The 115,343-nt window shown below is 33.8% G+C and carries 108 protein-coding genes and 1 pseudogene (2 of these 109 cut by a window edge); 79 read left to right on the top strand and 30 right to left on the bottom strand.

The features are described from left to right. Positions 1-426 carry the 5' end (the start) of an ABC transporter ATP-binding protein gene (locus GQR94_RS08940; RefSeq protein WP_158975171.1) on the bottom strand. The gene continues 450 nt to the left of window position 1, outside the view, so 426 of the gene's 876 nt are visible here — the first part of the coding sequence; the start codon lies at positions 424-426; its stop codon lies off the left edge, out of view. 153 nt (positions 427-579) lie between these two features. On the opposite strand from GQR94_RS08940, the gene hemB reads away from it, so the two are divergent. The 3 genes from hemB (at position 580) to GQR94_RS08925 (ending at position 3,260) form a co-directional block, all read left to right on the top strand. Continuing rightward, positions 580-1,566, top strand: a complete 987-nt coding sequence (hemB, locus tag GQR94_RS08935) for a porphobilinogen synthase (protein ID WP_158975170.1) — start codon at positions 580-582, stop codon at positions 1,564-1,566. Positions 1,567-1,667: 101 nt separating this feature from the next. Then, positions 1,668-2,786, top strand: a complete 1,119-nt coding sequence (locus GQR94_RS08930; RefSeq protein WP_158975169.1) for a CNNM domain-containing protein — start codon at positions 1,668-1,670, stop codon at positions 2,784-2,786. Then, the gene (locus GQR94_RS08925) at positions 2,787-3,260 is read left to right on the top strand and encodes a methylated-DNA--[protein]-cysteine S-methyltransferase (protein WP_158975168.1); all 474 of its coding nucleotides are present in this window, start codon (positions 2,787-2,789) and stop codon (positions 3,258-3,260) included. It abuts the gene before it with no gap. A 180-nt stretch (positions 3,261-3,440) separates the two neighbouring features. On the opposite strand, the gene GQR94_RS08920 is transcribed toward GQR94_RS08925, so the two are convergent. Beyond that, complete coding sequence (locus tag GQR94_RS08920) at positions 3,441-4,196, bottom strand: hypothetical protein (protein ID WP_158975167.1); 756 nt, start codon at positions 4,194-4,196, stop codon at positions 3,441-3,443. 192 nt (positions 4,197-4,388) lie between these two features. Here GQR94_RS08920 and GQR94_RS08915 point away from each other — a divergent pair, with 192 nt between their 5' ends. After that, complete coding sequence (locus tag GQR94_RS08915; RefSeq protein WP_158975166.1) at positions 4,389-6,182, top strand: DUF4153 domain-containing protein; 1,794 nt, start codon at positions 4,389-4,391, stop codon at positions 6,180-6,182. A 1-nt stretch (position 6,183) separates the two neighbouring features. Beyond that, a complete protein-coding gene (locus tag GQR94_RS08910; protein WP_158975165.1) occupies positions 6,184-6,897 on the top strand; it encodes a 3'-5' exonuclease in 714 nt (237 codons plus the stop codon). A 66-nt stretch (positions 6,898-6,963) separates the two neighbouring features. Here GQR94_RS08910 and GQR94_RS08905 read toward each other — a convergent pair whose 3' ends face one another. After that, positions 6,964-9,177 carry a S8 family serine peptidase gene (locus GQR94_RS08905; protein WP_158975164.1) on the bottom strand — a complete coding sequence of 738 codons (2,214 nt, stop codon included), beginning with the start codon at positions 9,175-9,177 and terminating at the stop codon, positions 6,964-6,966. A gap of 116 nt (positions 9,178-9,293) precedes the next feature. Next, positions 9,294-10,271, bottom strand: a complete 978-nt coding sequence (locus GQR94_RS08900; RefSeq protein WP_158975163.1) for an endonuclease — start codon at positions 10,269-10,271, stop codon at positions 9,294-9,296. Positions 10,272-10,432: 161 nt separating this feature from the next. Between GQR94_RS08900 and hflX the strand changes: the two genes are divergently transcribed. Then, positions 10,433-11,644, top strand: a complete 1,212-nt coding sequence (gene hflX / locus GQR94_RS08895) for a GTPase HflX (protein ID WP_158975162.1) — start codon at positions 10,433-10,435, stop codon at positions 11,642-11,644. Between the two features lie 670 nt (positions 11,645-12,314). Here hflX and GQR94_RS08890 read toward each other — a convergent pair. The 10 genes from GQR94_RS08890 to GQR94_RS08845 form a co-directional block, all read right to left on the bottom strand. Next, positions 12,315-13,244, bottom strand: a complete 930-nt coding sequence (locus GQR94_RS08890) for a DUF3078 domain-containing protein (RefSeq protein WP_158975161.1) — start codon at positions 13,242-13,244, stop codon at positions 12,315-12,317. A gap of 74 nt (positions 13,245-13,318) precedes the next feature. Beyond that, complete coding sequence (locus GQR94_RS08885; protein ID WP_158975160.1) at positions 13,319-13,822, bottom strand: DUF2480 family protein; 504 nt, start codon at positions 13,820-13,822, stop codon at positions 13,319-13,321. 58 nt (positions 13,823-13,880) lie between these two features. Further along, entirely contained in the window at positions 13,881-14,210 is a 330-nt protein-coding gene (locus GQR94_RS08880; protein WP_158975159.1) for an SUF system Fe-S cluster assembly protein, read from the bottom strand. Between the two features lie 25 nt (positions 14,211-14,235). Then, a complete protein-coding gene (locus tag GQR94_RS08875) occupies positions 14,236-14,658 on the bottom strand; it encodes a SufE family protein (RefSeq protein ID WP_158975158.1) in 423 nt (140 codons plus the stop codon). Between the two features lie 121 nt (positions 14,659-14,779). Then, on the bottom strand, positions 14,780-15,994 hold the full coding sequence (locus GQR94_RS08870; protein ID WP_158975157.1) for an aminotransferase class V-fold PLP-dependent enzyme: 1,215 nt from the start codon (positions 15,992-15,994) through the stop codon (positions 14,780-14,782). A 138-nt stretch (positions 15,995-16,132) separates the two neighbouring features. After that, positions 16,133-16,732, bottom strand: a complete 600-nt coding sequence (locus tag GQR94_RS08865) for an outer membrane protein (protein ID WP_158975156.1) — start codon at positions 16,730-16,732, stop codon at positions 16,133-16,135. A gap of 167 nt (positions 16,733-16,899) precedes the next feature. Continuing rightward, entirely contained in the window at positions 16,900-18,216 is a 1,317-nt protein-coding gene (gene sufD, locus GQR94_RS08860) for a Fe-S cluster assembly protein SufD (RefSeq protein ID WP_158975155.1), read from the bottom strand. A 72-nt stretch (positions 18,217-18,288) separates the two neighbouring features. Next, a complete protein-coding gene (gene sufC / locus GQR94_RS08855; protein ID WP_158975154.1) occupies positions 18,289-19,041 on the bottom strand; it encodes a Fe-S cluster assembly ATPase SufC in 753 nt (250 codons plus the stop codon). A gap of 36 nt (positions 19,042-19,077) precedes the next feature. Further along, entirely contained in the window at positions 19,078-20,523 is a 1,446-nt protein-coding gene (gene sufB, locus GQR94_RS08850; protein ID WP_158975153.1) for a Fe-S cluster assembly protein SufB, read from the bottom strand. Between the two features lie 62 nt (positions 20,524-20,585). Then, a complete protein-coding gene (locus GQR94_RS08845; protein ID WP_013550402.1) occupies positions 20,586-20,915 on the bottom strand; it encodes an iron-sulfur cluster assembly accessory protein in 330 nt (109 codons plus the stop codon). A gap of 187 nt (positions 20,916-21,102) precedes the next feature. Between GQR94_RS08845 and thiL the strand changes: the two genes are divergently transcribed. Then, on the top strand, positions 21,103-22,149 hold the full coding sequence (gene thiL / locus GQR94_RS08840) for a thiamine-phosphate kinase (RefSeq protein WP_158975152.1): 1,047 nt from the start codon (positions 21,103-21,105) through the stop codon (positions 22,147-22,149). Positions 22,150-22,293: 144 nt separating this feature from the next. Here thiL and GQR94_RS08835 read toward each other — a convergent pair whose 3' ends face one another. Beyond that, positions 22,294-22,548: a hypothetical protein gene (locus tag GQR94_RS08835; protein ID WP_158975151.1), complete on the bottom strand. Its 255-nt coding sequence runs from the start codon at positions 22,546-22,548 to the stop codon at positions 22,294-22,296. Between the two features lie 262 nt (positions 22,549-22,810). On the opposite strand from GQR94_RS08835, the gene brnQ reads away from it, so the two are divergent. Continuing rightward, positions 22,811-24,094: a branched-chain amino acid transport system II carrier protein gene (gene brnQ, locus GQR94_RS08830; protein ID WP_158975150.1), complete on the top strand. Its 1,284-nt coding sequence runs from the start codon at positions 22,811-22,813 to the stop codon at positions 24,092-24,094. Here the strand turns inward: brnQ and GQR94_RS08825 are convergent. From GQR94_RS08825 to GQR94_RS08815, 3 genes are all read right to left on the bottom strand, one after another. Continuing rightward, entirely contained in the window at positions 24,081-24,662 is a 582-nt protein-coding gene (locus GQR94_RS08825; RefSeq protein WP_158975149.1) for a tRNA-(ms[2]io[6]A)-hydroxylase, read from the bottom strand. The two genes, brnQ and GQR94_RS08825, sit on opposite strands and share 14 nt — an antisense overlap. Before the next feature lie 71 nt (positions 24,663-24,733). Further along, the gene (locus tag GQR94_RS08820) at positions 24,734-26,227 is read right to left on the bottom strand and encodes a YfcC family protein (protein WP_158975148.1); all 1,494 of its coding nucleotides are present in this window, start codon (positions 26,225-26,227) and stop codon (positions 24,734-24,736) included. 12 nt (positions 26,228-26,239) lie between these two features. After that, positions 26,240-26,854: a MarC family protein gene (locus GQR94_RS08815; RefSeq protein WP_158975147.1), complete on the bottom strand. Its 615-nt coding sequence runs from the start codon at positions 26,852-26,854 to the stop codon at positions 26,240-26,242. Positions 26,855-27,031: 177 nt separating this feature from the next. Here GQR94_RS08815 and GQR94_RS08810 point away from each other — a divergent pair, with 177 nt between their 5' ends. Next, a complete protein-coding gene (locus tag GQR94_RS08810; RefSeq protein WP_158975146.1) occupies positions 27,032-27,628 on the top strand; it encodes a fasciclin domain-containing protein in 597 nt (198 codons plus the stop codon). Between the two features lie 43 nt (positions 27,629-27,671). Here the strand turns inward: GQR94_RS08810 and GQR94_RS08805 are convergent, their stop codons facing one another. Both GQR94_RS08805 and GQR94_RS08800 read right to left on the bottom strand, forming a co-directional pair. Beyond that, entirely contained in the window at positions 27,672-28,487 is an 816-nt protein-coding gene (locus GQR94_RS08805) for an amidohydrolase family protein (protein WP_158975145.1), read from the bottom strand. 9 nt (positions 28,488-28,496) lie between these two features. Beyond that, positions 28,497-29,792, bottom strand: coding sequence for an aminopeptidase P family protein (locus GQR94_RS08800; RefSeq protein ID WP_158975144.1), 1,296 nt, complete (start codon positions 29,790-29,792; stop codon positions 28,497-28,499). Between the two features lie 228 nt (positions 29,793-30,020). Between GQR94_RS08800 and GQR94_RS08795 the strand changes: the two genes are divergently transcribed. The 6 genes from GQR94_RS08795 to GQR94_RS08770 all read left to right on the top strand — a co-directional run bounded on the left by GQR94_RS08795 (position 30,021) and on the right by GQR94_RS08770 (position 37,667). Then, complete coding sequence (locus tag GQR94_RS08795) at positions 30,021-32,867, top strand: glycosyl hydrolase (RefSeq protein WP_199271551.1); 2,847 nt, start codon at positions 30,021-30,023, stop codon at positions 32,865-32,867. A 12-nt stretch (positions 32,868-32,879) separates the two neighbouring features. Next, positions 32,880-33,218, top strand: a complete 339-nt coding sequence (locus GQR94_RS08790) for a cupin domain-containing protein (protein ID WP_158975142.1) — start codon at positions 32,880-32,882, stop codon at positions 33,216-33,218. Positions 33,219-33,228: 10 nt separating this feature from the next. Further along, on the top strand, positions 33,229-33,615 hold the full coding sequence (locus GQR94_RS08785; RefSeq protein WP_158975141.1) for a DUF2721 domain-containing protein: 387 nt from the start codon (positions 33,229-33,231) through the stop codon (positions 33,613-33,615). Between the two features lie 542 nt (positions 33,616-34,157). Continuing rightward, positions 34,158-34,835 (top strand): succinate dehydrogenase cytochrome b subunit, encoded by a 678-nt coding sequence (locus GQR94_RS08780; RefSeq protein ID WP_158975140.1) that lies wholly within the window; start codon positions 34,158-34,160, stop codon positions 34,833-34,835. An 11-nt stretch (positions 34,836-34,846) separates the two neighbouring features. Then, entirely contained in the window at positions 34,847-36,862 is a 2,016-nt protein-coding gene (locus GQR94_RS08775) for a fumarate reductase/succinate dehydrogenase flavoprotein subunit (RefSeq protein WP_158975139.1), read from the top strand. A 64-nt stretch (positions 36,863-36,926) separates the two neighbouring features. Beyond that, positions 36,927-37,667, top strand: coding sequence for a succinate dehydrogenase/fumarate reductase iron-sulfur subunit (locus GQR94_RS08770; protein WP_158975138.1), 741 nt, complete (start codon positions 36,927-36,929; stop codon positions 37,665-37,667). Between the two features lie 76 nt (positions 37,668-37,743). Here GQR94_RS08770 and GQR94_RS08765 read toward each other — a convergent pair whose 3' ends face one another. From GQR94_RS08765 to tatA, 4 genes are all read right to left on the bottom strand, one after another. Next, entirely contained in the window at positions 37,744-39,807 is a 2,064-nt protein-coding gene (locus GQR94_RS08765) for an OmpA family protein (RefSeq protein ID WP_158975137.1), read from the bottom strand. Between the two features lie 10 nt (positions 39,808-39,817). Then, the gene (locus GQR94_RS08760) at positions 39,818-40,732 is read right to left on the bottom strand and encodes a type IX secretion system membrane protein PorP/SprF (protein WP_074537350.1); all 915 of its coding nucleotides are present in this window, start codon (positions 40,730-40,732) and stop codon (positions 39,818-39,820) included. A 23-nt stretch (positions 40,733-40,755) separates the two neighbouring features. Beyond that, the gene (locus GQR94_RS08755) at positions 40,756-48,897 is read right to left on the bottom strand and encodes a gliding motility-associated C-terminal domain-containing protein (protein ID WP_158975136.1); all 8,142 of its coding nucleotides are present in this window, start codon (positions 48,895-48,897) and stop codon (positions 40,756-40,758) included. A gap of 348 nt (positions 48,898-49,245) precedes the next feature. Continuing rightward, entirely contained in the window at positions 49,246-49,434 is a 189-nt protein-coding gene (gene tatA, locus GQR94_RS08750) for a twin-arginine translocase TatA/TatE family subunit (RefSeq protein WP_034667100.1), read from the bottom strand. A gap of 196 nt (positions 49,435-49,630) precedes the next feature. Between tatA and GQR94_RS08745 the strand changes: the two genes are divergently transcribed. From GQR94_RS08745 to purD, 21 genes are all read left to right on the top strand, one after another. Next, positions 49,631-50,500 (top strand): M23 family metallopeptidase, encoded by an 870-nt coding sequence (locus GQR94_RS08745; RefSeq protein WP_158975135.1) that lies wholly within the window; start codon positions 49,631-49,633, stop codon positions 50,498-50,500. A gap of 6 nt (positions 50,501-50,506) precedes the next feature. Continuing rightward, entirely contained in the window at positions 50,507-52,003 is a 1,497-nt protein-coding gene (locus GQR94_RS08740; RefSeq protein ID WP_158975134.1) for a GH3 auxin-responsive promoter family protein, read from the top strand. Between the two features lie 78 nt (positions 52,004-52,081). Then, positions 52,082-53,767 carry a hypothetical protein gene (locus GQR94_RS08735; RefSeq protein ID WP_158975133.1) on the top strand — a complete coding sequence of 562 codons (1,686 nt, stop codon included), beginning with the start codon at positions 52,082-52,084 and terminating at the stop codon, positions 53,765-53,767. A gap of 6 nt (positions 53,768-53,773) precedes the next feature. Next, positions 53,774-54,829, top strand: a complete 1,056-nt coding sequence (locus GQR94_RS08730) for a hypothetical protein (RefSeq protein WP_158975132.1) — start codon at positions 53,774-53,776, stop codon at positions 54,827-54,829. A 3-nt stretch (positions 54,830-54,832) separates the two neighbouring features. Further along, the gene (gene rfbB / locus GQR94_RS08725) at positions 54,833-55,876 is read left to right on the top strand and encodes a dTDP-glucose 4,6-dehydratase (protein ID WP_158975131.1); all 1,044 of its coding nucleotides are present in this window, start codon (positions 54,833-54,835) and stop codon (positions 55,874-55,876) included. 23 nt (positions 55,877-55,899) lie between these two features. Then, positions 55,900-56,766: a glucose-1-phosphate thymidylyltransferase RfbA gene (gene rfbA / locus GQR94_RS08720; protein WP_158975130.1), complete on the top strand. Its 867-nt coding sequence runs from the start codon at positions 55,900-55,902 to the stop codon at positions 56,764-56,766. Beyond that, the gene (rfbC, locus tag GQR94_RS08715; RefSeq protein WP_158975129.1) at positions 56,766-57,311 is read left to right on the top strand and encodes a dTDP-4-dehydrorhamnose 3,5-epimerase; all 546 of its coding nucleotides are present in this window, start codon (positions 56,766-56,768) and stop codon (positions 57,309-57,311) included. The genes rfbA and rfbC overlap by 1 nt, the downstream gene beginning before the upstream one ends. Beyond that, a complete protein-coding gene (rfbD, locus tag GQR94_RS08710) occupies positions 57,311-58,180 on the top strand; it encodes a dTDP-4-dehydrorhamnose reductase (protein WP_158975128.1) in 870 nt (289 codons plus the stop codon). Before rfbC ends, rfbD begins: the two co-directional genes overlap by 1 nt. Before the next feature lie 2 nt (positions 58,181-58,182). After that, on the top strand, positions 58,183-59,394 hold the full coding sequence (locus GQR94_RS08705; RefSeq protein WP_158975127.1) for an acyltransferase: 1,212 nt from the start codon (positions 58,183-58,185) through the stop codon (positions 59,392-59,394). A gap of 75 nt (positions 59,395-59,469) precedes the next feature. Beyond that, complete coding sequence (locus GQR94_RS08700; RefSeq protein WP_158975126.1) at positions 59,470-61,029, top strand: aldolase catalytic domain-containing protein; 1,560 nt, start codon at positions 59,470-59,472, stop codon at positions 61,027-61,029. Then, positions 61,029-61,709, top strand: a complete 681-nt coding sequence (locus GQR94_RS08695; RefSeq protein ID WP_158975125.1) for a cytidylyltransferase domain-containing protein — start codon at positions 61,029-61,031, stop codon at positions 61,707-61,709. The genes GQR94_RS08700 and GQR94_RS08695 overlap by 1 nt, the downstream gene beginning before the upstream one ends. After that, the gene (locus GQR94_RS08690) at positions 61,706-62,305 is read left to right on the top strand and encodes an HAD family hydrolase (protein ID WP_158975124.1); all 600 of its coding nucleotides are present in this window, start codon (positions 61,706-61,708) and stop codon (positions 62,303-62,305) included. Before GQR94_RS08695 ends, GQR94_RS08690 begins: the two co-directional genes overlap by 4 nt. Beyond that, a complete protein-coding gene (locus GQR94_RS08685; RefSeq protein ID WP_158975123.1) occupies positions 62,305-63,579 on the top strand; it encodes a flippase in 1,275 nt (424 codons plus the stop codon). Before GQR94_RS08690 ends, GQR94_RS08685 begins: the two co-directional genes overlap by 1 nt. Before the next feature lie 4 nt (positions 63,580-63,583). Continuing rightward, positions 63,584-64,597, top strand: coding sequence for a polysialyltransferase family glycosyltransferase (locus GQR94_RS08680; RefSeq protein WP_158975122.1), 1,014 nt, complete (start codon positions 63,584-63,586; stop codon positions 64,595-64,597). 51 nt (positions 64,598-64,648) lie between these two features. Continuing rightward, on the top strand, positions 64,649-65,812 hold the full coding sequence (locus GQR94_RS08675; protein WP_158975121.1) for a hypothetical protein: 1,164 nt from the start codon (positions 64,649-64,651) through the stop codon (positions 65,810-65,812). Beyond that, positions 65,809-66,504, top strand: coding sequence for a glycosyltransferase family 2 protein (locus GQR94_RS08670; protein WP_158975120.1), 696 nt, complete (start codon positions 65,809-65,811; stop codon positions 66,502-66,504). Before GQR94_RS08675 ends, GQR94_RS08670 begins: the two co-directional genes overlap by 4 nt. Before the next feature lie 2 nt (positions 66,505-66,506). Further along, positions 66,507-68,231: an O-antigen ligase gene (locus tag GQR94_RS08665; RefSeq protein WP_158975119.1), complete on the top strand. Its 1,725-nt coding sequence runs from the start codon at positions 66,507-66,509 to the stop codon at positions 68,229-68,231. A gap of 3 nt (positions 68,232-68,234) precedes the next feature. Then, positions 68,235-69,074, top strand: a complete 840-nt coding sequence (locus tag GQR94_RS08660; RefSeq protein WP_158975118.1) for a glycosyltransferase — start codon at positions 68,235-68,237, stop codon at positions 69,072-69,074. A gap of 83 nt (positions 69,075-69,157) precedes the next feature. Next, on the top strand, positions 69,158-70,510 hold the full coding sequence (locus GQR94_RS08655; protein ID WP_158975117.1) for an exopolysaccharide biosynthesis polyprenyl glycosylphosphotransferase: 1,353 nt from the start codon (positions 69,158-69,160) through the stop codon (positions 70,508-70,510). Between the two features lie 3 nt (positions 70,511-70,513). Further along, positions 70,514-71,494, top strand: coding sequence for a UDP-glucuronic acid decarboxylase family protein (locus tag GQR94_RS08650; protein WP_158975116.1), 981 nt, complete (start codon positions 70,514-70,516; stop codon positions 71,492-71,494). 76 nt (positions 71,495-71,570) lie between these two features. Beyond that, positions 71,571-72,842: a phosphoribosylamine--glycine ligase gene (purD, locus tag GQR94_RS08645; protein WP_158975115.1), complete on the top strand. Its 1,272-nt coding sequence runs from the start codon at positions 71,571-71,573 to the stop codon at positions 72,840-72,842. Between the two features lie 53 nt (positions 72,843-72,895). Here the strand turns inward: purD and GQR94_RS08640 are convergent, their stop codons facing one another. Continuing rightward, complete coding sequence (locus GQR94_RS08640; RefSeq protein WP_158975114.1) at positions 72,896-73,117, bottom strand: uracil phosphoribosyltransferase; 222 nt, start codon at positions 73,115-73,117, stop codon at positions 72,896-72,898. 39 nt (positions 73,118-73,156) lie between these two features. Between GQR94_RS08640 and GQR94_RS08635 the strand changes: the two genes are divergently transcribed. The 3 genes from GQR94_RS08635 to GQR94_RS08625 are packed head-to-tail and all read left to right on the top strand — an operon-like array spanning position 73,157 to position 75,777. Next, a complete protein-coding gene (locus GQR94_RS08635) occupies positions 73,157-74,089 on the top strand; it encodes a DUF6427 family protein (protein ID WP_158975113.1) in 933 nt (310 codons plus the stop codon). A 33-nt stretch (positions 74,090-74,122) separates the two neighbouring features. Beyond that, on the top strand, positions 74,123-74,725 hold the full coding sequence (locus tag GQR94_RS08630; RefSeq protein WP_158975112.1) for a DUF4254 domain-containing protein: 603 nt from the start codon (positions 74,123-74,125) through the stop codon (positions 74,723-74,725). A gap of 14 nt (positions 74,726-74,739) precedes the next feature. Beyond that, positions 74,740-75,777: a glycosyltransferase family 9 protein gene (locus GQR94_RS08625; protein WP_158975111.1), complete on the top strand. Its 1,038-nt coding sequence runs from the start codon at positions 74,740-74,742 to the stop codon at positions 75,775-75,777. On the opposite strand, the gene GQR94_RS08620 is transcribed toward GQR94_RS08625, so the two are convergent. After that, entirely contained in the window at positions 75,774-76,388 is a 615-nt protein-coding gene (locus GQR94_RS08620; RefSeq protein ID WP_158975110.1) for a TetR/AcrR family transcriptional regulator, read from the bottom strand. The genes GQR94_RS08625 and GQR94_RS08620 overlap by 4 nt on opposite strands. A gap of 243 nt (positions 76,389-76,631) precedes the next feature. Between GQR94_RS08620 and GQR94_RS08615 the strand changes: the two genes are divergently transcribed. The 8 genes and pseudogenes from GQR94_RS08615 (at position 76,632) to GQR94_RS08590 (ending at position 85,207) form a co-directional block, all read left to right on the top strand. Then, the gene (locus GQR94_RS08615; protein ID WP_233268664.1) at positions 76,632-77,360 is read left to right on the top strand and encodes a DUF2064 domain-containing protein; all 729 of its coding nucleotides are present in this window, start codon (positions 76,632-76,634) and stop codon (positions 77,358-77,360) included. 99 nt (positions 77,361-77,459) lie between these two features. Further along, positions 77,460-80,678 carry a SusC/RagA family TonB-linked outer membrane protein gene (locus tag GQR94_RS08610; protein WP_158975109.1) on the top strand — a complete coding sequence of 1,073 codons (3,219 nt, stop codon included), beginning with the start codon at positions 77,460-77,462 and terminating at the stop codon, positions 80,676-80,678. Between the two features lie 5 nt (positions 80,679-80,683). Further along, positions 80,684-82,135, top strand: coding sequence for a SusD/RagB family nutrient-binding outer membrane lipoprotein (locus GQR94_RS08605; protein WP_158975108.1), 1,452 nt, complete (start codon positions 80,684-80,686; stop codon positions 82,133-82,135). A 4-nt stretch (positions 82,136-82,139) separates the two neighbouring features. After that, positions 82,140-83,195, top strand: coding sequence for a nucleoside hydrolase (locus GQR94_RS08600; protein WP_158975107.1), 1,056 nt, complete (start codon positions 82,140-82,142; stop codon positions 83,193-83,195). 1 nt (position 83,196) lies between these two features. Continuing rightward, positions 83,197-83,718 carry a hypothetical protein gene (locus GQR94_RS22665; protein WP_233268663.1) on the top strand — a complete coding sequence of 174 codons (522 nt, stop codon included), beginning with the start codon at positions 83,197-83,199 and terminating at the stop codon, positions 83,716-83,718. After that, positions 83,697-83,966 (top strand): annotated as a pseudogene (locus GQR94_RS22660) (phosphotransferase); the annotation flags it as partial. The gene GQR94_RS22665 and the pseudogene GQR94_RS22660, both read left to right, overlap by 22 nt. A 12-nt stretch (positions 83,967-83,978) precedes the next feature. Continuing rightward, positions 83,979-84,182, top strand: coding sequence for a hypothetical protein (locus GQR94_RS22655; protein WP_233268662.1), 204 nt, complete (start codon positions 83,979-83,981; stop codon positions 84,180-84,182). Between the two features lie 242 nt (positions 84,183-84,424). Next, positions 84,425-85,207 carry a patatin-like phospholipase family protein gene (locus GQR94_RS08590; protein WP_158975106.1) on the top strand — a complete coding sequence of 261 codons (783 nt, stop codon included), beginning with the start codon at positions 84,425-84,427 and terminating at the stop codon, positions 85,205-85,207. A gap of 62 nt (positions 85,208-85,269) precedes the next feature. Here the strand turns inward: GQR94_RS08590 and GQR94_RS08585 are convergent, their stop codons facing one another. Beyond that, positions 85,270-86,319 (bottom strand): ferredoxin--NADP reductase, encoded by a 1,050-nt coding sequence (locus GQR94_RS08585; protein ID WP_158975105.1) that lies wholly within the window; start codon positions 86,317-86,319, stop codon positions 85,270-85,272. 130 nt (positions 86,320-86,449) lie between these two features. Between GQR94_RS08585 and GQR94_RS08580 the strand changes: the two genes are divergently transcribed. From GQR94_RS08580 to GQR94_RS08455, 27 genes are all read left to right on the top strand, one after another. After that, a complete protein-coding gene (locus tag GQR94_RS08580; RefSeq protein WP_158975104.1) occupies positions 86,450-86,788 on the top strand; it encodes a PadR family transcriptional regulator in 339 nt (112 codons plus the stop codon). A gap of 11 nt (positions 86,789-86,799) precedes the next feature. Then, the gene (locus GQR94_RS08575; RefSeq protein WP_158975103.1) at positions 86,800-87,435 is read left to right on the top strand and encodes a hypothetical protein; all 636 of its coding nucleotides are present in this window, start codon (positions 86,800-86,802) and stop codon (positions 87,433-87,435) included. Then, positions 87,432-88,112 (top strand): hypothetical protein, encoded by a 681-nt coding sequence (locus GQR94_RS08570; RefSeq protein WP_158975102.1) that lies wholly within the window; start codon positions 87,432-87,434, stop codon positions 88,110-88,112. The genes GQR94_RS08575 and GQR94_RS08570 overlap by 4 nt, the downstream gene beginning before the upstream one ends. A 168-nt stretch (positions 88,113-88,280) precedes the next feature. Beyond that, positions 88,281-89,753, top strand: coding sequence for a DUF5687 family protein (locus GQR94_RS08565; RefSeq protein WP_158975101.1), 1,473 nt, complete (start codon positions 88,281-88,283; stop codon positions 89,751-89,753). Positions 89,754-89,778: 25 nt separating this feature from the next. Beyond that, a complete protein-coding gene (locus tag GQR94_RS08560; RefSeq protein ID WP_158975100.1) occupies positions 89,779-90,474 on the top strand; it encodes an ABC transporter ATP-binding protein in 696 nt (231 codons plus the stop codon). A 382-nt stretch (positions 90,475-90,856) separates the two neighbouring features. Beyond that, positions 90,857-91,351 carry a hypothetical protein gene (locus GQR94_RS08555; RefSeq protein WP_158975099.1) on the top strand — a complete coding sequence of 165 codons (495 nt, stop codon included), beginning with the start codon at positions 90,857-90,859 and terminating at the stop codon, positions 91,349-91,351. Continuing rightward, positions 91,326-91,634 (top strand): hypothetical protein, encoded by a 309-nt coding sequence (locus GQR94_RS08550; protein WP_158975098.1) that lies wholly within the window; start codon positions 91,326-91,328, stop codon positions 91,632-91,634. Before GQR94_RS08555 ends, GQR94_RS08550 begins: the two co-directional genes overlap by 26 nt. Before the next feature lie 341 nt (positions 91,635-91,975). Beyond that, positions 91,976-94,528 carry a lipopolysaccharide assembly protein LapB gene (locus GQR94_RS08545; protein WP_158975097.1) on the top strand — a complete coding sequence of 851 codons (2,553 nt, stop codon included), beginning with the start codon at positions 91,976-91,978 and terminating at the stop codon, positions 94,526-94,528. A 3-nt stretch (positions 94,529-94,531) separates the two neighbouring features. After that, on the top strand, positions 94,532-94,957 hold the full coding sequence (locus GQR94_RS08540; RefSeq protein ID WP_158975096.1) for a polymer-forming cytoskeletal protein: 426 nt from the start codon (positions 94,532-94,534) through the stop codon (positions 94,955-94,957). After that, complete coding sequence (locus GQR94_RS08535) at positions 94,935-95,162, top strand: AtpZ/AtpI family protein (RefSeq protein WP_158975095.1); 228 nt, start codon at positions 94,935-94,937, stop codon at positions 95,160-95,162. The genes GQR94_RS08540 and GQR94_RS08535 overlap by 23 nt, the downstream gene beginning before the upstream one ends. Positions 95,163-95,166: 4 nt before the next feature. Beyond that, positions 95,167-95,544, top strand: a complete 378-nt coding sequence (locus GQR94_RS22940; protein WP_370458286.1) for a DUF6168 family protein — start codon at positions 95,167-95,169, stop codon at positions 95,542-95,544. A gap of 93 nt (positions 95,545-95,637) precedes the next feature. Next, entirely contained in the window at positions 95,638-96,834 is a 1,197-nt protein-coding gene (gene atpB, locus GQR94_RS08530; RefSeq protein ID WP_158975094.1) for a F0F1 ATP synthase subunit A, read from the top strand. A gap of 40 nt (positions 96,835-96,874) precedes the next feature. Further along, positions 96,875-97,063, top strand: coding sequence for an ATP synthase F0 subunit C (gene atpE / locus GQR94_RS08525; RefSeq protein ID WP_158975093.1), 189 nt, complete (start codon positions 96,875-96,877; stop codon positions 97,061-97,063). Positions 97,064-97,159: 96 nt separating this feature from the next. Further along, a complete protein-coding gene (locus GQR94_RS08520) occupies positions 97,160-97,657 on the top strand; it encodes a F0F1 ATP synthase subunit B (RefSeq protein WP_013550334.1) in 498 nt (165 codons plus the stop codon). Between the two features lie 4 nt (positions 97,658-97,661). Beyond that, complete coding sequence (gene atpH, locus GQR94_RS08515; RefSeq protein ID WP_158975092.1) at positions 97,662-98,201, top strand: ATP synthase F1 subunit delta; 540 nt, start codon at positions 97,662-97,664, stop codon at positions 98,199-98,201. Positions 98,202-98,257: 56 nt separating this feature from the next. Further along, complete coding sequence (gene atpA / locus GQR94_RS08510) at positions 98,258-99,838, top strand: F0F1 ATP synthase subunit alpha (RefSeq protein ID WP_158975091.1); 1,581 nt, start codon at positions 98,258-98,260, stop codon at positions 99,836-99,838. A 91-nt stretch (positions 99,839-99,929) separates the two neighbouring features. Further along, on the top strand, positions 99,930-100,790 hold the full coding sequence (atpG, locus tag GQR94_RS08505) for an ATP synthase F1 subunit gamma (RefSeq protein WP_158975090.1): 861 nt from the start codon (positions 99,930-99,932) through the stop codon (positions 100,788-100,790). A 226-nt stretch (positions 100,791-101,016) separates the two neighbouring features. After that, positions 101,017-101,853 (top strand): alpha/beta fold hydrolase, encoded by an 837-nt coding sequence (locus GQR94_RS08500; protein WP_233268661.1) that lies wholly within the window; start codon positions 101,017-101,019, stop codon positions 101,851-101,853. 6 nt (positions 101,854-101,859) lie between these two features. Further along, positions 101,860-102,351: an RNA polymerase sigma factor gene (locus GQR94_RS08495; RefSeq protein WP_158975089.1), complete on the top strand. Its 492-nt coding sequence runs from the start codon at positions 101,860-101,862 to the stop codon at positions 102,349-102,351. Beyond that, positions 102,348-102,902, top strand: coding sequence for a hypothetical protein (locus GQR94_RS08490; protein WP_158975088.1), 555 nt, complete (start codon positions 102,348-102,350; stop codon positions 102,900-102,902). Before GQR94_RS08495 ends, GQR94_RS08490 begins: the two co-directional genes overlap by 4 nt. A gap of 97 nt (positions 102,903-102,999) precedes the next feature. Next, a complete protein-coding gene (locus GQR94_RS08485; RefSeq protein WP_158975087.1) occupies positions 103,000-103,518 on the top strand; it encodes a hypothetical protein in 519 nt (172 codons plus the stop codon). Positions 103,519-103,569: 51 nt separating this feature from the next. After that, on the top strand, positions 103,570-105,036 hold the full coding sequence (locus GQR94_RS08480; protein ID WP_158975086.1) for a lipopolysaccharide biosynthesis protein: 1,467 nt from the start codon (positions 103,570-103,572) through the stop codon (positions 105,034-105,036). A gap of 34 nt (positions 105,037-105,070) precedes the next feature. Then, a complete protein-coding gene (gene dut, locus GQR94_RS08475) occupies positions 105,071-105,505 on the top strand; it encodes a dUTP diphosphatase (RefSeq protein ID WP_158975085.1) in 435 nt (144 codons plus the stop codon). Between the two features lie 111 nt (positions 105,506-105,616). After that, on the top strand, positions 105,617-106,633 hold the full coding sequence (locus tag GQR94_RS08470) for a sugar phosphate nucleotidyltransferase (protein ID WP_158975084.1): 1,017 nt from the start codon (positions 105,617-105,619) through the stop codon (positions 106,631-106,633). 65 nt (positions 106,634-106,698) lie between these two features. Continuing rightward, on the top strand, positions 106,699-107,646 hold the full coding sequence (locus GQR94_RS08465; RefSeq protein ID WP_158975083.1) for a lipopolysaccharide assembly protein LapB: 948 nt from the start codon (positions 106,699-106,701) through the stop codon (positions 107,644-107,646). A gap of 12 nt (positions 107,647-107,658) precedes the next feature. Further along, positions 107,659-108,423 (top strand): DUF4292 domain-containing protein, encoded by a 765-nt coding sequence (locus tag GQR94_RS08460; RefSeq protein ID WP_370458285.1) that lies wholly within the window; start codon positions 107,659-107,661, stop codon positions 108,421-108,423. Between the two features lies 1 nt (position 108,424). Beyond that, positions 108,425-109,657, top strand: coding sequence for a murein hydrolase activator EnvC (locus GQR94_RS08455; RefSeq protein WP_158975082.1), 1,233 nt, complete (start codon positions 108,425-108,427; stop codon positions 109,655-109,657). Between the two features lie 41 nt (positions 109,658-109,698). Here GQR94_RS08455 and GQR94_RS08450 read toward each other — a convergent pair whose 3' ends face one another. Beyond that, entirely contained in the window at positions 109,699-110,226 is a 528-nt protein-coding gene (locus tag GQR94_RS08450) for an acyl-CoA thioesterase (RefSeq protein WP_158975081.1), read from the bottom strand. A gap of 60 nt (positions 110,227-110,286) precedes the next feature. Further along, positions 110,287-111,237, bottom strand: coding sequence for an SPOR domain-containing protein (locus tag GQR94_RS08445; protein ID WP_158975080.1), 951 nt, complete (start codon positions 111,235-111,237; stop codon positions 110,287-110,289). 104 nt (positions 111,238-111,341) lie between these two features. On the opposite strand from GQR94_RS08445, the gene dprA reads away from it, so the two are divergent. The 4 genes from dprA (at position 111,342) to GQR94_RS08425 (ending at position 113,861) form a co-directional block, all read left to right on the top strand. Then, positions 111,342-112,445 (top strand): DNA-processing protein DprA, encoded by a 1,104-nt coding sequence (dprA, locus tag GQR94_RS08440; RefSeq protein ID WP_158975079.1) that lies wholly within the window; start codon positions 111,342-111,344, stop codon positions 112,443-112,445. A gap of 44 nt (positions 112,446-112,489) precedes the next feature. Then, positions 112,490-113,053 (top strand): Crp/Fnr family transcriptional regulator, encoded by a 564-nt coding sequence (locus GQR94_RS08435; protein ID WP_158975078.1) that lies wholly within the window; start codon positions 112,490-112,492, stop codon positions 113,051-113,053. A 68-nt stretch (positions 113,054-113,121) separates the two neighbouring features. Then, positions 113,122-113,448 (top strand): multidrug efflux SMR transporter, encoded by a 327-nt coding sequence (locus tag GQR94_RS08430; protein WP_158975077.1) that lies wholly within the window; start codon positions 113,122-113,124, stop codon positions 113,446-113,448. Between the two features lie 8 nt (positions 113,449-113,456). After that, positions 113,457-113,861: an ACT domain-containing protein gene (locus GQR94_RS08425; RefSeq protein WP_158975076.1), complete on the top strand. Its 405-nt coding sequence runs from the start codon at positions 113,457-113,459 to the stop codon at positions 113,859-113,861. A 218-nt stretch (positions 113,862-114,079) separates the two neighbouring features. On the opposite strand, the gene trpS is transcribed toward GQR94_RS08425, so the two are convergent. Further along, positions 114,080-115,048, bottom strand: coding sequence for a tryptophan--tRNA ligase (gene trpS, locus GQR94_RS08420; protein WP_158975075.1), 969 nt, complete (start codon positions 115,046-115,048; stop codon positions 114,080-114,082). Positions 115,049-115,119: 71 nt separating this feature from the next. Between trpS and GQR94_RS08415 the strand changes: the two genes are divergently transcribed. After that, positions 115,120-115,343, top strand: partial view of a 1-acyl-sn-glycerol-3-phosphate acyltransferase gene (locus GQR94_RS08415; protein ID WP_158975074.1) — the beginning only. Its footprint extends 523 nt past the window's final position; 224 of the gene's 747 nt are visible here — the first part of the coding sequence; the start codon lies at positions 115,120-115,122; its stop codon lies beyond the right edge, outside the window.

Below are 115,343 nucleotides of genomic sequence, written 5' to 3'. Positions count from 1 at the left end.
AAAACGCTGACGCATACCCCCAGAATAATCTCCCAAGTTTCGTTTTCTGAACTTATAAAGGTTTACTTTATTTAATAAATCAGATACATATGCTTTACGATCGCTTGTAGTATGAATGCCTTTAATCTTTGCAATATGATTCAGCATCATTTCTGCAGATACTTTTGGATACACGCCAAAATCTTGGGGAAGGTACCCGAGTACTTTACGCAATTCTTCTGGCTGACTGAAAACATCTATTCCATTAAAATCTATAGTCCCACTATCTGCCACTTGTAACGTTGAAATAGTACGCATTAAAGTAGATTTACCTGCGCCATTTGGCCCTAGTAAACCAAACATACCCTTACTAATTTCAAGGTTTACATTATTTAACGCTTTTGTTCCGTTCGGATAGGTTTTATTCAAATTTTTGATGGAAAGCATAGTCTTCTGGTTTTTCTTATTAACTGTGATTGTATCGTTAGTAGCCTCAATGTAGATTTTGTTACAATATTCATCATTTTTTTAAAACTTAATATCGTGGGATTTTTTTATTGGTTGCTTTATCTTTGTCTGTATTCTTAAAATTATCATACAATGTACCCATTAATACGAAATAGAAGACTTAGAACATCAGAGGCCATACGAAGCTTAGTACGCGAAACTATATTAACGCCGAGTGACTTTCTTGTGCCGCTTTTTGTGGTAGAAGGAAAAGGTGTAAAAGAAGAGATTGCTTCAATGCCAAATTATTACCGACTTAGCTTAGATATCTTAGAGAAAGAAGTAAAAGAACTATGGAGCATGGGTTTATGTTCAGTGTTACTTTTTGTAAAAGTACCAGATCATTTAAAAGATAATAAAGGAACAGAAGCAGTAAATGCCTCAGGATTAATGCAACGCGCCATTAAAACAGTAAAAAATGCTTGTCCAGATATGTTGGTCATGACCGATGTAGCTTTAGATCCCTATTCTTCTTTTGGCCATGATGGGATTGTTTCCAATGGGCAAATTTTAAACGATGAATCTGCTGAAATTTTAGCAGAAATGAGTGTTTCACACGCACAAGCGGGAGCAGATTTTGTTGCCCCTAGTGATATGATGGATGGTAGAATACTTACTATTCGTGAAGCTTTAGAAGACGAAGGTTTTATCAATACGGGTATTATGAGCTATAGCGCCAAATATGCAAGTGCTTTTTACGGTCCTTTTCGTGATGCTTTAGATTCTGCACCTGTGAATCAAGAAAATGTTCCTAAAAACAAGAACACGTATCAAATGGATTATGCCAACCGTTTTGAAGCCATACGGGAAACACAAATGGATATTGAAGAAGGCGCAGATATTGTCATGGTAAAACCGGGATTGTGTTATTTAGATATTGTTCGTGAAATTAAAAACGAAGTAGATGTTCCAGTAGCGGTATATCAAGTAAGTGGTGAGTATGCAATGCTTAAAGCTGCTGCTGAAAAAGGCTGGTTAGACCACGATGCAGTAATGATTGAGCAATTGATGGCCATGAAAAGAGCTGGAGCAAACATTATAGCGAGCTACTTTTCAAAAGATGCCGTAAAATTAATGTAACAAAATTGCAATTTCTCGTAGTGATAAAATTAATTTTATCCTTTTTTAAGCACCATTGAGTTTTTAAATAAATGGTATCTTAGTCATTCAAATATAGTTTTATGGGTCTTCTGGTTTTTTATGCAGTAATATCAATCTTCTTTTCATTCTTATGTTCCATTTTAGAAGCGGTATTGCTGAGCATTACCCCTACATTTATCAATGTCGCGAAAAAAGATGGAAAATCGTATGCGGAGACTTTTGAAGAGTTAAAAAAAGATGTAGATAAGCCGCTTATTGCAATTCTTACTATAAATACTATTGCCCATACGGTAGGTGCAATTTTAGTTGGGGTACAGGCAAAAGTTGCTTATGCTGAATTATACGGCACAACGCAACGTTCTATTTTAGGCATCACTTTTACCGAAGATCTTATGGTAGGTATTGTCTCTACGGTTATGACCATCCTTATTTTAATTGCTTCAGAAATTATCCCAAAAACTATAGGCGCAACCTATTGGAGACAACTTGCAAATTTTACAGCTAAAACATTGAAAATAATGGTTTTAGGATTAAAATGGACAGGCTTACTTTGGGTGCTTCAATTGTTCACCAAATTGGTTGGCGGCAAAGGACATCACGGCAGTGTACTAAGCAGAGAAGATTTTACAGCCATGACCGATATTGCTCATGAAGAAGGGGTATTTCTAAAATCAGAATCGACCATAATTAAAAACTTACTTCGTTTTGATGAAGTTTTAGTTAAAGATGTAATGACACCAAGAGCAGTCATGAAAATTGCTTCTGATAAAAAAACTATTCGTACTTTTTTTGAAGAGAACCCTAAGTTAAGGTTTTCACGTATCCCCGTATACACAGATAATGTAGACAACATCACTGGATTTGTCCTTAAGGATGTTATTTTAGAAGAAATTATAAATAAGAATGATGATATTCCATTATCTGAAATTCGAAGAGATCTTTTAATTACAAAAAGAAGTACACCTATCCCAGAGCTTTTTGAAACATTTATAGCCAAAAGAGAGCATATCGCTTTAGTAGTAGATGAATATGGTTCTGTGAGTGGCTTAGTGAGCTTAGAAGATGTTATTGAAACGTTATTGGGACTTGAAATTATGGATGAAAGTGATAATGTAGCGGATTTACAATCACTCGCCCGTAAAAATTGGGAAAATAGAGCAAAACAAGCGGGAGTATTAGATCCCGAAAAAGATAAATAAATGGAAACTGCCTACATTAAAACTCCCCTAGGAATTGCAAAATTAGTAGGCAACGAAGAAGGAATATCCGAATTTATAGTCCTCAATTCAGAGGAAGTAGTTACCGACGTTATTCCAGAGGAACTGGAAGATGCGGTCTATCAAATTAATGAATATTTTGAAGGGAAACGTGAAGTTTTTAATTTGGACTTAACCCCAGAAGGAACAGACTTTCAGAAAAAAGTTTGGAAGGCTTTAGAAGAAATACCTTTTGGAAAAACTACATCTTACCTGGAACTTTCAAAAACATTAGGAGATGCAAAAGCAATTAGAGCCGTTGCCAATGCCAATGGTAGAAATCCGTTATGGATTATCGTTCCTTGCCACAGAGTTATTGGTAGTGACGGATCACTCACGGGTTATGCAGGTGGATTGCACCGCAAACAATGGCTCTTAGAACATGAGAGTCCGTTTAAACAGACCTCACTGTTCTAAACCAAACAAACTAACGGGTTTGTACATCCTGAAATAATACCCCTCGAAATAAAAAAGATGTATTTCATCGATGCATAGCAGTAAACTAGCGACACCATCAATGGAAAGAGACCAGTAGATAAAACAAAAAACCGACTAGCTAGTCGGTTTTAATATTTATAAGACGGTATATCAATCTCTTTAATTCTTACACGTAATTACGCTTTTGCTAACCATATCTGAAGTAGCATCAGCCAAAGAAAACGTATCATTAAACAACACAAATTCATCAATTGCATGTCCTGAAGAACGTGCAGATATTTCCATAGTATAAGTTCCTGCTGCATTAAAAGTTACAAAAATATCGTGCGCATTATTATCAAAAGTACTTGATTGCCATTTGAAATCTAGATTACTACCACTTCTGTAAATCTTAAACCAACCATTTTTAGTAGCACCCTCTGGGATAGGCGTTTTTCCAGAATCTGCTGGATACACAATACTTTCTCCTTTTTGAGCAAAGAAATCGCTCGCATCATCAAAACGCAACCAAGTATCGTTATGATCAGAACCACTATCTCCTGTTTTTACAGCAGACTTCCAAACAAATCTATAGGTTCCTGGTACGGTAACCTGAAGCGCATAAGTAGCTAATCCATTTCCTGGAGTACCTAAAGATTGGTCGCCTTCCCATACCATATATCCTTTTCCAGAAGCTGCTTCATCATCATTCTTTAATTTCCAATCGCTATCAAAAATAGCATCTTCAAACTCAATTCTTATCAAACCCTCCTTTTCATTAAATACATAATTAGCGACATCTGTACACTCTACTGCGCTATCCTCTGGATTATCTGGAGAAATAATATCAATATCTTCCTCATTATCAGAAGAATCATTTGTACAGGAAAAGAAACCCATCGCTAAAAATATAAAGGCAATATTCTTAAATTTCATTATAATAGATTTAGGTGTTTTCTTCATAACTTAAATCTCAATCAAATATTGAATAACATCTACTGTTTTCGACAAAATACCAGATATTTATGAAAGAACATTATTTCGCCGGTGTTAGAACTCCCAATATACAGGGTAGCACCATGCTATTAAGATTCATAATTTTGACTTATATTTAACAGAACTAAGCTTATGAAAATACCCTCTATATCCGAAATAACTTCTAAAGCCCAAAATGCTATTCTTCGTTTTCCGCTAACACTGCTCTGGGCGGTCGGCGGTACTACATTTTTCATAAAAATTATGGAAACTAGTAGTTACGACTATTTTAATAAGCATAATGATGAGCTATTAACTTTAATTCTAGGATTAAGTTGGCTCATAGGAATTCAATTTTTCATTGAACAGTTTAAAAAGCCTAAGAGATGGCAATGGCTTAAATTACTTGTTCTAGCTTTATTAGGGCTGTTTTATTGGTACCTACCAGCAATACATCATTATGAAGATTCTCCCCTTTATATCGCCCGCTTTTTCCTCTATTTAATTGCAGGGCATTTATTTATACTTTTTGCACCTTTTATTTTAAAATGGGATAAAAATGCATATTGGAATTACCTTAAAAACACGAGTATTGCCATCATAAGAAGCTTGTTCTATTCTGGAATTCTTTACCTAGGACTAATCTTAGCTTTAGCAGCGATTGGTGCGCTATTTGAAGTTCATATTAAAAGCAGAAGATATGGGCAATTATTTATTTTCTGCCTAGGTATTGTAAACACTTGGATATATCTATCAGATTTTCCAAAAAATATCTTTAAGGAAACTACCATCTATTTTGAAAAAACCCTAGAGGTTTTGGTAAAGTTTATTCTAATCCCTTTAGTCATACTCTATATCCTAATTCTTTACGCGTATAGTGGTAAAATAATCATAGAATGGGAGCTTCCTAAAGGCTGGGTATCCTATTTGGTCATTGCGCTATCCTTCTTAGGGTATATCATTCAAATCATTATAAACCCTGTTCAGAAAGAATTAAAATCTTGGACTATTAATAAATTTTATCCTTGGTTTTACATCCTATTAATTCCCTTAAATATTTTGCTTTTCATCGCTATTTTACGAAGAGTTAGTGATTATGGAATTACAGAAAATAGGTATTTTGTATTAGCAATTGCACTCTGGAATGTGGGAATTATTCTTTATCTCTTACTCAGCACAAAAAAGGCGCTAAAAGTACTTCCCATCTCTTTATTTATCATAGCGCTACTTTCGTCTGTAGGTTTCTGGGGGGCTTTTTCTGTTTCAAAAGAAAGTCAAGTAAGGCAATTTAATGACATATTTACTAGTGTAAAGAATAAGAACAATGTTGCTACAAATGATGAAATGGAACGTTTACATGATATTATGAATTATTTAGAGAAACGCAAAAAGGTCTCTAGCTTAAATAACATCACGAAATTAAATTTAGAAAGTTTCAGAGATACTCCCATAGATCAAGATTATGAAACAGCTTGGTTAAATACCGAAAAAATATGGGACAGTATTGCTTTTAAAATAGATGCAAAAACAATACCCGAAGATGAGTATGACACTTACTACTATCTATATTCTTCTGACCTTAAAAACACCTATACTTCTATAAACGATTTTGACTCTTTTACTTACTTGAGTTTTTATATGAATTCTGAAAAACGCTTCCAAATGGACTCCTTATACCTAGAACTCTATCCGGAAAACCAAAGTTTAAAAATTTATTTTGCAAAGGACAATACTGTTGCCCTAGAAATACCTTTAACAGAAAAACTAACAGAACTATCTAAATACGGAAACAATTTAAATAAGGCCCCTATAACCGATTTAACGGTAGAAATTACTGCAACTGCATTATCCTGTAAATTAATTTTTTCTGAGTTAAGTTTTAGAAAAACTGAAGAGGGTATTGTATTGCAAAATATTGATGCCTTTTTATTTTTAAAGCAAAACTAACATGCTCCAGAAACTAAACTTAGAACATATTTTGTTTTTAGACATTGAAACTGTTCCTGAAAAACAAAATTTTAGCGACTTAGACGATGAAAAAAAAGAGCTATGGGATCATAAATCGCAATACCAACGAAAAGAGGAATTTACGGCCGAAGAGTTTTATGATCGTGCAGGTATTTGGGCAGAATTTGGAAAAATTATCTGCATTTCTGTTGGATATTTTAAGTTTAATGGGGAGACAAGAACCTTTAGGGTTACCACATTTCATGGGGACGAAACTGAACTTTTAAAAGAATTTAAAAATTTATTGGATGGTCATTTTAGTGCGCCAAAATATATGCTTTGTGGGCATAATGCAAAAGAATTTGATTTTCCCTATATCGCTAGACGTATGCTCATTAATAGGATAGATCTGCCCGATAAGCTAAATCTGTTTGGGAAAAAGCCCTGGGAAATTACCCACCTAGACACCATGGAATTATGGAAATTTGGCGACTATAAACATTATACCTCCCTAAAGCTTATGGCTAATGTATTAGGCATACCCTCTCCTAAAGGTGATATTGATGGAAGTATGGTGAGAAGCGTGTATTATCAGGATAAAGATATAGACCGTATTGTTACCTATTGCGAGTTAGATGTAGTAACAACGGCACAAGTATTTTTACGATTAAGAAATGACGCACTATTAGAAGATGAAGAGATCAAGAGAATCTAAAAAGAAAAGGGAAGCATCTTACTAAAAAGCTTCCCTTTAACTCCATATCCAAATCTAATTCTAATTCTAATTCTTTATAAACTTCATTGATTGTTGTTCACCATCTTCAAAAATTGTAAGCGAATAAAAGCCTGAAGACAAATCATCTACCTGAATATCATTATATTCTGCTTTTCCTTTTTTAAGCAAGGTACCTGTACTAGAAACAATGCTATAATAAGCATTGTCACTTAGTGGGCCGTCAATCGTGATTTGATCTGTAGTAGGATTAGGGTGAACTGAAAACTTCAATTTATCTGTAAAAACAATAACCTTCTGTTCTTCTTCTTTAAAAGGGTCATCAGTAAGCACACCATCAAAAGTAAATTTAAACGCTTCTGTATACTCTGAGAAAATATTTGTTGTACAGTTTGTTCTTAATTGCACCATATATGTACTGCCTATCGCTAAGTTTTCTAAGGAAACATTATTAGTATCTGAAAATTTAGTATTCCATTCTACATCACTTTCCTTTTTATACTGAACTTCGAAGAAAGAATCTGCAATAGCTTCCCAACTGATGTCTATAGCATCTGAAGAAGTAGAGTTTACTGTAAATTCTGAAGGAGCAACTGCATTACATTTAGAAGTTGATGCACCAGAAACGATTAAAGAAAACACCTGATTCTCATTCGTTAATGTCCCTTTATGAGAAATAGTAATGGTATATGACCCTGTAGCATTATCTATTTGAATTTTTTCAAAAGGATCTACAAGATTATCTCCTTTTACCGCAGGAGCATTGGCATTTCTTGGATCTAATTTCCAAGGCAAAGAAACCACATTATTTTTTGTAACTCTTATATCTAAATCATTCACCAACGCAGGAGTCATGCTGTTTAACTCACCCTTATTTACAAAATCACCAACAGGATCTGTCCAAGATACAGAAGCTAAAAATTCTTCACCAACTCTAGCATCAACAGTGATGCTATACGTCTCCCCCTGTGCTAAACTTTCTTCGATAATTAAAGAAGAATATTCATTATTTACAATTAACTCAGCAGCTTTTTTAGTATTCATAACACCCCAGCCCATTTTGTAATCTGGTCCCGGTGCTGCCACATCATCAGCACTATGAAGTACCAAACCTTTTAAGGTTGATGCTTTCATAAAGTCACCATTAAGTCTGTCATAATACTCTTGTAACAATAGCATTGCACTCGTAATACCTGGTGCGGCCATTGAAGTACCTGAATACGTATCATAATTTTTCTCTCCGCTAGATTGTGTAGATAAGATATTTGCACCACAGCCTGCTATGTCTGGTTTAATACGACCATCATCCGTTGGTCCATGACTACTATAACTTGCTACAGCAGCATTTACTAATTTTCCGTTATTATCGATTTCTGATTCTACAGCCGCCACGTTTATTCCGTTTTTAGCTGTTGAAAAACCTAGCAACAAATCAAACCCATCGGTAGTCTTACCATAAATAGGCGCATCGTTAAATTTTAATTTTTGTGAATTTCCAGCTGCAGTTACCATTAAATAGTAAGGAGCATTATACATTATTCTATCCCAATCTTTAGATACTTGAATGTAGGCACCAAAATACCAATCTGGCACAAAATCAGGTCTAATACCATAAGAATGATTCGACAATAATAATCCATCTGCCGCAGCAGCAATTACTTCAACTTTATCTGCTTTCCAATCACTAGAAATGGCTGTGGCATTATAAGCAACACCTTTAGCTTGAGATTTAATTCCTTTTGCAATCATACTTCCCAATACCATAGTGGCATGAGCACTAATTGAGGAAGTATTATCTCCTTGCGTTGCTCTAGAATTATATTCCTGGTGTGTAAGTAATGCTTTCCCTGAATCCCATACACCAACTTTCATCCCTTGTCCGCTTATGTCTAAATCTAGCAATCCTCCTTCATATAAAGCATTCGCCCTAGAAACTATACTTGAATTATCGCTAAAAGTACTGTAATACAAAGGAGTACCATCTGCACCTATATCTACAAGCTCTATTTGGTTACCATCTTTTAACGTTGAAGAAATCTTTAAGCCTCTATCTTTTGCAAAAGCTTTAAGGGTGATGCTTTTATTTGTAAAATCTCTAGAAAATTCTTCTTGCACTGTATTTAAAGCGCTCTTATTATATTTAGATTGAATATGTTGGATTTTGGATTTTGACTGCGCCTGAATCGTTGACACACTCAACATCGTGATGGCCATTAAAACACACGAATAAACCCGGTTTGGGAAAAGTTTACTGTAGTCCATGATAATTAGTTTCGTAAGATTTGGACTACAAACATACATCAAACAGTGAGAACTATCGTTAAGGAACCCTTTTTATTCGACGAAATACATTTAGCTAATTTTAATTATGAAGCTTCTTACCTATTAAATTTTACCTGTATGTAGACTGGAAAATGATCACTATAGCCTCCCATATAACGTCTTCCTACATAGGTTCTAAAGGGGCTCCCTTTAAATTTACCTTTAAATTCCGTTAAAAAATGATCATCAAAAATATTAGAAGAATTAAAACTATGAGTCTTTTTTTCATAATTCAAAAAACTATGCGAAATAAGGATTTGATCAAAGAGTGACCACTTAAATTTGTAATTAGCACTCCCCCTTTTTGGAGTTAAAAGTTTTTCCATAGGATTAAAAAGCATCTTTTCTCCTACAAGTTTTTTAACACTGGCCATTTGCGGACCGTCATTAAAATCGCCCATTACAAAGTAATTAGGTTCGGTATACTTTTCTTCAAGCACACTCATGAAATTAATGATGGTATCTGCAGCTTTTATTCTTTTATATTCTGTTTCATCGCCACCATCTCTTCGAGACGGCCAATGATTCACAAAAACATGTACTTCTTCTCCGTTTAACTTTCCATGGACATATAAGATATCTCTAGTCATATCTTGCTGTCCATCTAAATTATAAACCTTTAAGGGTATCGCTTCAGAATGTAGCACTTGAAAAAAACGTTTATCAAAAACTAAGGCATTATCAATACCGCGCTCATCAGGAGAATCATAATGAATAAAATCATACTCATTTGATGCCAACACAGGTTGTGCCAACAAATCTTTTAAAACCCTTTTATTTTCTACTTCTACCACACCTATTAATACAGGAGCTTTTCCAATGGAATCAAAACCAATTTTAGATATAGTCGTGGCTAATTTAAAAAGCTTAGAATTGTAGCGTTCGGTCGTCCACTTTAATTTTCCATTTGGGGTATAATCCGTATCCAATTTATCGGGATTGTCCTCTGTATCAAAAAGATTTTCTAAATTGTAGAATGCAATAGTATGCAAACTATCTTTTACTTTTTTCTTGAAAAATTTTGAAAGGAACATAAAATAACTAATGAAGTTTTTTTTCCTAAATCTATATAGCCTAATTTAGTAGACATGGCTAAATACAAAAGGAATAGGCTATTATTAAATTAATAAGCTCTTTTTCAAAAATACAAAATAGCTACACTAGTATTCCGTAAATTTGTACTTTAATTTGACATATGTTAGAACAAAAAGAAATAGATTATGAAAGAACGGTACTTATTGGTGTTATCAATAGGGACCAAAGCGAAGCGAAGGTTAAAGAATATCTAGATGAACTAGAATTCCTTACCTATACTGCGGGTGGTGAGGTTTATAAACGATTTGTTCAAAAAGTAGATTTACCAAATCCAAAAACATACATTGGAAGTGGTAAGATGAATGATGTAGAAGCTTATGTTGAAGAACACGACATTGGTTGCGTTATTTTTGATGATGAACTTTCTCCTGCACAGCAACGAAATATTGAGAAACAACTAAAGTGTAAAATCCTTGACCGTACGCACCTTATTTTAGATATTTTTTCACAAAGAGCACAAACAAGCTATGCCCGCACGCAAGTAGAGCTGGCGCAATACGAATACTTACTACCACGCTTAACAGGTCTATGGACCCACTTAGAGCGACAAAAAGGGGGTATTGGTATGCGTGGACCTGGTGAAACAGAAATTGAAACAGATAGACGTATTGTACGTGACCGAATTACTTTATTAAAGAAGAAGCTTCTTAAAATTGACCGCCAGATGGAAACGCAACGTGGAAACCGCGGCGCTTTAGTTCGTGTTGCCTTGGTAGGCTATACCAATGTGGGAAAATCTACATTAATGAATGTGGTTAGTAAAAGTGATGTTTTTGCAGAGAATAAATTATTCGCAACTTTAGATACTACCGTACGTAAAGTAGTTATTGGCAACCTGCCATTTCTATTAAGTGATACTGTTGGATTTATCCGTAAGCTCCCTACACAATTAGTAGAAAGCTTTAAAAGCACCTTAGACGAAGTTAGAGAGGCAGATTTATTACTACATGTTGTAGATATCTCTCACCCTCAGTTTGAAGAGCATATCGCTTCTGTGAATAAAATTTTAGGTGAAATAGGTAGTGCTGATAAAAAGACCATTATGGTTTTCAATAAAATTGATCAGTTTACCCATGAAACTATTGAGGACGATGATTTAATCACCGAGCGAACAGAAGAACATTTTACTTTAGATGAATGGCGAAAAACCTGGATGCGTAAAGTAGGAGACAGAGCTTTATTTATTTCGGCACTGAATAAAGATAATTTAGACGAATTTAGAAAAAGGGTTTATGATGAAGTAAGAGATATTCATGTTACTCGCTTTCCGTACAACAATTTTCTTTATCCTGAGCATTTGGACGAATACTAGTTTAATTTTCTTACATAATAGAGATAATGAAATAGGTATTTAATCGAAGAAATAACCCGCTTGACATTTTCGCAACAAAATTGTAGGGGTTGACAACATAAAAGAGGCACTCACGGTAATTGCTAGTATCTTTGAGGTGTAGTTAACATGTAGTGTTTACCCCAAGTTTCATTCCATGAATTAACGTAAAAGCATTAAGATTCCCAAATCATGTGCTTGACCTACGAAAGCTTACAGAAAATTATTAGTCCCCCAAGACTAGCCAAAAATGTAGCCTGTTCTGTTTAAGAAATTAAACTCAACAGGCTTTTTTATACCTACAACTTTATATTTTAACACGTTAAATTTGTAGGAAAAAAAGACCTCATAACACCCCTTGTCGAGAAAAATATACCATTCGTATGTCATACCACAAAATAGGGTAGCTTCACAACAAATTTTACACAAAAACTCGTCTTCCGAGGTACCTTTACATCATATTTAATAACGGAGTTTTTCCCCAAATTAATGAAGTTATTAAATTAAAAACCCGTGTGACGGTTCCCCAATCGAAGCACAAGATTAACAATAAGTATTTTTCCAAATCACCAAAACCTACTTAACAAAGCAAAAAAAACGCCCTTCTAAAGAAGGGCGTTTTTTGCTATATAATGTTTTAAGATATACTAGCTTAGAACGAATAGTTTAAACCAGCCATCCAGTACGTTTGCAACTTATTATCTACTGTATCAAAAGTAGTTGTTGTTTCTTCTAAAGTATTGATTGCATAGTTTAATGCTTCTTGCTTATTACTTCTTAAACCAAAGTCAAAACCAACTCCAATACCTTTCCATAAAGTATAACCGAAATTGTTTGTCCAAGTTAAGTTAGAGTAATCAGCACTCTTATAACTCTGAAACATAGATAAGTTTGTCTTAAAGTTTATTGCGCCAATTTTTCTAGTATAATCTGCAACAATTTTAGCACCTAAAGAAGATTCAAAAATAGAATCATCACCTTTACTAAATACAAAATTGTAGTTTAAAGGGTGAATTACAACCACTAAATCCTGAATAGGAGTCCAAGTAGCACCAATACCCAAGTCTAAGTATCCTGGATCGTTAAAGTTATTTAATACCGTTGTTCTATAATCTACCAAAGCAGAAGCTGCTAAAGTCTTTGTTATATTACGACCGTATAAAGAAGTAAGTTGAAATACATCTGAAGTTGCTTGAAAACTATCATCATCTGTTGGATCATTCTTGTCATCTAATTTTACCCATGCAAAATTTACGTTTGCAGAATTTCTCCAGAAGAATTTTTCTTCTTTAAGGTTTGCAAAAGCATTAACGGTAAAGCCAATGCTTCCAGAACTATTATCTGGAGTACCTTGTGCGTACCAGTTGCTAAAGCTAGAGATACTACCACCGATAGTACCAAATGCGCCAATTTTCCAACCTGGCATACCATCAATTTGAGCTTGAATGGCATCTACTCTTCCTTGAAGAGCCGCAATAGAATCCTTTTTTGGACCTTGCTCTGCTTTAAGTTCTTCGACAGTTTGCGAAAAACCTGCTGTGATTGCAAAACTTGCAATCATTGTGAATACTAATTTTTTCATAAATTTAATGTTTAGTGTTTAAAATTTTGAAGCGCAAATTTACTAATAGAATTGGTAAATTAGGTTGCAAACACCTATTTTCTTTTAAATAGTGGCACTGAAGAACATGCCTCACCGTACATTATACTCTTCGCAACAGTCTGTATTTTAGCTGTTGCCTGCAAATATGCATTCGCTGGAACTGGTTTTTTACTACATCCTTTAATAATCACAGGACGATCTTTAAAAGAAGAAACATCTATATTTTCTATAATAGTTTGATAGAGGGATGTTTCTAAATCTTCTAAACTACCTACTACCACCTTTTTAACAAAAGGCTGAAGCCTAGTAGTAAGGAGCATATATGCCCAACCGGGAATAATAGCGTCTGTAGAACAGGTTAGTGCTACGAACGTATCTTGATATTGACTCCAATCGTGTGATGCTACGACTTCTCTAAAATCTTTTTCACGAAGAATAAAACCTTCATAAAGCCAATCTTTAATATCTAAAACCACACGCTCTCCTTTTGGATAAAAATCTTCCAAATCAAAAGTAACAAGCTTACTCTCAGAAACCTTATTTATTATTTCATCCATAAAACTGAATTTAATACAATCAAAAATGATAAAAAAACGAACTAAATGATTCGTATTCCTATAACATTCCCAATTCTAACTTCGCTTCTTCACTCATTAATTCTTGTGTCCAAGGTGGATCAAAAGTAATTTCTACCTCTGCATCTTTAACGGCATCAAGTGATTTTACTTTTTCTTCTACTTCTGCTGGTAACGATTCTGCTACTGGGCAGTTCGGAGATGTCAAAGTCATTAAAATCTTAACCTCATTGTCTTCGTTTACAAAAACATCATAGATTAAACCTAACTCATATATATCTACTGGTATTTCCGGATCATAGATTGTCTTTAAAACAATTACTATTTTTTCTCCTAACTCTGCTGTATCTATTGTTGCTTCTTCGCTCATCTTTTAAATTTTTAAGGTATTGTAATTAACCTACCTGAGTTTGATACGCTATCGCGTATAATTTTATTTGTTTTATCATACTCACTAAACCATTGGCTCTTGTAGGCGATAAATGTTCTTTTAACCCTATTTCGTCTATAAAGGCAGTATCTGCGTCTATAATATCTTTTGGCTTTTGATTGCTAAAAGCACGAATTAGAATAGCGATAATTCCTTTGGTAATAATAGCATCACTATCGGCTGTAAACACTAATTTATTGTCCTCTAAATCTGCATGCACCCAAACTTTACTCTGGCAGCCTTTTATAATATTATCATCGGTTTTATATTGTGCTTCAATCAAAGGCAATGACTTGCCTAGATCTATCATATATTCATAACGTTGCATCCAATCATCAAACATTGAAAACTCGTCTACAATATCGTTTTGTATTTCTTTTATACTCATTTTTTAATATTTCATTTGCCCTACTCTTAAAAGAGTACATTAAACTATTGTACAAAAATACAATAAGTATTGATTGGATGTAATTGATTAAGAAAATGATTAAAGTGGCCTAATAATTACACTACTCTAGCATAGATTTAGCTTTTTTAACAGCTGACACCAATACATCTACCTCTTCTTTGGTATTATAAAAACTAAAGCTAGCCCTCACAGTACCAGGTATTTTGTAAAAATCCATAATTGGCTGTGCACAATGATGGCCAGTACGAACCGCAACACCTAATTTATCCAATATTGAACCTATATCATAAGGGTGTATCGCTCCTACATTGAAAGAGATCACCGCTGTTTTTTCTTTAGCTGTACCGTAGATTTTCAATCCTTCTATCGCTAACAATTTTTCCGTAGCATACTCTAGAAGCTCATGCTCATAAGCTGCTATTTCATCAAAACCAATAGCATTCATATAATCTAAGCCTGCTCCCATAGCAATACCTCCACAGATATTAGGAGTTCCTGCTTCAAATTTATGAGGAAGATCTGCATAGGTGGTTTTCTGAAAAGTTACCTCAGCAATCATTTCGCCACCACCTTGATACGGAGGTAATTTATTTAACCACTCTTCTTTTCCATACAAAATCCCTGCACCGGTAGGTCCGCAAATTTTGTGTGCAGATACGGTATAGAAATCGGCATTTAATGCTTGCATATCTGCTTTAATATGTGGTGCTGCTTGTGCCCCATCAATAAGCACTGCTGCACCCACCTTATGCGCTGCATCAATAATTTCTTTTATAGGGTTTACCGTACCCAAAGCATTTGAAACGTGGTTACAAAATACGAGCTTTGTTTTATCTGACAGCAAGTCATGATACGCACTCATAATTAGTTCACCATCTAAATTCATAGGGATCACTTTTAGAATAGCTCCGGTGCGCTCACACAACATTTGCCAAGGCACAATATTAGAATGATGCTCCATGGCCGAAACAATAATTTCATCTCCTTTTTTTATTAAAGAGGAGAAACCATTAGCTACAATATTAATACTGTGGGTTGTTCCTGAAGTAAAAATAATCTCGTGAGACTTTGCAGCATTAAAATGCTTCTGAATTTTTATTCTTGCTTGCTCATATTTATCTGTTGCTTCTTGCGATAAAGCATGCACACCGCGGTGAATATTTGCATTATAGTTGCTGTAATAATCTACAATAACATCAATTACCTGTTGTGGCGTTTGTGATGTTGCCGCATTATCAAGATAAACCAAGGGTTTTCCATTGACTTCCCGTTTTAATATTGGAAAATCTTTTCGAATTTTAGTAACGTCTATCATAGCTCAAAGAATTGGATACAAAGATACCGACTAATGCTTAGAATGCATTGAAATTTAACCGCTTTATAGGAATCATTCCCATAAAAAAGGGCCCAAGTAAATAACTTGAGCCTTTTTAAATTATTGTACTAATTATGTTTAAAATCTAAAGCCTACACCTAATTTTATAAAGCTTAAATTTTGTTCAATTCTAAAATTATTACCCTCAAATTCACTATCAGCAGAGTCTCTGATATAATCGTATTGTGCTTGTAAAAAGAATTTTTCAGTTAAATCGTACGTAAGTCCAAGATTAACATTCAACCCTCCACTAGAAAAATTATCATTGACTGATTCTCCTGCAAACAAACCTTTAGCTTTAGACTCTACAAAAGTATAGCCCAAACCAAAACTAGGGCGTAATTTATCTACGCCAGGTATATCAAACTCCGCAAAAATTTTAGGCTGAATTAACCAATACGTTTCATCAAAATCCACGCTAAATTCCTGTTCTTCATTACCAACATTTTGTGTAAATACTCCAGTATTAATACCTGCACCTATTTTTACGATATTTAAATCTAAAAAACGATACTTTAGACCCAAATCTAAAATTGCAGGCGTATCATTGCCTAATTCATCACCTACTGAAATAGGATAATTTGCCTCAATACTCCATTTTTTTTCAGAATTATCTTGTGCCGTTAAAGAAATTGAAACCAATGCAAACGAAATTAGTAGTAATAATTTTTGTTTCATGATTATTGTATTTAAGTTGTTTATATAGTTCCCAAATTTGAATAATAAAACAATATAAATAGATTCTATGCGCTATAAAAAATTGTTAATTGCCAAATTTTAAGAAAAAAAGCCTCGTATCTTAAAATAAGATACGAGGCCTATAACGTATTATCTACTAAACCTAATTACAAATCAAACCCAAGATTAACCCCTAGTTTATTAGCAATTAGCTTATTAATTCTTGTTTTTAGTTCTGGAATACGAACGCTTTCTAAAACATTATTTGCAAAAGCATACATTAACAAGGCTCTAGCTTCCTTTTTAGGAATACCACGAGACTGTAAGTAAAATAATGCATCTTCATCTAGCTGACCAATAGTACACCCGTGAGAACACTTAACATCATCTGCAAAAATCTCTAATTGAGGTTTTGTATTGATAGAAGCCTTATCACTAATCAGTATATTATTGTTTTTCTGAAAAGCATTGGTTTTTTGCGCCAACTTTTCTACAATAATTTTACCATTGAAAACCCCAGTAGAACTGTCCCCATAGATCCCTTTGTAATCTTGGTGACTTTCACAATTAGGCTCTATATGATGCACTAAAGTATGATGATCTACATGTTGTTTATCACCTAAAATAGTAACCCCTTTCATGGTAGAATCTATATATTCACCGTTTTGATAGAAATTAAGGTTGTTTCGCGTTAATTTTCCTCCAAAACTAAACGTATGTATTTTTACGAGACTTTTATCCTTCTGATCAATATAAGTATTGTCAATTAATGACGCATTAGCTGCATCATTCTGAACTTTGTAATAATCTACAATAGAACTTTTAGCTGCAAAAATTTCAGTAACACAATTTGTCAACACTTCATTTGAAGTTAAGCTTTGATGACGTTCTATAATTTGAACCTCAGCATTCTCTTCTACAATAATTAAGTTACGCGGTTGTAACATTAAAGAAGCTTCATTACCTGTTGCGAAATGCAATATTTCAATAGGCTTTTTAGGCATTTTGTTCTTCGGGATATAAATATAAGCCCCCTCTTTACTAAATGCAGTATTCAATGTGGTAAGCGACTCGTCTTTTGAAGCTACCTTATTAAAATACACATCGATAATTTGCTTGTACATTGGCTTATTAAGCGCAGAACTCATCAAACAAATATCAACACCATCATGCGTTGTTTCCGATAAATTAGAGCTAAAAATACCATCTATAAATACAATTTTATAGGTGTCAATTTCATTGATAAAGTATTTTTTAACATCTCTATACTCTAAAGCATTTACTTCTTTAGGAAAAATACTGAAATCTATTTTCTGCAAGTTATTTAAAGAAGTGTACTTCCAAGCTTCTTCCTTTTTAGAAGGAAAACCTTTTGCTTCAAAATTCTTCATTGCTTCTGAGCGTACTTCATGAACAGGATGATCTACATCAACATTGTTCTCAAAAGCCATAAATGAAGAAATTAATTTATCTTTTAAATCCATTATTATAAGTATTAAGTATGGAGTATTAGATAGTAAATGTAAAACAGTTACTACGTTATACTATTTACTTTTTTAAACTACCGCTTCATTTTTAATCCAATCGTATCCTTTTTCTTCTAGTTCTAGCGCTAATTCCTTACCACCAGATTTTACGATTTTACCATTGTGTAAAACATGAACAAAATCAGGAACGATATAATCTAACAAACGTTGGTAGTGTGTAATTAAGATTACCGCGTTGTCTTTACTCTTTAGTTTATTCACCCCATTTGCAACGATACGCAAAGCATCAATATCCAAACCAGAATCAGTCTCATCTAAGATGGCTAATTTTGGTTCTAACATTGCCATTTGAAAAATCTCGTTACGCTTTTTCTCTCCACCAGAAAAACCTTGATTTAATGATCTTGACAAAAACTTACGGTCTATTTCTAGCATTTCAGATTTTTCACGAATCAATTTCAGCATATCTTTTGCTGGCATATCTTCTAATCCTTTAGCTTTACGCCCTTCGTTAATGGCAGTTTTCATAAAGTTAGTTACCGATACTCCTGGAATTTCTACAGGATATTGAAAAGAAAGAAAAATACCTTTATGTGCTCTTTCTTCTGGAGAAACATCTTCTAAATCTTCACCTTCTAAAATAACTTGACCTTCAGTAACTTCAAACTCTTCTTTACCAGCAATTACAGAAGACAATGTACTCTTACCAGAACCATTAGGTCCCATAATTGCATGAACTTCTCCTGCTTTAACTTCTAAGTTAATTCCTCTTAAGATTTCTTTACCTTCTACACTTGCATGTAGGTTTTTTATTTGTAACATCCTGATTGTGATTTAATATCTTTTTCTAATTATTTTTTATCCTACCGAACCTTCTAAACTAATTTCCAACAGTTTCTGCGCTTCAACAGCAAATTCCATTGGTAGTTTATTTAACACCTCTTTACTAAAGCCATTTACAATTAATGCAATTGCTTTTTCTGTAGGTATCCCTCTTTGGTTGCAATAGAACAATTGATCTTCGCCAATTTTACTGGTTGTAGCTTCGTGCTCTATTTGCGCAGTTTTGTTCTTTACTTCTATATATGGGAATGTGTGTGCACCACATTCATTCCCCATTAAAAGAGAATCGCACTGCGAGAAATTACGTGCATTATCTGCCCTACTATTTACCTGAACCAAACCACGGTAACTATTTTGAGATTTACCAGCAGAAATACCTTTAGAAATAATAGTACTTCTAGTGTTTTTTCCTAAGTGAATCATTTTAGTTCCCGTATCTGCCTGTTGGTAGTTATTGGTAACTGCAATAGAATAAAACTCCCCAATAGAATTATCTCCTTTTAAAATACAAGAAGGATACTTCCATGTTACTGCAGAACCTGTTTCTACTTGTGTCCAAGAAACTTTTGCATTTTTCTCACACAAAGCTCTTTTAGTCACGAAGTTGTACACACCACCTTTACCCTCTTTATTACCAGGGAACCAGTTTTGTACGGTAGAATATTTAATTTCAGCGTCATCTAAAGCGATAAGCTCTACGACTGCTGCGTGTAATTGATTTTCATCACGTGATGGAGCAGTACAACCTTCTAAATAAGAAACGTAACTACCTTCATCTGCAATTACTAAAGTTCTTTCGAACTGACCAGTACCCGCTTGGTTGATTCTAAAATATGTTGATAATTCCATTGGGCAACGTACCCCTTTTGGAATGTAACAGAAACTACCATCTGTAAATACAGCCGAATTTAAGGCAGCATAAAAATTATCTGTAGTTGGAACAATAGAACCCATGTATTTTTTTACCAATTCTGGGTGCTCTTGAATTGCTTCAGATATAGGCATAAAGATAATTCCCTTTTCACCTAATGTCTTTTTAAACGTTGTAGCCACAGAAACTGAATCTACAACAATATCAACAGCAACATTTTGCAATTTTTTTTGTTCGTCAACAGAAATCCCTAATTTCTTGTACATCTCTAATAACTCCGGATCTACATCATCCAAAGATTTATTTGGATCATTTTTTTTAGGAGCTGAATAATAAGATATTGCTTGGAAATCTGGTTTTGTATAATGAACATTTGCCCATTCTGGTTCTTCCATTTTTTCCCAAACACGATACGCCTCAATACGCCAATCGGTCATCCATTGTGGTTCGTTTTTCTTTTTTGAAATAGCACGAACAATATCTTCATTTAATCCGATTGGGAATGTATCTGACTCTATATCTGTATAAAAACCGTATTCATACTCTTTGGTTTCTAATTCTTTCTTTAGCTCTTCTTCTGTATATGCCATAAGCCCGTTTTACTTCCCCGAAAGGAAATTTATTTTTCTAATCTATCTATTCTAAACTTAGTCTATAATGAAAAACTTTCGCCACAACCGCAAGTACGCTGTGCATTAGGGTTGTTAAAAACAAAACCCTTACCGTTTAGTCCTCCTGAATATTCTAATACTGTTCCTGCTAAATATAGAAAACTTTTTTTCTCAACAATAATTCTAACATTATTGTCTTCAAAAACTTTATCTGTTTCCCCTATTTTATCATCAAATTTTAGCTCGTAAGATAGTCCGCTGCAACCGCCACTCTTTACGCCAACGCGTACATAGTCTTTAGTTGCATCAAAACCCTCATCTTCCATAAGCAAAATCACTCTTTTTTTTGCCGTCTCCGATACTTGAATCATATTAATTGGATTAATTCTAAATAATTTACAAATATAAGGTATATGTCGCTTTTTTCCATGTTAACTAACATTAATATAACGTATGATAATATAATAGTAATCTATAGTACATTTTATAATCTATTATATCTTACTACTTTATCCCTAAAGCATTTCATTTTAAGGGAATACTATGTATTTTTGCAGCATGATAGAAGATAAAAATCAGAAGAAAACTTCGTTAGAAGAATTGGGCGAATTTGGTTTAATAGAACATTTAACAAAATCGTTTGAAAGTAAACAAGAATCAACACTTAAGGCAATTGGTGATGATGCTGCTGTTCTTGATCTAAAAGATAAAAAAACCGTCCTTTCTACTGATTTATTAATTGAAGGTGTACACTTTGATTTAGCGTACATGCCCCTAAAACATTTAGGCTATAAGTCTATTATGGTTAATTTGTCTGACATCTATGCTATGAATGCAACCCCTACGCAAATTACGGTTTCGGTAGCGGTTTCAAACAGATTTCCTTTAGAAGCATTGGAAGAACTTTATGCCGGAATAGAATTGGCAACAAAAACATACAATGTAGATCTTGTAGGCGGAGACACCACGTCTTCTAAAACAGGTTTATTAATTAGTGTAACTGCTGTAGGAACTGCTAATGAAGCAGATATTACTTACCGAAATGGCGCAAAACCCAATGATTTATTGGTGGTTTCTGGGGATTTAGGCGGGGCTTATATGGGACTTCAAGTGCTTGAGCGTGAAAAAGAAGTGTATAAAGTGAACCCTAACAGCCAGCCAGACTTAGAGCCGTACTCCTACATTGTGGAACGACAATTAAAGCCAGAAGCACGAAAAGATATCGTGGAACTTTTAGTACAATTAGAAGTTAAACCTACTTCTATGATTGATATTAGTGATGGACTTTCTTCTGAAATACTGCATATATGTAAGCAGAGCGAAGTTGGTTGCGATTTATATGAAGATAAAATACCTCTAGATCCTACTGTTATCTCTTCTTGTGAAGAATTTGGGATGGACAGTACTCTTGTTGCTTTAAGTGGTGGCGAAGATTATGAATTACTTTTCACAATAGATCAAAAAGACTTTGATAAAATAAAGGGTAATCCTAATTTAACGGTTATCGGTCATATGACAGATAAAAGTTTAGGTGCAAATATGGTGACGAGAAGCGGATCAAAAATTGGGTTAACGGCACAAGGCTGGAATTCTTTTAGCGAATAGTAAAAAGAAGAATTCCCGAGAATAAACGACATACCTTTGCTAAGTCTTAGGGCACAAGACGAAAAACAAAATATCGAATACAATCAGGAATTACTTTTAAATTTCTAAGCCATTAAGGGCTGAAATTCATTTGCCAAGCATAAATTACGCCACTTGCTGGTGTGACGCTCGATGTCTTTTTTGATATAAATTTTCTAAAGTTGCATTAATATCTTTCATTTCTGGTGTTAATCGTGCCAATTTTCCGTTAGCATCTGTAGTCACCTGTTTTTCACAATGAAGACATTTGTATTCTTTAATATGAGAAGTTACTTTTCTTGACATGGTATAATGATGTCCGAAAATAGTACAGCAAAAGGCGTTAAATTTGGAGCCGCAGCTAGAAATTACTTTCTTCATAGTTTAGGTTTTTTATGATGCACGTAAGCCTTGGGAACTTATAGTATTGCAAATGATTGTTATAAAATTGGGTCGCAAAAACATTTTGTAATTGCTCTGTAGTTAGAACGATGTTCTTAGTGTTTTATTGAATACCACGCTATTATTTTTTTACGAAAATGATAAACAGCACATTTATTCGTTTAAATACTTAAATCATCGATAAAATACACGTGCTCCTCGTGATATTTTCTAGTATCTTTCCTCCTTATATTTCCTACGTATGCAAAACACCAAAGAAACCTTAGTAACAGCCTTTGCCCTTTTTTCTTTATTTTTTGGAGCTGGTAATTTAATATTCCCCCCTCTTTTAGGATTTCAATCTGGAAACATGTGGTGGCTAGTAGCTTTAGGTTTTTGTTTATCTGCTGTTTTAATTCCTCTTTTCGGAATTTTGGCACACGCTAAGATCCAAGGAACCATATTCGATTTCGGAAAAAAAGTGTCGCGCACCTTTAGCCTAATGTATTCTATATTAATATATGCTATCTCCGTAAGCCTACCCTCTCCTAGAACAGCATCTGTAACCCATGAAATAGCTGTACAGCCATTTTTTGACTCACCCTATATAGTGACTAGCATTATTTACTTTTCTCTAGTATTTGTTTTCGTCATGAACAGATCTAAACTATTGAATATCTTAGGAAAACTCTTAACTCCGGCCATCATCCTTATATTATTAGCCATTATAGGTATTACTGTCTTTTATTTCGATTCCAATTTTGGAAATACTCATTTTGATAGTCCGTTTACCCACGGCATTTTAGAAGGCTATCAAACGTTTGACGCTATAGGCGCGGTTGTGGTTGGAGGTGTAATCATCGTCTCAGTAAACATTAGCAACAAAGAAAAGACCTTTGATGAAAAAAAATCTCTAATTCGAAAAGCAGGGTGGTTAGCTGGCCTTGCTCTTTTTGTTATTTATGCAGGCTTAATATTTACTGGAGCCGTAATGCACAATCAGTTTGATGCAGACATTACACGAACCGCACTTTTAAATGGCATTAGCATAAAAACCCTAGGAAGTACAGCAAACTTGTTTTTGAGTATTTTGGTAAGCCTCGCATGTTTTACTACTGCCGTAGGTATTGTCACAGGAACATCTGATTTTATAAGACATTTGTTTAATGATTCTCAAGTAGCCTATATCATTACAGCAATACTTGGTTGTGTGTTGGGTGTAGCTATGGGGCAATTTAATGTGGCCTATATTATTACTGTAGCCTTACCTGCATTAATGTTTATCTACCCTATTACCATAGTATTAATCTTACTAAACATTCTACCTGATAAATATGCATCTACACTAGTTTTTAGAAGTGTTATCATCGTAACTGCAGTTTTCAGTATTCCAGATTTTTTAAGCACAATAGGATATGCTAATGAAGTTATTAGTCTAAAAGAATACATCCCCCTTAGTGAATACAATATGGGTTGGGTAATACCCGCATTTTTAACTTTTGCTATTGTAAATGTATTAGGAAGTAAGAAACCTACCCATGAATAGACTCTGACTTGCCATAGTTTTTAATGATTTCACCCTCTGCAACTAGCAATTCTTTCCAAAGTGCATCTACATCAATACCGCCACCATACTTACGTGCAAAACCCAGGAATGTAGTATAATGACCAGCCTCACTGATCATTAAATCTTTATAGAATTTAGATAATTCTTCGTCTTTAATATTTTCAGATAACACTTTAAAGCGTTCACAACTGCGCGCTTCAATCATAGCAGAGAATAATAACCTATTTACTAAAGCTTGTTGGCGGCTACCGCCTTTCATTTGCACTTTAAACAATTCATTCACATAACTATCTCTACGTTCTCTTCCTAAAGTATATCCGCGTTTTTTAATAATGTCATGTACCATTTGAAAATGCTCCAACTCTTCTTGTGCAAGCTTCAACAATTCGGTCACCAATTCTTCATGCTCAGAATTTAATGAAATTATCGTAATTGCGTTTGTAGCAGCTTTTTGCTCACACCATGCATGGTCTGTCAATATTTCTTCAATATTGGTCTCAACTAATTTGGCCCAACGCGGGTCTGTTGCTAACTTTAAACCAAGCATAACATTGTTTTTTTAATTTAATACTATAACAAAGGTACGCTTTCAAGAACAGAACCCCATTATACAAAATATCACAGATAAACGGAAACAGTCAACGACAGCATTGACAATACTGTTAAAATTAAAAGTAATGGCCATACAAATTTCAGCCATTTATTATATCCAATCTTAACTACAGAAAGCGCCGCCAAGATCATGCTAGTTGGATTAATAAAATAAAATAAACCAATACCATACAAATAAGAATTTACCACCACCTCACGCCCAACACCTACCGTATCTGCCAAAGGAGACATAATTGGCATGGTCAATACTGCCATACCTGATTGTGAAGGAATAAAAAAAGCCAAGCCAGAATAGATAAACATCAATAGGTTTGCAAAAACTCCTTTATTCATTCCCTCAGTAGCGGTACTAGCATAATACAATACGGTATCACTGATTAATCCATCGTTCATAAGAGTAGTAACCCCACGTGCAATCCCGATGATGAAGGCAACACTCAATAACTCTCCTGCTCCTTTTGCAAAAGCCTCTACAAATTGATGCTCTTTAATTCTCCCAATGATTCCAATAAGTATTGCCGCTACTAAAAACGTACTGGTCATTTCTATAAACCACCAATCTAAAAAAGACACCCCGATAATCATGACCACAAAGGATAATGAAAAAACGATTAATATAAATTTTAATCGTGGCGAGAGCACTAACAATTTTTCTGTTTTCAGGCCAAAAGCCGCATTCATTTCTTCCTTCTGGTCATAAATCAAGGACTTGGTAGGGTCCTTTTTTACCTTTTTAGCATATTGAAGAATATAGACAATGCAGACAATTAGACAGAGTAACAACATTACGGAACGTCCCATCATCCCTGTTGTCCAACTTATTCCCGCAGCATCAGAGGCAATAATTGTAGCAAAAGGATTGGTGATACTAAACAAACAACCAACAGCTGAACCAATAAAAATTGAAGCCAGTCCCACTAATGCATCATATTTTGCTGCTAAAAAAACAGGAATTAAAATAGGGTAGAAAGCCATGGTTTCTTCAGACAAACCAAAAGTTGTTCCCCCAATAGCCACCAAAGTGGTCACCACAATAATCAGAATATATTCGCGACCGTTTAGTGTTTTTGCCAAACTGGCTATTCCTGCATCGAAAGCACCGGTATGATTCATAATCCCAATTAACCCTCCAATGATTAAAACAAGAAATATAATATCTGAAGCCTCTATAATCCCCTTTATTGGTGCTTGTACAAATTCTGAAAATCCCTGTGGGTTTGCCGTTAACTGCGTGTAAGTATTCGGGATGTTAATAGGTTTATAAATGGCCCCACTGGTAAATTTCTCTAATGGAATTTGAATATTTAGTTGCGCTAAACGCTCTTGGGTAGCAGGGATAGTTTCTGTTTCTGTGGTACTACTTATTTCAAATGTGTTATTGGCTGCATTATATTTTAATGAGTCATATTTCCCTGCTGGTATAAACCAAGTTAAAATAGCCACCAATAAAGCGATAACAATTAAGATGGTTTGCGCTGTCGGAAATTTAAATTTTTTCATCTTGCTCACAAATTAATGTAGTATAGTAAAGAACTCTTTTAAACCTGTTAAAATACTTTGGATAGCGTAAGATGCCAAGATCAGCCCCATTACTTTACTAATCACTGTAATCCCATATTCGCCAACTTTTTCCTGAACTACATTAGCAGCCAATAGCAGTAAACATGTCAAGGCTACCACAATTAACACTAAAATTGTAGTTATGGCTTGTTGCTCTACCGAGTAAATATTATTGTTTGTCATTAACACTACCGCCATAATTGCTCCCGGCGATGCAATGGAAGGAATCGCAATCGGAAAAATGGAAACATGCTTATAATCTTTAATCTGATTTTTTTCATTTTCGGGTTTTCCATCACCAAAGATCATTGTTAAAGCAAATAGAAAAAGAATAACACCCCCAGAAATTTGAAATGCATCTAAAGAAACTTCCATTCCTTCTAAAATTAATTGACCAATCCCGATAAAAAAAAGTAAGATTACAAAAGCTATTAATGATGCTCTTACCGCTATTTTTCTTTTATGTTTTTTATCAAAATTTTTGGTTGCTTCTAAATAAACAGGCACTGAGCCCAAAGGGTCAATAACTGCAATTAGAAAAAATATCGTTGTAATTATTTCTTTCATATGTTCGTTTACAATAGAATAAAATCGGATTTCTGGGCGAAAATATCTATTTTAGATAAGGCGTCAAAGTAAAAGTGCGCCCCGTATTTAGTTAAACTCTTCATAAAGGTAATTTAAAAGCAAACCTTAAAGAGGAAAACTCCGTAGATATGACATAATCAAACAAAGTAGTTCTTCATGATAACCAATGCATTTTTAAAATCTATATCCTTATCAGTCTTTATCCTAGCTGCAAATTTCTCTTTTGGGCAAGATATGTCAACGAAAAAGGATAAGGAAATAGAAGAAGAAACAAAAAATATTGAAAACCTAGAGACACATCCCTATAAAGATATTGTTTCCAATACACAAAATTCTAAAGATCATACTCTTTTATCGGCCGCTATAATTGCTGCAGATCTTAAACAAACATTACAAGGCGAAGGACCTTATACCGTCTTTGCTCCAACCGATACTGCTTTTGAAAAATTATCAAAAGGCACTCTAAACGGATTATTAGAGAATGAAAATAAAGAAAAACTGCAATCCATATTAACATACCATGTTTTGGTTGGAAAATATACCTCAGAAGATTTAATCAAAGCGGTAAAAAAAGGAAAAGGAAAAACAGAATTTAAAACGTTGAATGGCAAAATTTTAAAAGCGATGTTTGACGGTAAAAACCTAAAGCTTATAGATGAAACAGGCCACATGGCCACTGTAACTATTATTGATGCTAAGCAGTCTAATGGCTTTATACATGTTATTGATACGGTATTGTCTCCTGGACTATAAATTTTACACTTTTATAAAAAAACGACCCGCTATGGGTCGTTTTTTATTTTTTCAACTTAGAAATATCAATCTTATACAATTCTGCAGCGTTCTGCCAAAGAATTAATTCTTTCTTATCTTCAGGAATATTCAAGTGCTTCATGAATTTTAAATATGATTTCATATTAGAGATGGGCCAATCTGTACCATAAAGTAAATACTTTGGATTCCCTGCATACGTAATCATTTCTTCGATACCTTTCTTCATGTATTTCTCAAATTTGGTAGAAAAATCACCCAATACCAATCCAGAAATATCTGCATACACATTCTTATTCTTATAGACTACTTCCATACAATCTTTAATCCACGGATTTCCTACATGGCAAATAACAATCTTCAAGTCTGGATAATCTACAGCCAAATCATCAATATGAATAGGATGAGAATATTTAATTCTACCCGTTGGCGCATAGGTATCTCCTGAATGAAACATTACTGGAACATCATACTCTAATGCCATTTCATACACCACTTTTAACCGAATATCGTTCGGATAAAAAGGCTCATATCCAGGATAAAATTTCAAGGCCTTTATCAGTCCTTGCTCCAAATAATCGCCTATTTCTCTTAAGTCTCTATACGTATAATTAAGGTAGCTTATACCTGCTACAACCCCCAAATTATCTCTCCCACTTATGGCCTCAACGACTTGCTTTGTACTTGGCCTGTGTTCATTTACCTTATAGGAGGTTAGAACCAAAGAATAATCTACGTTATTCTCAATCATGGTCTGTGTAAGCTTATCTAAACACTCTTCAAGAGAAACTACACGATCTTCATGGTAGTTATTTATATGCGTATGAACATCTATAATCATTGGAAAACATTAGTTTTTATTCATTAAATTTTCAATCTCGTCTGCTTCGATAGGAATGTTTTGCATCAAATTAAAGGGAGCTCCTTTTTCTTGAATTACGACATCATCTTCTAAACGAATTCCCATATTTTCATTTGGAATATAAATTCCTGGCTCCACCGTAAATACCATATTTGCTTTCATTGGTGTTTTTAACGCACCGTAATCATGGGTATTTAATCCTATATGGTGACTCGTACCATGCATGAAGTATTTTTTATAAGCTGGCCATTCTGGATTTTCATTTTTCACATCTGCCTTATCGAGTAATTTAAGTCCGATTAATTCCGAAGTCATTATTTTACCCACTTCTTTATGATATTCTGACCAGATAGTTCCTGGAACCAACATATTAGTTGCTTCATTTTTAACACGTAGGACAGCATCGTACACTTCTCTTTGTCTTGGCGTAAATTTTCCACTAACAGGAATGGTTCTAGTCAAATCACTTGAGTAGTTGGCATATTCCGCTGCGACATCCATCAAAATTAAATCGCCCGCTTTACATTGCTGGTTGTTCTCTATATAATGAAGTACATTGGCATTATTTCCTGATGCTATAATTGGGGTATACGCAAAACCTTTAGATCTATTGCGAATAAATTCATACAAGAGTTCTGCTTCAATTTCATACTCCCATACATCTGGCTTAACAAAACCAAGCAATCTTCTAAATCCTTTTTCTGTGATATTACAAGCCGTTTGCATTAACGCCAATTCTTCCGGTTCTTTTACGCCTCTAATTTCCTGTAAAATAGGATTGCTTTTTGCATATTGATGTGCAGGGAATTGTAATTTACATTTCTGAATAAAACGGTCTTCTCTGGTTTGCGTTTCTACCGCTTGGCGGTAATGCTCATTAGTATTAAAATAGATTGTACTTGCTTCCGTCATCAAATCGAAGAAAATCTTTTCAAAATCGGACAACCAGTATACTGTTTCTATCCCAGAAACCAAAGTTGCCTTTTCTTTCGTCAGTTTCTCTCCTTCCCAAACCGCAATATGCTCATTTGTTTCACGAACAAAAAGTACTTCGCGGTGTTTCTTATTTAAGGCATCAGGAAATAAAACTAAAATAGTTTCTTCTTGATCTGCTCCCGAAAGGTAAAATATATCTCGGTGTTGCTCAAAAGGCATTGTGGCATCTGCACTTATAGGATACACATCGTTAGAGTTAAAAACAGCTATACTTTTAGGAAGCATAGCTGCCATAAATTTCTTTCTGTTTTTTATAAAAAGTGAATTTTTTATTAAATCGTATTTCATTTGTAAAAGATATTTTTTTATTAAAATCAGCTATACATTGCCGCGACATATAAATCGTAAGAATTGCGAATTAAAACGCCTATAACTTTTAATCACTTCAAAAGTAAGAATTAATACACACAAGCCCCTGTTAATAGAAAGGTAATATTTTCTCATTTAAAGTCAAGTCCTTGTAATCTTTACGCTAGATTTCTTAACTTTCCGATGACTAATTACAACCAACACATTATGAACAAATTTTTAGGCTTACCCCTATTCCTTTCTGCTACGTTTATTTTTGCACAAAACGCTCCTTCAAGCTCAGAAGATATTGCAAATGCATTGCGCCAAAAAGAACAATTAACAAATAGTTCCATTGTAAAAAACATACCTTTTACCAATGTAGGCCCTACTGTAATGAGTGGGCGCGTCGTAGATGTTGATGTGAACCCCAAAAACCCTACAGAATTTTACGTAGGTTATGCCTCTGGAGGCGTTTGGCACACGAAGAACAATGGCACCACCTTTATTCCTATTTTAGACAATGCTCCCACTCAAAATGTAGGTGATATTGCTGTAGACTGGAATAATGGTATTATCTGGGTAGGTACTGGAGAAAATAACGCTTCCAGATCTTCTTATGCCGGAATTGGTATCTTAAAATCTACAGATCAAGGAAAAACATGGGAAAATGCTGGCTTATTAGATTCTCAACATATCGGAAGAATACTTATAAACCCTAACAATGCAGACGATGTAATTGTTGGCGCTACCGGTCATTTGTATTCTGACAATGAAGAACGTGGAATTTACAAAACAACAGATGGCGGTAAATCCTGGAAAAAAACCCTATTTGTTAATACTACGACAGGTGTTATAGATGTTGCTTTTGCTCCTAATAATTTTAACATCATGTACGCGGCCACATGGGAAAAAGGTAGAAAGGCATGGGATTTCATAGGGAATGGCAATGGTTCAGGAATTTACAAAAGTACCGACGCAGGTACTACTTGGACAAAAGTAACTACACCTACAAGCGGCTTTCCTACTGGCGAAGGTGTCGGCAGAATTGGTCTAGCTGTTTTTGATGAAAATACCGTTTATGCTGTTCATGACAACCAATCTAGAAGAGAAAAATTAGCATCATTAAAAAAATCTGAGGGATTAACGAAAGAAGATTTTAAGTCGATGACCGCCGACGATCTTTTAAAAATAGAAGACAAAAAACTAAACGAGTACCTGAAAACTAATGGTTTTCAAGAAAAATACCGAGCAGATAATGTAAAACAATTGGTGCGTAGCGGAAGTGTAAAACCAATAGATTTAGCGAAATATTTAGAAGACGCCAACTCCATGCTTTTTGATACCCCAGTAATTGGCGCAGAAGTCTACAGAAGTAATGATGGAGGAATTACATGGGAAAAACAAAACGAAAATTACATAGATGATTTGTTTTACAGCTATGGATATTACTTTGCTCAAATAAATGTAGACCCTAGCAATGTTGATAAAATCTATCTTGCTGGAGTACCTATCATCAGGTCCGATGATGGCGGAAAAACCTATATTTCTATTAATGGTGATAATGTTCATGCGGATCATCATGCATTATGGGTAAACCCTAAAATGTCTGGTCATTTAATAAATGGAAATGATGGTGGCGTAAATATCTCCTACGATGATGGCGCCAATTGGATTAAAAGCAACACTCCTGCCGTGGGCCAATTCTATGCTATTAATGTCGATAACGAAAAACCCTATAATATCTATGGCGGTCTTCAAGACAATGGCGTCTGGAAAGGTCCGAATACAGCAGAAGAAAGCACAGCTTGGCATCAAACTGGAGATTATCCTTGGAAATCTATTTTGGGTGGAGACGGTATGCAAGTTCAAATAGATAACCGGAATGCGAATATTATATATACTGGTTTTCAGTTTGGAAACTACTTTCGTTTAGATTTAGAAAACAAAAAACGAGATTATATTCAGCCTAAACACGAATTGGGAGAAACACCTTACCGTTTTAATTGGCAAACTCCTATTCTACTATCTTCTCACAATCAAGACATACTTTACTTAGGAGGCAATAAATTACATAGGTCCCTAAACCAAGGAACAGATTGGGAAACCATATCTACAGATTTAACCAACGGAGGCAAAGAAGGCAATGTAGCTTTTGGAACTTTAACTACCCTATCAGAATCTCCATTTAAATTCGGCTTAATCTATACGGGTAGTGACGATGGTTTGGTATATATGACACAAAATGGTGGCGGTAGCTGGGATAACATCGCTAACTCATTACCAAAAAACCTTTGGGTGACACGAGTCCTCGCTTCCAAACATAAAAAAGAACGCATTTACGCCACTTTAAATGGATACCGAAGTGATGATTTTGAGGCTTATATTTACGTAAGTGACGATTTTGGAAAAACATGGCAAGACATTGCCAATAATATCCCTTCTTCTCCTGTAAATGTTATTATAGAAGACCCTGAAAACGAAAATTTATTATTTGTTGGAACAGACAATGGCTTATATATATCCTTAAACAGAGGTGAATCTTGGGAAGTTTTTCAAAACGACATCCCCAATGTTGCGATTCACGATTTAGTCATTCAACCCGAAGCAAAACATTTAATCGTAGGTACTCACGGGCGTAGTATTTATAAGGCCGATATTAGTAATTTACAGAAAATGACTTCTGAGATACTCCTTAAAGAGATACATGTTTTTCAGCCAGAAAATATTAAGTATTCTACTAGATGGGGATCTTCTTGGAGTACTTGGGGCGAACCACAAACACCAGGTTTAGATCTTAGTTTTTTCACAAATACTCCAGAAACCTTAGAAGCGAGCATACTTGCAAGCAATGGTGTAGAAGTAAGCAACACTTCAATACAAACAGATAAAGGGTTTAATCTATTGTCTTACGATTTAGCGTTTTCTAAATCTGGAAAATCAGCATATCTAAAGAAGGTGAAAACCGAATTAAAAGAAGCCAATAATGGTAAAACATATTTGCCAAAAGGAAAATACACTGTTAAGTTAACGGGGAAAGGGATAAAAGAAGTAATTGCTTTCGAGATTGAATAGTAAACAACAGAAATGAAAATATCTAAAACTACGGCACTACCAGAACTTGGCGTTTCTCATAATACAGAAATCAAAAAGAAAGTATTTATAGCTAAGGGAGAAATTCCTCAGCTTATGATGTATGGTAGTGCCGTATTTACACCAGGACAGTCTGTAGAATTACACAAACACGATACCATGTTTGAAGTATTCTACATTCAAAGTGGTAAAGCAGAATTTACAGTAAATTCTAAAAAGTTCATCGTAGAAAAAGGAGACTGCATCACTATTGAACCTGGTGAAATTCATGCACAACACAATCCTTTTGACGAAAATGTAGAATGGCTATATTTTGGAGTCGCCACCGATTAATTATTGAATTATGGATTTAACATTAGGTATTCCTGCTTTACTTTTCCCAGCAATTTCACTAACCATGCTAGCATACAACGCACGGTATTTAGCCATTGCTGCGTTGATAAGACAACTGCATCAAAAATATCAAGAAACGGCATCATCATCTGTTAGTTTACAAGTTCAAAAACTTAGAAAACGTCTAGTGATCATTAAAAACATGCAAGCAGTGGCTATTTTCAGCTTCCTTTTAGCAGTAATTAGCATGTTTTTAATTTATGTTCAACTAGATTTTTGGGCAAAACTAGTTTTCGGAATAAGCCTTTTAGCCTTAATGACCTCGCTTATCTTGTCATTTATAGAAGTGCAACTATCAACCAAAGCATTGTCTATTCAATTGAAAGATTTGGAGTGATTTGCTGTATAGGCAAGAGCGGTACTCGCGCAGGTAAGTCTACTTTTTAATTTTGAGAAAAATAGTAGGCAAAAGTTAATTTTCTCTTGCTATTCGTTCGCCATTAATAGAAAAGGTTTTTAATAACTATACTTACTGTTTTTTCTGATTTATAGGAATTAAAATTAAGGTCAATTGATTCTACCCAACTTTAATTGCAAATAGTCAAACAACCAAACAGACGACCCAAATTTGTTTTTTTAACTTTGAAATCCTATATCTTAAATTCAAAATTGGTTTTAGTGTAAATTTTATCCTTAAAAACACCTCTTGCGCATCAAATTAAGCAATTAAAAAACCTGCAATAGATTATTCGCTTTGTTTTTTGGAAGAAGATTTTCGTTGCGAAGCATAAATTTCAAACGTTTTAGTAGCATTTAGTAATAAATCTCCAAAGTGGTCAACCAATTACTTATTCTGATTCTAAATAAGAGTAGGATTTATTAGTAAAGTTTGTTAATAACTTGTCAGTACTGTAAATTTGTAAAAAAAACTAACAACTAATGAGCGGATTTTTCAAATCTTCGATTGGTAGAAAGTATGCCATGGCACTTTCTGCTTTCTTCTTAATGTTTTTTCTACTTCAGCATTTTGCAATTAATATTTTATCGGTTTTTAGTCCAGATGCATTTAATGAAGCATCTCATTTTATGGGAACATTCTGGGCGGTACAATATCTATTGCAACCAATTTTAATTTTTGGAGTGATGTACCATTTTATAATGGGTTTCATTTTAGAAATTAAAAACAGAAATGCTAGAGTAGCAAAATACGCTAAGAATAATGGAGCAGCTAATTCTAGCTGGATGAGTAGAAACATGATTTATAGCGGATTGGCTATTTTAGCCTTTTTAGTGCTTCACTTTATTGATTTCTGGCTTCCAGAAATTAATACTAAATATATTCAAGGCGATATGTCTGGATTATTAGCAGATGGTGAAGGTTTCCGTTATTATGAAGAATTAACGCATAAGTTCGTGAATCCACTAAGGGTTGGCGCTTATGTTATTGCATTTGTATTTTTATCGTTACACCTTATGCACGGTTTCAGTTCTGCATTCCAATCTGCAGGTGTTTCGTCTATGAGAAAAGAAAAATTACAAATTTTCGGTAAAGCGTATGCTATTATAATTCCTTTAGGATTTATAATAATTGCCCTTTTTCATCATTTTAATCATTAATACTATTACTTATGTCTGTATTAGACTCAAAAGTACCAAAAGGCTCATTAAAGGATAAATGGACCGATTATAAAAATCATATTGATTTAGTTAACCCTGCAAACAAGCGTAATATTGATGTTATTGTTGTTGGAACGGGTTTAGCTGGTGGTTCTGCCGCTGCTACTTTAGCAGAGCTTGGCTATAACGTTAAAACATTTTGTTACCAAGATTCTCCACGTAGAGCACACTCAATTGCTGCACAAGGAGGTATTAACGCAGCAAAAAACTATCAAGGAGATGGCGATTCTACCTACCGTTTATTTTATGACACGGTAAAAGGTGGAGATTACCGTTCTCGTGAAGCTAACGTGTACCGATTAGCAGAAGTTTCTGGAAATATCATTGACCAATGTGTTGCACAAGGAGTTCCGTTTGCACGTGATTATGGTGGATTATTAGACAACCGTTCCTTTGGTGGTGTATTAGTTTCTCGTACTTTTTATGCAAAAGGACAAACTGGACAACAATTATTATTAGGGGCATATTCTGCAATGAATAGACAAATTGCACGTGGTAAAATTACCCCGTTCAACCGTCATGAAATGCTAGATGTTGTTAAGGTTGACGGTAAAGCAAGAGGTATTATTGCACGTGACTTAGTTACAGGAAAAATAGAACGCCACTCTGCACATGCGGTTGTTATTGCTTCTGGAGGATACGGAAATGTATATTTCTTATCTACCAATGCAATGGGATCTAACGCTACCGCAGCTTGGAAAATACACAAAAAAGGAGCATTTTTTGCAAACCCTTGTTATACGCAAATTCACCCAACGTGTATTCCACGTTCTGGTGATTATCAATCTAAATTAACCTTAATGTCGGAGTCATTACGTAATGATGGTCGTATTTGGGTTCCTAAAAATTTAGAGGATGTAATGGCAATTCGCGAAGGAAAGAAAAAGCCAACAGATTTATCTGAAGACCAAAGAGATTACTACTTAGAGCGTCGTTACCCAGCGTTTGGTAACTTGGTACCACGTGATGTGGCATCAAGAGCTGCGAAAGAACGTTGTGATGCTGGATATGGCGTAAATGCAACTGGCGAAGCTGTTTATTTAGATTTTGCAACTGCCATACAACGTTATGGTGTTGAGCAAGCAAAAATCCATAATATTGAAAATGCTTCTGCTGAAAAATTATATGAATTAGGTGCAGCTATTGTAAAAGCTAAATACGGAAACCTTTTCCAGATGTACGAAAAAATCGTAGATCAAGATCCGTACAAAACACCAATGATGATTTACCCTGCTGTTCACTATACTATGGGTGGTGTTTGGGTAGATTACAACTTAATGACTACTGTTCAAGGTTTATACTGTATTGGTGAAGCTAACTTCTCTGATCACGGTGCAAACAGACTTGGAGCTTCTGCCTTAATGCAAGGTCTGGCCGATGGATATTTTGTATTGCCATACACGATTGGCGATTATCTTTCTCACGAAATTAGAACAGGAAAAATTCCAACGAATACTCCTGAGTTCGATGAAGCGGAAAAATCTGTAACCGATAAAATTGATTTCTTTATCAATAATAAAGGGTCTCACTCTGTTGATTATTACCATAAGAAATTAGGTAAAATCATGTGGGATAAATGTGGAATGTCTCGTAACGCTGCAGGTTTAACAGAAGCCATGGCAGAAATTAAAGCTTTACGTGAAGATTTCTATAAAAACGTAAGTGTTCCTGGAACATCAGACGAACTAAATGCCGAACTTGAAAAAGCTGGTCGTGTGGCTGACTTCTTAGAATTAGGAGAGTTATTTGCTAAAGATGCGCTTGAGAGAGACGAATCTTGTGGTGGACACTTTAGAGAAGAGTCCGTTGAACTAGATGGCGAACAAAAAGGAGAAGCGAAACGTAATGACAAAGATTTTGCATTTGTTTCTGCTTGGGAATTTAAAGGCGAGCCCTCTGATGCTGTTTTACATAAAGAGCAGTTAGAGTTCAAAGAGATAGAATTAAAACAAAGAAGTTATAAATAATAGTATTGAGCTATTACACGTGATACCTATCACTCTATAATACTCATTACTCAATACTTAAAATATGAATCTGACATTAAAAATTTGGAGACAGAAAAATGCCCAAGCTAAGGGTAAAATGGTCGATTATAAAGTGACAGAGATATCTGAACACATGTCTTTCTTAGAAATGATGGATGTGTTAAACGAACAATTAATCAATAAAGGTGAAGAGCCTGTTTCTTTTGATCATGATTGTCGTGAAGGTATCTGCGGAATGTGTTCTATGTTTATTAATGGCGAAGCACACGGACCAGATAGAGGTGTAACTACTTGTCAATTACACATGCGTATGTTCAAAGATGGAGACACTATTACTATAGAGCCATTTAGAGCAAAAGCTTTTCCTGTAATAAAAGATTTAGTTGTTGATAGAAGTGCTTTTGACCGTATACAGCATGCGGGTGGCTATATTTCTGTAAACACATCTGGAAATACTCAAGACGCTAACGGAACTCCTATTTCTAAGCATGCAGCCGATGAAGCTATGGATTCTGCTACTTGTATTGGTTGTGGTGCTTGTGTAGCAAGTTGTAAAAATGCTTCTGCAATGCTTTTTGTTGGTGCAAAAGTATCTCAATACGCTTTATTACCACAAGGCCAAGTAGAAGCCACAGATCGTGTTAAAAACATGGTTGCACAAATGGACTTAGAAGGTTTTGGAAACTGTACAAATACTGGAGCTTGTGAAGTTGAATGTCCTAAAGGAATTTCTTTAGAAAACATTGCACGTATGAACAGAGAATTATTAAAAGCGAACGTTTAAAAAAAGCTTTTTTTTACATACAAAAAAACCCAAGCATTACTGCTTGGGTTTTTAATTACGCTATTTTTAAGTTGTATTACATTTTTACAATTATAAATTCTGATCGTCTGTTTAACTCATGCTTCTCACGAGTACATTTAACGCTACCATCACAATCATTTAATAACCTATCCTCACCATACCCAATTGCACTTTCTATACGGTCTGCATCAATACCCTGAGATATGATATAATCTCTTGATGATTTCGCACGCTTATCCGATAAGTATCTATTATATTCACTAGCACCACGACTATCCGTATGGGATTCTATTTTAATAACCATTTCTGGGTATTCCGTCATTACTTCAACTAATTTATCTAACTCTTTTGAAGCATCGTCTCGAATAAATGATTTATCAAAATCAAAATAAATCATATCTGTCTTAAGTTTTCTTATTCCGTCATCAATTACTATAAGTTCTTTTAGCTTTTTCAATGAAACATCAACCATCTCTGTTTCATTTAATGTAGTCATGACCTCCTTAACATCTTGAAAAAATTCTTTTCTATTTGTTTTGATACTATATTTCTTATTCCCGTCAAGATCTTCAAAAACAAAACTACCATCTTCAGCTGTTTCTACTTCCTTAAGCTTAATATTGTTTTCGTCCAAAAGCATCACTAGAGCTTTAGGCATAACATCACCTGTCACCAATTCTGTTACCACACCAGCAATAGCTGTATGGGTTACCTCTTCCAGCGCTAAACGTTGAAAGGAGTAAATATCATCATCACCTTTTCCACCCGCACGGTTAGAAGCAAAATATCCTTTCTGACTCTCCTCACTGACAATATAAGAGAAATCATCTTTATTACTGTTTACAGGAACCCCTACATTCTTAACTTCCTGAAAACCATCAACGTCATAAGAAGCTTCAAAAACATCTAGACCACCAAGTCCGGCATGCCCATCTGATGAAAAGTAAATTTTCTTGTCTGTAACAAATGGAAACATTTCTCTTTTCTCCGTATTAATTTCAGGACCTAAATTTCTAGGGGTAGAATAAGTACCATCTTCCAAAACATCAACAACAAAAATATCTGAAGCACCTAAACTCCCCGGCATATCAGAAACGAAATACAATAATTTACCATCAGGACTTAAGGCCGGATGCCCCGTAGAATAACTATCACTATTAAAAGGAAGTTCTTTAGGTTCTGCCCAATCATCACCAACCTTAACAGACGTATAGATTTTCAAGTGATTAACACCATTTTTATCTCGCTTTAGCTTTTTACCGTAATTATTACGTGTAAAGTACATAGTTTCATTATCTGGAGAAAACGTAACAGAAGCCTCGTGATATTTAGAATTTATCTTTTTGGAAAATTTAATAGCACTTTTTAAATCTGCAGACTCCTCGTTTATCTTAGAAACATATAAATCTAAAAACGGCTGATCATTCCATTTATACTTGCGCGTAACAAAGACCGATGAATCTAATGAAGAAGAAAATACCACCTTATCATTATCATAAAACATAGGCGAAAAATCTGAATATTCAGAGTTTATAGCCACATTATCTATCGTAAAACGAGCATCACCATTAATGATTTTATCTAAGGCAACCTCTTCCCTTGGAGCATTAAAAGCATATGTATTTTGAGTATCTTCCTTTTGCATCTTTTCATACAAACGCATAAACCTTTTAGCTTTACTATATTTACCATTACCTTTTAGTGTATGGGAATACTTAAAGTAATTATCTGCCGTCATCTTACTTTCGTATTCATTATATAGAATATTATACCAGTAATAAGCCTTTTCCATATTCGTATTGAAATAATAAGAATCACCAATTTTTTTTAGCAAGATTGATGAGTAATTATTCTTATCTGACAGAACCTTTTCATAAGTTTCAGCGGCCTCAGCATACCACATCTTATTAAAATAGTAGTCTGCTTTTTGTACTAACCTACTATTATTTGGAAGATCTAATTTCTCGCTATCTTCTTTCAGAGAATTGAGCATTTCAATATTTACAGCTTCTATTGGAACAGTAATATTTTGAGCAACACTGTTGCCAGGACTACTAATCTCTTGCGCATAGCTAGCAAAATGAAATAGCATTGTTAAGGATATAAGTAATTTTTTCATAGTAGGTTAATTAGAAAAATCTTGGGGATTTTAAAATTGTTTGTAAGGATAAAAACTGATATCTCAAGAATATTTCATGCGTACCAGAATTATACCGCGTTAAGTTATTGGTCGTAAAATCATAGGCATAGCCCATGCTGAATTGCGGAGTAATCTGAAAACCCATCAAGGCACTTATAGATTCATCCCACCTATAGTTAACGCCAAAATTAACTTTTTCGTATAATAAGAAATTTGCTGATGTGTCAACAGTAAGAGGCGCTCCGTTAACATGTTTAGCAAAAACAGAAGGCTTAAACTTTAATTTCCGATTCAGATCAAAAACATAACCAGCGATGAAATAATAATGCACTTTTTCAGAAGCTTCTTCTTCTTCAATCTCATCATAACGTAAATTAGTGATTATATTTGGGACTGAAACTCCTAAATAAGATCTATCAGTATAGTAAAAAATACCAGCTCCTATAGTAGGCAATATTTTACTATTAACATTTTGATTGAACACCGCATCTTGATCTCTATACAAACCTTTTGACCAGTCCAAACTAAACATCCTTATACCAGCTTTCACACCAAGCCCAAGCCTATCTCCTCTCCTATTTAAAATTAATTGATGCGCATAATTTCCATCAATAAATGTTTCTTGGGAAGGACCAATATCATCTTGGATTACTGAAAGTCCAATTCCATCAAATAGACCTATAGGTGAATCTATACCTAATGATATTGTTCGTGGTGCACCATCAATACCTACCCATTGATCTCTATACAAACTTAATACAGCCATATGTCCTCTTGAACCCGCGTAACCGGGATTAACAGTCATTGTATTATAGTTGTAAAGCGTAAATTGCGGGTCTTGCTGACCTTGAACACAATACACAAACAACAATAGTGCAACAGTTAATATCTTATTTCTAATCATATTTTTCTAAATTTTTACAGCAATTATCTGATAATGTATAACCATCCAGTTCTCGTTTTTTCAGTACCATCACCAAGGTTCAACAAATAATAATAAGTCCCTGAAGGCAATTTTTCTTCTGCACCAAGTCTAAGTCCTTTTTTAGAAGTTCCAGTCCAAGTATTATCATAATTTTTTGCCTCGAAAACCTTAGCTCCCCATCGGTTAAATATTTGTAGTGTATTATTAGGATAGTTCTCAATGCATTCAATAAAAAAGATATCATTTGCGCCATCATTATTTGGAGAAAATTCATTAAAAACAGTCAAACATTCTTCTTGAGTAACTGTCGGGGTAACTTCATCTCTGTCATTACCAACATTTAAATCCAATTGGTCTACATAAACCAATTCTGCTACGTTAGTATAGTCATCAATTTCGGTAACTCCAACGGTCACTTGCAGAACAGCAGTTTCTCCTATTTGCAACAAAGGAATATCCCACATACCCATGTTTTCATCATAGGTACCTAAGCTTTCCGTATGATTAATAGGGGTATATCCATCAGGAAGCATATCTTCAATACCAATATTCGTTGCATCATAGGCGCTATTATTTAACACCGTAATCGTAAATACCACTACATCACCCGAATAAGTCTGATCTTTATCAATTGTTTTATTCACTTCAAGATCTACAGTAGGTGAAGCAATAGTAAAAAAGGCTTCATCATCTTCACTCTGATCACCGTCATCATTATTTGGTGAAGAATCAGGATCGAATTGATCTGTAGAAGTAATCTGCACCGTGTTCTTATATTCATCTAACACGTTAGATGGCGCATTAACGGTAACTTCATAACTAAATGTTTGACTTCCAACTGGCACTGTAGCTATCTGCCACTCAATAGAATTACCAGTAATTACTCCACCATTATTAACATTATTGAAAGTGTAACCCACTGGTACAACATCAACAATGCTAACATTTGTTGCTAAACCTGGTCCGTTATTTTCTAAAATAATTTCAAAAGTTAAAGTATCACCCGTATTAGGACTAGCTACTGAACCACCAACTAAAGCTTTAGACAAGCTTAAGTCTGCTGGAATTAAATCTAGAGACACATTATCTTCATCATCTTCACTTTGATCCCCATCATCATTATTTGGTGACGAATCTAAATCATATTGTGCGACCTGAACAACTTGTGCGCTATTGAAATATTCATTTGAAGTATTCGTAGGTAGATTTACAAGAGCGTCAAACGATAATACTATTGAAGATCCTGCACTTATTGTAAGACCGTTCCATCTGATAATATTTCCTGACTGTACACCCCCATTATCTATTGAATTAATAGCAAAACCAATTGGTATATAATTTTCAATTCCAATATTGGTGGCGTCGAAACTTCCATTATTAAAAACCTCAACAAAAATTGTGATGAGCTCACCTGGATTGGCGGTTTCTTCTGAAATAGTGGTTACGAGCTCTAAATCTATAACCTGAGGATTTACTGTAACGCTTGATTCATCATCTTCACTTTGATCACCATCATCATTATTAGGGATACTGTCTGGGTCGTAGTTGATAGTATTTGTAATTTCTGCAACATTTATATACTGATTAATGTCTGAACTTGGCTCGTTTACTATTGCTACGATATCTAAAGAAACTGATGAACCACTCATTAAAGCAGGAAGGATCCAATTTCCTGATGATGCTTGGTAAACTCCATTAGATACACTAGAATCATCACTTACAAAAATATATCCTGATGGTAATAAATCCTTTACAATTATCCCTGCTGGGGAATCTATTGGCCCATCATTTGTCACTGCTAATGTAAAAGTCACATTTGATCCAACATTTGGGATAGCATCATTAACAATTTTTGTTAAACTTAAATCGGATGTAGCCGAAACATTTATAGTTACGCTATCGCTATTATCACAAGAATTGCTATCTGACCCCGTAACCGTGTAAGTTGTGGTTACCAATGGCGATACTGAACCTCCATCAATTGCTCCATTGTCCCAAGTATAACTTGATGCTCCCGATCCAGTTAAAATAACACTTTCACCTGCATATATAGATGTTGCTGATGCGTTTGCCACGACTGTCGGCAAAGCATTTATGGTTATTCTAATTTCTGAACGTAGGCCTTCACAGCCATTGGCATTGGTCTGACTTACATAATAAGAAGTACCCCCAACTGATGCTGTACTAGGGGTTGGTGCTGTTGAACTACCCGTTCCACCACTCGCAACTGTATACCATAATAAATTTGTGCCTGATGCTGTTAAGGCACTTGCTGTATCATTCTCACAATACTCAACATCACTCACTGTGGGTGCTGCCGGCAATGCATTTTGCGTGATACTTACAGCTCTTCTTATACTACTCCTACAGGCTGTTGTTATATTTCTTGACTCTGCATAAAAAGTAGTTGAACCACTTCCTAAACTTGCTGGCTGATAACTCAATGATCCAATAGATAAAGCAATACCTCCACTAGCGCTTGAGTACCAGTCTACAGTTTCTCCTGAATTAACTAAAACAGAAATTGTTGGAATACTTTGACCCGCACAATATTCTTGATCTCCATTGTCTGCTACTGGTTCGTCAACTGGTGGACAGCTGCAATCAGGAGCTGTAACATTTAATGTATTTTCACAAGATGTTGTTCCGTTTGTTACCGTAAGTACAATGTTATTTCCTGAAGTAACTCCAGAAATGGTCCAATCATTACCACTAGTATTTACCACTGTACCTTCAGTACTCGTTAACGTACCTGTACTAACCGATACCGAAATTGAGTATGTTGTTAAATCTGCAGAACAAGTTGGTGCGCTTGTTGTACTTATTGTTGGTAATGGATTAATGGTAACTATAATTTCTGAACGAGGTCCTTCACAACCATTTCCATTTGTTTGGCTAACATAATAAGATGTATTCCCTACAGCAGTTGTGCTTGGAGTCGGCGCTGTTGAACTATCAGTTCCACCAGATGCCACCGTGTACCATAACAAATTTGTACCTGTCGCAGTCAATGCGCTTGGTGTATCATTTTGACAATAAACAACTGGACTTGTTACCCCTGGTGCTGTTGGCAAAGCATTTATCGTTACTTCAATTTCTGAACGTGGACCTTCACAGCCATTTCCATTCGTTTGACTTACATAATAAGATGTACTCCCAACTGATGCTGTACTTGGGGTTGGTGATGTTGAACTACCCGTTCCACCACTCGCAACTGTATACCATAATAAATTTGTGCCCGATGCTGTTAAGGCACTTGCTGTATCATTCTCACAATACTCAACATCACTCACTGTGGGTGCTTCCGGCAATGCATTTTGCGTGATACTTACAGCTCTTCTTGTACTACTCCTACAGGCTGTTGTTATATTTCTTGACTCTGCATAAAAAGTAGTTGAACCACTTCCTAAACTTGCTGGCTGATAACTCAATGATCCAATAGATAAAGCAATACCTCCACTAGCGCTTGAGTACCAGTCTACAGTTTCTCCTGAATTAACTAAAACAGAAATTGTTGGAATACTTTGACCCGCACAATATTCTTGATCTCCATTGTCTGCTACTGGTTCGTCAACTGGTGGACAGCTACAATCAGGAGCTGTAACATTTAATGTATTTTCACAAGATGTTGTTCCGTTTGTTACCGTAAGTACAATGTTATTTCCTGAAGTAACTCCAGAAATGGTCCAATCATTACCACTAGTATTTACCACTGTGCCTTCAGTACTCGTTAACGTACCTGTACTAACCGATACTGAAATTGAGTATGTTGTTAAATCTGGAGAGCAAGTTGGTGCGCTTGTTGTACTTATTATTGGTAATGGATTAATAGTTACTATAATTTCTGAACGAGGTCCTTCACAACCATTTCCATTTGTTTGGCTAACATAATAAGATGTATTCCCTACGGCAGTTGTGCTTGGAGTCGGCGCTGTTGAACTACCAGTTCCACCAGATGCCACGGTGTACCATAACAAATTTGTACCTGTCGCAGTCAATGCGCTTGGTGTATCATTTTGACAATAAACAACTGGACTTGTTACCCCTGGTGCTGTTGGCAAAGCATTTATCGTTACTTCAATTTCTGAACGTGGACCTTCACAGCCATTTCCATTCGTTTGACTTACATAATAAGATGTACTCCCAACTGATGCTGTACTTGGGGTTGGTGCTGTTGAACTACCCGTTCCACCACTCGCAACTGTATACCATAATAAATTTGTGCCCGATGCTGTTAAGGCACTTGCTGTATCATTCTCACAATACTCAACATCACTCACTGTGGGTGCTGATGGTAAGGCATACACTGTTACTTCAATCTCAGATCGTGGACTCTCACAACCACTAGAATTTGTTTGTGTTACGTAGTATGAAGTTGTACCTGCAGTTAAAGTACTTGGGGTTGGTGCTGTTGAATTACCCGTTCCGCCAGTTGCTACAGTATACCATAAAATATTTGTACCACTTGCTGTTAACGCACTTGCAGTACCGTTCTCACAATACTCAACATCACTCACTGTGGGTGCTGACGGTTGTGGGTTAATAGTTACTATAATTTCTGAACGAGGTCCTTCACAACCATTTCCATTTGTTTGGCTAACATAATAAGATGTATTCCCTACGGCAGTTGTGCTTGGAGTCGGCGCTGTTGAACTACCAGTTCCACCAGATGCCACGGTGTACCATAACAAATTTGTACCTGTCGCAGTCAATGCGCTTGGTGTATCATTTTGACAATAAACAACTGGACTTGTTACCCCTGGTGCTGTTGGCAAAGCATTTATCGTTACTTCAATTTCTGAACGTGGACCTTCACAGCCATTTCCATTCGTTTGACTTACATAATAAGATGTACTCCCAACTGATGCTGTACTTGGGGTTGGTGCTGTTGAACTACCCGTTCCACCACTCGCAACTGTATACCATAATAAATTTGTGCCCGATGCTGTTAAGGCACTTGCTGTATCATTCTCACAATACTCAACATCACTCACTGTGGGTGCTGATGGTAAGGCATACACTGTTACTTCAATCTCAGATCGTGGACTCTCACAACCACTAGAATTTGTTTGTGTTACGTAGTATGAAGTTGTACCTGCAGTTAAAGTACTTGGGGTTGGTGCTGTTGAATTACCCGTTCCGCCAGTTGCTACAGTATACCATAAAATATTTGTACCACTTGCTGTTAACGCACTTGCAGTACCGTTCTCACAATACTCAACATCACTCACTGTGGGTGCTGACGGTTGTGGGTTAATAGTTACTATAATTTCTGAACGAGGTCCTTCACAACCATTTCCATTTGTTTGGCTAACATAATAAGATGTATTCCCTACGGCAGTTGTGCTTGGAGTCGGCGCTGTTGAACTACCAGTTCCACCAGATGCCACGGTGTACCATAACAAATTTGTACCTGTCGCAGTCAATGCGCTTGGTGTATCATTTTGACAATAAACAACTGGACTTGTTACCCCTGGTGCTGTTGGCAAAGCATTTATCGTTACTTCAATTTCTGAACGTGGACCTTCACAGCCATTTCCATTCGTTTGACTTACATAATAAGATGTACTCCCAACTGATGCTGTACTTGGGGTTGGTGCTGTTGAACTACCCGTTCCACCACTCGCAACTGTATACCATAATAAATTTGTGCCCGATGCTGTTAAGGCACTTGCTGTATCATTCTCACAATACTCAACATCACTCACTGTGGGTGCTGATGGTAAGGCATACACTGTTACTTCAATCTCAGATCGTGGACTCTCACAACCACTAGAATTTGTTTGTGTTACGTAGTATGAAGTTGTACCTGCAGTTAAAGTACTTGGGGTTGGTGCTGTTGAATTACCCGTTCCGCCAGTTGCTACAGTATACCATAAAATATTTGTACCACTTGCTGTTAACGCACTTGCAGTACCGTTCTCACAATACTCAACATCACTCACTGTAGGTGCTGACGGTTGTGGGTTTACGGTTAATACTCTCTCTTCTGAAAATGCATCGTCACAAGTTAATGTTGCACTCGAAGAAACTAATCTATAAGTAGTATTATTTAAAGTTATAGGCGCAGCTGTAATTACTAGTGAAGAAGTTGACGTATTACTATATGGACTCGCATTAGTTAGGTTTACCCAGTTTGAACCATCAAAAATTTGCCATTGATAGGTGCTAGCATTGGAAATTATTGCAGTGAAAGTAGCGTTTTCGAACTCACAAATCTCAGCATTTAGAGGTTGGCCCGTAACCATAGGAGGATCATTTACAATTATTCTCAATCTTCTTCTAGTACTTTCACAAGTAGAGGTTGTTTCAGTTTGAGTAACCCAATAATCCGTAGTACCAGCTGTAGTTGTTTCAGGAATGGTAGTTCCTACAAGTTCATTTCCACCCGTAGCTGCATCATACCAAGTTAAGTTTGATCCTGACTGAACATAGTTATCTAATTCTTGGGCAGTATCTCCTAGACAATAAGTAATAGTATTTGCTGTCAAGGTGGGTCTTACCGGCAAAGCATTTATAATTACCTCTACGGCTGTTCTTGAGCTAATGCAACCTGTATAAATATCCGTTTGTTCAACATAGTAAAAGGTACTTCCTGCTGTTGTAGTACTGGGCGTAGGGTTTGACGTATACATAGTGCCACCTGTAGCTGCATTGTACCATTGCAAAGTATTCCCTGAGTCTCCAGATGCTTGTAAAGGAACAGGAGCATCACCTACACAATATTCAATGGGAGATTTGGCAGTTGGTGCATCTGGCAAAGGAAATTGATACAAATCGATAGAAATGAATGTATCACTTGAACATCCATTTACGTTTTGCGAATAAACCGAATAATTTCTAAATAACTCAGTACTATCTGGTGCTGTATATGAAGTTGTATTAGATGCGACAAGATTTCCTAAAGAATCATACCAGTTAGCGGTCTCACCTACTGATTCATCTACAGTGACACTCATTTCTGGAGGTAAATTTCCTTCACAATAAGTATATTCTGAGGATCCAGTTGGTGCATTTAAATCATTCTCAACAGTAATTGTGAATGACCTTGTTGTGAATTGATCATTAGCATCAAAAACCCGATACACAATAATTGTCGTTCCAATTTCAAAATCGTCACCATTTAGCTTTCCATTTCCGTCGGTTCTAATGACAGAATATTCAGCTAACTCACAAGCGGTATCCGTTAAATTTGTAACAATTGTGCCTGGCAACAGTAAATCGTCTAAATAAGCAATTTGTGCCGTATTATTAAAAACAGTGGAAGAATAGCGAATTCTAATATTGTAATTCCCAGTTAGCGTAAAAGGAATGTTTTCCTGATGAACGGCTGTATCTGTATAGACTTTACTAAAAAAATCGGTTTGGACAACTGCCATTGAACTATCTAAAATATCTACATGAATTTGTGCATTATTTGCCACGGTATTTATCGAATGGGAAAATGAAATTTCACCTTCACCGTTAAAATACATAGTAGGTGTAACAATAGTACTCGTATAAAACGGAGCTAAAGATAATGAGTTTGCTATCAAATTTCTACTTCCATTTATTTGCCCACCACTATCAATAGATGTTTTGGTAAAAACGTAGCATTGATTCAATGCCGATTCAAAATCCTGAAGAACAGGCGCCTCACCCTCGCCCGCAGGACAGTTATCTGAAACCGTTGGTTCTACCCATGTATGAGTAGCTGTGCAACTATCAGGATCGGCAGTTAAAGTAACATTAGAAGGAAAAGTGTCAAATAACGGTTTTTCATTATCCTCAACTGTAACGTTAAAAGTACAGATACCCACTTCTCCAGCAGCATTCTCCGCACGGTAGACTATAGCAGTAGTTCCTGGCAAAATGTTGTCACCAGGTTGATAATTACTTGTCACTGTTACTGCATCCACTGAAGCAATAGGCGCATTCCAATTTACAATACCACCACATTGGCCGGCAGTGTAAGTTACTTGAACATTTAAAGAAGCCGTATCGCAACCTGTAAAAGTTGGTGGAGCAAATTCGAAACTATTTATAAAGGATTCATTACTTCTTTCAGAAAAGAAAAAATTTAAATCAGCTTTTGCAAAAGCAAATTGAATTGTCGATAAAAATATGAGTAGAATAAATTTATAATTTATGGTACAACTGTTCATAAAAATTAGGAATTACTACCTGGTTTTTTAACTACACGTAATGAGATAAATGAAATGCAGTTAATTGGTTAATTATTAGGTTATAACGCAAAAATAGATTTACAGATATGAAATGAGTTCTAATTTGTTGTGAATTATGATAAAATGTATATGTAAGCTTATAAAGCTGTTGTTTCCTACAATAGTCAATCTCTAAAAGCGCCCCACCATGCTATATCTATATGAGTTATCGATCAAAAACACTTTTAAATAGATTACACTTAAGGAGAGAAAAACTTAATTCTTGAGCATAAAAAAAGCCCTTAATAAAATTAAGGACTTAGCTATTTTTTAAAAAAAATAAATATTCTATTTTTCTTCTATCTTATCTGGTGTATCCTCTTCTTTCGAGGCATCTTTAAACTCTTTTATACCGCTACCCAAACCACGCATTAATTCAGGAATTTTTTTCCCTCCAAAAAGTAATAGTACAAGCACTACTACAACCGCAATTTGCCATGGCCCGATTATTCCTAAAAAAATATTTGAAACTATCATAGATTAGATTTTAGAACCACAAATTTACTAAAAAAGTATTACACACAGTGTTAATATTTATTTAGTAAAAGAAAAAAATGAAAAAGTCCATAATAATTTGCTAAACGTATACTACTTACAGTTTAGTATTTATAAATTCGATGTAATTTTAAAAAGTATTTTATACCAATAAGATTCTAAGTTATATTTGTGAAGTATGGCAAAAAAGAAGAAAAAAAGAAAAGACATTAAAAAAAAATTGCTCCATAAGTATCGTTTAGTAATTCTAAATGAAAATACTTTTGAAGAAAAAATATCTTTTAAACTTAGCAGACTTAATGTTTTCATTACTGGCTCTTTATTTATTGTTTGTCTAATAGCGCTTACTACTTTATTAATTGCATTTACACCATTAAGAGAATACATTCCAGGGTATTCCTCTACGAAACTAAAAAGGCAAGCCACAGAACTTACATATAAATCAGATTCTTTAGTAACCGTTTTAAATTACACCAATAAATATTTAGACAATATTAGAAAAGTATTGAATGGGGATATTGCGAACAACCAAATGAATAGAGATTCATTATTTGAACAATTTAAATTAGACCCTGCAAGTGTAGATTTAACGCCCATAAAAGAAGATTCAATTTTAAGAGCACAAGTAGAATTGGAAGATAAATACAATTTATTTGAACGAACAGCTAAAAATGTCAATCAAATTTTATTCCCACCAATCAATGGGAGTGTTTCTCAGGATTATGATCCTAAAACAAAACATTATGCAATAGATATTGTAGCCACAAAAGGAACTCCGGTAAAATCCGTAGCAGATGGTACTGTCATATTTTCTGAGTGGACTTCTGAAACGGGCTATGTAATTATTGTTGAACATAAAGACGGGTTACTATCGGTTTACAAACATAATGGTTCATTGAGTAAGGAACAGGGAGATTTAGTAAGAGCAGGAGAAGTCATTGCCTCCGTAGGTAATACAGGTGAACTCAGTACTGGTCCGCATTTACATTTTGAACTGTGGAACAATTCAAGCCCTGCCGATCCAAGAGATTATATTGATTTTAAATAATTCTACATGTCTATAAAGTCTTTAGCTGCCAAAATTTTCGCAAGAAGAATTGCAAAAAAAACTCAAAAGTGGGTAGATAATCCTATCGTCACTCAAGAAAAACTATTAGCAGGCCTCATTGAAACCGCTAAAAATACGGCGTTTGGAAAGGATCATGGTTTTGCAGAAATAAAAAACCATGCTGACTTTATAGAAAAAGTGCCTGTAAGAGATTACGAAGAGCTAAAACCTTATGTAGAAAAAGTTGTAGCTGGGGAGTCTGATATTTTATGGCCAAATAAACCTATTTATTTCGCCAAAACTTCAGGTACAACTTCCGGAGCAAAATATATTCCAATTACAGAAACCTCTATAAAACATCAAGTAGAAGCATCGCGAAATGCCATCTTAAATTACATAGATGAAACAGGCAAAGCCGATTTTGTAAATGGTAAAATGATTTTTTTACAAGGAAGCCCTGTATTGACAGAAAAGAACGGAGTTAAATTGGGTAGATTATCCGGCATATCTGCGCATTATGTACCCAATTATCTCCAGAAAAATAGATTACCTAGTTGGGAAACGAATTGTATTGAAGATTGGGATACCAAAGTGAATACCATCGTTAACGAAACGATTCATGAAGATATGACCGTAATAGCAGGCATCCCTTCTTGGGTACAGATGTATTTTGAGAAATTAAATACCGTTGGAAATAAAAAAGTAGGCGAACTTTTTAAAAACTTTAACCTCTTTATTTATGGCGGCGTAAACTACGAACCCTATAGAGCTAAGTTTGAAAATTTAATTGGCAGAAAAGTAGATAGTATTGAACTGTTTCCTGCAAGTGAAGGATTTTTTGCCTACCAAAACTCCCAGACAGAAAAAGGAATGTTGCTTCTCCTAAACTCCGGAGTGTTTTATGAGTTTATTAAATCTGATGAATTTTTTGAAGCAAATCCAAAGCGTCTTACTATTAAAGATGTTGAAATTGGTATTAACTACGTGATGATTATTTCCACAGATGCCGGTTTATGGGCGTACAACCTAGGAGATACCGTTCAGTTTATTTCCTTGAAGCCTTATAAAATTATAGTTTCTGGAAGAATAAAGCATTTTATTTCTGCCTTTGGGGAGCATGTAATTGGAAAAGAAGTAGAATCTGCGATGCAGAAAGCCATTGAAGAAACAGATGCTCGCGTAAATGAATTTACGGTTGCACCCCAAATAACTCCAGAAATAGACGAATTACCCTATCATGAATGGTTTATAGAATTTGAAAAAGAACCTTCTGATTATTCTAAATTTATTTCGATTTTAGACCAAGAACTCCAGCAACAAAACAGCTATTATTTTGATCTTATTGACGGAAAAATACTCCAAACGCTAAAGATTACAAGCATCAAAGAAGGTGGTTTTAATGAGTATATGAAATCCATTGGAAAGTTGGGTGGTCAGAATAAAGTACAGCGCTTATCCAATGATCGTAAAGTGGCAAATGAGTTAAATACCCTTAAACGCTAGGTTAGCTTAAAGTTTTCATTCGGATAAGAATTATAAATCTGAATAATAAATCGTAGTTTTACAAGAATTTTTTAATACATGAGCAAGACAACAAATACCACTAGGGCGCAAGAATCTACGAATGCTATTGAGCGTTTGTACATTACGATGCGTCATTTATTCAATCGTGGTTTTTATAAGCCTATGGGGGTTTCTGGCGAAACCCTACGTAATGCATTACTTCAATTAAGACCAGAAATTTATGGGACTATTGCTGAAGAAAAAGGGGAATTAAGTGGATTAATATACGTTTTAGAACGATTACCGGAAGGGATAGAACAGTGCAAATTTATAAACCTTACTTCTGATGAAGGGTACGGAAAATCTCATTTTGAAGCAATTGTACCACCAAAAAGAAGACGTAATTGTTATCGTATAGATGACGAACAAATGAATATCGAGATTACAAGAGGGAGATCTGATATTTATGATATTCTAACACATTTAACTTTTCTATTCATAGAATCTTACAAAATTGCTACCCGTGTAATTATTGAAGATACGGGTACTACAATCCGCGATTGGGGGAAATTAGAAAATGCAATTAGCAAATCTAAGCTCACACAAGCAGAACGTGAAATTGCCATAATCCATACGGCAAATATTCTTGGACGCTCTTTTGCAGAGATCATAGAAGTCTATGAAAAATTTGCGACGAAAAAGAATCCAGATCGCTTTTTAAAAATCATCTATTGGTTAGGAAAATTGGCCATTGAAGAAGAATTAACAGGAGACAAACGTGCTATAACCTTTACTCCTCTATTGAGAGAGCGACTAGGACACCATATTCATGGAGAGCGTTGGTCTGATGCGATAAAAGAGATCTTGAATACTGCAGGTTTGCTAGACAGACCTATTCATATTATCAGTGCCAACATGCACAGTGTCATGAATTCCTTATTTGCGAGAAAAGCTTTGAGGAAAGAATTTCCGAATAATGATTCGCTAGAGATTTATGAAAAATTAAGCTCTTCAGAAAACTCAGCACTAAGAAACAAAGTAACAGCCGTTGCAGTTAAAAATGGAATGATTGCCATTGATGATATGTCCGGAACTAATATTGACGTTCAAATATTTGACACCGCGAAGTTTACTGATGATGTTTGTAGTTACGCCTTTAGCAAAGATATTCCAGGGGAGAAGAAACCTATTATCTTTGTAATGGATTATGCTTTTGGAGAACAAGCTTATGAAACTATTGACGAGCTTTTAAAGCCGTATAAGGTTAAAAAAAATCAACCCGTTTTTATCGACGTTCACTCTATTTCAATTATGGGTAAGGCAGGAATTCTAGAAGGCGGAAAAGGAGATTTAATGATCCCTACAGCTCATGTTTTTGAAGGAACAGCAGATAACTACCCCTTTAAAAACGAATTATCCGCAGATGATTTCAAGGGCAATGGATTGGAGGTTTTAGAGGGCGCTATGATTACTGTTTTAGGAACTTCGTTGCAGAATAAAGATATCTTGAAGTTTTTCCACGCCTCTACGTGGAATGTTATTGGTTTAGAAATGGAAGGTGTACATTATCAAAAAGCAATACAATCTGCTTCAAAAGTGCGTAAAAGCATTCGGGAAGATGTTAAAGTGCGTTATGCATATTACGCCTCAGACAACCCCCTTGAAACAGGAAGCACTTTAGCTTCTGGCGGATTAGGCACTACTGGTGTAAAGCCAACCTACTTGATCACCGATAAAATTTTAGAACAAATATTTAAGTCATAAGTAAGCATGAACAACCAAACACCACAGCAACCTCCTTCTAATTCTGACGAAGTAGATTTAGGACAATTATTTCATTTAATTGGAAATGGTTTTAAGAAACTGTTTCGATTTATTGGTGATATTTTTAAAGGAATTTTTGGAGCAGTCATAATTTTTTTACAATTCATACAAAAACACTTTATCAAGTTTGCTATTGTTGCTGTTATCGGAATAGCAATCGGTATCTATCTTGACATAAATAAAGAGCCCCAGTATCTCTCAACTATGGTTGTAGAACCCAACTTTAATAGTGTTCAGCAACTCTACAATAATATTAATTTTTATGATGAGTTGGCTAAATCTGAGGATTCCATTGCCTTGGCGGAAGCATTAGACATTACTTTGAAAGAGGCTGGTTCTATAAAAAAATTCACAGTAGAGTCGTATTCAGACGAAAATCAGAAAGTTCAATTGTTTGATAAGTTTGTAAAAAGTTTAGATACTACCACACAGAAAGCGATAGATATGGAAGCATATCTTAAAAATTTTAATTCATTGGATGCGAGATTTCATACCATTGCATTGATAGCCACGAACAATGGTGTTGGAAAAAAAATTCAAGACGCCATTATCAATTCAATTTCAAGAAATGATTATTTCAATCTACAGAAAGACATTAGTGATATAAACATTAAGTTACAGGACAGTTTAAATAGCAAACAAATCACCGAAATAGATTCCCTACAACTCTTATACAAGAGAGTGATGCTAAAAGAAGCAGATAAACCTATGCAAGGGACCAATATAAGTCTTGGGGAAGGCGGAAATAAGGACAATAAAGAACTTTCGTTAATTAATAAAATGGAAGAACTTAAAGAAAGTCTTGTACTACTTAATGAGGAGAAAGCGAATAAATCTAGTATTTTAAATGTAATCTCTGCTTTCCCGAGAAAAGGGGTGGCCATCAAAGGAATTTGGAATAGCTATAAGTTTATAGTTCCTTTAGCGTTACTAAGTATAACCCTATTTATACTTAGCTTATTATCACTGAATAGATACTTAAAAAATTATAAAAAAAATTAACTCATGAATATTCTTATTACAGGAGGAGCAGGTTTTATTGGTTCACACGTTATCAGAAGAATGGTTCAAAATTATCCAAATTATAACATCTATAATTTGGATGCATTGACGTATGCTGGTAATTTAGAAAACTTAAAAGATATTGAACATTTAGAAAATTATACATTTTTAAAAGGAGATATTACAGACGCTCCTTTTATAGATTTAATCTTCAATAAATATAAATTTGACCGAGTAATCCACCTTGCTGCAGAATCACATGTGGATAGATCTATTACAGATCCTCTTTCCTTTGTGAAAACAAATGTGATAGGAACAGTGAACTTATTAAATGCATCTAAAGAACTATGGAAAGAAAATCTAGAAGGAAAACTTTTTTACCATGTTAGTACGGACGAAGTTTATGGGTCTTTAGGAGCAACAGGCTTATTTACGGAAACAACTTCTTATGATCCGAATTCACCCTATTCCGCATCAAAAGCAAGTTCTGACCACTTTGTACGTGCTTATGGTGAAACCTATAATTTGCCTTTTATAATTTCTAATTGTTCCAATAATTATGGACCAAATCATTTTCCTGAAAAGTTAATTCCACTTTTCATCAATAACATTATTAATAATAAGAGCTTACCCGTCTATGGTGATGGAAATTACACAAGAGACTGGCTTTATGTTGAAGACCATGCTACAGCAATAGATTTAGCCTTTCATGAAGGAAAAAATCACGAAACCTATAATATTGGTGGGTTTAATGAGTGGAAAAATTTAGATTTAGTTAAACTGCTATGCAAATTAATGGACAGTAAGCTGAAGCGTCCTACTGGTGATAGTGAAAAATTAATCACTTATGTTAAAGATAGACCAGGTCATGATTTACGCTACGCTATTGACGCTTCCAAAATAAATAAAGAATTAGGTTGGAAACCATCAGTTACTTTTGAAGAAGGTTTATCTAAAACAATAGATTGGTTTTTGAATAACAGAGATTGGCTTGAAAATGTTACTAGTGGTTCTTATAAAGACTACTATACTAACATGTATCAATAATATAAACATAAATCAATCATAAAATGAAAGGAATAATTTTAGCAGGAGGTTCAGGTACACGCCTACATCCTTTAACTTTGTCCGTAAGTAAGCAATTGATGCCTATTTATGATAAGCCAATGATTTATTACCCTTTATCTACCCTGATTTACGCTGGAATAAATGAAATATTAATTATTTCAACACCAAAAGATCTTCCATTATTTGAGGATTTATTGGGTGATGGCAGTAAATTTGGTTGTAGATTTGAATATGCTGTCCAAGAAAATCCTAATGGACTTGCTGAAGCCTTTATTATAGGTGAAAACTTTATTGGGCAAGACAAAGTAGCGTTAATTTTAGGAGATAATATATTTTATGGTTCTGGCTTAGCTAATTTACTACAATCCAACAACGATCCTGATGGCGGTATCATCTATGCGTATAGAGTACATGATCCTGAGCGCTATGGCGTTGTAGAGTTCGATAATAATGGAAAAGCAATATCTATCGAAGAAAAGCCCCTAGAACCAAAATCAAATTTTGCTGTACCAGGAATCTATTTTTATGACAATGAAGTCGTGAAAATTGCAAAAAATATCGCACCTAGCCACAGAGGCGAATTAGAAATTACAGATATCAATAAAGTGTATCTAGAGAAAAATAAATTAAGTGTTAGTATTCTAGATAGAGGAACTGCCTGGCTAGATACTGGCACCTTCCAATCACTTATGCAAGCATCACAATTTGTTGAAGTTATTGAAGAACGTCAAGGATTAAAGATTGGAACTATTGAAGGTGCAGCCTACGAAATGGGACTTATAAACGAAGAACAACTAATAGAATTAGCTAAGCCATTAATGAAAAGTGGTTATGGTAAAAATCTTCTTGGTATACTAAAAAATAAATAATGCAAGTAAAAGAAACCTACTTAAAAGGCTGTTTCGTGCTAGATCCAAAAGTTTTTGAAGATGATCGTGGCTATTTTTTCGAAAGTTTTAACGAGAACCAATTTACCGAATTAACAGGAAATAAAGCGCACTTTGTTCAAGACAATCAATCCTACTCAACTAAAGGAGTCATAAGAGCTATTCATTACCAAATAGGACATCATGCTCAAGCAAAATTAGTACGTGTTATTAAAGGAAGAGTTCTAGATGTTGCAGTAGATTTAAGAGAAGGCTCTCCAACATTTGGAGAACACTTTGCAATAGAGCTATCTGAAGAAAATAAAAAGCAATTATTTATACCAAGAGGTTTTGGTCATGGATTCTCAGTTTTAAGTGAAACAGCTGAATTTTTTTATAAATGTGACAACTTTTACAACAAAGAATCTGAAGGTGGAATAATTTATAATGACCCGACTCTACAGATAGATTGGAAAGTAAGTGTAAATCATATTAATGTTTCCAAAAAGGACCTGGAATTACCTACATTACAAAATGCCAAACTTTAATGAGTAACAAAATATTACATATTTTAGTAACAGGAGCCAATGGGCAATTAGGAAAATGTTTAAAAAACATTTCTATCGAATATCCACAATATAAATTTTACTTCAAATCATCTTCTGATTTAAATATTACAGATGCAAAACAAATAAATCATTTTTTCCAAAAAGAAAAATACAATTATTGCATAAACTGTGCCGCTTATACAGCAGTTGATAAGGCTGAAAATGAGCCAGAAAAAGCTTACTTAGTAAATTCAGAAGCTGTTAAACACTTAGCAGAAGCTTGTAAGCAATTTAAAAGCACCTTAATCCACATTTCCACCGATTTTGTTTTTGACGGGACTAATACAACCCCTTATACCGAAGAGGCCAACGGTGCCCCATTAAATGTATACGGCTCATCAAAATTAAAAGGAGAAAACTACATACAAACCACAATAAGTAAATATTTTATCATTAGGACATCATGGGTTTTTTCAGAACATGGGAATAATTTTGTTAAAACCATGTTGCGTTTAGGAAAAGAAAGAAATGAATTAAGTGTTGTAGATGATCAAATTGGATCCCCAACATATGCAGCAGATCTAGCTAGTTTTATACTGCATATAGTAACAAATAATTCAACCAATTATGGAATTTATAACTATAGCAATGAAGGAGAAATAAGCTGGTATGATTTTGCTAAAGAAATATTTAAACAAAAAAATATAATAATTGATTTAAACACTGTTAAATCAAAGAATTATATAACTCCAGCTACCCGCCCACTATATAGTGTTATGGATAAAACAAAAGCTAAAAATAATTTTAATGTAAAAATCAATAATTGGAAAATTAGCTTGAAAGAATGCTTAAAAACATTTAAAGAATAACCATGAAAATTTTTAAAGTTAATTTTTCACAAGAACGAATTTTCGGATTAGATCTATTACGTTTTTTAGCAATTATAATGGTAATTTTATCACATGGCAGACACCTTCTAAATTCATTGAAAATACCCACTGAGTTTATGTCGATTGGTGGTTTTTGGGGTGTTGAATTATTTTTTGTTTTAAGCGGTTTTTTAATAGGAGGTATTTTAATAAAAATATATGACAATGGGGAATCCTTCAATAAAACTGTACTAATCAATTTTTGGAAAAGACGATGGTTTAGAACCTTACCAAACTACTATTTAATTTTACTCTTAAATATAATCATAGCAATATCACTAAAATCATTTGATTTTAGTGATTGGAGAAACTATGCATTTATAATTTTTTTTCAAAATTTCGTTACTCAACATCCACATTTTTTTGAAGAAGCCTGGAGTTTAGCTGTAGAGGAGTGGTTTTACTTAAGTTTTCCAATAATACTCTACTGCTTAACCAGATTTATTAAGGGGATAAAAAACAAAAAAAACCTTTTATTAGTTTCAATATTAAGCATTTTTATAGTTTGCCTTCTTCTACGTATATATTCAGCATTAGAACTAAATCCTAATTGGGATTCAGGAATAAGAAAAATAACTCCATTAAGACTAGACTCTATATTGACAGGAGTATTTTTCGCTTGGTTAAAATTTTATTACAGAACGAAATTTAATAAATACCGATTACCAATGCTGTTTTTTAGCTTTTTTCTCATTATTTTTTCTTGTTATATATATTTTAACGACGTAATGAATAATGGACTAAATTATTCTTCAATTTTCAGCAAGACATTTTACTTTTCTATAACAAGTATTGGGTTTGGTCTATTATTGCCATTTTCAAGCTACAACAAAGCAAAAAGACCTACAACTTTAATAAATAAATCAATCACACTTATATCATTAATATCGTATTCAATGTATCTAATACATTTTTCTTTTATTCTAAAGGGTATGAATCTATTTACCAACCATAATACAAACCTTTTTACAGGTATAATTTACTTTATTTTTTATTTATCTTCCACAATTCTTTTATCCATACTTCTCTTCAAATATTTCGAAAACCCAATGACCTATTTAAGAGACCATACTTCTAATGAGAAAAATCTGTTCTTAAAAATTAAGGATTTTTATAAAATGGCGGTTATTGAACTAAAAAAAAATATTAATTAATAAAATGTCAAAAAGGGAAGTCTAAGCCTAAAATTGATAGAAAATTGTTTAACTTGTTTATAAAGAGAAAATATTATGTCAATAAAAAATAAAAAATTTCAGATTCTTGATTGCACTTTGAGAGATGGGGGTTATTATACAAATTGGGACTTTGACAGATCGTTGGTAGATGATTATTGTACTGCCATGGAAGATTTGCCAATAGACTACGTTGAAATAGGTTACAGAAGTACTACACTCAATGGTTATCTAGGAGAATATTTTTATTGTCCCGATTATTTAATGAAGGATCTAAAATCCAAAATGCCAAACAAAAAACTAGTAATAATACTAGATGAAAAAAACATAAAAGAATCAGATATTAATAAACTAATGGAGCCTTGTAAACCATACATTAGTTTAGTTAGGTTAGCAGTAAGTCCACTAAGGGTTAAAAATGCCGTAAAACTTGCCATTGCAATTAAAAAGTTAGGATTTGAGGTTGCTTTTAATGTAATGTATATGTCAGACTGGAAAAACAATCCAGAATTCATTGAATCACTTCATGAACTGAATGATCACATAGACTATTTCTACATGGTCGATTCTTTTGGTGCTGTTCTTCCTAATGATGTTATAGATATCCTAAATATAATTAAACCTAAATTAACAGTTCCTATTGGTTTTCATGGGCACAACAACTTAGAAATGGCACTGATCAATTCCTTAACAGCAATAGAAAATGGGGTCGAGCTTATAGATTGCACAATTACGGGAATGGGAAGAGGAGCAGGAAATCTAAGAACTGAACTATTCTTGACATATTTAAATAGTATTGATAACAAAGACATTAAGTTTTTTCATTTAGGTAAAACAGTATCTAATTTTGAAACACTTAAAAAAAGCTATGAGTGGGGAACAAATCTTCCGTACATGTTCTCAGGAGCTTATTCATTACCTCAAAAACAAGTTATGGAATGGGTTGGAATGAACAGATACCCGATTAGTAATATTGTAAATGCTTTAAATAATCAGAAAGAGGATGTCAAAGACAATTTAAAATTACCAAAACTAGATACTCAGCATAAATTTAAAAAAGCAATAATACTTGGTGGAGGTGATTCTGTTATTAAAATAGATAAGGCCTTAGAAGCCTATCTAAAGCAATCAGAGAATACTTGTATTATACACGCAGGTGTTAAACATGTTGAAAAATATATAAATAATGAAATTAAACAATTTTACGCTTTAGTTGGTTTTGAAAGCGAAAAACTACTTAAACAATTGGGAAACAAGCAACTAGTTTCGCAGATTTGTATATACCCACCATATCCTAGAAAAATGGGAACAATAATTCTCGATAAGATAAAAAATATTAGTTTCGAATTAGATAAATTAAATTTTACACAAAGTTCAGAAGATTCACCAATGGTTGTAGCGGTCCAAGCAGCCATAGACTTGGGGGTAGAAGAAATACTATTAGCAGGATTCGATGGCTATAACATGGATAAAATTGATCAAACTCAATTTAATTTAGCTAATGAAAATCAATCCATCATAAATGACGTGGTAAAATTGGAGAAAATAACCACAAAATCAATTACCCCGACAAAATATAAAAATTTAGAAACTACATCAATTTTCAACTATTTATAATGATTACAGCATTTTTACCTTGTAGGGCTGGTAGCGAAAGAATACCCAACAAAAACACTAAAGATTTTGCCGGGATTAAAGGGGGACTTCTTAAAATTAAGATAGAACAATTAGTTGAGGTTAAATTAATAGACAAATTATTAATATCAACCAATGATACGCAAGTAATTAAAATAGCGCAATCCTTTAAAAACAAAAAAATAATCATTGATAAAAGACCAGAACATTTAACTTTGTCATCAACTAGCACGGATGAAGTAATTAATTATGTTCCAAATATAATTAATGCTGGACATGTAGTTTGGACACATGTAACTTCCCCTTTCTTTAACACTGATAATTATACAAGTGCAATTCAAGAGTATTTGTCCGGAATTGAAAACAAAACCCACGACAGTTTAATGTCTGTAAATAAAATTCAGAACTTTCTATGGGGTGAAAACGGAAGTTTTAATTATGATAGTAAAATAGAAAAGTGGCCAAGAACACAAACTCTAAATAAATTATACGAAATTAATAGTGGTGTTTTTATAAATTCAATTGAGAATTACGTAAAATATCAAAACAGAATTGGCAATTCTCCAAAATATTTTGAATCACCTGGATTATCTTCATTTGATATTGATTGGCCCGATGATTTTACACTTGGAGAATTGATTTTTAAATCATTGAATAAATGAAAACAATACTATGGGATTTTGATGGCGTAATTCTGGACTCTATGAAGATCAGAGATCTAGGTTTCGAAATAATTTTTGAAAGTTACGAGGCAAAGGATGTTAAAAAATTGCTTGAATTTCACAGAATAAATGGTGGACTATCTAGATATGTTAAGATAAGGTATTTTTTTGAGGAGATATTGAAAAAAGAAGTTTCTGAGAATACTATCATTAAATTTGCAAGTAAGTTTTCAGAATATATGAGGGCAGAATTAACACAAAAGAAATATTTAATAGAAGAGACTGTTAACTTCATAGGACAAAATTACAATAAATATAATTTTCACATTGTATCAGGATCAGATCAAAACGAACTACGTTTTCTGTGCGAAAAATTGGAAATAAATACTTTCTTTTTAAGCATTCATGGCTCACCTACTCCTAAAATTCAGTTAGTTAAAGATTTACTAACCATCTATAAGTACGACAAAAAAGAGGTTTTCCTTATAGGTGATTCTATAAATGATTACGAAGCAGCTACAATAAACTCAATAGACTTCATAGGGTATAACAATGAAGATTTGGAAAAATTAAATACAATTCCAACTATTTTTTAATGTCTGAAACAAAAAAAACTTATTTTTTCAATTCAGCCTGGATGCTGGCCGAGAAATTGATAAGGATGATAGCTGCAATCTTAACTTCAATACTGTTTGCTAGATATTTGGGTCCGTCCCAATTTGGAAATTTGAACTATGCAATAGCCTTTGTATCCATATTTATTCCATTCTCAGAATTTGGCATGTCTTCAATTTTAGTCAGAGACTATATAATTCATAAGAACAAAAAAAAAATAATTTTAGGCACTTCATTTTACTTGTTGCTATTGTTTTCTTTTTTATCATTTGTAGTTTTAAATATCATAAACCTAACCATTGACGAGGATCAAACTATTAGTTACTGGATATTATTATATTCCTTTATACTATTTGCTAAGCCACTTGATGTTATAGATTTCTACTTTCAGTCAGAAGTTAAAGCCAAAATTTCTTCTATATGTAAAACAATTTCGATACTGATTACATTACTTTTAAAATTTATCATTGTTGCATTCAACTTTCCAATAATATATATTGTTTATGTACTAGTACTCGAATTTATTCTTTTAGCACTTTTTTACCTTATTACTTTTTGGAAAATAGAAAATATAAAATTTACAAAATATTTTGATTTAAAAATATTCAAAGATTTGATTCGTAGCGCTTGGCCAATTGTGTTATCCGCGTTGTCTGTAATACTTTATATGAGAATTGACCAAATAATGCTCAAACAAATGGTTAGTGCTGAAGAATTGGGTCTATACTCATCTGCCATTCGTATTTACGAAGGTTATGTTTCTCTAATAATTGTAGTTTCATTATCAATGATGCCCGCAATTTTAGCCCTCAAGCACAAATCAGAAAAAGAATATACAGCTGGTTTTACTAAATTATTTAGTTATGTATTTTGGGGAAATAATTTAATTGCGCTCATAATGACCTTTATTGGACCAATACTAATAACGTTTTTATATGGTGAGGAGTACAATGGCGCACAATTGGTGTTTTCAATAATATTTTGGGCCTCTTCTTTTGCATCTTTGGGTTCCGTGACTGCTAGGTACCTAATTGTAGAAAAAAAAGAAAAAAAACAAGCAACCAGAACAATTGTGGCATTAACATGTAATATATTACTAAATTTAATCATAATTCCAAAATATGGTAAAGAAGGAGCTGCGATAACAACAATTATATCATTATTTATAGGTAATTATTTGATTGATTACTTTGATAAAGATTTAAAGAAATTATTAAGAATTAAAAATAACGCTATTCGGTTTAATTTTAAATAAATTAATGAAACATATTTTTTTTTTACATAGCCACATTACCTACTTCGTATCAATCGCTGTAATTAATTATAAAAAAATAAATAAGCAAGATATTCTATTTGTAACTGCTAGAAATTATACTAATAATACATTAAAGAATTTAAAAACAATTGATTTATCAAAGGAGTATGATGAGTTGAATAGAATCTATATTAATAAATTCTATTCAATCTATCCGTACATTAAAAAATTTGATAAAAAATTAAAATTTGAATTAAAACAGGAGAGTTTCACAGCATACCTACCCCATGTCGAAAATAAATTAATGCAGTTATTTGCCACACATAAAAATTGTAAAGCTTTTAATATAATTGAAGAAGGTGGTACATCATATGCTCCACACTTTATGACATTCCAATTTAACAATATTTGGGAATCAGTTATAAAGAAAACATTTAACTCGATACTATCAGTATTTAATAACAGGTTCTATTACGTTAAAGTTTACGACATAAGAACATTTAAAAAAAGTGAACCTACAATTTTTTACAGTATAGATGATAGAGCATTTCAAGGATTGCCCTATACAATAAAATTAATACCCTCAATTGAAGATATTAGTATTTCTTACAAAATTGATAATAGCTATGCTTTAGTCTTAGAGGGTGCGGTGGAACAAGGAAATTTAAATTTTAACACATTACTAAAAGGTATTATAGAAATTATAAGTAAAGAAAAATTTGAAAAAATTTATATAAAATACCACCCAGTCCAATCTACTGATAATCGAAAAAAGATAGAATCCACTTTTAAAGATCACAATATTCAGTTTTTTATAATTCCTGATGAAATTCCATTTGAACAAATTGCAATCTCAAGTAAAAACCTACATGTTCTAGGTTTTAGTTCCAGCCTATTATTTTACTCGAAAGCTTTTGGGTGTAATGTTACAACCTATGAAAACACATTAATGGAGGATAAATTATTCCAAACATTTCGTTCTAAAAATAATTTTGATTTAAACAAGTTGTTAAATTAACAACAGATCAAAAAATACTTTTTATAACTTGCCTAAAAAGATATATTATTCATGCTTAAAATTCTTAGAAATCCATTATACATATATGTTTTAGGTTTCACATTGGTATTTATAGTATATAATTTTGGATGGTCTAATATCTACCCAGAATTAACATTTTCTATAAAATTGTTCTTTACTATAACATTTATACTTTTTATTTTAAGTGGTCAAATAATTGATAAGCTTGGTTTAATCAAAAAAACATTCTCAAACACAAAATTAAGTTTAATAAGGAAATCAACAATAGTTTTACTAACCTTATACCTAATTGAGTTCATTGTTGAACAAGATATACCATTACTTTCTCAATTAAATGGTACTAAAGGAGTTAACTATAGAGAATTTGGTATACCTCTACTGCATGGTCTTCTAATTTCTTTTAATTCGTTTTTAATAGCACATTCGTTTAATAGCTTCAAATCTAAAGATGACAAAAGATATTTAAAGTATAACCTAATTTTATATATACCTGCACTTTTATTTTTAAGTAGGAGTATATTAATGCTTGGAGGATTAACTTCATTGTTTATATACTTACAATATATTAATAAACTTACCATTAAGAACTTATTTAAACTAATCACAGCGGTTGCCATAGCATTATACTTTTTTGGAGTTATAGGTAATTTGAGATCAGGCGGCGCATATATTTACGAGCAAAGTAAGGTTAGTGATAAATTCACATCTTCATCAATACCAAAAGAATATTATTGGACCTATTTGTATGTTGCATCCCCATTAGCAAATTTTCAAAACACTATCAACCTAAAAAAGGTGAATAGTTACAATTTTAAAGAATTTGTTTTCTTTGAAGCAATGCCACAAATGATATCTAAAAAATTTGATAAGATTTTAGATCTTCATCATAGAGATCTTGTGAGGATTGTACCTTGGCTGACAGTAGGTACTGCCTATGCAGAATCTTATTCATACCTCAATTGGTATGGTTGTTATTTATTAGTGCTTTATCACTTGCTAGTTTATTTAATAATTATAATATTTTTAGTTCCCAAAACAAGCAGTTATCATATAACTACAAACTCTATATTATCCGTAATTATATTATTAAGTGTTTTTGGAAATATATTAACAGTAACAGGAATATTCTTTCAATTAGCATTTTGCATAGTATTTGCTTTATTTGAAAACAAAAAATTTGTAATTAAAAGATGAAAATATCCGTTTGTATGGCCGTATATAACGGCGAAAAATATATTGAAGAACAAATAAAATCCATTCTACCACAATTGGATCAAAAAGATGAATTAATAATTTCAGATGACAAATCAACCGATGGCACAATATCCATAATAGAAAAGTTTCAAGATAATAGAATAAAAATTTATTCCTCTAACGGAGGTAGTATAATAAAAAATTTTGAAAATGCATTAAATAATGCTACAGGAGAAATAATATTTCTCTCAGATCAGGACGATATCTGGTACCCAAATAAGGTAAGAATATCTCGGAAATACTTAGAAACGAATGATCTAATTTTCTCTAATGCCAGTGTATTTTCTAAGAATAAAAATAAAAATAAATTATTGTATAAAAATGGAAGTAAAAAAACAGGCTTCGTCAAAAATTTTATAAAAAATAACTATATAGGAGCGACCATGGCTTTTAATCAAAAGATTTTAACCAAAGCACTCCCCTTTCCAAGTAACATATACATGCATGATGCATGGTTAGCTTCTATTGCTGAGATTATGGCAAAAACCCATTACATAGATGAACCGTTAATATATTACAGGAGGCATGGCGAAAACGCCTCAGAAACGGGGGAAAAAAGCACCAATACAATTAAAACTAAAATTAAAATTAGATTAAAATTAGGTTTGTGCCTTCTATCCAGACTGTTATGAAAATGAATAAAAGTTTTATAGGTTCTTTAGTATTAGCGATGCTTACAGCTATTATTTTCAACGCAATATTATCATCTTATATTGAAAGAAAAATAAAATCAGATTTAATAAGCATTGAATTTGAAATAGAGTCTAACGTAACTTTTAATAGCGAACTATACTATGCATATAAAGATGGCTTCAAAAGTGAAAATAAAATAAAAAATTCAAGCAAATCAAAGGATAGCTTAAAATTTATCCTAACTAAAAATGAAAAATATATTACAAATTATAGGCTCGATCTTGGTAATGATAATCATCCAAATACCATTCAGTTAAAAAGCATTCTCTTCCTTTTTAATGACGGCTATATTAAAATTAAAGATAAGGAAGTATATACTGAATTTTTTCTAAATAGTGAAGCAATCAATCTAACCTATGCAAGCAATATAATTACAATTAACGAGGGAGCTGAGGTATTTGATCCATATATCATTTTTAATCCATTAAGTCAAACTATAATAGACCACAACCCTATTAAAAAGATTATATTATTACTTCCATTTATAATTTTTGGAATCATTGTTTGGAAAAAAATTATTCCAAAGAATACTATTTTATCGGTAGAGGATTACCTTATGATTATCTTCATTATATGTATTCCCTTAAAGATTGCATGGACGACGTTGGCAACATTATTGTTAGTAGCTTATTCCCTATATAAATACATAAGAAACCGAAAATTAGGTGAGAATGCTCTTGTGGGGTACTTCCTAATTATTCTATTTCTACTTTTTGCTATAATTGGAAGACCTAATGAAATACAAAAAATTGATCATCAATTAGGCATAGCACTATTTGGCATCATTGCTTTAACACTAGAATGGAATAGTGCATTGATAAAAGATTTATATATAAAAATCTTTATAATTTTAAATGCAATATTAATTACTGCATCAATCATTTTTTTGCTGAATTTTCCTCTTAATTTCGGATTAGAATTGACCGATTATTTCATTCATATTAAAACATTTAGTGGAAATATTAGAAATTTCCTATATTTTGATCATGCCGCATTCTTGACATTTTTTGGATTGATTGGTTTACTCTTTTTAAAACACACCAAAAACACATCAAAAAAAGAGAAAATTTTAAATTATAGTTATCATATATTTTTACTGCTTACTATAATATTAATGGGTGTACGTATTTGCTTGATTATTTATATAATACTATTACTCAATATTCTTTTAAAGAATAAAATAAAAAAACCAATAATAGTAAACTTCGGTATTTTCATATTTCTAGCCTTAACATTATTTCTTTCAATTAAAAAAATTGATAAAACAAGAGCTGCATTATGGCAAATATCATGGGAAGCAATTAAAGAGAAACCTTTTTTAGGTCACGGAATAGGATCATCTGATAGGGTATTACATAGTACACATCTAATGAAAGAACATAAGGTGATAATTCCCGAAGCCTTAAATCACTCTCACAATCAGTATTTGACATTACTAATAGAAATAGGTTTTATTGGTTGTTTAACCTTAGCTACTTTTATATTAGCCTTTTTATTTAGAATAAAGCTATATAAAAATATAACAATGGTTTTGTTTATATTCGCACTTTCATTAATGTTTTTAACTGAATCAATTTTACAGACTTCGAAGCCACTTTACATACTCTGCTTTTTATTTCTGTTAATTTCAACAAATACCCAAAAACCAGTAATAAACGAAAACTAATTCATGGAATATAATTTAACCATTTCAGTAGTTCTATTCAATACTGATCTCGAAGAAATCAATAATGTTATTAGGACAGTTTTAGCTTCTAAACTAAAGGTTAAACTATTTTTTGTGGACAACTCTCCAAATAGAAGTCTAGAAAACCATATTAGACAAAATGAAAGTTTAGAGTATATATATTCAAACCAAAATGTAGGTTTTGGAGCTGGTCATAACTTAGCCATATCAAAGACTAAAGATATTTCAGAATTTCATTTAGTATTAAATGCAGATGTGACTTTTGAAGCAAGCATTTTAGAGGAATGCTATAACTACATGAAGGTTAATCAAAACACTGGCTTACTTGCTCCGAAAATACTAAATCCAGATGGAACAATACAATATTCTGTTAAATTGCTCCCTAGCCCTTTAAACCTAATTATAAGAAGATTTATTCCTATAAAATCTTTAAAGAAAAAGATGGATTATAATTATGAATTCCATTTTTTTGATTTTAATGAAGTTATAGAAATTCCTTATGCTATGGGTTGCTTTCTCTTCATAAACACAAAAATATTTGAAATGGTTAATGGATTTGATGAACGATTTTTTATGTATCCAGAAGATATAGACCTCACCAGACGCATAGCCGAACACTCAAAAGCTATCTTTTACCCTAAAGTAACTATAATTCATAAACATGGTAGAGGTTCTTATAAAAACAGAAAATTACTATATTACCATATAACGTCTATGATAAAATACTTTAATAAATGGGGCTGGATCTTTGATAAAGGCAGAAAAGCAATAAATAAAAAGACACTTTCTCAATTTGATTTACAATTTACAAAAAACAAATAATTTCTTCTTGTTTTAAAATTTCTTCTGAAAAATTCAATCGTTATAAATATTAAATTTTCATAAAAACTAACGTAATTTGTAATATGGTTTTTAAACAAAATAGATATTCAAACTTAATAAATCCAATCTCACATATATTGGACATTTTAGTTATAAATATACTTGGGTACTTTATTTTTTCAAAATTTAATATACCAGTATATTTCTATTTTTACATATCAATAGCATGGATAATTATATCAGTAAAAAGTGAATTTTATACAGTTTATCGTTATACAAAAGTCACCTCAATTTTAATTTTACTATTACGCCAATTTGCAGTATTTTTTTTAGCACTATTTACATTTATAGGTTTTTTCAAACAGCCAGATATTAGTAATTTTATTCTAATAAAATATTTCTTTGAGGTGGCTTTAATTATTTTTTGTCTAAAATTCATTGTTTATGGCTTACTGATGACCTTTAGAAAGTTCATTAAAGGAAATTTACGAAATGTTGTTGTTATAGGAAAAAATAAGAAAACGGATCAATTAATTGGCGTATTTCATGATTTTCCAGAATATGGATATCATTTTACAAAACAATTTAATCCAAAAGAAAAAGAGTTTGAATTAAAATCTATTTTTGATTTTGTAATCAAAAATAATATTAATGAAATTTACTGTTCAGTATCAGAACTAAAAAATTCAGAATTAAATGAAATTATAAGTTTTGCGGATAATAATATTAAAATTTTAAAATTTATACCTGATAATAAAAATATCTTTTCCAAAAAATTAAAATTTGAATATTACGATTATATTCCCGTACTTTCTTTAAGAGATATTCCATTACACAACCCATTAAACGCTATACTGAAAAGAACTTTTGATATCGTATTCTCAATAATTGTAATTCTTGGGGTATTATCTTGGTTGACTCCCATATTAGCATTAATCATACGTTTAGAGTCTAAAGGACCTATATTTTTCAGACAACTTAGAAATGGAATTGATAATAAAGAATTTTATTGTTATAAGTTTCGTTCTATGGGCCTAGACAACGGGGGTGACAAATTTCAGACAGTAAAGAACGATATGCGTGTTACACGAGTTGGAAAATTCATAAGAAGAACAAGTATTGACGAGTTACCACAATTTTACAATGTCTTCTTTGGAACAATGTCCGTAGTAGGTCCTAGACCGCATATGCTTAAATTATCCCTTGAATATGAGGCTATCGTTGATAAATACATGTTACGCCAATTTGTAAAACCTGGTATTACAGGATTAGCGCAGGTAAGAGGATATCGAGGAGAGATTGAAGAAGATTCAGATATTATTAATCGCGTAAAATTTGATATTTTTTATGTCGAAAATTGGTCTTTAATTTTAGATTTAAAAATTACAGTTCAGACAGTTATAAAAGCAATTGTTGGCGACGAAAAAGCAATATAGTAAATGAAAAGAGTACTAATTACAGGAGCAGCAGGATTTTTAGGTTCTCATTTATGTGATCGCTTTATAAAAGACGGGTACTATGTGATTGGCATGGATAATCTAATTACGGGTGACTTAAAAAACATAGAACACCTTTTTCCCTTAAAACAATTTGAATTTCATCATCATGATGTATGCAATTTTGTACATGTTAGTGGCGAATTAGACTATATATTACATTTCGCATCGCCCGCTAGTCCAATAGATTATTTAAAGATTCCTATTCAAACACTTAAAGTAAGCTCTGTAGGAACATTAAACTTATTAGGTTTAGCAAAACAAAAAAATGCAAGAATCTTAGTTGCATCTACCTCTGAAATATATGGCGACCCGCTAGTACACCCTCAAAATGAAGAGTATTATGGCAATGTTAGCTCTATTGGTCCACGTGGCGTATATGATGAAGCCAAACGCTTTATGGAATCACTTACCATGGCCTATCACCGCTATCATGGTGTAGATACGCGTATCGTACGTATTTTTAATACCTACGGCCCTAGAATGCGATTAAATGATGGTCGTGTGGTTCCTGCATTTATGGGGCAAGCACTCCGTGGTGAAGACATTACTGTTTTCGGGGATGGTTCTCAGACACGTTCTTTCTGTTATATCGATGATCAAGTAGAAGGTATTTATCGTTTACTAATGAGTGATTATAGCAATCCTATCAATATTGGAAACCCTCATGAAACTACTATTTTAGAGTTCGCACAAGAAATCATTAAGCTTACTGGTACGCAGCAACAAATTATTTTTGAACCATTACCGCAGGATGATCCTTTACAGAGACAACCAGACATCACTAAAGCAAAAGAAATTCTAGGATGGGAACCTAAAGTAGAGCGCGCTGAAGGCCTTAAAATAGTTTACGATTATTTTAAATCCTTATCGCCTGAAGAACTTCAGAAAAAAGAACATAGGAATTTCACAAGTAAAGCTTAGCCCGTAGTATTTATCATTTAAAATAACTGGTATTATTCAACTCCAATAGGTATTTTTGCCCAAACCTTCTAGTAGTATGAACATTCTTATTCTTGGAGCAGGCGGTCGTGAACATACCCTTGCATGGAAATTAAAACAAAGCCCAAAACTATCTAATCTTTTTGTAGCCCCAGGTAATGCTGGTACCGCTGCAATAGCTACAAACCTCAACATTGGTGTCAATGATTTTGAGGCTATTAAAAATGCGGTTATTTCAGAAAAAATAGAAATGGTCATCGTAGGGCCTGAAGATCCCTTAGTAAATGGGGTTCATGATTTTTTCTTGAACGATGCTACGTTGAAAAATATTCCCGTTATAGGCCCGCAAAAAGCAGCGGCAACCCTTGAAGGAAGTAAAGATTTTGCTAAAGAGTTTATGATGCGTCATAACATCCCTACGGCTGCTTATGAAAGTTTTACGGCTGAAACTCTTGAAAAAGGATATACTTTTTTAGAAAGCTTAACGCCTCCTTATGTCTTAAAAGCAGATGGGCTTGCAGCTGGTAAAGGTGTAGTAATTTTAAAAGATTTACAGGAAGCTAAAGACGAACTTAAAGCTATGCTAGTGGATGCAAAATTTGGTACAGCTAGCACCACTGTTGTTATAGAAGAATTCTTAGACGGTATAGAATTAAGTGTTTTTGTACTAACGGATGGTAAAAACTATAAAGTACTACCTACCGCAAAAGACTACAAACGTATTGGTGAAGGAGATACTGGACTTAATACAGGCGGTATGGGTGCTATTTCTCCTGTTCCTTTCGCTAGCGATGCCTTCATGGACAAAATACACACTCAAGTTGTTATCCCTACCGTAGAAGGTCTTAAAAAGGATAATTTACCTTATAAAGGATTTATATTTATTGGATTGATTAAGGTGAATGATAATCCTAAGGTTATTGAATACAATGTACGTTTAGGAGATCCAGAGACCGAAGTAGTTATCCCTCGTTTAAAAAATGATTTAGTAGACGTTTTACAAGCGGTTGCGAATCAAACCTTAAATGAAATAGACTTACAGGTTGATGAACGTACTGCCACAACCGTTATGGCGGTTTCAGGCGGCTATCCAGAAGCTTACGAAAAAGGAAAAGAAATTACTGGTTTCGATTTGGTTAAAGATGCCACAGTGTTTCATGCTGGTACAACTTTAGAAGATGGAAAAGTGGTAACTTCAGGTGGACGCGTATTAGCGGTAACTGCTTTCGGAGCTGATTTTAAAGAAGCTTTAAAAATCGCGTACCAAAATATCGAAAAATTGAAGTTTGAAAAGATGAATTATAGAAAAGATCTAGGATTTGACCTTTAAAACAAAACTTTATATAATAATAAAAAGCCCTTTCACAAGGGCTTTTTTAGTTCTTACAAGAAAGAATGTCCAGAAACATCTTTACGTTCTTCCCCAGAATCGTTATATTTTTTCAATTGTAACATCCAATATACAAAGGCTACAGCACCAATAATCATGAAAATCCAATTCAATGTACTAGCAGCCCACCAGCTATGCATAAAACGCAATGCATCAAGAGGCATAAACAATACATTTACAAATAAATCTTCAATCGCTCTAAAAAATGATTCCATCTTAATTATATTTACCATGCAAAAATATAAAAACCTAAGATGATTTCAAGCATTTTTGGAAAAACAAAACCAATAAATTATATCTTAATACTTTCATTTCTGTTTGTATTCTATTGGTTTACCGTTTTCATCCTTTATTCTACCCCATATAATTCTACTACTATCTTTACTCAAATAGGGGTTTTGGCTGTATTACTATTTATGGTTTTTATTATCAACTTCATCGTAAAACGTAATAAAATAACATCAGATCATTCGTATACTATCTTATTTTTCACCCTTTTAATTTTAGTTTTTCCTGAAATTTTATTAGATAACTACAGTATTGTCTGCTCCTTTTTTCTGCTTTTAGCCTTAAGAAGGCTATTAAGTATAAAATCACTTCAAGCCATTAAAATTAAAATCTTTGATGCGAGTATGTGGATTGCTTTGGCAAGTTTATTTTATGACTGGGCCATCTTATTCTTAATTCTAGTATACATTACTATATACCTATACAACCCAAAAAACATTAGAAACTGGATTGTACCGCTCATTGGAGTCGCTACGGTTTTTCTAATTTCTTCAGCTATTTTAATTTTAGTTCACCAGCCAGAATATATCCTGAATCATTACAAATTTACGGTAAGCACAAAATCTGAATATTTATTAGAATGGCGCCATAGTATTCGCTTGGTGACTTATATTTTTGCAGTACTTGTGTTAATTGTCATAACATTTATAAAACTAAGTAAATCTGGTCAAGGGAGAATTAACACTATACGTCTTATTAATGTGTTTTTCTTGATAGGCCTCATCATTACCTTGCTCAATTCTAATCATGAGATATCTCCCATATTGATGACCTTCTTTCCTGCTTCGGTTTTTATGTCCAATTATATTGAAACCATAAAAAAACCAAATATTAAAGAAATAGCTTTAATTGCGAGTATTATTATCCCTTTTATCATCTTGATGATACGGTTTATTTAAGTCAAATAGTATCTTTGCAAGAAAGCGTAATTTATGTTTAGCGAATTTGCATTCAAAATCTTCGAAGAAAGTATAGCCAAATACCATGTAAAGGATGATGTGTATCAATCTTTTGAAAACCCGTATCCCAAAGATGATATCTCGCACCTACTCTATCGAAAAAATTGGATTGATACCGTACAATGGCATTACGAAGATATTATCCGTGATCCCAACATAAACCCAGAGGCTGCATTAGTTTTAAAGCGTAAGATTGATGCGAGCAATCAAGATAGAACCGATCTTGTGGAATATATTGACAGTTACTTCTTAAATAAACACCAATCGGTTTTAATTAAAGATAATGCCACCATTAATACAGAAAGTCCAGCTTGGGCCATTGATCGTTTGTCAATATTAGCCTTGAAAATCTACCACATGAACGAAGAAGCGCATAGAACAGACGCTTCTCCTGAACATTTAGAAAAATGTAGTGTTAAGCTCAACATACTTTTAGAACAGAAAAAAGATTTATTTACAGCTATTGATCAATTATTAAAGGACATTGAAAATGGTGAAAAATACATGAAAGTCTACAAACAGATGAAAATGTATAACGATGATGAAATGAACCCTATTCTTCGCGGCAAAAAATAAATTCTGCTTCCCTTATGACACCTACCAAACATATTTTGGTCATACGATTATCTGCTATGGGTGATGTTGCGATGACTGTACCTGTTTTACTAGCCTTTCAAGAGCAATACCCGGATGTTAAAATCAGCCTACTAACAAGGGCATTTTTTAAGCCGATGTTTTCTCAATTACAAAACGTTTCAATTATTGAAGCCGATTTAAAAGGAAGACATAAAGGTATGATTGGCTTGTACCGTCTACAAAAAGAATTAAAAGCCTTAAAGGTAGATGCTATTGCAGATCTGCATAATGTACTAAGAACTAATATTGTTAGACAATACTTTAAAACCAGTAAAATCCCTTTTATTCAAATTGATAAAGGAAGAGCTGAAAAAAAAGCCTTAGTAGCAAAAAAAAATAAAAAGTTCATAGCACTCAAAACAAGCCATCAACGGTATGCAGATGTGTTTGAGAAATTAGGTTTTCCCTTAAATTTAGAAGAATCGAAACTTCTGAAAAAGGAATCCATCAATGAAAACACACAAAACCTTGTAGGTAAAGGAACTAAGACTTGGATTGGCATAGCACCTTTCGCTGCTTTTCCCGGAAAAATGTATCCGCTTGCTTCTATGGAAAAAATAGTGTCGGAATTAAATAATACCAATAGGTATAAAATTATTCTTTTTGGCGGAGGTGCTAAAGAGAAAGAAGAACTCTCTAAATGGGAAAACAATTATAGCAATACCATAAACATGGCTGGCCAAATAGCGCTAGAAGAAGAACTTGCTGTAATTTCTCAGCTAGATATCATGGTAGCTATGGACAGTGGTAATGCTCACCTAGCTGCAATGTTTGGCACGCCTACATTAACCCTTTGGGGCGTAACCCATCCTTATGCTGGATTCTACCCTTTTAGACAGAAAGAAAAAAATGCTTTACTTTCAGACATAGCCAAGTATCCTTTAATACCAACTTCTATTTATGGCAATAAAGTACCTATTGGTTATGGTAAAGTCATGGAGAGCATCACACCAGAAATGGTACTGAAAAAGATTGAAGAAATCTTACACTAAGCCGCTTGCTTGTTCGCCATAGCTCTAAGGAAAAATCGCATTTGTTGCATATAGCGGTATCTTAAAGCAGTAGGGCTCCCTTCTACCATTATAGTTCTAATTCCTATATAAGAAGATATAATATAACTTGCGGCTCCCTCACAGTCAATATGACGATCTACATACCCATTAAATTTTCCGCGTTGTAATGCAGAGACTAAGTTGACTTCCCAAATTTTTAAAGTATCATTTAAATACTTCATAATTTCTGGATTCTTACCGTTAAATTCTGTGATGAAATTACTCAATACAAAACCATAGTCGTTCTCATTATGTTCGGCAGTTTGTAAGGATTCATCCAAACAAGAAGAAATTAATTCTAAAGGGTTATTATGCCCTTCAATAGGTTCAATGAGCATACTGTATACTTTACGCACCACCAATTGTTGTAGAATACTAATAAAATAATCTTCTTTTGACTTAAAGTGATAGTAGAATGCTCCTTTAGAAAGACTAAGTTCTTTTAAAATTTCATCTACACTTGTATTGTAATATCCTTTTTTATAGAACAACTCAAGCCCTGTAACTTGCATTTTATGCACGGTAGCCATGCGTTTTAAACTCTTTTCCATACGATTTGGGTTTTGGGGTAAACAGACTGTAGGGTCTGTTACAAAGATATCAAGTACTCTCAATAATCTCAATAAAGGAAGGCAGATGGAGTAAATATTACGTTATACTACCAAAAATTATAGATAAATGGCTATTTTAGTATAATTACCAAACCCATTAGTCGGTTTTATCGTAGTTACATCGACAGATAGTTTTAAAAGTTAGCTACTTTTACTTCAAAAATATTTACAAAAAAATTAAGGTTGGCTATTTTTTACCGACCAAACGGAACAATGACACCAAATATCAACAAAACAGTATTATTTGTTTTTTCTCTTTCTGCTACAATTGAAGCAGAGAGGAAACCGTTATTTGGGGTCAACAAAAAGAATGTTTCCAAAGAATTTTTTAGACTATTAAATAAGAAAACTCTTAAAGTCGCCAAAAATAGTGGTGTTGATGTTGTTTGGATTGATGAAACACAGCAGAAAGGGAATACCTTTCATGAACGGTACTCCAACGCGTATCAGTCTTTATTTGATCAAGGGTACGAAAATGTTATCTCTATTGGTAACGACACTCCTAATCTTACCTCCAATCATATTACAAATGCGATTAAATCACTTTCGCATCAGCAACTAGTATTTGGTCCTTCAAAAGATGGTGGCGTATATCTTTTGGGGTATACTAAAAAAGCTTTTGATAAAAAGGCATTTAGCAATTTCTCTTGGTTAACTAGTAAGCTTTCTAATGAAATAGAAGATTTTGCGATTCAAAAAGAACTTTCATTCTCGGTATTAGAAACTCTGGAAGATATTGATTCTAAAAAAAATGCCTTAGAATTCGCTTACACCAATTCAAAATTAACCATTGCTTTATACATCTTATTTCACTTAACTTCAGTTAAAACGGAATATGAAAATAATACAGTAGATTTTACATCAAACATACTACTTCATAATTCTCTTTTAAGAGGCCCCCCTACCTTATAGTTTTCCAATATTTAAAATCAGCATTAAGAAAATTAATCTAGTAAAACACTAGACAGTTTACTTTATGTAACTATTTCTTCCAAACTATAAAATACTATTATGAAAATAGCACTAATAGCTGTATTCCAGTTATTTGCACTAACCGTACTTGCACAGACAAATACGTACAAGGCAATTGTGGTAGATACTGATAATCTACCAATACCTTTTGTAACAATCAATCAGGCAACAACAAATAATTATACCACGAGTGATGATGACGGTAGTTTCAGCTTAAAAACAGAAACGGCTAATTTCGTAATCAACATTACGTCCATTGGTTATAAGAGTCAGAAAATTACAATTACCGCTGGTAATTTTCCTCAGAAAATAATATTAGAAACGGATACTGAACAATTAAATGAAATTGTGGTAACTGCTTTAGGTATAGAAAGAGAAAAGCAGTCTTTAGTGTCGGCGGTAACAACTGTTGCTCCAGAAAAATTAACAGATGTTACTTTAACCAACGTAGTAAACAGTCTTGCGGGTCAAGTTGCTGGGGTACAAATAACCAATGGCTCATCGGGCGTAGGTTCTTCTTCAAGAATTGTAATTCGTGGAGAAAACTCTTTAAGTGGTAGCAACCAACCCTTATTTGTAGTAGATGGTGTTCCTATCAGTAATGAACAAATTACGAGTAACCTTGTAAATAATGGAGCATTACAGGAAGTAGATTTTGGTAATGGAGGATCTGAAATTAGTCCTGATGATATCGCCTCTATCTCTATATTAAAAGGTGCTGGTTCTGCAGCATTATATGGTGCAAGAGCAGCAAACGGAGTAGTCGTTATCACCACGAAAAGAGGAAAAAATAAAAAAGGCTTTGGTGTTACAACGAGTAGTTCTTTAACGGTTGAAACACTATTAACCTTACCTGACTATCAAAATGTATATGGTGGTGGTTCTAATGGCGCATATTCTTTTCAGAATGGCGCTGGAGCTGGGGTTAATGATGGTGGCTTAAGTAGTTATGGTCCAAAATTAAACGAAGGGCTTTTAATCAATCAATTTGATAGTCCATCCTCAGATATTAACGGCAATCCCGTGCGTGCTGGTGATGTACTCGCAAGAACTTTTGCAGATGGCTCCTATACACCTATAACCGCAACACCTTGGGTATCTAATCCTGATAACGTGCGTAACTTTTTTGAAACCGGAGTAACCAAACAAAATAACATCGCCGTAAATTCTTCAGGAGAAAATGGGAGCAGCCGTTTATCTTACAGTACTCTTAGAAATGAAGGCATTATTCCTAACACGGATTTAGATAGAGATGGTATTTCACTCAGTGTAAATCAAATTTTAAGTGATAAACTTAATGTTAACGCATTTGTAAACTATATAAATACTAGAAGTGGCAATCGTCCTAATTTAGGCTATGGATATGAAAATCCGCTTTATGGTTTTAATTGGACAGGTAGGCAAGCAAACGTAGCGTCATTAAAAGACTATTGGCAAGCAGGCCAAACCAATGTTCAGCATTTTGATATTAATTACAATTGGTTGACTAATCCGTATTTAACCGTTTTTGAAAATACCAATAGCTTTAATAAAAACCGGTTTTTAGGAAACGCATCTGCAATTTATAACATAACGAATAAGCTTGATGTGACGGTACGTGCAGGTATCGACACCTATAATGATAAAAGAGAATTTAGACGTGCAGTAAGTACCAATGCAAATCCTGACGGTTCGTTTAGAGAAGACAATGTCTATTTTAGAGAATTGAATACCGATATCTTACTATCTTATAAGGATATTATCAATGATGAATGGAAGTATACTGTTGCGGCTGGTGCCAACCGTTTTGATCAGGACATTAAATACAGTTTTACCGAAGCCTCACAATTAGCCATACCTGATATCTACACCTTAGCAAATTCTAAATCTGCCTTAGTTGCAGAGAGCAATTTATTTACGAAAAGGATAAATAGTATCTATGGAACAGGAAACCTATCCTATAAAAACTCCCTGTATTTTGATTTTACCTACCGTAATGATTGGAGTAGTACACTGCCCGAAAATAGCAACTCTTTTGGTTATTACTCTGCCGGGTTCAGTTACGTGGTAAGTAATATGTTTACCATGCCAGAAGCAATCACTTTCTTAAACTTAAGGTTTAGTGCTGCTAGTGTTGGTAATGATACAGACCCCTATCAAAACAATCAGAACTTTCTATTGAATCAAAATTATGGTGCAGATTTTAGGGTAACCAATGAAAATGTTCTAAAAAATGCCAACCTAAAACCAGAGCGATTAAATGCTTTTGAAACCGGTTTAGAGGCTTGGTTTTTAAATGGACGCCTACAAATAGATCTTGCGGGATACCAGAATACCAGTGTAGACCAAATTATATCTAGACCCATATCACAAGCCAGTGGGTTTGGAAATTTTAATGTAAATGGTGGTAAAGTACGTACTAGAGGTTTTGAGGCATTGGTAAGCGGAACTATTATAAAGAATGCCGATTTCCAATGGCAAAGTTCTGCCAATTTTTCTACCTCTAAAAGTATTGTCACAGAACTTCCTGAAGGCGTAGACCAATTTGTTACCGGAACAGCAAACATCTTCTCTGGGGGTGGTGGTTCTAATACAGTATTCTATATTGCTCGCGAAAATGGTCGTGTTGGTGATATGTATGGAACAGGTTTTGTTGAGGTTGATGGCCAAGTGGTTCACGATTCAAACGGATTCCCTATTCAGGATCCTAACCTACGCTTATTAGGAAATTATAATGCCGATTTTCAAATTGGGTTTAACAATAAATTCTCTTTTAAAAATTTAGATTTCACATTCTTATTTGATTGGAGACAAGGCGGGACTATTGTTTCTAGAACAAAAGCATTGGGTAGTACTTCCGGTGTTTTAAAAGAAACACTTGAAGGTAGAGAAACCGGTATTGTTGGTGCTGGTGTGGTTAACGTAGGTACTGCAGATACGCCACAATATGTAGCGAATACTACGGTAGTTTCTGCTCAAGATTACAACAACACTTTCTTTGATCGTGGTAATGAAGCCAGTGCTTTGTATGATGCTTCTTATGTAAAATTAAGACAGGTAAGCATCTACTACAATTTCCCTGATCAATTGGTTAGCGCTATTGGTTTTAATAAAATAAAACTAGGATTAGTAGGGAGTAATTTATTATTGTTTACTGAAAATCCTCATTTTGATCCAGAATTAAATGCCTTACAAGAACAAAGTATTACCTACGGGGTAGAAGATTTTTCATATCCGTCTACGAGAAGCTTTGGTATTAGTCTAAAAACTGAATTTTAAGAAAAATGAAAAATTATATAAAGCTACTTTTAGCACTACTGGTTTCTAGTACCGTTTTTACGGCGTGTACGGATGATTTTAATGAAATAAACGAAAACAATAATAATCCAGAAACGGTAAGTCCGCAATTTTTATTGACGAATGTACTATCTGTTTCATCAGATTTAAATGCCTATGAACAAGGGTTTAGACAGTCTAATTATTTAGCTCAATTCTCGGCAAGTATAGAATTTGAACGTATTGATCGTTATGAAATGGGCTCTAATAGCGAGTATTGGAATTCAATTTTCGGATTACTTTCTGACATTCAATCTATAAAAGCATCTACAGCTTCTAATGAAGCCTACAACGCTGTGGGTGATATTATGAAAAGCTATTTATTCTCTCAACTCACAGATTTATGGAATGATGTGCCCTATACAGAGGCTTTAGGTGCTTTAGATGGTGCATTTTTACCAAAATACGATACACAAGAAAGTATTTATACAGACCCACAAATTGGGATTATTGCAGTATTGCAAAAATCGGTTGCTACCTTAGAAAATAGCAACGCTACTATTGAAGGAGATGTGTTGTTTAATGGCGATTTAACTAAATGGATAAAATTTGCGAACTCTTTACAAGTGCGCTACCTAATGCGCATTAGCAAAAGGAGTATAGATTTTAGTGCCTTACAGACCTTAGCCGATTCTGGGAACCTAATGCAGTCAAATGCCGATAATGCCGTGGTACCTTATTTGAGTTCTGCGCCAAACCAATTTCCTTTATTCAACGCCTCTTCGGGTACGTATAATGAACACCGCATGACCGCTACTGCAGATTCTATCTTAAAATCATGGAATGATCCGCGTATGATGGTGCTTTACAGCGCTTCTCCTGCTACTAGCAACAATACCACCCCAGAATACAATGGTTTAGTAAATGGGCAGTCTACAAATACGATTGCAAGTAGTGGTGTAGATTTAAATAATATTTCCTTATTCGGAAGTATTTTCCGCGATGAGCCAGATGGTGTAGATGCACAATACATGCAATATTCAGAAACACAATTTGCCTTGGCAGAAGCTGTTGCTAAAGGTTTTATCTCTGGAGATGCAAATACCTATTACGAAAATGCAATTGCAGCAAGCTTTGATTATTACAATACCGTTTTACCAGCAGATTATATGACAAGGTCTGAAATAGCTTTAGACGGAAGTGACACTGATCTTACTAAGATACTAGCTCAGAAGTGGTTAAGTTTAATTTCGGTAGGGCACGAAGCTTGGTTCAATGTACGCAGAACGGGTATTCCTAATTTAAAAGCAGGACCTGATAATTTTAACGAAGGAAAATATCCCGTTCGGTATTTATATCCAGAATCAGAACAAGCTTCAAACAATGCAAATTATCAAGAAGCATCTGAAAGAATTGGCGGAGATACTATTAATAGTAAAGGATGGTGGGAAAAAGAATAAATTTATGAGACAAAAAATTAACCTAATCGGTATTTTATTAGTAATTACAATGTTTAGCGCTTGTAATTCAGAAAAAAAGAAAGATGTTATTCAAACTAAAATAACACAAACGGCTACCATAATTGAAGAAAAAATTGAAGGTAAAAAAATGGTGTGGATTGATGCTGATCTAGCAGTTGGCAAGAAAAACATTAATAGACCAGGCTATTCTGATGTTGATGATGGCTATGCTGTATTACAACTATTATATGCCGAACATGTAGAGATAAAAGGCATGAGTACTGTTTTTGGAAATAACAGTGTTGATAATGCGTTTAGCATAGGCAATTATATAAACCAAGAGTTTATGGAACAGAAAATTTCTGTTTTTAAAGGTTCTGGAGAACCCATTAACCTCAACAGTGTGAAAACAAATGATGCTGTAGAAGCTTTGGCAAGCGCTCTTAAAAAAGAACCTATGACCATTTTAGCCATAGGCCCTGCTACAAATATTGGTCTCTTAATGTTGAAATATCCAGAACTGAAATCGCAAATTATAGAAGTAGTTTTAGTTGCGGGTCGCAGAACCCCAAATGATATCTTTAATATTGGAACAAAGGGCGTTAAGGCAAAAGATTTAAATTTTGATCTAGACAATGCTGCATTTCAAATTCTTTTAGATCATGAAGTTCCTGTAGTATTATGTCCGTTTGAGATTTCTAGTAAAGTTTGGATTGGGCAACAAGATTTAGATACGCTCAAAACCTTTAACACTCCAATGAACTGGCTAGCAACAGCATCGCAACCTTGGTTAGAGCAATGGAAAACACAAGGCGCAACAGGATTTAATCCATTTGACGCTTTGGCAAGTCATTATATTATTGCACCAGAAGATATTGTTTCTGAACCTTTATTAGCACGTTTAGAACTGCATCTTGATGACACCTTAAAAGACAATGATAAGCAAATATTCAAACAATACCTTCTTTGTGATGATACCAAAGGAACCCCAGTAAAATATTGCTTTGATGTGGTTCCAGATTACCACCAAAAATTAATAGCTAGTTATAAAAATAAGTAACGTGATTAAACTTAATAAGACCATAGCAGAACTAAGTTCATACCTTCAATCAAAAGAATGGCTTTATGACGATGAAACTATTCTTTCGGCCGAAAAGCCAGGAGATGGCAATATGAATTTTACACTGCGGATTACCACGAATAGAAGATCATTTATCATAAAACAAAGTCGGGAATATGTAGAAAAGTACCCGCAAGTAGCAGCACCTTCAGAACGAGTATTACTTGAAGCAGAGTTTTACAACTTAGCAGGAACCGTACCTCAACTTAAATTAATGATGCCTAACCTCATCGGCTTAGATCAAGAAAATAGCATTATGCTAATGGATGATTTAGGAAAAGGTTTAGACTACTCCTACCTTTATGAAGAAGGAAATGTTATTTCTGAAGCAGACTTACTTACGGTTATCTATTTTATCGCAAAACTACATACGTCTATTAATTCAGAAACGACATCGCAGAGAATTGCAAATAAAAAAATGCGGGAGTTAACCATGAGCATATTTTTAAATATCCGTACTTAGAGGAAAACGGAATTAATTTAGATGATATTGTACCTGGCCTACAGCAAGAGGCAGATCTTTTAAAACAAGATGAAAAATTAAAAAAAGAAGTCTTAGCGTTAGGTAAACTTTATTTAACAGATGGCAATGTATTATTACATGGAGATTACTTTCCTGGCAGTTGGCTAAAAAGAGCCTCTGGAGTACGCATAATAGATCCTGAGTTTTGCTTTTTTGGAATACCTGAATTTGAAATTGGCGTTACCATTGCGCATTTAAAAATGGCAGATCAACCAGAAGAGTTAATTAAAAAAGCCTTAAGACATTATAAAAATTCTTGCACTTTAAATGATGAGTTATGTGAGAAATTTGTAGCGGTAGAGATCATAAGAAGAATCATTGGCCTAGCACAATTACCTTTGCAAATACCCCTAGAAAAGAGGGTTACATTATTAAAGGAAGCCCAAAAAATGCTCTCAAACTAGTCAAATAAACATACTCGTAATAGAATACCAAAACCGACTGACCAGTTGGTTTTGGTGCTCTATTGAAATCCTCATCTACACATATACTCCTCCGAGTACATGCATTTCATCGATGAACCACCTATTTGTTTGAGATAAATGGAATACTATACTTTTTACAAACCAAACGGTCTAAAAAATTAAGCTTTTAACGGCTATTTTATAGTAAATTTGAACGGAGTGCTTTCAAATTATAGCTATTTATGACCAAAGAATTGTCGAATAATAAATCAATCGGACTTGTATTATCAGGTGGAGGTGTTAGAGGCATGGCACATATTGGGCTTATTAAAGCCATGAAAGAATTTGATATTGAAGCAAAATCTGTTACGGGAAGTAGCGTAGGTGCACTAGTAGGTGCATTATATGCCAATGGAAATTCTATCGATGACATGTTGAGTTTTTTTAAAACAACTCCTTTATTTAATTATCAGTTCTTAACCATTGCAAAAGCAGGGTTTATGGATACAGATAAGTACATTCGTTTTTTTAAAGCCTATTTCCCAGAAGACACTTTTGAGTCTTTAGAGAAAGAATTGCACATCGTAGCGACAAATATTCAAGATGGAAATGCAGAATTTTTCTCTACAGGGCAGTTAATTAGACCTTTATTGGCATCCGCAGCATTACCACCAGTATTTAGTCCTATTGAAGTAAATGGACAATTATATGCTGATGGCGGAATCATGAATAACTTTCCCGCAGAACCGCTATATGACAAATGTGATTATATCATTGGGAGTAATGTTTCTATTGTAAGTAAGCTAGAAAAAAAAGATCTAAAAAACTCCTATCAATTAACAGGTAGAGTTACGGGTTTAATGATTTATGCCGCTTCAAAAGCAAAGTTAGCATCCTGTAATTTGTTGTTTGAATCATCAGAATTAGAACATATTGGCATGTTAGATCGCAAAGCCATAGAGAAGGCATATATTATAGGTTACGATCATGCTTGTAGGCAATTTGAGGGCTTATCAAAAGCATAAAAAAACAGGAATAAAATGCAAGCATTCCTATTCCTGTTCATTAGAATTTTATAACTCAAAAACTATACATCATCAAAATCTACTTTCAATGTTGCTGTTAACGGATGCGCTTGGCAGGTAAGAATTAAACCTTCTGCAATTTCTCCATCGGTTAATATTTGATTCTTTACCATTTCAGCCTTTCCTTCTGTTACTCTAGCAATACAACTACTACAAACTCCGCCTTGACACGAATAAGGAGCATCTATGTTTTCTTTTAAAACAGCATCTAGCACCAACATTTTTTTATCCATTGAAAATGTAAATGTTTCATCATCTACAACCACCTCTACTTGAGTAGCACCGTCTAAATTTTCAGCCATAGTATCTACGGTTTCTGATGACGTAAAAAGTTCAAAATGAATTTTATCTTTTGCAATATTTGCGGCTTGTAATGTTTTTGAAACCAAATCGATCATTTCTTCTGGTCCACAAAGGTAAAAAGCATCAAATGCAGTGTCCTTAAATTTATTTTTAACGATATAATTTACTGTAGAACCTTCAATTCTTCCAAAAAGAGCTCCCTCTTGGTTTATTCTGCTAAACACATGTTGTACGAAAAAACGATTTGCATACTGTTTTTGCAATGCTTCTATTTCTTTAGAAAACATAACCTCGTCTGCATTCTGGTTTCCATATACCAAAACAAAGGTACTATTGAGATGGCTCTTTAATACCGTTTCTGCAATACTCATAATTGGTGTAATTCCGCTTCCCGCAACAAATGCTGCAACATGCTTTGCAGCATTACTTGGCTGAAACACAAAACGACCGTCTGGTGGCATTACCTCCAAAACATCACCTACTTTTATTTTATCATTAGCATAGACCGAAAAGGTACCATCTGTAATTTTTTTAACACCTACAGTTATTTTTCCTGATGCCGGTACAGAAGATATAGAATAAGCTCTTCTAACTTCAACACCGTTTATTTCTTTACTAATAGTAATGTATTGACCCGCACTAAAAGTAAAAGTATCTTTTAAATCATCTGGAATAGCAAAAGTAATGGCTACAGAACTCGCAGTTAAGGGCTGTATATTAGAAACTTTTAAAGAATGAAAATCGCTCATGGATATTTATTTTCTGTAAAATTAAGCAAAGGCGAAACCATATAAAACTGAAAAAGCGTAAAATAACATACATAAGAATCTTATACATAAGAAAATTATGTATATTTGAAATTAAAGAAAGCTTTATAAAATGGGTAATTCAAAATTATACAAAGGGAGTTTAAATACCATCATCTTAAAACTTTTAGATGAGCAAGGTAAGATGTATGGCTATGAAATAACGCAGAAAGTAAAAGCTCTTACCAAAGGGGAGCTAAACATTACAGAAGGAGCACTCTATCCGGCATTGCATAAATTAGAAGCTGAAGGTTTGCTAGATGTAGAAGTTGCCAAAGTAGATAACCGACTTCGTAAGTATTATAAGCTTACAGAGCAAGGAGAAAAAGAAACTGTTAACCGACTTGCGGAGCTAGAAGAATTTATCCGCAGCATGCAAAATTTAGTCAATCCTGATTGGAGTATTAATTAAATTGTTTTGTGATGAAATTAAATCGGGAACAAATACATTTTGTAGACACGTATCTTAAAAATTCAGAAATAGAATTTATTGATGTTCGTATGGAAATGGTAGACCATGTTGCATCGGAAGTAGAGGCTAAAATAGAAGCTGAAAACCTTGATTTTTATAATGCTTTTAAAAATTACATGGTAATCAATAAAAAGGTGTATTTAAAAGAAAATAGAAAATTTGTAAAAATCACAGATAAAAGAATCCTAAAAGAAATCATATTCTTTTACCAAAAACCCGCGTATGCACTCATATTTATTGCCATGTTTAGTTTTTTAAAAATAGTAGCAATTAATTACAACCTAAATTATTTTTTAAAATTTGGACCTGCAATTATTTTAATTGGCCTCGCAATCTACTATTTCGGTATTCGCTTTTATTTAGGCAGAAAAGAACGCTATTCAGGTATAGAAAGATTGAGTATTATATTAAACTTATTTATACAGATGCATCAATTTTTACTCTACTCTTTAACGGAATTTGAAACGAATAGTAATTTAAATATTCTATTGTTCTCATTTGATTGCACTCTAGTCTACTTATTTATAATACTCATAAATAAGTATAACAGAAAATACACTAGTCTATATAAAAATAGTATCGTATGAATAAACTAACAAAAGACCAACTCTTAAACATAGAGACGTACTTGAATCAAAAAGACCTGACTCAAATTGATTTAAGAAATGAAGTTTTAGACCATATAGCGAATGGTATAGAAACCAAAATGAACTCTGAAAATCGCTCTTTTGAAGAAGCTTTTACTAAGGAAATACTTATATGGGATATAGAATTAGCCAATTACTCAAGTTGGTGGCTAGGGATTGCATGGATTGGCCCAAAAATCATGATGAAAAAATGTGTAAGAACTATTAAAAAAAATTATCTTAAAGCATTAACATATACAATACCAGCCTTTTTAATTATCTATCTGTTAAATAATTTCTTAGACCTATCTAAATATTCTCTGGTAGTAAATATAACAATAGGTGTTATTTATTTATGCATCGGATGTGTATCCATCATTTTATATAGAACTATTAGAAAAAGCCACTATAAAACATCCTATAGTTTTTTATTTAATAGACAAGGTCTACCAATTATCTTTATTTATTTCCTGAATTTCCTGATGAACCCTTTATTTGTCGAAATATGTAAAATAGACATGAATCAATCGTCAATCAATTTTATGTTATTTTTTCATCTCTTCTCAATATCATCTGCCGTTCTAATATATGATTTATATAAAAATCACATGAAGACGAAAAAAATGAAACTAGCTTAGCGTAAAAAACCATAATGAATAGAAATTAAACTTAAGCATAAGATGGTGTTTGTGATTCCACTAGAACGAGAAAAATCTCCTAGAAAAAACTTATCCTGAATATAAAATGATGATAACCTTGTAACAATTAAAGGTATTATAGTACTTACATAACATAAATACACCATCATGTTCAAACATTTTATAACCCTACAATGGAAATCATTCTTTAGAGCAGCTTCCTTAAAAAGTAGTATTGCCATTAAAATTCTAATGGGTTTTGCCGCTGTTTATATGACTGCCATCTTTATTGGAATGGGTGTTGGTGCCTACTTTGTTATTGAAGACATGAATATTGGTGATCCTTTTGATGTCATCAACAAATTCATAATTTACTACCTAATTGTAGATCTTGTTTTTCGGTATATGCTCCAAAAAATGCCTGTAACGAATATAAAACCACTACTCTACCTACCGATTAAGAAAAGCCAAGTGGTTAATTTTTCGCTTGCAAAAACAATTGTGTCCTATTTTAATTGGTCTCATGCCTTCTTTTTTATCCCTCTCTCTATTGTATTACTAACTAAAGGATATTCTCCTATTGGAGTTGTCGGTTGGCATCTAGCCCTAATAGCTATAATCTATTGCAACAATTTTATAAATGTTCTAGTGAACAACAAAGACAGTATTTTTTATCCATTAGTGGGGTTAATCGCACTCTTAGGATTGTTTCAATATTTACAATGGTTTGATATAACGACGTATACCGCACCATTTTTCAATGCGCTCTACACCCTACCATGGATTTCTATTATTCTTTGGTTGCTAACCTTTGGCTTATACTATGCCGCCTTCAACTATTTTAAAAAGAATTTGTACTTAGATGCAGGATTGCAGACCAAGCAAACCATAGCTAAAACAGAGGATTTAAGTTGGTTGAATAGATTTGGGAATTTAGGCACCTTCTTAAAGAACGACATCAAACTAATAAAAAGAAATAAACGCTCTAAAATGGCGGTGATTACGAGTTTCTTTTTCATATTCTACGGATTCCTATTTTTCACAGGAACTATAGAAGCGTATGATGGTCCAATCTGGCGCATATTTGCAGGAATTTTCATTTCAGGCGGATTCTTATTTAGTTTCGGACAGTTTGTACCTAGCTGGGATAGTTCTTATTATCCTCTAATGATGTCACAAAACATTAAATACAAAGAGTACTTAAATTCTAAATGGTATTTGATGGTCATAGCTACCATTATTAGCACCATCGTTGCATCATTCTATTTGTACTTTGGTTTAGATGCTTACTTGGCAGTTCTTGTGGGTGCCGTTTATAATATTGGTGTGAACTCTTATGTGGTTTTATTGGCTGGGGCGTATACAAGGACTCCAATAGATTTAACCTCTGCAAAAAAAGCTTTTGGAGACAAGCAATCTTTTAATTTAAAAACAGTAATGCTCACAATGCCTAAGCTTTTACTGCCTTTAATCATCTACGGATTAGGCCATTACTTGATTAGCCCTAATGCCGGATATATTTTTGTAGCTATGGCCGGTGTATTAGGATTTGCTTTTAAAGGGTTTGTCTTTAAAAAAATAGAAAAAGTCTACAAAAAAGAAAAATACAAAACACTGTTAGCCTATAAACAAGTCAGCTAACTTGAATAATAAATACTACAACCGCATGATAACAGTACAAAACTTAACAAAAACATACGGTAAAAATACCGTTTTAAATATATCCTCATTAGAAATCCCTAAAGGCCAAAGTTTTGGATTGGTAGGTAATAACGGTGCTGGTAAAACAACCTTATTCAGTTTGTTCTTAGATTTAATTCAGCCTACTACGGGTCATATTAATAACAATGGCGTTCAGGTAAATATAAGCGAAGATTGGAAACCTTTTACCACCGCTTTTATTGATGAAACCTTTCTTATTGGCTATTTGACTGCAGAAGAATATTTCTACTTTATTGGGGAACTAAGAGGCCAGAACAAAGCAGATGTCAATGCACTACTTTCTAATTTTCAAGACTTTTTTCATGGGGAAATTCTAGGGCAAACTAAATATTTACGTGATCTATCTAAAGGAAATCAGAAAAAAGCAGGAATTGTAGCTTCTTTCATAGGAAATCCTGAAGTAGTAATATTAGATGAACCATTTGCGAACCTAGATCCAACCACACAGATACGTTTAAAAGGTATTATAAAAGATTTGGCCGCAAACAATAATGTAACGGTTTTAGTTTCTAGTCACGACCTAATTCATGTCACTGAAGTTTGCGAACGTATTGTAGTATTAAATAAAGGGGAATTGGTTAAAGATATTGAAACATCTGAAGCGACTCTGAAGGAATTAGAGCTGTTTTTCGCTGGATAAGAGATTAAATGTTGGCATTTATTTCACCACAATTGTTAAGAACTACACTTTAACGATAAAAAAAGCCGTTAACAAAATTTTAGCATCTTAAGATATAGATAATCAGGTGCTTATGTATTTAATCTATAATTAATTTAAAACCAACAACTTTGAGATGAACTACAAAGCAGATAAAAATATCAACAGGCTGTAGTTAAAAAAACCTAATATCATTACGAGTGTAAAATAGTTTGAACTCGGCGTAATTCATAGTTTGCGCCCTCACAAAAAAACTATTTTATTATGAAAACTTCAAGAACATTTTTATTAGCTTTAGCCATTGTAACGTTATCATTGGCATCATGTACAAACGATACTAATGAGAATAGCGAAAACAATGTATATGAACAACAATCACTTGGAAAAGGAGAAGTTAAAGAAATCGACGTTTAAAAATAAATCAAATATTTGGTTTGCAATGGGCATAATCTTGTGCTCATTGCTACCATTTATACATGATTTATTAATATCTGATACTGGTGAACTAAAAAGTTGGGTACCAAACTTAGGAATTGTTAATTTTTTTTCTGATTCCAATGGATTGTTCCTAGGCTATTCATCATATCGTATTTTTTTAGCTTTAGTCGGTATGCAACTCAGCTCTTTTATAGCGTGGTTTCTAGTTTTAGAGTTTTCTAAAGGTAAATCTTACAGGTTTATTTTCTTATTTCCCACAGTAATTAATGGCTATCAATTGTTACTTATGGTATTTAATCTACGTAAAACTGTATTTAATGGATGGAATTATAAAATTTTTATCTTACTTTTGGTGGGAGTATTATTGATACTCAATTTTTACTTAACCAACAAGAATGCCAAAACCCAAACAAAAAATTAAATCTCTGAGTACTGACTTCGTGGCATTTATGAAGTTTATCTCTAGTGAGATTAACCAAACCCTACTTAGTTTCTCCACGGTAGACCTACACCCTGCTATAGATGTAAATGATGCTGTAGAGAAATTTAAAAAATCTACCGCCTCTGTAGAAGATTTTTGCAAGAGCTATATTCTTTCTAAAATGAATAACGACAAAAATTTTGAGGTAAATCACGATATGCTTTATGCTCAAGTTAGAATGCTAAAACGCTCTCTTCAAAAGCAAAAAATAATTAAAAATTAAAGTTTTCACTGATTACTTAGCGACTTTCCTTTAACATATTGACGACCGTTCATCGAAAAATCATATAAATATCGAAAAAAACTACTTGGTTGGTTTTCTATTTATAAAGAATATAGTCTATTCTTTTATCTGTCGATTTTACACCTAAAATTATCGTTTAAAGGTCAAATAATTACTCCTTTTTACACTGTAAATTTTAAAATACAAACCGATTAGTTTGTATAATTCGATATTTTTGAGGTGATTCATTTCTATCTATTAAAAAATAAAGGGCTTTTTATCGATGAACTACATAATAATAAGCTTCTTTTTAAGTTTAGTAGTTAGATAAACTTAGAATATTGAAGCTTCAGTTTAAACTTATTGCTGCTCTTGTTTTTGGAGGCCTGCTGTTTAATGCATGTTCCACGAAGAAAGATGCTTTTGTAAACCGTAATTGGCACGCATTAAATACCAAGTACAATGTTTTGTACAATGGTAATATTGCTTTTGAAGAAGGTAGAGAAGAACTCAATGCCTCCTATCAAGATAATTACTGGGAGGTCTTACCAATAGAACGCATTACTATTCGCGAAGAAATTATTTTAGATTCAGAAAATAAGAATCCTAAATTTGAAATTGCAGAAGAAAAAGCAACAAAAGCCATACAAAAACACAGTATGGAAATTAAGTACACAGAACGCAATCCGCAAACTGATGAAGCTTTTCTCCTACTTGGAAAAACCCGTTATTTTGAGCAACGTTTTTTGCCTGCACTTGAAGCGTTCAATTACATTTTAAGAAAATATCCAAAAAGTGACAAGCTAAACGAAGCATCAATTTGGCGCGAAAAGGTTAATATCCGTTTAGAAAATGATGAATTGGCCTTAAAAAATTTAAAAAGACTATTTAAGTTTGAAGTACTCGAAGATCAAGAGTACGCAGATGCCAAAGCGATGATGGCGCAAGCATATATCAACTTAAGTAAAATTGATACTGCCATTCTAAATTTAAAAATCGCTTCCGCATACACTAAAAAAAATCCTGAAAAAGGACGTTACTACTATATCATTGGACAACTTTACAATCAATTAGGATATAAAGACAGTGCCAATTACGCTTTTGATAAAATTATACACCTTAATCGTAAATCTCCACGGGAGTATATGATTAATGCACATCTGCAAAAAATTAGGAACACCAAACTTACTCCAGAAAACAACTTAGAGATCTACGAGTATTTAACAGATTTAGAGGAAGATCGTGAAAACAGACCTTATCTTGATAAAATATTCCGTCAGGTAGCAGAATTTCATTTAGAAAATGAATCCGATAGTTTGGCTTTAGTCTATTTTAATAAATCCTTAAGAGCTACACAAAACAAACCACAGCTGAATGCACTGAATTATGAAAATTTAGGAGAATATAATTTTGACAGAAACGATTACAAAATTGCTGGTGCTTATTATGACAGTACCCTTGTAAACTTACCAGAAAACACAAAAAAATTCCGTGCTATAAAGAAAAAGCTAGATAACTTAGAAGATGTTATTCTTTATGAAGATGTGGTACAATATGCAGATAGTGTTATTACCATATACAGCATGCCAAAAGAAAAGCAATTTGCTTATTTTGGAGCGTATATAAAAAACTTAAAAGAGAAAGATTCTTTAGCAGCTAAGAAAGAAGTTGAACGCCAAACTAGAGGCATTAGTGCTTTTGCAGAAACTAAGGCCGGCAAGCAAAATAAAGGCAAATTCTATTTTTATAACATCACAAGCTTAGGTTACGGTAAAACTGATTTTAGAACCCGTTGGGGCGATCGTAAATTAGAAGATAATTGGCGTTGGACAGATAAAGCAAGAACGAATATTGCCGAAGATGAGTTAATTGCAGATAATACCGCCAATAACCCTACAGGCCTTACAGAAGACCAAAAATATTCCATTGATTTTTATATGGATCAAATCCCTACTGAAGTTACCATCATTGATAGCTTAAAAACGGAAAGAAATTTAGCAAACTATCAATTAGGGTTAATTTATAAAGAGAAGTTTAAAGAAAATCTATTAGCTGCGGGTAAATTAGAAACAGTATTAAAATCTAATCCTGAAGAACGTTTGATACTGCCTTCTAAATACAATTTATACAAAATATACGAGGAATCTGGTAGTCCACTTACAGCACAGATGAAAGAAAACATTATTGCCAATCATTCAGATTCTAGGTATGCAGAGATTTTATTAAATCCAAATGCTGTTTTAGAAGGTGACGTAGATAGCCCTGATGCTAAATATGCAGAATTGTATAAGAAATATACAAATCAAGAATATTTACAAGTAATTACCGGAACACAAGAGAATATTACTAAATTTACTGGTGATCCTATTGTTCCTAAGTTAGAGATGTTAAAGGCAAATGCTATAGGTAGAATTCAAGGATTTGACGCTTTTGAAGAGGCTTTAAATTATGTTGCCTTAAATTACCCAAACAATCCGGAAGGAAAAAAGGCAAAAGAAATCATTGCGGATCAATTGCCAAAGTTAGCACCAAAAGATTTTTTACAGCCTAATCCATCTAAAAAAGCAGAGAACTGGAAATTAATATTTCCTTTTACGATGTCTGCAACAGCAACCGTTACCGAGCTAAAAGAAGAATTAGAAAAAGCCATTAAAGATTTGAAATACAGAAATACAGTTTCTATTGATATGTATGATTTGGAAAATAAGTTTGTTGTTGTACATGGATTTAAATCTGAAGAATATGCGCTTGGATTTGCTGAATTAATAAAAAACAATAAAGACTATAGAATAGCGGATGAGAATTTTGTAATTTTATCTTCGAACTATAAAATTATTCAAGTTCATAAAAATTTAACTGCTTACAAAGCACACACAACAACCCCAAAACCGTAGAACATGTTTTCAGATAATAAAAAGCAAAAGCCTAAAGCAATGACAGAAGTAGGAGGACAACCCAACAGAATTGAAAAAAACACACGTATTAAAGGAGATATCATTTCAGAAGCAGATTTCAGAATTGATGGAAAATTAGATGGGAATGTTAAAACTTCTGGTAAAGTTGTTATTGGTAAAGATGGTTACATCCATGGTAAAGTAGAGTGCGTAAATGCTGATATTGAAGGAAGTTTCAATGGTGAGCTTCTAGTATCCGACCTATTATCATTAAAATCATCTGCTGTAATTGAAGGTGTTGTCTCTGTAGCTAAATTAGCTGTTGAACCAGGTGCAACCTTTAATGCGGCGTGTACCATGGGAGGTGGCAAAATAGCTTCTCCTAACAAACCCGCTAACACTTCTAATGGAAACTCAAAAGCCTCGTAAAAAAATAAACAAGGGTTTACAAACTGCAACAAAACTTTCAGGAATAGGAATCCAAATGGGCCTTACCATTTACTTAGGAAACTTATTAGGTTCTTGGCTAGACGAAAAATACGCAACAAATTATTTAGAAATTTCTATCACACTTGTTGCTATCTTTGTATCCATGTATTCCATGATACGTCAAGCCAATAACCTTAACAAATAAAGTTTTGCTCAAATCCATTTTACAATACATTCTTGTATTTACCTTATTATTCCTTCTGGGTAAATATGTCCACTTAGCCATTTTAGACGATACCATTCCATTCCCTTTAGGAAAAATGTATCTCTTTCATTATCTATTTTCCTTAGGCATCTGCATATTAATTTGCTATCTCGCATATGCCGATATTTTAAAAGAACAATTGAGCTTAATCTATTTAGCTACACTTTTCTTAAAGTTAATCTTCTTTGCTATTCTATTTAAAAGCACTGTATTTAGTGAGGTATCAATACCTCGTATAGATAGGTTTTCCATGTTAATTCCTCTTATTCTATTTCTGACTGTTGAAGTCCTATTTATCTCAAAAATTCTAAAGAAAATCTAGTTGAATAATTATTACATTAAAATTATTTGATTTTTATTTTTAATAACTACCTTTGCGCAAAATTTTAGGAAGTCAATTTTCGAAATATTTATAATGAATATAGCATCAAAATATATTACTAGAACAGCTTTATTAATTATCCTTACGTTCTCATTACAAGGGTTTTCCATGTCTGATCCAGAAAAGGAAGCACATGTGGAGGCTGCAGAAGGTAAGATAAATACTAAAGAAAGTATTGAGAACTATATTGCGCATCACCTTAAGGATGCTCATGATTTTCACTTGTATTCGTATACAACAGATGCTGGAGAAACAAAACACATTGGCTTTCCACTACCTGTAATCTTATGGTCTAGTAATGGACTAGTTACTTTTATGTCATCAGAATTTCATCATGATGATAACGGTCAAGTTATCGTAAATCGTGGTGGTTCTAAATTCACAAAATTACATAGTGTAATATACGAGTTAGACGCTAATGCAACTGCAATTAGCTTCGATGAACACCATCACCCAGAAAATGCACATAAACCATTAGACTTCTCAATCACTAAAAGTGTATTCGGAATGTTATTTGCTGGATTGTTAATGATTTTAGGGTTTAGAGCTTTAGCTAGCGGTTATAAGAAGAGCCCAATCCCAACAGGATTTGCTCGTGTATTAGAGCCGTTGGTATTATATGTACGTGACGAAATAGCAAGACCAAACATTGGCGAGAAGCATTACCGAAAGTTTATGGGCTTCTTATTGACCGTATTTTTCTTTATTTGGATTTTGAACTTACTAGGGTTAACGCCTTTAGGTTTTAACGTAACAGGACAAATTGCGGTAACGGTGTGTTTGGCCTTATTTACATTTTTAATCATTCAATTTAACGGAAATAAAGATTACTGGAAGCATATTTTTTGGATGCCTGGAGTTCCTGTACTTATGAAAATAGCGCTAATCCCTGTTGAGATATTAGGGATGTTAACAAAGCCATTCTCCTTATTTGTACGTTTATTTGCAAACATTACAGCAGGCCACTCAGTAGTCATGGGTATTGCAGCATTGATGATCTTATTAAAAGCACAATTTGGTACCGTTGGTGCTACAGGAATATCTGTACTATTAACCTTATTTTTAACTGTAATAGAACTATTAGTTGCCTTTTTACAAGCCTATATTTTCACCATGTTATCGTCATTATTTATTGGTATGGCTGTTGCAGAACATGATCATGCGCATGAACATGATGCTCAAGGTCATAAAATTGAAGATGCAGAAGATGTAAGAGGCGATTTTATTTAACGAGAGTTTATTTTTTAATTTTAATATAAATCAATTTAGTATGTACAATTTAATTGGAGCAGGATTAATCGTAATCGGTGGTGGTATCGGTTTAGGTATGATTGGTGGTAAAGCAATGGAAGGTATTGCTCGTCAACCTGAAGCAGCTGGTAAAATCCAAACTGCGATGATCATTATCGGAGCATTATTAGAAGGTTTAGCATTCGGTGCTTTACTTTTAGGAAATTAATAATTCCCGATCAAAGCAAATTGAAGCACAGTAGTAACGGTTGGTTGCTATTGTGCTTTAAAAAATAAACTAATAAAAAACACAGAATAACATCGTATGGATATTTTTAATGATTTTCCGGTAGGCTTATTTTTCATGCAAACATTTATCTTATTAATCTTAATTGCATTAATGGTGAAATTTGCTTGGAAACCAATTTTAAATTCTTTGAACGAAAGAGAAACTGGTATTGCTGATGCACTTGCTGCAGCGGAAAACGCAAAAAAAGAAATGCAGAATATCACTGCTGATAGTGAGCGTTTATTACAAGAAGCTCGTGCTGAAAGAGAATCAATGATTAAAGAGGCGCGTGAAATAAAAGATAAAATGTTAGCTGACGCTAAAGGTCAGGCAAAAGCAGAAGGTGATAAAATGCTAGCACATGCTCAAGAAGCGATTCAGAGTGAGAAAAAAGCAGCTGTTGCAGATATTAAAAATCAAGTAGCTTCTTTATCTTTAGAGATTGCAGAAAAGGTTATTAAAGAACAACTAGCTAACAAAGACAAGCAATTACAATTGGTTGAGAATATGTTAGGTGACATCAAATTAAACTAGAAGCATGAGCGAATCTAGAGCAGCAGTACGTTACGCAAAAGCTACCTTAGACCAGGCTATTGAAAATAAAGCCTTAGACGCTATGGAAGTTGACATGCGTTCCATAGCTGAAACCATAAGCGCAAGCAAGGAATTATCAGATGCATTGAGCAGCCCAGTTGTAAAAAGTTCAGATAAAAAGAATATCTTATTGGCTATTTTCAAAGAGGCTAATGAAATTACAAAAGGTCTTATTGGTGTTTTAATAACCAATAAAAGAATTGCATTATTAAACGAAGTTGCTTTAAAGTATCTTATTCTTAACGAAGATTTAAAAGGGCAAGGTGTTGCATTTGTAACCACCGCTGTTGCTTTAACAGCTGACTTAGAAAAAAAGATACTTGATAAAGTTGTAGAATTAACTGGAAAAAAGGTCGTAGTAAAAAATACTATCGATGAAAAAATTCTAGGAGGTTTTGTATTAAGAGTTGGAGATTTACAATACGATGCAAGCATCGCAAGTAAATTAGGAAATTTAAAAAGAGAATTTACAAACAGTTTATAATTATAATAACGTAGTTGCAGGTGTAACTTTGCGCTACAACTTATATCTTAAATAACATGGCAGGAGTAAAAGCCGCTGAAGTATCAGCAATATTAAAACAGCAATTATCAGGATTTGAAGCGACAGCCTCTTTAGACGAAGTAGGTACAGTTTTACAAATTGGTGATGGTATTGCAAGAGTTTACGGATTATCTAACGTACAATATGGTGAGTTAGTTGAATTTGAAGGCGGATTGCAAGGTATCGTTCTTAACTTAGAAGAAGACAACGTTGGTGTTGTACTTTTAAGTCCTTCTAGAGATATCAAAGAAGGTACGGTTGTTAAAAGAACTCAAACTATTGCTTCTATCGAAGTTGGTGAAGGTATTGTTGGTCGTGTTGTAAATACATTAGGGAAACCAATTGATGGTAAAGGTGCCATTGCTGGTGAACTATACAAATTACCTTTAGAGCGTAAAGCTCCTGGTGTAATTTACCGTCAGCCAGTTACAGAGCCATTACAAACCGGTATTAAAGCAATTGATGCTATGATTCCTGTAGGTAGAGGGCAACGTGAATTGGTTATTGGTGACCGTCAAACTGGTAAGACTACCGTTTGTATTGATGCCATCTTAAATCAAAAAGAATTTTACGATGCTGGGAAACCAGTATATTGTATATATGTTGCTATAGGGCAAAAAGCATCTACAGTAGCAAACATTGCACAAACACTAGAAGACAACGGAGCTCTAGCATATACAACTATTGTAGCTGCTAACGCATCTGATCCTGCTTCTATGCAAGTATATGCACCATTTGCAGGAGCTGCCATTGGTGAGTATTTTAGAGATACAGGTAGACCAGCTTTAATTATCTATGATGATTTATCTAAACAAGCAGTTGCCTATAGAGAGATTTCTCTTTTATTAAGAAGACCACCAGGACGTGAAGCGTACCCAGGTGATGTTTTCTACCTTCACTCTCGTTTGTTAGAGCGTTCTGCAAAAATCATCGCGAATGATGCTATTGCAAAAGACATGAACGACTTACCAGATGCGTTAAAACCAATTGTAAAAGGTGGTGGTTCATTAACGGCATTACCAATTATTGAAACACAAGCGGGTGATGTTTCTGCGTATATCCCAACAAACGTAATTTCAATTACGGATGGTCAGATATTCTTAGAGCAAGATTTATTCAACCAAGGGGTACGTCCAGCAATTAACGTAGGTATTTCTGTATCTCGTGTTGGTGGTAACGCTCAGATTAAATCAATGAAAAAAGTAGCCGGTACTTTAAAATTAGATCAAGCACAATTCCGTGAATTGGAAGCATTTGCTAAGTTTGGTTCAGATTTAGATGCTGCTACATTAAACGTTATTGAAAAAGGACGTCGTAATGTTGAAATATTAAAACAAGCACAAAACGATCCTTTTACTGTAGAAGATCAAGTTGCAATTATCTATGCAGGTTCTAAAAACTTGTTAAGAAATGTTCCTGTAAATAAAATTAAAGAATTTGAGCGTGACTATATTGAGTTCTTAAATGCGAAACATAGAGACACTTTAGATACTTTAAAAGCAGGTAAATTAACGGACGAAGTTATTGATGTATTAACTTCTGTTTGTAAAGATTTATCAGCAAAATATATAAAATAATCCCCTCTTTCTTCTCAAAAAGAGAGGAAAAAGGGCAATCATTATTTAACGAATCAATCCCTCTCCATCGGAGAGGTAAGGAGAGGAAAAAATGGCAAACTTAAAAGAAATACGTAATAGAATAGCATCAGTTTCTTCAACGATGCAGATTACCAGTGCCATGAAAATGGTATCTGCTGCAAAATTGAAAAAAGCACAAGATGCTATTACTGCTATGCGCCCCTATTCAGATAAGCTTACTGAACTTTTACAGAGTTTAAGTGCAAGTCTTGAAGGCGATGCTGGTAGTGTCTATGCTCAAAACCGCGAGGTGAATAAAGTTTTAGTGGTATCCATAACTTCAAATAGAGGTTTGTGTGGTGCTTTTAACACCAACGTGATCAAGCAAAGCATGGTTTTAGCCAACCAAACTTACGCTGGAAAACAAGTTGATTTCATGGCTATTGGAAAGAAAGCTAACGATATTCTTAGAAAGAAATATACCGTTATCGAAAACCATAGCAAGGTTTACGATGAATTAAACTTTGACAATGTAGCTCTTATTGCCGAAGAATTAATGGCACTATTCACAAATGGTACTTACGATAAAATCGAAATTGTCTACAACAAGTTCAAGAATGCCGCTACTCAAATCATAATGACTGAGCAATTTTTGCCAATTGTCCCTATTTCTGGAGAAGAAGCTTCTAGTGCAGATTATGTTTATGAACCATCGAAATTTGAAATTGTAGAACAATTAATTCCAAAATCACTAAAAACACAATTATACAAAGGGATTAGAGATTCTTTTGCTAGTGAGCACGGAGCGCGTATGACCGCAATGCATAAAGCAACAGATAACGCAACAGAATTAAGAGATCAGTTAAAACTGACATATAACAAAGCAAGACAAGCCGCAATTACTAATGAAATATTAGAAATTGTTGGTGGTGCTGAAGCATTAAGCAATTAATGCGCAAGCTTTAAACAATTAGACGGAACGATAGTGAAGTCAAATTTAATTAATGCGGAAGCTTAAAATAGTTAGACAGTATAACTACACGGGCTAATAGAACTTACAAACACTTTTAGAAAACCTCGCTTTTAGCGGGGTTTTTTTATGCGTAAAAAATAAATATTATGAAATGATGTAACATTTTTAAACCATTGAATCTAAAGGGTAAATAACTAAAAATCTCATGATGAATTTAAAATTACTAGTTGCCCTTTTAGCACTCCATGTAAGCGTAACCTTAAACGCACAAGAATACCCATTTAAAGTAGAAGTATCTGGGAAAGGAAAGCCTCTCTTATTATTCCCAGGATTTACCTGTACAGGAGCCGTTTGGGATGATGTAGTTCAGGACTTGTCTAAAAATTACGAATGCCATGTATTCACCTTTGCGGGATTCGGTAATGTACCCGCTATTGAAGCTCCTTGGTTCTCAGAAATAAAGAATGGCGTATCAACATATATTACAGCTAAGAAACTAAAAGACCCCATAGCAATAGGACATAGTCTTGGTGGCACTTTAGCACTTTGGATGGCTTCTGAAAAAACACAATTTTCCAAAGTAATCTTAATCGATGCATTAGCTTCTACAGGAGCATTAATGATGCCTAATTTTAAAAGTGAATACATAAGCTATGACAATCCCTACAACACACAACTCTTAAAAATGGAATCCGAAGAATTTGAAAAGATGGCTATGCAAATGGCACAAGGCATGACATTGCACGCCACTAAAAGACAACAAATTATAGATTGGATGGTGCAAGCAGATAGAACTACCTATGTAAATAGCTACACGGATTTATTGAAACTAGATCTAAGGGACACGATTGCCACAGTAAAAACCCCAATAACTATTTTAGCAGCAACACAACCCTACGGGGAAGAAACCGTTAAGAAAACATATGAAGAACAATATAAAAACCTAAAGGACTATACCCTTAAATTCGCAGGTAAGTCTGCACATTTTATTATGTTTGACCAGCCCCAATGGCTATTAAAGGAAATTAGATTGGCATTATAATCCCGTATGACGCATTTAGAAGCCCATTTTAAAGCTATTTACCACGAAAACCATCCAAAGGTATACAGAATGTGTATGGGTTACGCCTCGGGTGATCATATGCTCGCTAGTGATTTTGCCCAAGAAGTATTTATTAAAGTTTGGGAACATCTTCCGTCCTTCCGAAATGATGCTTCAATTTCTACTTGGATTTACAGAATAACGGTGAATACCTGCCTGGTAAGTTTGAGAAAAAAAAGAAGCATTCCGCTATCAAAAATAATGAGCACGGATGAAGTAAGAACACCAGAAAACGAAACACATAACACCGAAAATAACTTTAAAGCACTATACCATTGTATCGATCTACTTAGTAAAGACAATAAGAGCATCATCTTATTAGAACTAGAGGGAATTCCACAAAAGGAAATTGCAAGTATCATGGGCATAAGTCACGAGGCTATCCGAATCCGGGTTCACAGAATAAAGAATGAATTAACTAAATGTGTACAAAAATGACAGCATTTGAAGATCTAAAAACACAATGGGGAAAGCAAGAAATAAAAGCCCCCCCTAAGGAAGGGTATAAAGCCATCCTAGAAAAGGTGAGCTCCATTAAGAAAAAGCAAAAAATAACTAATGTAATATTAGCGATTACAGTAGGTATTCTTTTAGCCTTCTTTATGTATATAGCAGCATATAACCATAGTATGACCGCATTTGGACTGGCTGTGATGATCACGGCATTAGTGATAAGAATACTATTAGAGGTGCTAAGCACAAAAAAACTAAATATGTTAGAATTAGATGCAGAGGCAAGTCTATACAAGAAAAATGTAAACTTGTATTATCAAGAGCGTAAAACAATACATTTTATATGGACTCCAGTTTTGATCCTAGCATATATATTAGGCTTTGTTCTCTTATTGCCATCTTTTAAAGAAAATTTATCTTACGGATTTTTTCTTTATATTATTATTTCATTTCCCATCATTATGATTGTATTAGGCACTTTTATATACCAACAAATAGCAAACGAACTTAACATCATAAAAGAATTGAAACAGTAGTCGATAAAAGAATTTAATACTAAAAACTTAAGTAGCTAGTCCTATTGGCATCACTTTTGAATATATTCGTGTAGTAACATAATTTAAACCATTAAAAATGAAAAACTTAATATACATCTCTTTCATTGCTCTAATTGGACTTGGTAGCTGTGCTTCACAGAAGAAATTACAACAAGAACCTCCTTTTGTTATTGAAGAGCCTACGTGTCAAAAATGGATTGGCGGCAAAGAAGAAAGTGCTACTGGAATAACGGTTATCTTTCCTATCACGCAAATTATGGATGAAAATGTATCTTTTCAACACCTTTATTTTAGGGGACATGTAACGACCGTGAAAAAAGAGATTATAGCCGGCAAACAGTTTGTGAGCGCAAAAATTGAAACCAAAAAAATTCCAAGACCAGATATTATCATGCATGCAGATCCAAGGAAAGAAGTGGGCAACCAACCCCCTCACCTAAAAAAAGAGCCTGTAACTGAATATCCTTATGAATTAAATGACGATGAAGCGGTGCTTTCCTATATCGAAGAGGATGGAAAAAAAGTTAAATACACCAAAATTACCGGAATTAAAGAAAAGCAAGCTTTAATATATTCAAGTAAACCAAGGAACTAACTTTGAAGAGAGCGTTTTAATACCTACTTTTAACGCCTAATTTTTCACAGGTTGAACCCATTTAAAAAACTATTTAAACAGACCTTTGTATATGGCCTAGCTACTGTGCTACCCAGAATGCTTTCGTTTATTTTGGTTCCTTTGTATACCGCTGTTATGCCAGACCCGGCACTATATGGCGAAATATCTGTTATTTTTTCTTATATCGCCATATTCAATGTCTTCCTAGCTTATGGAATGGAAACGTCTTTTTTTAGATTTTTCTACAAAGCAGAAGATAAAGATAAGGTTATTTCCACCTCTCTAATTTCCATACTCGTTTCAACCACTCTATTTTTCATTCTTGCTTTATTTCTAAGAAATTACTTAGCACTATGGAGCGAAATTGATGTAAAATACATTAATTATGCTATTTATATTTTAGCATTAGATGCCTTGGTCATCATTCCATTTTCTTGGTTACGTGCAACAGAAAAATCGTTACATTATGCTTTAATTAAAATTGGAAATGTAGCCGTATATTTAGGGTTGAATGTCCTTTTCTTAATCTACCTTCCTGAGCTTATTGCAAAAAACCCTGAAAGCTCCCTAGCTTGGATGTATAAGCCAGATTTTCAAATCTCCTACATTTTTATATCAAACTTAATAGCAAGTGCTATTACTTTACTATTAATGCTTCAGCTCTATTGGAAAAACAATTATGCTTTTGATAAAGAACTATGGAAGAAGATGATAAAATATGCCTGGCCTATTCTAATAGCGGGTATCGCATTTACCATTAATGAAGTTTTTGATCGTATTTTATTAGAGCGTTTATTGCCAGAAAATATTGCAGCATCTGAAGTTGGAAAATACTCTGCTTGTTACAAGCTAGCGGTATTTATGACCCTTTTTGCTACAGGTTTTAGATTAGGAATAGAACCTTTCTTTTTTAGCCACTCTAATTCCGAAAATCCACAAAAAGCCTATGCCCAAATCACAAATTATTTTGTGATCTTGGGAAGCATCATACTTCTTGGTGTCATTGTATTTTCAGATGTTTTAAAAGAACTAATCATACGAAATGAATCTTATTGGGAAGCAATGCCCGTAGTTCCTTTACTTATTCTTGCCAGTTTTTTCTTAGGCATCTATCACAACTTATCTGTATGGTATAAAGTGACAGACAAAACACGCTATGGGGCATTCATTTCTGTAATAGGAGCAATAATAACATTAGCAATAAATTTTATAGCCATACCTTTTTGGGGATATATGGCATCTGCCATTGCCACAGTAATGGCATATGGAACAATGATGGTCTTATCCTATTGGATTGGAAAAAAACATTATCCAATTCCATATAATATGCGAAAAATTGGATTTTATCTTGGCTTATCTATTCTCTTGTCTATCATATCATTTTATATCTTTGACCGAAATTTAGTAATTGGGATTATCCTATTCATTATTTTTCTAGGATTAGTTTATAAACTTGAAAATGAAAAAATCAGACAAATAATCTCTAATAAAAAATAATAACAACTTATAGTTCACTACAAGATATCGTTACATGGAAATAAAAATAATTAATACCTCCAACCACGAATTACCACATTATGAAACTGGGGCATCTGCAGGTATGGATCTTCGTGCTCATGTACAAAAAGCAATTACCTTGGCACCCCTTGAGCGTACCATCGTAAAAACAGGACTATTCATAGAACTACCCGTTGGTTTTGAAGCTCAAGTGAGACCCAGAAGTGGTTTGGCAGCGAAAAAAGGAGTTACAGTATTAAACGCACCTGGAACAATTGATGCCGACTATAGAGGAGAAATTGGAGTGATTTTAGTAAACCTTTCTAAGGAACCTTTTACCATTGAAAATGGGGAAAGAATTGCGCAATTAGTAATCGCGAAACACGAGCGTGCAGTATGGAAACTCGTAGAAGAATTATCTGAAACAAAAAGAGGTGAAGGTGGTTTTGGTAGTACGGGTGTAAAATAAATAAGACGCTGTTCGTGTAACAAAATTGTAAATAAGACGTTGAATTTTATGGTATTATAATTGCTACCAAGTATAAAACACAATCATTAACTTAGTTGATATATTAAAAACATGAAAATTATTGTTCCCATGGCTGGTCGTGGATCACGATTAAGACCACATAGTTTAACAGTTCCAAAGCCATTAATTCCGGTTGCCGGAAAACCTATTGTACACCGATTAGTTTCTGACATCGTTGGTGTATTAAATCAACCTATAGAAGAAATTGCTTTTATTTTAGGCGATCCAGCATTTTTCGGAGATGATGTGGTAGAGAGTTTAAAAGCATTGGCCGTAGAATTAGGTGCAAAACCAAGTATTTACCGTCAATTAGACCCTAAAGGTACCGGACATGCCATTATGTGTGCGGAACCATCCCTTAGCGGACCAGCTGTTATCGCATATGCAGATACATTAATCCGTGCCGACTTTGATTTAGACAAAGATGCAGATAGTGTTATTTGGACAAAAAGGGTTGAAAACCCATCTGCGTATGGTGTCGTAAACCTAAACGATAAAAATGAAATTATAGAATTAGTTGAAAAACCTGAGACCTTTGTAAGCGATCAGGCCGTAATTGGCATCTATTATTTTAAAGATGTTGCAGTTCTTAAAAAAGAATTACAATATGTATTAGATAACAACATCATCCATGGAGGAGAATATCAGATTAATGATGGTATTAAACGCATGATGGCCAATGGCAAAGTATTCAAAACAGGTGCCGTAACAGAGTGGATGGACTGTGGCAACAAAGCGGTTACGATAGAAACCAACCAACGCATGTTAGGTTTTTTAGAAAAAGATGGCGAACCATTAATAGCTAAATCAGCCAAACTAGAAAACGCAAACATCATTGAACCTTGCTTTATTGGAGAAAATGTAGTCTTAAAAGATTCTACTGTTGGCCCCTTTGTTTCCATTGGAGCTAATACAACAATAGAAAACTCAACTGTTAAGAATAGCTTAATACAAACGAATACTAAGATTTCAAACGCTAACTTAGATAATGCTATGATAGGAAATCATGTTGTATTCAACGGAGATTTTGAGTCGATAAGTATTGGTGATTATTCTGTTTTAGAATAGTCACATTAAAAATAAACAACATTAGCCTTCTCTTGAACACGGAAGGCTAACTTGTACTAAAACATATGAAAAGAAAGTTTTTGCTTGCTTATAGTGTTATGGGGATTTTTATGATCTCTAGCCCAAGTATTGCACAAAAACCAATAGATAGTGATAAAGAAAGTGCTGATCTATATCTAGAAGAATACTCCGATGATTTTCAAGAAAAATTCTTTGAAGGCTTGAAACAAAAAGGCATTGAAAATTACGACAAAGCCATCAATCTATTTTTAGACTGTAAAAATATTGATCCCGAAGCAAAGGCAATAGATCATGAACTTGCGCAAGTATTTCTTGAAACAAAACAATTAGACCTTGCTCAAGAACATGCCATAAATGCAGTAAATAGTGATCCGGAAAATTATTGGTTTTTACAGAGCTTAGTGCGCATTTTACAATTAAGGCATGATGGTATCAACTCTGTAGAATCTCAAATACCGTTTGAAAACCTCTCCCTTAAAAAGAATTTAGCACTCGTGTATTACCAAATACAAAATTACAAAGGTGCCCTTACTATTTTAAATTCATTAGAAACATCTAAATTCACAGAAAACTTGTACGCTAAGATTAGAGCAGGTATAAAGGAGCAAGAAGAAAATAGCGAAACATACAGCTATAGCACTACCGTTTCTAGTGGTACTAGAAACACAGAAAGTGGGTCTATTGAACATTATAAAAATTATATTTCTAATTTAATACGAAATAAAAACTATATCATTCTAGATACCATCTCTAAAGAAGCTTTACAGAATTATCCTGCCCAACCGTACTTCTATTACACTAGAGGCCTAGCTTTAAACCATAAAAAAAAATATAGAGAAGCTATTGCTATATTGGAAGAATCCCTAGATTATATGTTAGATGACATCAGCTTAGCTAACAAAATAAACAAAGAGCTTTCTGTTGCCTACAATGGAATTCATAATGCAGCTAAGGCAAACATGTACCTGAGAAAAATAAAACCTGGATTTTAAAATATAATACGCGTGATAAAAAAAATAATATATAGTTTTCTAATTGTTGCTGTGGTCTCTTGTAAATCTACAAAAGTGGTAACAGGTGGTGCCGTTAATGAAAATTTAAACGCTAAATCCATCATCAAAGCACATTATGCTAATGCGCTAGATTTTAAAACAATTTCCGGCAAAATGAAAATTGATTATGAAGACCAAAACGCTTCACAAGGCTTTAGTGTTAGTCTTCGTATGGAAAAAGACAAAGCCATTTGGATTAGCGCGACTCTTGGACTAGTAAAAGCATATATAACCCCAGAAAGAGTATCGTTCTATAATCGCTTAGACAATACCTATTTTGATGGAGACTTCTCGTATTTAAGTAAGCTACTGGGTACCGATTTAGATTTCGAAAAAGTACAAAGTTTATTATTAGGTCAGGCGATTTTAAATTTGCGAGATGATAAATACGAAACCACTATTGCAGATGAAAATTATCAGCTACAACCAAAAAAAGCTATAGAATTATTTAAAATTCTATTTCAAATAGAACCAAAATATTTTAGAATTAGTAAGGAGCAGATTTCTCAACCAAAGGAAGGGCGCTTGTTACAGATTAATTATACCAATTATCAAGAGATTGATAAAAAAATAATACCAAATGAAATTGCTATTTCCGCGGCTATGGATGGGAATCAAAGTTTAATTGAAATTGAATATAAAAATATTGAATTTGATAGAAAAATAAAATTTCCTTATGATATCCCGAATGGCTTTAAAGAGATTATTTTAGATTAATATGCCTGTAATCAAAACATATCGCCTTCTTTTTGTTTTTTTAGCGCTCCTCTTTTTTGGACTGCAAACGGGTTTTTCACAAACCACCGAGCAGAAAAACCTGGAAGCCAAACGAGAGAGACTTCAAAAAGAAATACGTGAAATAAACCGCCTTCTCTATGCAGAAAAAAAGGAGAAAGGCAATGTTTTGGATCAAATGAATGCGTTGGATAAGAAAATATCTGTTCGTCAACAATTGATACGGGTTACTAATGAACAATCTAATCTACTAAACCGGCAATTAAATGCAAACATTAGAAACATTTCTAAGCTAAAGAATGAACTAACAACGCTCAAGGAAGACTACGCTGTAATGATTCAGAAGTCCTATCAGAACAAATCTAAGCAGAGTAGACTAATGTTCTTGCTTTCGTCAGAAAGCTTCTTTCAGGGCTTTAAAAGGCTTCAGTACATGAAGCAGTATACCAAGTATAGAAAAGAACAAGGCGAACAAATTGTTTCCAAAACAGAAGAGCTAAACACCTTAAATTTAACGCTCATAGAACAGCGTAAAACCAAAGATCATTTAATTGCGGAAAACACAATAGCAAAAAAGGAATTAGAAAAAGAAAAGAAAACTCAAAATGATCTTTTGAGTACGATACGTAAAAACGAGAGTAAGTATACTGCTACGATTAAGCAAAAAGAAAAAGAAGCCCGCAAAATAGACCGACAAATAGAGGGTCTAATAAAAAGCGCTATTGTGAGCTCTAATAAAAAGGCTGGTGTAACCACTAAGTCTGATAAATTTGTATTAACCCCAGAAGCCAAAATTGTTGCCAATAATTTTTCATCTAATAAAGGAAAACTTATTTGGCCTGTTGAAAAAGGAATTAAAAGTATTGGATTTGGTGTGTACAATGATGCCGTTTACCCAGGAATTAAACATCAAAACAACGGAGTAATTATTGCAACCGATCAAGGCGCTAAGGCTAGAGCTATTTTTGAAGGCGAAGTAATTGCTGTAATTAGTGTTCCAGGAGGAAATAAAGGAGTACAAATTAAACATGGTAACTATATTAGTACCTATTACAACCTATCCTCTGTGTATGTAAAAAAGGGAGATACCATAAAAGCGAAAGCTGAATTAGGGGAAGTATTTACCAATACCGGAAATAAACAAACCTTATTAAAATTCTATTTATACCAAGATACTTCGCGACTTAATCCTGAAGAATGGATCTATAAGCTTTAATTCTGGAGCATAAAAAAACCTCAACAATTGAGGTTTTTATTTTATTTAGTAGGCTCGTCTGCTAAAAATAATGCTTTAAGCTCCGTAGCATCATGCGGTTTCATTTTACCCGCCAACACTAAACTTAGCTGTTTTCTTCGCAATGCAGCTGCAAAACGCTCCTTTTCTAAGTCAGTTTCAGGAAGTAATTGCGGCACCTCTGTTGGCTTTCCAGTATCATCTACAGCAACAAATGTATAAATAGCATCATTAGCTTTAGATCTAGTCCCAGTAAAACGATCTTCCATCCATACATCTATATACACCTCCATGGATGTTCTAAACGCCCTAGAAACCGCAGCTTCTACAGTTAGAACACTACCTAATGGCACGGATTGATTAAAAGCAACGTTATTTACAGATGCGGTTACCGTTATTCTTCGACTATGACGTCTTGCGGCAATACTTGCTGCACGATCCATTCTAGCCAATAACTCGCCACCAAATAGATTATTTAAAGGGTTAGTTTCGCTAGGCAAAACTAAATCGGTTAAAATTGTTCTAGATTCACGAGGAGTCTTAGGCGTCATATCTTAATTTTTTTGGGTGAAGATACGTTCTTTAAATCATCAATAGAAATAGAAAGAAAGTTATTCTTGAAAGAGCCAAGCATCACTAGATTCAGTCTTCTTTATCTTTCTTAAATAGTTGATTGCATCGTTAGGCTCAGAAAAACTATCAAAAGCTACCACATGAAAACCAAATTTATTCACACCAATATAATCAGCGTTATATCCTTTAGCCTTTAGCTGTGCTATTTTTTTGTCTGCATTTTCTCTTACCTTAAATGCACCTGCCACAATATGATATTTTACAGTATTCATTGGGCTTTTAAGTGATGCATGTAAATTTACCACAGGCAATTCTAACGGTGAGGCATCAAAAAAAGTAGCCTCTTCTATTCTTTTAGAAACTTGCTTCTGTGCGTCTTGTTGCGCTAGCTGATCTATATTTTGATTTTCTTTATAAAAACGCAAACCAGAAACACCTAATGAAACCGCAAAAAACAAAACTGCAGCATATTTTAAATAAGGTCTAAAAGAATGTTTAGCTCTTTGTTCCGGAGTGATGATAAACGGAATATCTTCTTCAAGTTTTTCTACCTCTTGCTTTAAAACTTCTCTTGTAATTTTTCCAGAAACACAAGATGATAAGCCAAATGAGGTAGTTAAGAAGTTCACTTTTTCAAAAGGTTCAAATTGAATTTTACCTTCTTTGTTTAACCAAAGCTTACCAATATTCCCTAAAAAAAGACGTTCGCCTCTCTGTAACTGAGTTTTCCAATTTTTCCCAATAGTAGCTAACTCTGTTAGCATACTTTCGTAAGATGCTTTTTCTATGTCTGCAACGTAAGAAACTAATAAACCATCATTAGATGTAAGTAGTTCGTTAAACGAAATAAACTTAGAAGGCGGGTAAAATGTATGGGTATCTTCTTCAATAAAAGCAGATCTAGTCTGACTTAAAAAAGCTCCAAACTCAGGTACTATTACGCAATTGTACCTGTAAAGTAATTCCTCAATATGGTGTTCTAATCTCATCACGGCAAAGATTGTAAAAATTAAGGCGGTAGAAAACCCCTAACATTACTTTTTATTAACATTTTAATTGATGTACCTTGTAAACCTATAAATATACTTTACAAATGACTGATAGTGAGCTAATTTCATTATTAAAATTACAGCGAATTCCTAATATTGGTGACGTAACCGCAAAAAAATTGATTTCACATTGTGGCAATCCGAGTGCTGTTTTTGAAGAAAAAAATCAAAACTTATTAAAAATTGATGGAATTGGCACGCACACTATCAGACACTTAAACGATAAAACGCACCAAGAAAATGCTGAAGCCGAATTTTCTTTTATAAAAAGAGAAAATATCAATCCAATTTACTTTCAAGAGCAAAACTATCCTAATTATCTAAAACATTGTATTGATAGCCCCATTCTACTTTTTGAAAAAGGCAACATAAATTTAGAGGATAGAAAAATCATTGGCATTGTTGGTACTAGAAATATTACAAGCTACGGTACATCATTTTGCGAAAAGCTTATAGAAGATTTAGCACCTTTAAACCCTATTATTGTAAGTGGCTTTGCGTATGGTGTAGATATCTGTGTTCAAAGAGCCGCTATTAAACATGGCTTACAGACGATTGGTTGTTTAGCCCACGGTCTAAATCAAATATATCCAAAAGTACACGCCAAGTATATTCCAGAGGTAGAAAAAAATGGTGGTTTCTATACCGAGTTTTGGTCTACAAGCAATCCTGAGCGAGAAAATTTTTTGAAAAGAAATCGTATAGTGGCCGGTATGAGTGAAGCAACTATAGTCATTGAGTCTGCAGAAAAAGGAGGAAGTCTGGTTACCGCCGATATTGCACACAGTTACAACCGCGATGTGTTTGCCGTTCCAGGGCGTGCTGGCGACAAATACAGTACGGGTTGCAATACACTAATTAAACAACAAAAAGCACAAATGCTTACCTCAGCAGCAGATTTAATCTATAATCTAGGCTGGGAGCTAAAAGATAAAAGAGCGAAAACTGTTCAGAAACAATTATTTGTTGACTTGGATGAAACAGAACAAGCGATACACAGTTACTTATTAAAAGAAGGGAAGCAGGTATTAGACCTTATTGCCTTAACCTGTAACCTCCCTATTTTCAAAGCCTCTTCTACCCTATTAAACATGGAAATGAAAGGTGTGATTAGACCGCTACCCGGTAAGCTGTTTGAAGCACTATAACCAAAGAATAATCAGCACCAGAAATAAAAAGCACGCATATAAAAATGAGCTTAGAAGAAATAATAGACCAAATATACCCATTGCCAGAGCCCTCTAAAAAGCAATTAATGGCTATTTTCGAGGAAGAATCACACCCTAAATCTCATATTTTAATAAGAGCGCAAAAAATAGAGCCTAAACTTTATTTTATGAAAAAAGGAATAGTCCGTGGCTATTCAGAGTTTGAAGCGGGCGCTATTACCTTTTGGTTCGGAAAAGAAGGAAATCCTATACTTTCTATGAAAAGCTACGTAGAAAATAAAAGGGGATATGAAAATATAGAACTTTTAGAACCAAGCACCGTATACAGCGCAGAAAGCAAAATCCTTAAATTATTATTTCAAAAAGATATTGCTATCGCAAATTGGGGAAGAATATTGGCAGAACAAGAACTTATAAAAACAGAAGAAAGACTCATATCAAGACAATTAAGATCAGCTACAGAACGCTACCAAGAATTAATCATTACTGAACCAGATCTCATTAAAAGAGTCCCTCTAAATCATATCGCCTCCTATTTGGGTATCACCCAAGTTAGTTTAAGTAGAATTAGAGCTTCATTAAAATAAATCGTTTTTTATCATATGTTAAGTATTAACCCAATCATTCTATAGAATTTTGCAAAAAAATAAATACGATGAATTGGATTTTACTAGTCATAGCAGGCCTATTCGAAATAGCCTTTGCCTTCTGTTTAGGAAAAACAAAAGATACTACAGGAGCAGAAATGTATTGGTGGTACGTGGGCTTTTTAATTTGTTCTACAACCAGCTTTCTATTACTTATCTACAGCATACGTAGTTTACCTATAGGAACTGCTTATGCTGTATGGACTGGAATAGGAGCCGTAGGAACTGTACTTCTAGGGATACTGGTATTTAAGGAACCTGCCAATTTTTGGAGGATTTTCTTTATTTCAACCCTTATTATATCAATTATTGGCCTAAAGGCTGTAGCAAAATAAAACTATATATGTCAGGCATTAAAAATATTTCAGCACTCGTAAAAGGAATGACTCCCAAATTAAATGAAGGTACTTATGTGTTTTCAAGTGTAAAAGATGCAACTGCAATTCCTAGAGCATCTATTTTATGTGAGTTCAAAGAAGCTGAAGGAACAACAATCATTATAGATAAAAATAAAGCAGATACATTAAACCTCAGCTATGAATATGAAGCAGCATGGATTACATTAACTATTCATTCCTCATTAGAAGCGGTAGGATTAACTGCGCTGTTTGCAAATGAATTAGCAAAACACAATATTAGTTGTAATGTGATTGCCGCCTATTATCATGATCATATTTTTGTAGCCGTGAAAGATGCTGAAAGCGCAATGGAAGCACTAACCAATTTGGCACAGAATTATACTGATTAGTCTACCGTAGGTATAAAAATCACATTCGGTGGTCTATATTTTACAGACCAAGCAGTCTGTTCTGTGAATACAAGCCTAGTCAGGAGCAGTAAATAATGCTGTTCATCGGTAAAATACATACTGAAAACTGCACTATTCTAAAACGCAATAATTATTAGAAATCAAAAAACCGACTAACTAGTCGGTTTTTGTGTTTTTAGCGTAAGCGGTAGATGATATTAATATCCTACTTTATTTCGTACGCGTCCGAGTACTTCATTCGCAATTTTACGCGCTTTTTCTGCACCAATTTCCAATGCTCTATCAATTTCTTCTGTATGACTCATATAATATTCAAACTTCTCGCGAGCCTCGCCAAATTTTTCTACAATCAGTTCGTATAAAGCTTGCTTTGCGTGGCCATACCCATAATTTCCATTTAGATAATTGGCACGCATTTCTGCAATTTGATCTTCATTAGCCAAGATTTTATACAAGGCAAACACATTATCTGTATCAGGATTTTTTGGATCCTCCATGGGCGTACTATCCGTTTGGATTCCCATAATTTGCTTGCGCAATTTTTTATCAGTCTGAAAAAGGTTGATTAAATTTCCTTTACTCTTACTCATTTTAACGCCATCTGTCCCCGGAACATACATGGTTTCTTCCTGAATCTTGCCTTCTGGCAAAACAAAGGTTTCTCCCATTTGAGCATGAAAACGAGAAGCAACATCCCGTGTCATTTCTATATGCTGTAATTGATCTTTTCCTACAGGAACAATATTAGCATCATACAACAAGATATCTGCCGCCATAAGCATAGGATAAGAAAACAAACCTGCATTTACATCCTCTAAGCGATCTGATTTATCTTTAAACGAATGTGCTAAAGTCAAGCGTTGATACGGAAAGAAACAACTTAAATACCAAGAAAGTTCTGCTGTTTGCGGAATTGCACTTTGTTTGTAAAATACTGTTTTAGAAATATCCAAACCAAAAGCAAGCCAAGTTGCTGCAACAGCATAAGTGTTATACCTTAATTCCTCCCCATTTTTAATCTGAGTAAGAGAATGCATATCCGCGATAAATAGAAAAGATTCATTCTTAGGATCATTTGCCATCTCTATTGCTGGCATAATTGCACCTAAAATATTTCCTAAATGTGGAGTTCCTGTACTTTGTATTCCTGTTAAAATCCGAGCCATTTCCTATAAAAAATTATCATGCAAAGATAAAACAAATAGTATAACCTTCTAAAATTGTTACTTTTGAATTTATGATTTCATTTTTGCAAAAAATAGGAAGTGTACTATACCAAATTTGGTTCTACATTTTAGTCGCAATACCTATCCTTATGTTTTTACCCCTATTGGTTGTATTATCAGCTTCAGAAAAATGGTATCCACAGTTTTTCTGGGTAGCGCGAAACATTTGGGCTAATTTCATTCTTTATGGAATGTGTTGTATTCCAATAATAAAAAGGGAAGAAAAACTTGTAAA

The sequence above is a fragment of the Cellulophaga sp. L1A9 genome (assembly GCF_009797025.1).
Lineage (GTDB): Bacteria > Bacteroidota > Bacteroidia > Flavobacteriales > Flavobacteriaceae > Cellulophaga.
This window is presented reverse-complemented; position numbering and strand designations above follow the sequence as displayed.

What these genes read in the sequence shown, in the direction of transcription:
- hemB (WP_158975170.1), top strand. Translation starts at nt 580, where the DNA reads ATGTACCCATTAATACGAAATAGAAGACTTAGAACATCAGAGGCCATA.
- GQR94_RS08930 (WP_158975169.1), top strand. Translation starts at nt 1,668, where the DNA reads ATGGGTCTTCTGGTTTTTTATGCAGTAATATCAATCTTCTTTTCATTC.
- GQR94_RS08925 (WP_158975168.1), top strand. Translation starts at nt 2,787, where the DNA reads ATGGAAACTGCCTACATTAAAACTCCCCTAGGAATTGCAAAATTAGTA.
- GQR94_RS08920 (WP_158975167.1), bottom strand. Translation starts at nt 4,196, where the DNA reads ATGAAATTTAAGAATATTGCCTTTATATTTTTAGCGATGGGTTTCTTT.
- GQR94_RS08915 (WP_158975166.1), top strand. Translation starts at nt 4,389, where the DNA reads ATGAAAATACCCTCTATATCCGAAATAACTTCTAAAGCCCAAAATGCT.
- GQR94_RS08910 (WP_158975165.1), top strand. Translation starts at nt 6,184, where the DNA reads ATGCTCCAGAAACTAAACTTAGAACATATTTTGTTTTTAGACATTGAA.
- GQR94_RS08905 (WP_158975164.1), bottom strand. Translation starts at nt 9,177, where the DNA reads ATGGACTACAGTAAACTTTTCCCAAACCGGGTTTATTCGTGTGTTTTA.
- GQR94_RS08900 (WP_158975163.1), bottom strand. Translation starts at nt 10,271, where the DNA reads ATGTTCCTTTCAAAATTTTTCAAGAAAAAAGTAAAAGATAGTTTGCAT.
- hflX (WP_158975162.1), top strand. Translation starts at nt 10,433, where the DNA reads ATGTTAGAACAAAAAGAAATAGATTATGAAAGAACGGTACTTATTGGT.
- GQR94_RS08890 (WP_158975161.1), bottom strand. Translation starts at nt 13,244, where the DNA reads ATGAAAAAATTAGTATTCACAATGATTGCAAGTTTTGCAATCACAGCA.
- GQR94_RS08885 (WP_158975160.1), bottom strand. Translation starts at nt 13,822, where the DNA reads ATGGATGAAATAATAAATAAGGTTTCTGAGAGTAAGCTTGTTACTTTT.
- GQR94_RS08880 (WP_158975159.1), bottom strand. Translation starts at nt 14,210, where the DNA reads ATGAGCGAAGAAGCAACAATAGATACAGCAGAGTTAGGAGAAAAAATA.
- GQR94_RS08875 (WP_158975158.1), bottom strand. Translation starts at nt 14,658, where the DNA reads ATGAGTATAAAAGAAATACAAAACGATATTGTAGACGAGTTTTCAATG.
- GQR94_RS08870 (WP_158975157.1), bottom strand. Translation starts at nt 15,994, where the DNA reads ATGATAGACGTTACTAAAATTCGAAAAGATTTTCCAATATTAAAACGG.
- GQR94_RS08865 (WP_158975156.1), bottom strand. Translation starts at nt 16,732, where the DNA reads ATGAAACAAAAATTATTACTACTAATTTCGTTTGCATTGGTTTCAATT.
- sufD (WP_158975155.1), bottom strand. Translation starts at nt 18,216, where the DNA reads ATGGATTTAAAAGATAAATTAATTTCTTCATTTATGGCTTTTGAGAAC.
- sufC (WP_158975154.1), bottom strand. Translation starts at nt 19,041, where the DNA reads ATGTTACAAATAAAAAACCTACATGCAAGTGTAGAAGGTAAAGAAATC.
- sufB (WP_158975153.1), bottom strand. Translation starts at nt 20,523, where the DNA reads ATGGCATATACAGAAGAAGAGCTAAAGAAAGAATTAGAAACCAAAGAG.
- GQR94_RS08845 (WP_013550402.1), bottom strand. Translation starts at nt 20,915, where the DNA reads ATGATTCAAGTATCGGAGACGGCAAAAAAAAGAGTGATTTTGCTTATG.
- thiL (WP_158975152.1), top strand. Translation starts at nt 21,103, where the DNA reads ATGATAGAAGATAAAAATCAGAAGAAAACTTCGTTAGAAGAATTGGGC.
- GQR94_RS08835 (WP_158975151.1), bottom strand. Translation starts at nt 22,548, where the DNA reads ATGAAGAAAGTAATTTCTAGCTGCGGCTCCAAATTTAACGCCTTTTGC.
- brnQ (WP_158975150.1), top strand. Translation starts at nt 22,811, where the DNA reads ATGCAAAACACCAAAGAAACCTTAGTAACAGCCTTTGCCCTTTTTTCT.
- GQR94_RS08825 (WP_158975149.1), bottom strand. Translation starts at nt 24,662, where the DNA reads ATGCTTGGTTTAAAGTTAGCAACAGACCCGCGTTGGGCCAAATTAGTT.
- GQR94_RS08820 (WP_158975148.1), bottom strand. Translation starts at nt 26,227, where the DNA reads ATGAAAAAATTTAAATTTCCGACAGCGCAAACCATCTTAATTGTTATC.
- GQR94_RS08815 (WP_158975147.1), bottom strand. Translation starts at nt 26,854, where the DNA reads ATGAAAGAAATAATTACAACGATATTTTTTCTAATTGCAGTTATTGAC.
- GQR94_RS08810 (WP_158975146.1), top strand. Translation starts at nt 27,032, where the DNA reads ATGATAACCAATGCATTTTTAAAATCTATATCCTTATCAGTCTTTATC.
- GQR94_RS08805 (WP_158975145.1), bottom strand. Translation starts at nt 28,487, where the DNA reads ATGATTATAGATGTTCATACGCATATAAATAACTACCATGAAGATCGT.
- GQR94_RS08800 (WP_158975144.1), bottom strand. Translation starts at nt 29,792, where the DNA reads ATGAAATACGATTTAATAAAAAATTCACTTTTTATAAAAAACAGAAAG.
- GQR94_RS08795 (WP_199271551.1), top strand. Translation starts at nt 30,021, where the DNA reads ATGAACAAATTTTTAGGCTTACCCCTATTCCTTTCTGCTACGTTTATT.
- GQR94_RS08790 (WP_158975142.1), top strand. Translation starts at nt 32,880, where the DNA reads ATGAAAATATCTAAAACTACGGCACTACCAGAACTTGGCGTTTCTCAT.
- GQR94_RS08785 (WP_158975141.1), top strand. Translation starts at nt 33,229, where the DNA reads ATGGATTTAACATTAGGTATTCCTGCTTTACTTTTCCCAGCAATTTCA.
- GQR94_RS08780 (WP_158975140.1), top strand. Translation starts at nt 34,158, where the DNA reads ATGAGCGGATTTTTCAAATCTTCGATTGGTAGAAAGTATGCCATGGCA.
- GQR94_RS08775 (WP_158975139.1), top strand. Translation starts at nt 34,847, where the DNA reads ATGTCTGTATTAGACTCAAAAGTACCAAAAGGCTCATTAAAGGATAAA.
- GQR94_RS08770 (WP_158975138.1), top strand. Translation starts at nt 36,927, where the DNA reads ATGAATCTGACATTAAAAATTTGGAGACAGAAAAATGCCCAAGCTAAG.
- GQR94_RS08765 (WP_158975137.1), bottom strand. Translation starts at nt 39,807, where the DNA reads ATGAAAAAATTACTTATATCCTTAACAATGCTATTTCATTTTGCTAGC.
- GQR94_RS08760 (WP_074537350.1), bottom strand. Translation starts at nt 40,732, where the DNA reads ATGATTAGAAATAAGATATTAACTGTTGCACTATTGTTGTTTGTGTAT.
- GQR94_RS08755 (WP_158975136.1), bottom strand. Translation starts at nt 48,897, where the DNA reads ATGAACAGTTGTACCATAAATTATAAATTTATTCTACTCATATTTTTA.
- tatA (WP_034667100.1), bottom strand. Translation starts at nt 49,434, where the DNA reads ATGATAGTTTCAAATATTTTTTTAGGAATAATCGGGCCATGGCAAATT.
- GQR94_RS08745 (WP_158975135.1), top strand. Translation starts at nt 49,631, where the DNA reads ATGGCAAAAAAGAAGAAAAAAAGAAAAGACATTAAAAAAAAATTGCTC.
- GQR94_RS08740 (WP_158975134.1), top strand. Translation starts at nt 50,507, where the DNA reads ATGTCTATAAAGTCTTTAGCTGCCAAAATTTTCGCAAGAAGAATTGCA.
- GQR94_RS08735 (WP_158975133.1), top strand. Translation starts at nt 52,082, where the DNA reads ATGAGCAAGACAACAAATACCACTAGGGCGCAAGAATCTACGAATGCT.
- GQR94_RS08730 (WP_158975132.1), top strand. Translation starts at nt 53,774, where the DNA reads ATGAACAACCAAACACCACAGCAACCTCCTTCTAATTCTGACGAAGTA.
- rfbB (WP_158975131.1), top strand. Translation starts at nt 54,833, where the DNA reads ATGAATATTCTTATTACAGGAGGAGCAGGTTTTATTGGTTCACACGTT.
- rfbA (WP_158975130.1), top strand. Translation starts at nt 55,900, where the DNA reads ATGAAAGGAATAATTTTAGCAGGAGGTTCAGGTACACGCCTACATCCT.
- rfbC (WP_158975129.1), top strand. Translation starts at nt 56,766, where the DNA reads ATGCAAGTAAAAGAAACCTACTTAAAAGGCTGTTTCGTGCTAGATCCA.
- rfbD (WP_158975128.1), top strand. Translation starts at nt 57,311, where the DNA reads ATGAGTAACAAAATATTACATATTTTAGTAACAGGAGCCAATGGGCAA.
- GQR94_RS08705 (WP_158975127.1), top strand. Translation starts at nt 58,183, where the DNA reads ATGAAAATTTTTAAAGTTAATTTTTCACAAGAACGAATTTTCGGATTA.
- GQR94_RS08700 (WP_158975126.1), top strand. Translation starts at nt 59,470, where the DNA reads ATGTCAATAAAAAATAAAAAATTTCAGATTCTTGATTGCACTTTGAGA.
- GQR94_RS08695 (WP_158975125.1), top strand. Translation starts at nt 61,029, where the DNA reads ATGATTACAGCATTTTTACCTTGTAGGGCTGGTAGCGAAAGAATACCC.
- GQR94_RS08690 (WP_158975124.1), top strand. Translation starts at nt 61,706, where the DNA reads ATGAAAACAATACTATGGGATTTTGATGGCGTAATTCTGGACTCTATG.
- GQR94_RS08685 (WP_158975123.1), top strand. Translation starts at nt 62,305, where the DNA reads ATGTCTGAAACAAAAAAAACTTATTTTTTCAATTCAGCCTGGATGCTG.
- GQR94_RS08680 (WP_158975122.1), top strand. Translation starts at nt 63,584, where the DNA reads ATGAAACATATTTTTTTTTTACATAGCCACATTACCTACTTCGTATCA.
- GQR94_RS08675 (WP_158975121.1), top strand. Translation starts at nt 64,649, where the DNA reads ATGCTTAAAATTCTTAGAAATCCATTATACATATATGTTTTAGGTTTC.
- GQR94_RS08670 (WP_158975120.1), top strand. Translation starts at nt 65,809, where the DNA reads ATGAAAATATCCGTTTGTATGGCCGTATATAACGGCGAAAAATATATT.
- GQR94_RS08665 (WP_158975119.1), top strand. Translation starts at nt 66,507, where the DNA reads ATGAATAAAAGTTTTATAGGTTCTTTAGTATTAGCGATGCTTACAGCT.
- GQR94_RS08660 (WP_158975118.1), top strand. Translation starts at nt 68,235, where the DNA reads ATGGAATATAATTTAACCATTTCAGTAGTTCTATTCAATACTGATCTC.
- GQR94_RS08655 (WP_158975117.1), top strand. Translation starts at nt 69,158, where the DNA reads ATGGTTTTTAAACAAAATAGATATTCAAACTTAATAAATCCAATCTCA.
- GQR94_RS08650 (WP_158975116.1), top strand. Translation starts at nt 70,514, where the DNA reads ATGAAAAGAGTACTAATTACAGGAGCAGCAGGATTTTTAGGTTCTCAT.
- purD (WP_158975115.1), top strand. Translation starts at nt 71,571, where the DNA reads ATGAACATTCTTATTCTTGGAGCAGGCGGTCGTGAACATACCCTTGCA.
- GQR94_RS08640 (WP_158975114.1), bottom strand. Translation starts at nt 73,117, where the DNA reads ATGGAATCATTTTTTAGAGCGATTGAAGATTTATTTGTAAATGTATTG.
- GQR94_RS08635 (WP_158975113.1), top strand. Translation starts at nt 73,157, where the DNA reads ATGATTTCAAGCATTTTTGGAAAAACAAAACCAATAAATTATATCTTA.
- GQR94_RS08630 (WP_158975112.1), top strand. Translation starts at nt 74,123, where the DNA reads ATGTTTAGCGAATTTGCATTCAAAATCTTCGAAGAAAGTATAGCCAAA.
- GQR94_RS08625 (WP_158975111.1), top strand. Translation starts at nt 74,740, where the DNA reads ATGACACCTACCAAACATATTTTGGTCATACGATTATCTGCTATGGGT.
- GQR94_RS08620 (WP_158975110.1), bottom strand. Translation starts at nt 76,388, where the DNA reads ATGGAAAAGAGTTTAAAACGCATGGCTACCGTGCATAAAATGCAAGTT.
- GQR94_RS08610 (WP_158975109.1), top strand. Translation starts at nt 77,460, where the DNA reads ATGAAAATAGCACTAATAGCTGTATTCCAGTTATTTGCACTAACCGTA.
- GQR94_RS08605 (WP_158975108.1), top strand. Translation starts at nt 80,684, where the DNA reads ATGAAAAATTATATAAAGCTACTTTTAGCACTACTGGTTTCTAGTACC.
- GQR94_RS08600 (WP_158975107.1), top strand. Translation starts at nt 82,140, where the DNA reads ATGAGACAAAAAATTAACCTAATCGGTATTTTATTAGTAATTACAATG.
- GQR94_RS22655 (WP_233268662.1), top strand. Translation starts at nt 83,979, where the DNA reads ATGGCAGATCAACCAGAAGAGTTAATTAAAAAAGCCTTAAGACATTAT.
- GQR94_RS08590 (WP_158975106.1), top strand. Translation starts at nt 84,425, where the DNA reads ATGACCAAAGAATTGTCGAATAATAAATCAATCGGACTTGTATTATCA.
- GQR94_RS08585 (WP_158975105.1), bottom strand. Translation starts at nt 86,319, where the DNA reads ATGAGCGATTTTCATTCTTTAAAAGTTTCTAATATACAGCCCTTAACT.
- GQR94_RS08580 (WP_158975104.1), top strand. Translation starts at nt 86,450, where the DNA reads ATGGGTAATTCAAAATTATACAAAGGGAGTTTAAATACCATCATCTTA.
- GQR94_RS08575 (WP_158975103.1), top strand. Translation starts at nt 86,800, where the DNA reads ATGAAATTAAATCGGGAACAAATACATTTTGTAGACACGTATCTTAAA.
- GQR94_RS08570 (WP_158975102.1), top strand. Translation starts at nt 87,432, where the DNA reads ATGAATAAACTAACAAAAGACCAACTCTTAAACATAGAGACGTACTTG.
- GQR94_RS08565 (WP_158975101.1), top strand. Translation starts at nt 88,281, where the DNA reads ATGTTCAAACATTTTATAACCCTACAATGGAAATCATTCTTTAGAGCA.
- GQR94_RS08560 (WP_158975100.1), top strand. Translation starts at nt 89,779, where the DNA reads ATGATAACAGTACAAAACTTAACAAAAACATACGGTAAAAATACCGTT.
- GQR94_RS08555 (WP_158975099.1), top strand. Translation starts at nt 90,857, where the DNA reads ATGAACAACAATCACTTGGAAAAGGAGAAGTTAAAGAAATCGACGTTT.
- GQR94_RS08550 (WP_158975098.1), top strand. Translation starts at nt 91,326, where the DNA reads ATGCCAAAACCCAAACAAAAAATTAAATCTCTGAGTACTGACTTCGTG.
- GQR94_RS08540 (WP_158975096.1), top strand. Translation starts at nt 94,532, where the DNA reads ATGTTTTCAGATAATAAAAAGCAAAAGCCTAAAGCAATGACAGAAGTA.
- GQR94_RS08535 (WP_158975095.1), top strand. Translation starts at nt 94,935, where the DNA reads ATGGAAACTCAAAAGCCTCGTAAAAAAATAAACAAGGGTTTACAAACT.
- atpB (WP_158975094.1), top strand. Translation starts at nt 95,638, where the DNA reads ATGAATATAGCATCAAAATATATTACTAGAACAGCTTTATTAATTATC.
- atpE (WP_158975093.1), top strand. Translation starts at nt 96,875, where the DNA reads ATGTACAATTTAATTGGAGCAGGATTAATCGTAATCGGTGGTGGTATC.
- GQR94_RS08520 (WP_013550334.1), top strand. Translation starts at nt 97,160, where the DNA reads ATGGATATTTTTAATGATTTTCCGGTAGGCTTATTTTTCATGCAAACA.
- atpH (WP_158975092.1), top strand. Translation starts at nt 97,662, where the DNA reads ATGAGCGAATCTAGAGCAGCAGTACGTTACGCAAAAGCTACCTTAGAC.
- atpA (WP_158975091.1), top strand. Translation starts at nt 98,258, where the DNA reads ATGGCAGGAGTAAAAGCCGCTGAAGTATCAGCAATATTAAAACAGCAA.
- atpG (WP_158975090.1), top strand. Translation starts at nt 99,930, where the DNA reads ATGGCAAACTTAAAAGAAATACGTAATAGAATAGCATCAGTTTCTTCA.
- GQR94_RS08500 (WP_233268661.1), top strand. Translation starts at nt 101,017, where the DNA reads ATGATGAATTTAAAATTACTAGTTGCCCTTTTAGCACTCCATGTAAGC.
- GQR94_RS08495 (WP_158975089.1), top strand. Translation starts at nt 101,860, where the DNA reads ATGACGCATTTAGAAGCCCATTTTAAAGCTATTTACCACGAAAACCAT.
- GQR94_RS08490 (WP_158975088.1), top strand. Translation starts at nt 102,348, where the DNA reads ATGACAGCATTTGAAGATCTAAAAACACAATGGGGAAAGCAAGAAATA.
- GQR94_RS08485 (WP_158975087.1), top strand. Translation starts at nt 103,000, where the DNA reads ATGAAAAACTTAATATACATCTCTTTCATTGCTCTAATTGGACTTGGT.
- dut (WP_158975085.1), top strand. Translation starts at nt 105,071, where the DNA reads ATGGAAATAAAAATAATTAATACCTCCAACCACGAATTACCACATTAT.
- GQR94_RS08470 (WP_158975084.1), top strand. Translation starts at nt 105,617, where the DNA reads ATGAAAATTATTGTTCCCATGGCTGGTCGTGGATCACGATTAAGACCA.
- GQR94_RS08465 (WP_158975083.1), top strand. Translation starts at nt 106,699, where the DNA reads ATGAAAAGAAAGTTTTTGCTTGCTTATAGTGTTATGGGGATTTTTATG.
- GQR94_RS08455 (WP_158975082.1), top strand. Translation starts at nt 108,425, where the DNA reads ATGCCTGTAATCAAAACATATCGCCTTCTTTTTGTTTTTTTAGCGCTC.
- GQR94_RS08450 (WP_158975081.1), bottom strand. Translation starts at nt 110,226, where the DNA reads ATGACGCCTAAGACTCCTCGTGAATCTAGAACAATTTTAACCGATTTA.
- GQR94_RS08445 (WP_158975080.1), bottom strand. Translation starts at nt 111,237, where the DNA reads ATGAGATTAGAACACCATATTGAGGAATTACTTTACAGGTACAATTGC.
- dprA (WP_158975079.1), top strand. Translation starts at nt 111,342, where the DNA reads ATGACTGATAGTGAGCTAATTTCATTATTAAAATTACAGCGAATTCCT.
- GQR94_RS08435 (WP_158975078.1), top strand. Translation starts at nt 112,490, where the DNA reads ATGAGCTTAGAAGAAATAATAGACCAAATATACCCATTGCCAGAGCCC.
- GQR94_RS08430 (WP_158975077.1), top strand. Translation starts at nt 113,122, where the DNA reads ATGAATTGGATTTTACTAGTCATAGCAGGCCTATTCGAAATAGCCTTT.
- GQR94_RS08425 (WP_158975076.1), top strand. Translation starts at nt 113,457, where the DNA reads ATGTCAGGCATTAAAAATATTTCAGCACTCGTAAAAGGAATGACTCCC.
- trpS (WP_158975075.1), bottom strand. Translation starts at nt 115,048, where the DNA reads ATGGCTCGGATTTTAACAGGAATACAAAGTACAGGAACTCCACATTTA.